Source organism: Rhizobacter sp. P5_C2, assembly GCF_054049715.1.
This window is the reverse complement of the sequence record NZ_JBFULV010000011.1, coordinates 1-96,624: the sequence shown is the minus strand read 5'-3', so window position 1 is coordinate 96,624 and position 96,624 is coordinate 1. Positions and strand designations below refer to the sequence as shown.

Sequence of the window (96,624 nt, the reverse complement as noted above, 5' to 3'; positions counted from 1 at the left end):
TCGATGAACAGAGTGAGGTTGCATTGATGCCCCCGTGGAATAAGCTTTGGTCGCCGCAATTTGAGTACGTGGATGACCTTTTGCATTCTGTTCAGTCCACAGAGCTTTCGGATGATTTCCGTGACGAGCTTGTCAAGATGTTCCGGACGCATGATGGCCTTCCTGGAGCAAATGGAGATCAATATATTCCAGGGCCGAACGGGTTGCCGTTTGTCAGGAAGATGATAGAAAAAGAGCGAGACAGAAATTTCAGTCTGAAAGGTTGGCATGGAAAGGAGAAGAATGCCTTTGAAGCTGTGGAAGCATCTTTGAAAAAGAGTCCCCAGGAATTCAACTTCGAGTTGTGGGATAAAACCTGGCTTCGTTTCAGGACAGTCATGGAGAAGCACGTCGACATCAAGTGATGGGTTCTACCCGGCATTCGATCAGCTCGTCGGCCGTCAAGTCGCCACTCGTCAGGCTATCCCGGCCTGACTCGCATCAACCGGCCTCCGCGAAAGTCGTGACGATTCTGAGAGAGGTCGTCAGCGGGTCGCGATTTCAGCGGAGCCATCGGCGCGCATGCGCACTGTGACCGGCAGGACATGGGGCAGCACCGTGAGCAACCCGGCCGCATCCCGCACCGGGAAGCGGCCGGTCAGCCGCATCGCGTCGACGCGTGAATCGGTGCTGACGATGGGCGAAGCGCGGTAGGCGTTGACGCTGGCCAGCACCTCGCGCAGCGGGGTGTCCTGGAAGCTGAGCCAGCCGTCGCGCCAGCCGGCCAGTGAGGCGGCGTCGCCGGCGCGCGGGGGCTGTGCGACGCCGTTGCGGATGTCGAGCAGTTCCCCGGCAGCCAGCATGACCGGCGGCCCGTAGCGATGCGGGCCGCCGTTCGTCGTGGCATCCAGCGCCCCCTCGCGCAGCGCCACCTGCACCCGCCCGCGTTCGACGCCCACCGTCAGCGCACCACCCCGATCGCGCAGGCTGAACACCGTCCCCAGCACCTCGATGCGCGCGTCGCGCGTCAGCACCTGGAACGGCCGCGCGGCGTCGTGCGCCACGTCGCAACGCAGTTCGCCGCCCTCGAGCCGCACGATGCGCCGTTGCCGGTGCAGCCGCACGTCGATCGCGCTGTCGGCGCCGAGCGCCAGTTGCGTACCCGGCTGGGCATCGGGCAGGCTGACGTTGAGCAACTGCAGCGGCCGCGTGCGGTACGCTGCCGTGAACACCGGCGCCTGCCAGTACTGCCAACCCAGCCGGCCCGCCAACGCCGCGCCGCCGAGCATCACCGCCGCCGACAGCAGCAGCCTGCGCCGCCCCGTTGAAGCGCTCGTGGCGACCGGTTCGTCGAAATGCTCGCGCAGTTGCTCGGACATGCCTCCCAGCATCTGCCAGCGCCGCTGCGCTTCGTCGGCCGCAGCCGCGTGATCGGGCGACTCGCCGATCCACTGCCGAAGCCGCGCGAGCGCCCGGCCGGCCGCCGGCTCAGGCTCGACCTCGCTCTTCACGACCAGGTCGAGCGCGTGCGCGATCAGCTTCTCGGCCGCCACGCTGCGGCTCACGCCCACTCCTCGGCCAAGCTCGCCCGAAAGCTGCTGCGCGGCGACACCGCCGGCGCCTCGATCAATGCCGCCTGCATCTCGGCGAACACCCGCGAGCAATCGAGCGCGGCGCGCACCAGGTGCTTGGCCACCGCCGCCTCGCTGAGCGTGAGCCGCCCGGCGATCTCGGTGCGTGTGAAGCCATAGGCGCGGAACAGCAGGAACACCTCGCGCCGCAACGGCGGCAGCGATTCCAGCACGCCGATCACGCGCCGCAGCACCTGGCGCTGCGCATGCACGAATTCGCACGACGGGGCCGCCGATTGCAGGCTGAACCCGGACTGCTGCGCGGCCCAGGCCTGCACGACCTGCCGGTGCCGCGCCTCATCGATGCACAGGTTGCGGGCCACGCGGAACAGCAGCGCGCGCGGCGACGCGATGGCGGCTTGCGCACCGTCGCCCAGCGCGAGCGCATAGACCCGCTCGAAGCTTGACTGCGCGATGTCGGCCGCATGCTGCGGGTCCCGAAGCTCGCGCGTCAGCTGCCGCCGCAGGTCTGCACAGTGGGCCACCAGTTCCTGGATCAGCTCGCGCATGCGTTGGAAGAGCACCTCGCTCAATGAGAATTGTTCGCATTGAGTGTAGCAAGGTTCGTCGCGATCTCGTTCGATCGCACGGCCGTGATCGACAGCAGCGTGTCGCTCAGCCCGTGGGTGGTCTCGCAGGCGCCCTGCAGGAACACCGCGGGGCGGAACTCGCGCGGCGCGATCACGCGGTAGTCGCGGTCCACGTCCAGCCGCCCGAGCCACGGCGCCAGGTCGCCGAGCAGCGCATGGTGCTGCTCGCGCGCATAGCCGGTGGCCAGCACCACCGCGTCGTAGCGCTGGCTGCTCTCGCGCGAGGCGTTGACGTCGAGCAGGTTCAGGTGGATGCCGTCGGGCGCGGCCCGCACGCTCTGGATCTCGTGCCGCCGCAGGAAGCGGTGCCGCTCGTCGCCGCTGACGCGCTGCTCGTAGAACACCGCGAACATCTGGCGGATCAGGTCGAGGTCGGCGCAGGCGTAGTTGGTGTGGCGGAACTCCGCCAGCATCTCGGCCCGCTGCGCCTCCGGCTGCGCATACACCTGGTCGACAAAGCCGGCATTGAAGATCTCGTTGACGAACGGGCTGTCGTCGGCCGGCCGGATCGCGCGGGCCCGCATCACCAGGTCGACCTGCGGCGCGTTCGGCCGGCCGTGCAGGTCCATGAACAGCTCGGCCGCGCTCTGGCCGGCACCGACGATCGCGATGCGCTTCGCATCTGCATGCCGCGCGACGCCCGCCAGGTAGCCGCTGGAGTGCATCACCCGCGCATCGCCCTTCAGCGCGCGGAAGGCCTCGGGGATGCTGGCCGTGCCGCCGATGCTCACCACCAGGTGGCGCGTCAGCCGCTCGTGCCACTGGCCGGCAGCGTCGCGCGAGCGCACCCGCAGCAGCTGCACCTCGCGGCCCTGCACCTGCGGCAGCACCTCGACCACCTCTTCGCCGTAGACGCAGCTGTCGTCGAACTGCGCCGCGGCCCAGCCGAGGTAGTCGTTGAACTCGCGGCGGCTCGGGTAGAAGGTCTTCAGGTTGATGAAGTCCTGCAGCCGGCCCTGCTGGTGCAGGTAGTTCACGAAGGTGAAGCGGCTCGTCGGGTTGCGCAGCGTCGCCAGGTCCTTCAGGAACGAGATCTGCATGTGCGCATGCGACAGCAGCATGTCCGGATGCCACGCGAAGCCGGGCTGGCGTTCGATGAACAGCGCATCCACCAGGGGCCGGCCGGCGCGCCGCTGCTCGTCGAGCGCGACGGCCAGCGCCAGGTTCGATGGCCCGAAGCCGATGCCGATGAGGTCGTGCACGCGCATGCTCATGTCCTTGCCTGCAGGGTGGAAGTGGGGGCGTCGTCCTCGCGCGGCCACCACAGCGTGTCGGCGAAGAAGCGCTCGCGCAGCAGCGTCACCAGCATCGCGCGCTTGTGCGGGAAGTCGAATTCCTTGACCTTCGCGTAGCCCGAGCGGTCGAGGTTGCGCAGCTGCTGGCGGTGGTCGGCACGCGGCTCGCCGACGATGCGCCGCGTGCGCGGATCGGCAAGGAACAGGTAGTGCGAGATGGAGGTGAGCCAGGCGGTCGCGAAGGCCTTGCCGCGAAAGCTCGGCTCTCCGATCAGCACATGCCAGCCGCGGTCGTGGTCGTCGGCCTCGCAGAACGGCGCGATGCGGTTCTCCTTCGCCCAGTAGGCCTCGAAGTAGCCGAAAGGCTCGCCGTCCAGGCACGCGATCATCGACTGCATCTGCGGGTCGGCGGCGATCGCATCGAGGTAGCCGCGGTGCTTCGCGAGGTCGCCGTCTTCCTGCCAGACCTGCGCGACGTCGGGGTCGTTCATCCAGCGGTGGAAACGCGGCAGGTCGCTGTCGATGTCGAGGCTGCGGAACGAGAAGGTCTGGGCCAGCCACGGGATGTGGCGCTGGTACAGCGTGCCGCTGCGCTTGGCCGCGCGCAGCGGGTGGCGGAGTTTCTCGGTCAGCGTGTAGCGCAGCGGGATCGGCGAGAGCACCTGCGGCAACCACATCGGCGCGTGCTGGAAGAACATCTCGCGGTGCACGGCCATCCTGCCGCCCGAGGTCGGCAGCGCGAGGCCGTGCTCGGCGAGGTTCAGTGCCGACGCGAACGGCGGCGCCAGCGTCAGCGTCGGCGTGCCGGGCTCGAAGGTGAAGGCCGCCTCGATGATCGCCAACTGGTGCGCCGGCGAGGGCTCGCCCGAGCAAGGGCCGAGCCACTGCAGCGCGGATTCGCCGCCATCGTGCTTCCACTGCCAGCGGCCGATGCGCTCGCGGGGCGCTTCGCCGGCGCGCGGGGGCTGCAAGTCGCTGACCACCAGCCGGTCGCCATCGCGCTGCACCTGCAGCGCCTGGCCGGACGGATGGCTGACGCAGCGCGGGGCTGCCGGATCGGGAGAGGGTCGTGTGCTGGGTGTGCCGCTGTTCATGCCTCCATGACGAGCGGTCGGCGGGTTTGTTCAGCGGCCTTCGTTGCTGAACAGCGAGCCGCGTGCTTCGTCATGTCGCACATGGAACCGTCAAAACGACAGGCAAGAATTGTCTACATTGCGTCGCTGCGCAACGCGGCGGCCGACCGCGCCGGGCAGCCGGTCGCGTACAAGGGTGCGACGCGCTACATGAAGTCGCCGCTCGAATTCCTCGTCGAGACGCTGAACGGCAGCGCGCTCGGCGAGGCGTACTCGCTGCAGGCGGTGATCTTCGACGACGACGAGGGCAACCCGCGCGACCGCGAGCAGTTGAAGGATTACGGCTTCTCGCCGCACCCGAGCCGCTGCTGGCCGTTTCCGCCGGCGCTGCAGGTGCAGGGCAGGCCGGTGGCCGAGCTGATCGAGTCGGTGCCGTCGACCTACCGCCGGCTGCCGCTCGACGCGGCCGAGCGGCCCGCCGGCAAGCGCGACTTCGAGGCCCGGCTGCTGGCGCGCCTGCTCGCGCTGCAGGCCGACGTGGTCGTGCTCGACGGACTGCTGATCATTCTCGACGAGCTGGTGCGGCCGGATGCGCCGTTCCACCGGCGCATCGTCAACATCCACCCCGGCATCACGCGCGAGGGCTCGCCGCACCAGCGGCGCGGCGCGTGGGCCACGCTCGATGCGCTGCACGGCGCCCGCGGCGAGCGCATCGACTGGCGCACGATGGCCCGCACGCCGGTCGCGCCGGTGCGGCAGACCGGCGCGTCATTCCACTACGTCGACAACGGCATCGATTCGGGCGAGGTCATCGTCGACGTGCTGGCCACCGAGATCGACCCGGCCGACACCATCCTCGAGCTGCGCTGGAACAACTTCCAGAACAGCCTGTTTCCGGCGCTGCAGCAGGGGCTGGCGGCGCTGGCGGCGCGATGAACCCCTCTTTCTGATCGGACCTTCCCATGCATGCATCGCTACGTGTCGCGCTGATCGGCGCGCTGGTCCTGCTGATCACCGCCGTGCACGCGCGCCCACCGGCGCTCGTCGGCGTCGAGATCCGACGCACCGCCGACGACATCCCGCACCTGCGCGCCGCCACCTGGCGCGGCCTGGGCACCGGCATCGGCTACGTGCAGGCGCAGGACGCGCTGTGCACGCTGGCCGAAGGCTTCGTCACCTGGCGCGGCGAGCGGTCGTTGTTCTTCGGGGCCGATGCGCGGCCGGCGCACCCTTCCACCTTCGGCCAGCCGCTGAACCTGGAACTCGATGTCTTCTTCCGCGGTTTCGCCGACGACGCGATGCTCGCGCGCGCCCGAGTCGCGCAGCCGCGCGACCTGCTGGACGCCGCTGACGGCTTCGCGCTTGGCTACAACCGCTACCTGGCCGAGGCGCGCCGCAGCGGCAGCGCAGCGGCGCGCCAGGCGTGCCTGCACGAGCCGTGGGTGCGCGAGATCAACGGCGACGACATCCTGCGGCGCTTCTACGCGGCGCAGGTCGCGGCCGGCTGGTCGCGCTTCATCCCGGAGATCGTCAACGCGCGGCCTGCGGCCCCCACCGCAGCCGTCGGCGACGCGACCCCGTGGCCGCGCCAGCAGGTCGGCGACCACCCGGCGCTCGGCAGCAACATGCTGGCCTTCGGCCGCGCGGCGACCGGCGAGTCCGGCGGCGTGCTGTTCGGCAACCCGCACTGGTACTGGGGCGGGCCCGATCGCTTCTACCAGATGCACCTGACGATCCCTGGCCGCGTCGACGTGGCCGGCGTCGCCTTCCTCGGCGTGCCGCTGGTGATGATCGGCTTCAACGACCGCATCGCGTGGAGCCACACGGTGTCGGCGGCGCGGCGCTTCGGGCTGTTCGACCTGTCGCTCGACCCGGCCGATCCGACGCGCTACCTCGTCGACGGCCGCAGCGAGCCGATGCAGCGGCGCGAGGTGACGGTGGACACCCGCGCTGCCGACGGCAGCCTGCAGCGCGTGACGCGCACGCTGTACGGCAGCCGGTTCGGTCCGATCGTCGACCTCGGCCTGCGCGCCGCGCCGTTCGGCTGGGGCACGGCACATGCCATCGCGATGCGCGACGTGAACGGCGAGAACTTCCGCGTGTTCCGCACCTTCCTGGCCTGGAACCAGGCGCGCTCGCTGGACGACTTCATCGCGATCCAGAAGCGCGAGGCGGGCATGCCCTGGGTGAACACCGCGGCGATCGGGCGCGGCGACGGCCGGGCCTGGCTCGGCGATGTCGGCGCGGTACCGAACGTGCCCGATGAACTGCGCGCCGCCTGCAGCACGCCGCTTGCGCAGGGCTTTGCAGGCGTCGATCCGGTGACGCCATTTCTCGACGGCAGCCGCGCCGCCTGCGACTGGCGCAGCGATGCGGCAGCGATGCAGCCCGGCACGATGCCGGTGTCGAAGATGCCGGGGCTGCTGCGCGAGGACTACGTCGCGAACATGAACGACAGCTACTGGCTGTCGAACCCGAAGCAGCCGCTGGAGGGCTTCGCGACAGTGCTGGGTGGCGAGCGGCAGGCGTTGTCGCTGCGCGGTCGGCTGGGGCACCGCATCGCGCAAGGTCTGTCGGGCCAGCCGGAGTCGGCCGAGGCGCTGAGCCGGCGCGTGCGCGACGCGGTGCTGCTGCCGCGCCCGCTGTCGGCCGAGCTGTTCAAGGACGAGCTGCTGGCGGCGGTGTGCGCGCAGCCGCGGGTGGTGCTGGCGGGGCGCGAGGTCGACGTCGGCCCGGCCTGCGAGGTGCTGGCGCGCTGGCCGAACCGTGCTGATGCCGAGGCGCGCGGCGCGCTGCTGTGGGACGCGTTCTGGACCCGGCTCGACGAGTTGCCGCCCGGCGAGTTCTTCGGCGTGCCGTTCGCGGCCGATGCGCCGCTGGCCACGCCGCGTGCGCCGAAGGCGGGCGACCCGCGTGTCGCGCAGGCGCTGGCGGCGACCGTGGTGGCGTTCGGCGAACGCGGCTGGGCGCTGGATGCGCCGCTGGGCAGCCGGCGCTTCGTGCAGAGCGGCGGGGAACGCCTGGCGTTGTCGGGCGGTTGCCATGTCGTCGGGTACTTCAACGTGGCCTGCGACGGCGACGACACGCACCCGATCGGCCCCGATGCGGTGGCGGACACTTATCTGCAGGTGGTGCACTTCGGCCCGCAGGGTGTGGTGGCGCACACGCTGCTGGCGCATGGCGAGGGCGAGACGGCGATCACCGCCGGCAGCGGCTCGGCCGATGCGTCGGTCGCGCGCTACGCGCGGCACGACTGGTTGCGCTTCCCGTTCCGCGAGGACGAGATCGCGCGCGATCCGAAGCTGCGGACGACGAGATTGCGCTAGCGGGCTGGCAACAGCGGGCAGGCGCTGCAGTAGTCCTCGCCGGGCAGGCAATAGAACAGGCAGCACTGCCGATGCAGCGGAATCGTCCGCGATGCCTCGGGGTGCGGGCGCTGCCGAGGCAGCAGCGGGTTGGCCCGTCCGTCGTGCCACAGCGGGCGGTTGAGCAGCGTGTCGCGGTCAAGCACGATGTGCGGCGCGTGGCCGGTCAGCGCCAACCCCTGCTCGAACAACCCGTCGAGCCGCCGCGCAAGGTTTCCCCACAGGATCTTCGGCGCGACCCGCGAGCACCGCGCAAGTTGCGCGAACAGCGGTGCCAGGTGCAGGTCGATCAACGGCGCCAGGCGTTCGCCGCAGCCGGTACCGGGCCGGGCCGTGCCGCCATGCCCGATGTGGAAGCTTCGCGGCGCCGCATCGTCGTCACCGACCACGACCTGCATCTCATGCGGCGCGGTCGGGAACACATGCTGCAGCACGCTGGCCGCCGCGACCACCGGCGGCAGCAGCGCATCGAGGTACGCGAAGCACCAGCTCGACGCGGCGGCGCGCAGGTCGCTCCCGGTCACGCCACGGTGAAGGGCGTGGTGGCGCAGCAGTCCCTCCAGCAAGGCCGGTTCGTCGATCAGCCGCCGCACCGGCACGGCATCGGCCGGCGGTTCGGCAGCGCACACCAGCGCCTCGCCGAGCGGCGCCCAGGCGCCCTGGAAAAGAGGTTCAAGCAACGGGATCACGAGTCAGCAGACGAACCAAGGCGGGCGATGTTCAGCTGAACGAGGGGGCACGCGGTTCGTCATGCAAGGCATGAGCCATCCCGTCCCGACCCCACCCGTCCCGCCCGCCGTCGACCGCCCGTTCGCGGAAGTCGCCCGCCTGCTGCGGCCCTTCCTGCCGTGGCTGCTGCTCTCGGTCGTCACCGGCATCGCGGCCGGCGCGGCCACCGTCGCGCTGCTGGGCACGATCAACCAGGTGCTGAACCGCAGCGGCGGCATGGCCGGCGGGCTGCTGCTGACCTTCGTGTCGCTGTGCGCGGTGGCGCTGGTCGGCCGCGTCACCTCCGACATGTCGACCAACCGCGTCGGCCAGCGCCTGGTGGCGCAGGTGCGCAAGTCGCTCGCGCAGAAGATCCTGTCGGCGCCGATCGATGCGCTGGAGCGCTACCGCACGCACCGCCTGATGCCGGTGCTGACGCAGGACGTCGACATGATCAGCGACGCCGGCTTCGTGCTCGCGTCCACCGTGATCGCGCTGTCGATCGCGCTCGGCTGCCTGGGCTACCTCGCGTGGCTGTCGCTGCCGATGTTCGGGCTGCTGGTGATCGCGCTGGTGCTGGGCGCCGCGGTGCAGGCGGTCGTGCTGACGCGCGCCGAGGCCGGCTTCTGGCGCGCGCGCGACGGCGAGGAACAGCTGCACAAGGCCTACCGCGGCATCAGCGAGGGCGCGAAGGAGCTGCGCATGCACCGCGGGCGGCGGGCACGGATGATGTCGGGGCAGATCGAGCAGACGGTCGACGGCATTCGCGCGGTCAACCAGCGCGCGATCAACACCTACGTGATCGGCAGCGCGTTCGGCTCGGCGCTGTTCTTTTTGCTGATCGCGGTGATCCTCGGCTGGGCGGCGGCGAGCACGGTGGCGCCGGCGGTGCTGAGCGGCTTCGTGCTGGTGCTGCTGTTCCTGAAGGGCCCGATCGACCAGCTGGTCGGCGTGCTGCCGAACGTCGGCCGCGCGAAGGTGGCCTTCCAGCGCATCGGCGACCTGTCGTTGCGCTTCGCGACGCCCGAGCCGCACCTGCACCTGGACCGGCCGGCCGGCGAGGTGGCTTTCACCGGCGCGATCGAGTTGCGCGGCGTGCGCTATGCGTTCGAGGCGCCCGAGGGCGGCGGCGAGCCCTTCGTGCTCGGCCCGATCGACCTGGTGCTGCGGCGCGGCGAGCTGGTCTTCATCGTCGGCGACAACGGCTCGGGCAAGACGACGCTGATCAAGCTGCTGCTCGGGCTGTATGCGCCGCAGCAGGGCGAGCTGCGGCTGGACGGCACGCCGGTGACCGATGCGACGCGCGACGACTACCGGCAGCTGTTCACGACGGTGTTCTCCGACTTCTACCTGTTCCAGGATTTGCTGGCCGGCGAGGGCGGGGCGCCGCAGCCGCTGCCGGAGGCGGCGCGGCCCTACCTGGAGCGGCTGGAGATCGCGCACAAGGTGTCGGTGCGCGACGGCGCATTCACCACCACCGACCTGTCGACCGGCCAGCGCAAGCGGCTGGCGCTGGTGCACGCCTGGCTCGAGGGCCGGCCGGTGCTGGTGTTCGACGAATGGGCCGCCGACCAGGACCCGGCCTTCCGCCACCTGTTCTACACCGAGCTGCTGCCCGAGCTGCGCGCGAAGGGCCACCTGGTGGTGGTGATCTCGCACGACGACCGGTACTTCCATGTGGCGGACCGGGTGGTGCGGATGGAGAAGGGGAAGGTGGAAGGGCCGGTGAAGGAGTCGGCGGAAGCGATCGCTGCGTGAATCACTTTTGCGCATCAGGTGATGCTACATTCAGTGCCCACCCAGGCAGCCTAAGGCGTTCACACATGCGAACCACCATCACCATCGATGACGATCTGCTGGCCAAGGCCACCAAGCTCACCGGGCCACTGGACCGGTCGGCCATGGTGCGCGAGGGCTTGAAAGCGCTCATCGAGCGCGAGAGTGCCAGGCGTCTGGCTCGGCTCGGCGGCACGCAACCGCAACTGAAAGCTATTTCCCGCCGCCGTGGCGGAGACGAAACTTGATCCTGGTCGATACCTCGGTGTGGGTCGATCATTTGCAGAAAGGTGACACCCATCTGGCCACATTGCTTGAGCGCGGCACGGTGGTAATGCATCCCTTCATCGTCGGAGAGATCGCGTGTGGCAGCCTCGCCGATCGGCGCAATGTGCTGGAGCTGCTGCAGGACTTGCCGGCGGCTGTTGTTGCCGAGGGTGCCGAGGTGCTGGAGTTCATCGAGCGCCACACCCTTCACGGGAAGGGTATCGGCTATGTCGACGTGCATCTGCTCGCCTCGGCCGCTTTGACGCCGAATTCCACCTTGTGGACGCGCGATCGGAGATTGCGCGAAGCCGCCGAGCTGCTGGGTTGTGCCCACCAGCCCGCCGGTGCTCACTGAACTGGATCGCTTCATACGTGGAGTTTTCCTACAGGGGCATCCGAGCTTTGCCGACTGCTCCTGAGTGGACCGCTGTGAATACTGTCTTCACCAAAGAGAGGCAGGAGTGGTGGGCGCACAGCCCGCCCACGGCACCACACTGAAGGAAGATGGCATGACCGACACCAGCGAGGCCGGGCCAGTTCGCACTTCGACAGGCGTCCCGGGACTGGATTCGATACTGGGCGGCGGCCTGACCCCGTCGAGGATGTACCTGCTCGAAGGCACGCCCGGCACGGGCAAGACCACCTTCGGATTGAAGTACCTGATGGCCGGCGTGGCGGCGGGCGAGACCGGCCTCTACATCACGCTGTCGGAGACGGCCAAGGAGTTGCGTGCGGTCGTCGCCTCCCACGGCTGGACGCTCGACGGCATCGAGATCCAGGAACTGGGCAACGACATCGGCCTGATGGCCGAAGAAGCCCAGACCATCCTGCATCCGTCTGAAATCGAGCTCGGCGAAACCGTCAAGACGATGACACAGGAGGTCGAGCGGCTCAACCCGCGCCGGGTGGTCTTCGACAGCCTGTCCGAGATGCGCCTGCTGGCCCAGGATCCGCTGCGCTACCGCCGACAGATCCTCGCGCTCAAGCACTTCTTCTCGGACCGCGACTGCACGGTCCTGCTGCTGGACGACAAGACCTCCGAGCCCACCGACCTGCAACTGCACAGCATCGCCCACGGCGTGATCAGCCTCGAACAGGAAGCGCGTGAGTTCGGCGCCGAGCGCAGGGCGCTGCGCGTCGTCAAGATGCGCGGCACGAAGTTCCACGGCGGCTGGCACGACTTCATGCTCGACACCGGCGTCGTCGAGGTGTTCCCCCGGCTGATCGCTGCCGAGCACCACACCCCGTTCGACGCGCCGCTGGTCACGACCGGCTCGGACCAGCTGGACGCGATGCTCGGCGGCGGCCTGGCGGTCGGCACCAACATGCTGCTGCTGGGCCCCTCGGGCGCCGGCAAGACCACCACCGCCGTGCGATGCATGCTGTCGGCGCTCGAGCGCGGGCAGAACGCCGACTACTACCTGTTCGATGAAGGCGTCGCGACGCTGCTGACCCGCAGCAGGAACCTCGGCATGGCGCTCGACGAGCACATCGAGTCCGGCCGGCTCGTGATCCACCAGATCGATCCCGCCTCGCTGTCGCCGGGCGAATTCGCGTCGCGGGTCGTCGGCGGCGTCTCGAAGCGGGGCGCGACCTTCGTCGGCATCGACAGCCTGAACGCCTACGTGCATGCGATGCCGGGGCAGAGCTTCCTGATGCTGCACATGCACGAGCTGCTGACCTACCTGAACCAGCAAGGGGTCCTGACGCTGCTGATCGTGGGCCAGCATGGGCTCGTCGGGGACGTCCACTCGGACATCGACCTCAGTTACCTCAGCGACACGATCCTTCTCTATCGATTCTTCGAGGCGCAGAGCGAGGTTCGCACCGCGCTCGCGGTCCTGAAGAGCCGCACCACCCAGAATGAACGGTCGATCCGCGAGCTTCGTCTCGGGTCGCCCTCCGGCATCCAGGTCGGCGACGAGCTCAGGGACTTCGAAGGCATTCTGGCGGGCGCGGTCGCGTACACCGGATCGACGCCGCTGCTGGCCGATCCGCAAGGCTGAGCGTGCAGAGCGACGGCAGCAACCGCCGACGGGTCCTCGTGCTCGCTCCCAGGGGGCGGGATGCGGTGGTGATCGAGCACGTGCTGTCGGGGCTCGACATCGCCGTCGAGGTGTGTGCGAACCTGGCCGAGCTGACGGCCGGGCTCGGCGACGAGACGACCGCAGCCATCCTCACCGAGGAGTCGTTGAACGAAGAGGGGGCCTCGTCGCTTCAGCACTGGATCGAGAGCCAGCCGCCGTGGTCGGACTTTCCGTTCGTGGTGCTGGCGACCCGGCAACCGGCGCGAAGGTCCGTCAAGGCCGCGGCCGCGCTGGCCCAGCTGGGAAACGAGGTGCTTCTCGAACGGCCCCTGAACGCCGACACGCTCGTCAGCGCCGCCAATTCGGCGATCAGATCTCGCCGAAGGCAGTACGACGCTCGGCGCCAGCTGGAGCAGTTCGAGGCCGTGGCCCTCGAAAACCAGCGGCTCTTCGAGGCGGAACGTCGCGCGCGTGCCGAAGCCGAGGCGGCCAATCGTGCAACGGATGATTTCCTCGCGACGCTGTCGCACGAGTTGAGGACACCGCTGAGCGCGATCCTCGGATGGACTTATGTGCTTCAACGACGTCGCGCCGAGCTCGGCGAGTTGGCCCGAGGCATCGACACCATCCAGCGCAACGCGAATTCGCAGGCGCGGCTCATCGAGGACCTGCTCGACATGAGCCGCATCGTCGCGGGCAAGGTCAGCCTGGAATTGCAGACTGTCGTGCCATCGCAGTTGCTCGAACAGGTCGTGTCGTCGCTGCTTCCGAGCGCCCAGTCCAAGGGGATCGAACTCGTCACCGTGTTCGATCCGGCCCTGGCGCCGATCACCGGCGACCCGCAGCGACTGCTGCAGGTCTTCCGGAACCTGATCGTGAACGCGCTCAAGTTCACACCGGACGGCGGCGTGGTGCGGGTCGAAGCCGCCGAGGAGGGGGAGACGCTGGTGGTCCAGGTCGTCGACAACGGCGTCGGAATCTCTGCCGACTTTCTGCCGCACGTCTTCGAACGATTCCGACAGGCGGATGGGTCGACGACGCGATCGCAGGGAGGATTGGGCTTGGGCCTGGCCATCGTCAGCCGGCTGGTCGAGCTGCACGGCGGCTCGATCGCGGCCCTGAGCGACGGCATCGGCAAGGGTGCGACATTCACCGTGCGGCTGCCGCCCATCGAGACGGCGCAGCCGACGCGTGAAGCGGCGAACGACGCCGAACACGATCCACCGGCCGCCCCCAAGCGCATCCTGAACATCAGGATTCTTCTTGTGGAAGACGACCGCGACGGCAGGGAGATGGTCAACCAGCTCCTGCTGGACGAGGGGGGGCACGTCATCGCCGTCGATTCCGCCGTGCAGGCCCTGCTGGCGCTCCGGGACGGGCAGTTCGACCTGATCGTCAGCGACATCGGAATGCCCGAGATCGACGGCTATGAGTTCATGAAACGCATCCGCGACACCGGCAATCCGATTCCGGCCATCGCACTGACGGCCTTTGCGCGACCTGAAGACAAGGCCAGGGCGTTGGAGGTCGGGTACTCGGCGCACATCAGCAAGCCCGTCGAACCGCCTGCATTGATCGCCGCCGTCGCCGGCGTGATGCATTCGGGCCGGTGACCCCAAGGAATCAGGAAAGAATTGACTTTGTCGAGGATTCAGGCGACATCGTGCACATGCGCCGACTTCAGTTCATCACCTACCGTCACCGCTCGCACTCGACGAACCGGACCCTCGGGTTGCTGCTGGCCTTCAATGCCGGCGCCGTGAACGCCGGAGGGTTCCTGGTCCTGCACACGTACACGTCGCACATGACCGGCTTCGCGTCGCAGCTTGCCGATGGCGCCGTGCTCGGCAACGGCATGCTGTTCCTGAACGCCCTCGGTGCGATCCTCGCGTTCATCCTGGGGGCGGCCGTCTGCGCGGTGCTCGTCAACTGGGCACGCCAGAGCCGGCTTCGCAGCATCTATGCGCCACCGCTGCTGCTGGAGGCGGCCCTCATGTTTCCGTTCGGCTTGATGGGCGCCATCACGCTCACCTGGACGACGCCGTTTGCCGTGCCGCTGACGGTGCTGCTGCTGTCCTTCATCATGGGCTTGCAGAACGCCGTGGGCTCCAAGACCTCGGGCGGCAGCATCCGCACCACCCACATGACCGGCAACATCACGGATTTCGGGATGGAACTGGGCAAGCTGGCGTACTGGAACGCGCGCAACACGCCTGCGACCGCCATGGTTCGGCATGAACAGGCGCGAATGCAACGCTCGGCTGGCCTCATCCTGATGTTCCTGGCGGGCGGCGTGGCGGGTGCCCTGGGCTTCAAGCACGTCGGCTTCATCTGCGTCGTGCCGCTGGCCTTGCTGCTCCTGGCGTTGTCGGTTCCACCGCTGGTGCGCGAGTTGTCGCTGCGTGAATCCTTGCGCATCAGGTGAAGCAGGAGCGTTGGCACTGCTCCGTGGTCACTGCTCCGTGGTGTCAGTGCGGGTGCCGATGATGGATGTCGGGAAAGTGGGCGTGCTGGTGGGTCACCGCAGCGTGCTGATGCGGATGCACGTGCGGTGATGTCCCGTCCCACGGGAAGTCATGGTGATGCTGATGGTGTTCGTCGTGCGTGTGTCGATGCACGTGCGCCATGGGCCGGTGCGTGTGCAGATGATCATGCCGTTCCCGCAGGTGCAGCCAGACGCCTGCGACCATCAGCGCAGCGGCGCCCCAGAAGCTCCACGACGGTACTTGCGGCCACAGCGCGAAGGCGATGAGGACGCCGAACAGCGGTGCCACCGAGAAATAGGCCCCGGTGCGGGAAGTCCCCAACGAACGCAGCGCGACCACGAACAGCACCAGGCTCAGGCCGTAGCCCGCCAATCCCACGACCAGCGTGGCTGCAAGGGGGCCGGGCGGGGGCAGGTGGGCGCCGGCGAGGAGGCCCAGCGAGGTGTTCACGGTTCCCGCGAGCACGCCCTTCAGGCAGGCCATCACGAGCGCGTCATTGGCCGAGACCTTGCGCGTCAGGTTGTTGTCGATCGCCCAGCAGAGGCAGGCACCGATGATGAGCAACGCACCTGATGAAAGACGTGCTGCCCCGGGCTGCCACGACAGGAGCACGCCGCCTGCGACGATGGCAGCCATCCCGAGGACGATCTGCCGATCGGCGTTCTCCTTGAAGACCAGCCAGGCGATGACCGCCGTCAGCACGCCTTCGACGTTGAGCAGCAGCGCTGCGGGCGCCGCGTCCGTCGTGGCCAGGCCCGCCATCAGCAACGCTGGCCCGAACACGCCACCGGCGATGATGGCGCCAGCCAGCCAGGGAATGTCCTTGCGGGGGATGGCCAGCGTGGCGCCTCCGGCCTCCTCGGCGAGGCCTGCGGCTCGCCGCATCACCAGGACCACGGCGAGACCCAACCCACTGCCAAGGTAGAGCAGGCCGGCCAGCAGAATCGGCGGCAGCTCGGCACCGAGGAGCTTGGCCAGAGGGGTGCTGGCGCCGAACAGCAGCGCGGCGGCGAGGGCGGGGGCAGCGGACTTCAAGGACATGGCGCAAGTGGAGCACAGCAGTCGGTCTCGTCCGGCTGCTTTCGGGTAGGCTTCCCATGGTGTAGATCAAACGGAAGTCCCCACGATGCATCAAGGCTCTTGCCATTGCGGCGCCGTCCGGCTCACGCTGCCATCCACACCGGAAGTTGCCACGGACTGCAACTGCTCGCTCTGTCGCAGGATCGGCGGCCCCTGGGTGTACTTCGAGTTCGGGAAGGTGACCATCGAAGGCCACCCCGGCTCGACCGAGGCCTATGTCCAGGGCGACAAGACCCTGCGCACGATCCGCTGTCGACATTGCGGCTGTGTCACGCACTGGGAGCCGATCGAGGTGAAGGCTGGCGCGAGGCATGGCGTGCACCTCGGAAACTTCGACCCGCAGTTGATCGCCTCAGTGCGAGTCCGCAAATTCGATGGGGCGGACACCCGGAAATTCTTCGACGAGTGAGTCGGCATCCGGCCACCCACCGTGCACTGGCGATTCGATGATGAAGCAATCCCTTGGGCTGGTTTCTGTCGTGGTTCGAGATTACGACGAGGCCCTGTCGTTCTACGTGGACACGCTGGGGTTCTTGCTGGTCGAGGACTCGTTCGTCCCTGAACAGAACAAGCGGTGGGTGGTCGTTTCCCCGCCTGGCGCCACGGAGTCGCGGCTGCTGCTCGCTCGCGCATCAGATCCTCAGCAGGTCGAGCGGATAGGACACCAGACGGGCGGGCGGGTTTTCCTGTTTCTCTACACCGACGACTTCGAACGCGACTACGCGCGCTACAGGGCCAAAGGTGTGTCGTTCGTGCGCCCTCCGACGGTCGAACCCTACGGCAAAGTCGCGGTGTTCGAGGATCTCTACGGCAACCTGTGGGACCTGCTTCAACCCACCTTGCGAATGACGCTGTGAGGTGCAACGTGCGTCCTGACAACATGCATGTCCGCCAAGCCAGCGCTGCCGACGCCAAACGCATCGTCGATATGTTGGCGGCCGCGTACGAACCGGTGATGCAACGCATGCCGAGCAGCGACGCTGCCAGCTTTGCAGGGAATCTGCCTGGAGCGGTGGCACGGTACGCGAGTCGCGGCGTTTGGCTGCTCGCCGAACAGCGAACTGAGCTTGCTTCCGATCGGCAACAATCGGCCAGGAGCCGTCCTCGGACAACGTCAGCTTTCCGGCTTCATAGAATTCGCCCCGTGCCACTCTTCACCTACATCGTCAGCTACGCCGGCGCCAACCATGTCGCGCAGGGCAGTCACAGCAACTTCACCGGATTTGCCATGACCTGGGCTTCAAACATCCCAACGACCGCGTTGCCGTCGCTCACCCCAGTCTTGCGCAAGGAGCTCCTTCAGAAGGCGTACCGAGGTGCGTTCTTGGAGGTATCTGGCGTGAAGCACGTCTGGCGAAATTCTCTCGAGCTGGGCGGGCGCGAGTTGACAGTCCTCGCCGTGCAGACTGAACGGTAGGCTGGCCGCTCGATTGGCAACAGTCGGCCATAGGCAGTCCTTCGCCTGTGACCGCTTCGGTGTCACCAGTACGCGATCTTCAGGGACAGTTCCATGAGTTCATACAGTTGTGTCGTTCCCCTCGACTGGCAAGCGCTGTGGGAGCGCGTGCTTCCTGCCTGGCTCGCGGTTCGCGCCGGTGCGATGCCAGCAGGTGAGTTCTACGCGAAGTACGTGCCGGCGGGAGACGCGTACGGCGATCTATTGACGGACGACTTCAGTGCGCCAGCCGACCACCTAGCGCTGTTCAATTCGCCTCTGCAACCACCTTACTTGCGGATTGACCTTCGAGACTCCAGCCAGCGCACCGGATTTCTCAAGGTCGCCGACTCGGGCGTCTATCTTCTCGCTGCTGCCATCACGCAGACCGCTGTCGTCAACCTGCCAGGAAACGATCCATTTGCAGACGACGTGTTCGGCGGCCTTAGGGATCCTTCCGGGCTCAAGCAAGTGGCGGGAACAAAGAACCGCTATGCATTTCTGGAGGCTGCATTCGATGTGCGTTGGGAGCCGCAGCGACTCTCGTACTACGCCTATTCACGCAGGGAGGAAGCACCGCCTCGTCTTCAGGAACTGCTTGAATCGCTGTTTCTCTATGAGCGGGTGCTTCCGGGGTGCTGGTTCGCGCCCCAATCCCCCGCATGGCCAGGATTCGACGATCTCTCGTTTGCCGGTTACCTGTCTCCCGTCGAAGTGATAGCACTCCGGGATCAGCTCACTTCGTGGGAGGGCGCATCCGTCGTAGAGGATCCGCTGTTCCCGATATTTGCCGATCGAGTCAACCGGGCCGCAATGCATGAACTGGGGTTGCTGACGGTCCATGACGGACTCTGATACGAAGAGCCGCCCTTGAGCTTCAACCCGACCAGGCGTGGGAACAAGCAATCAGTGCACTCAATGAGCGACACGGATGGGACTGCGAACTTTCAACTTTTGATGGCTGGCGTCTGCAGATGTCGAGCGGTACCTCCGAGCAGACGCACCACCCGTTCGCCAGCTTCATTGGGGTGAGCGCAATCATCGATCGGCAACAATCGGCCACGAGCGGACGCTCGCGGACGACGGCTTTCGGATAGGCTAGTTGCCGCGCCGACGCGCCAGTTTTTTCCCGAGACCGTCCCATGCAAATCGATTCGCCTGCTTGGCATCTGAGAAGGTCTTGCCCGGTTTGCGGACAAGGCACTTCGTTGCTGTTGGTCAAGTGTTGCAGTTGCTGCAGGATCAGCATCGAGTGTGCCGAGGAAGGCTCCCAGTTTGCAGACGCGCGCCTGCTTCAAACGCAGGAACGTTGGCTGAGTGAGGGTGTAGCAAGATGCCCTCACTGCGACGCTATGGATGCTCTTCGTTCGGCGAGTGCTGAGGAGATTCAGGCCTCCGGCATCGACGTCGATCAATATGAGTAGTGATCGTAGGAAGCCCTTGATCGGCCAGTTGCGGTCTCTCGCGGGCGATCGCTTTTCGGTAGGCTAACCGTAGTCCAAAGTGCCGTCCTGGAAGGACAGTTTCCCTTGTTTCAAGCTCCGGATGACTATCGGCCGCCARCGAGCCGGGCCGAACTCGAGGCCCGCTATGCCGCAGGGGAAAGATCGTTTCCGGAGACGGAGTTGAGCGACACCGATCTTTCTGGAATCGTGCTGGACGGTGCAGACTTCGGAAGTCATTCTTGGTTCGCTGATGCGAATTTCACCGGTGCAAGTCTGCGGGGAACGAGCTTTCGCGAATGCAACGTCAAGTGTGCCGACTTCTCCAATGCCGACCTCACGGGGGCGATATTCGAGCTCGCCGCGATAGAGTCCATCAAGGCAACGGGTGCCCTACGAGAGGGAGTCAAAGTCAAGGGCGCGACGTTCTACGGCTGCGAACTGCGCGATGATGATGAGYTGCCATCCTGGGAGTGGTAGTGGGGTGCCGCGCAAGTTCGCATAGAGCTGAAGCCCAAGGGTCTCAGTTCGGCCAGGAGCGGGCGGTCTCCGACGTCCGCTGTCGGGTAGGGTTGGGCAGTGAAGACTGTTCGCGTATGACGATGAAGGAACAGAGGGATATCGATCAGAATGATCCATCCTGCGACGATCGACTTCATGCGCATGGCATGCCAAAGGCCCGGCATGTACATGCTCGATCACGACATACGGCAGTTGGAGATGCAGCTGTACGGCTTCGATGCCGCACTTGCAGCAACGGGCGCGCTGGGGACCCACGAAGCCTTTAACGCACACTTCACGGAGCTGGTTCGCACAAGTACTGGAGCAAGCGGGTCACAGGGTTGGGCCGCGGCGCTCATCGACACCTTTGGGCCCGGGGGGCCTTCGTTCAACGCATTCTGTGATCTTCTCTGCGACTTGTTTCCAGTTGCCTTTCAGCCAGCGGATTTCGAGCGCGCTCAATACCCGACGCGCCTTGCAGGCAACCGCCACCAGGTGCGCCGGAAGGTCGATGAAAATGAGCCTTGAGTGGCCGCCTTCCCGCACAGGAAATACTTTCGCCTGGTGTCGTCGTCTGGAATACGTGCTGCGTGGTCGAATGCCTGGAGCCGGCGACGGATTCAACCGGTCGATCGCGGCCGACTGCTTTCGGGTAGGCTCGCCCGACGTTCACCACGCACCCTTGCCGGAATGAACATTGATTCGATGATCTGTGTGGCCAAGGTCGGCGACGCTGATCAGATCGCAGTGATGTCGCGTGATCTGATCGAACACGGCATGAGCTGGAACTGGCGTGCCGAGGCTGTCGAGAAGTCCATTCAAGATCCAAACACGAATGTCGCGGTCTTGCGAGAGGCAGGCCGGATTCGTGGCTTCGGAATCATGAGGTATTTGGATGACGAAGCTCACCTTGTACTGTTCGCTGTGGCGATAGCTAACCAGCGCCAAGGCGTCGGCAGTGCGCTGCTACGCTGGCTGGAAGCTGCGGCAAGCATCGCAGGCGCCCAACGCATCCGCGTCGAAGCGCGACGCGAGAATGCTGCGGCGCGATGCTTCTACAACGAGCACGGGTATCACGAAGTGAAGTTGGAACGTGGCATGTATCGAAAGAAGCTCGACGGCATCCGCCTCGAGAAGTGGCTTCGCTCCACCTCATAGCGAAACCAGGGCCATGCGAACATTTCCACCGTTCGCATGGTGTCGTCGAACGCCCGTAGCCGGCCAAGAGCTGCCCTTCAGCGACGTCCGCTCTTCAGCTGCGCGATGAGCGGCTACGATGTCGACGCAAGTGCGCCGTGGCGGCGCGCCGCCGGCCAGCCAGCCCGCAATAGGGTCAGAGGAAGTAGATGAGTCACCTGAGGTTGCTTGCCACTGGAGCGTTGCTGATACTGCCCCTCTGCACATCCGCAGAGGAGAAGGGGCCGAAGTGCGAATCTTCGGAAAGCGGAGCAGAGCTAGTCGCCTGCGCCGCGGCGCGACACGCAGCAGCCGATGTCAAGTTGAATATCGTGTACAGGCAACTACGGAATGCTCTCCGTAAGCGCGGTGAAGTGGCGATAGAAGAGAACTTGCAGATCGCGCAACGAGACTGGCTGAAATTCCAGAAGTCACATTGCGCGTTCGAGGCGACTTATGAAGGCGCGGGTGGCTCTTTCGTTTCAGCCAAACTGGGTGACTGCATGGCTGAAACAACTGCGGAGAGAACGAAGTACCTTGAGGATCTTTTGCCCTACTTCAAGTGAGTTCCCCGTGCGGCTTCACGAAATTCCAGCCGCACCTGCGGAGTGCGACGACAGTGGCACCATGCAGCCTTCCAAGACCGCCAACACACCAGGAAGCGCATGCGCCACCTCCTCTCCCTGCTGATCGCATCGACTCTGACGCTGGGATCCATCGGCATAGCGACTTCTAAGCCGATCGACGGGTGCTACCTCGAACCGCACTCCATCACTGTGGCAGGGGAGGCGTCTGCGGCGCCGGATGAGCGCCTCTCGGTGGTGGATCACCTTGGACTTCGACAGGATTCCGAAACCACGTATGAATTCGATCTGCTCGTGATCGGTGACTACGGGCACGTGTGCCAAGCCAACGGTCACCTGGAGACCTTCAAGAAGGGAGGGCGTGAGGTTTTCTCATTGGTGCCGGACGAGGATTCCCAAGCCAGGCAGGAGCGGGGCGAAGCCCTCTGCCGACTGACCGTCGAGATCAAGCCGAAGAGCATAGTTGTCTTGGCCAACGGCGCGTGCAACGACCAATTTGCCTGCGGAGTTCGCGCAGGGATATATGACCGTTACTTTCGAAGAAGCAGCGCCGCGCATGGAAAATCGAAACAGCCATGCTTTCAGAACGCCTTCTAGCGCACCTACGCGCACTTGGCGTTCTCGATCCTCGCCAATCTTGCAGCGGGCGGGTATGAAGGAGCTGCAACCGTGCCACCGAGCCGCAGAGGGTCAACAACATGACTCGAAAGGCCGTAGCCGGCCACTTGCCGACACTCGTGAAAGTCTGCTTCGCAGCCGTGCGATAGTGGCGCAATGCCTTGATGGCCCCGGCAAGCCGGATCGAGCCTCTCGTGCCAAACGACAAGCAGCCTATGAGTCCTTGCCGAACCGTTCTCCTCTCCGCGACGTTGACTCTGCTCCCTACCTTTGCGGTCGCTGCCGGTGCAAATTTCTCAGGTATCTGGTCGATGGATCTGCGTACGACCGAACAGAAAGCAGCGAACGCCGAATGCGGCATGGCCTCTTTCGTTCTCAAGCAATCTGGTGCTCGGATCACGGGTTCCCACACGTTTGCAACCGCAGGCTGCAGTCGCCTCAACGAGGGTGGTGAGGGCACGGGCAAAGGAAGGGTGGTCGGCACCGTGGCGCACTTGGTCGTCACCAGCGGACGGAACGGCGCTGTCGTCAAGGGTGTTGCGACGCTGAAGAACGATGCGCTCTACTGGGAGACGAAAGAAGAAATAAGTGCCGGTGAGCAAGGTGACTCTCCGCTCATCCTTGACAAGGGTCTGCTCACGAGGACGGGCAACTAGTCATGCCGGCACGCCGCCGAACCCTTCCCCCGAGAGGACGTTGATCGTCATGAAACGCCATTATCTCGCCAGTTCGGTGCTGAGTCTGCTGCTTGGACAAGCGTCTTGGGCTCAGGACATCGCCGCTTTTACTTGCTCCCCCGAAGAGGGAGTTTTCTCAGTTCGATACATTCCCGACAGTGACCAAGGCCAAAACTCCCTTTCGGAATTTCCAGTGCAATGCGAGATGCGGAAGGCACGCTACGTCGTCAAAGCCGTACGAGGCCCCTATTCAGAACGCCGTTGCGGAGCAATGCCAACCGTCGACATAGTCCTGTATCGAAATCGAACGACGCTCATTCGCGGCGCCGTATTCGGCGAGAACTGCTTCATGGGTCCCAGCCTCAGGGAGATCGTGGCCGTTGAAGAACGTGGCACCCTCAAGTCGCTGACGATCTGCATTGCCCCTTCACAAGACGGCAGCGCAAACAAGTGTCGAGTTCTTGGGCCAGCAGAACTCGCGGCCCGTCACAAAACACCGATAGATCAGATTGGATTGGGTCAGTATCTGGAGGAAAGATGACGCCCCCCATCCTTCGTCGACGTGGGCACCAGGGCTTCGTCGGGTGTGCCGCCACATGATCGAATGCCTCCACCCGGCCACTTGCTGCCGGTCGCGAGTGACTGCTATTGAGCAGGCAGGCCCCCCGCGCCCACCTCATCGCATACTCTCATCATGAGCCGACGTACCTGCACTTCCGCGCTCGCACTTCTGGTGTTCCTGCCGGTGCTGACGGCGAAAGCCTCTCCGGGCGCTTCAGTAATCCTGCATATCGACGCAAGTACGGTTGCTGCTCTCGAGGCCTTGCGGAAGGAGCCCAAGTTTCTCAACCTGCCGGGCGCACCTGCCGTGGAGGAGCGTCGCCGCCTTGAGCCGCTCATCAACTCACTCATCGATCGACTCGTTGCCGGCATACAGGCGAACCCGAGCGACACATGGGTCTTCGGACAGATGACTCCGACCGTCGAAGCGTTTTACTTGGAAGACACCGAGGCGAGAGAACCGTGCGTCCACTACCTCGCGCGCATTTTCAAGAGCTTGGGGATCAAGAGCGACCGAGGCGCTTTCAGCCGGTTCATGATCTCCATATGACGCGTTTTGCGCTCGAAATGGGAGCGGTGAGTTTCGACAGGAGACGGCCATTTTCTGCCATTCGCGAGCGACCGGTATCGGGCTCGCGGGGCCGTGCGATCGCGTTCCTGGCGGTTGCCCGTTGCGAATTGAGAGGGAGCGAAACGATCCGGCCTCCCCAGTGCGAAGCCGCAGACGGCGACGAACAGGCAGTGTGGTGATCGAGCGGCCACCCGAACGACAATGACTCATGCCTGACAAGAGAACTTCAGACGTCGCCGGCGTCGTCCGGAAAGCCACCGAGTTGGACGCATCGGGTATCGCACGGCTCTACGCGATGCTGGTGTCAAATCCGGCGATTCGCGTGTTGCCGGAGCGGCTGACGGAGGTAGCGAACGATCCGAACACTGCGCTGTTCGTTTTCGAGGACGGTGGCGCAGTACTCGGCACGGTTATGGTCTCGCTTTGTGCCGACGTGATGTTTGGTCGACGACCGTTCGCGGTGGTCGAGAACATCATCGTCGACGAAGCGGCGCGCAGCTTGCGCATCGGCGAGCGCCTTTTGCAAGCCGTCGAGGCCTTCTGCACGGCAGCAGATTGTTCCAAGATCATGTTGCTGAGCGCCGCGGGCCGGGAGCGCGCTCATAGATTCTTCGAGCGATGTGGGTATTCAGGTTCGACCAAACGTGGCTTCGTCAAGTACCGAACGGCATTCGCTGCGAGGGATTAGTCGGTAATGATTCGGTGTCGCCGTCCGGCCACGAGCGGTCCTTCGCGAGCGGCGGCTTTCGGGTAGGCTCTAGAGATGCCGCCTCCGCCAAATAATGGTGCACCAAATGCCGCTTCGTTGCGGTTGGTCGTATTCGATCTGGACGAGACCTTGGTTCACGCCCGAGAGCAAGCCCTCGACGCCTCGCACATCGCCAAGGTCGGGCGGTACTACGTCTATGCCAGACCCCATGCCCGTCGCATTCTCCAATTCACGGCGTCAAAGTTCGACGTGGGAGTCTGGTCTTCCTCAAGCGAGGAATACGTGCAAGGTGTCGTTCAAGCATTGCTCCCGGAAGGCTTTCCGTTGAAGTTCGCTTGGTCGGTCGCCCGATGTGTGCAGCGTCCAGACATCGCGTCAGGCGGGTATGTTTACATCAAAGACCTCAGGCGCTTGATGTGCTTTGGGTATGCGCCAGAGAGCGTGCTGATGGTCGACGACAGTGCAGAGAAGGTCGCACGTCAGCCAAGATCGCACCTGGCAGTTCGTCCATTCACGGGTGACCAGTCTGACGTCGAGCTTCTTGCGGTTGAAGCTACGCTTGCGTCGCGTGTCGCCGAAAGTCCGAGGTAGACGACGGCTTTCAGGCTGCGACCTCGGTGCCCTCAATGCCGCTGATGGGATGCCTACAGGCGATCAAGCACGGCAGCCGATCGGCAACAGTCGGCCATGAGCGGTCGGTCGCCAAGGGCGGCTTGCGAACCGCACAATTGGAAACAACGCCGCGCACCACGGACCACTCCATGATCAGAATCGAGTTTGAAGAACCGACGCAGACGACGTGCGAATGCTGCGGGAAGTCCACGGTCCGCCTCACGCGCTTTGTCTACAACGGAAATGATGCGTATGCGGTCTACTACGCGAGTTTCACGAACGGGCATGCGGAAAAGAGACTGAGTGGCTTGATCGGCCTAGGCGAATGGGGTGAAGGCGGCGAGCCGGAAAACAGGACCGCCTTCGCGTTCGAGATCCGGGCTGACAAAGACAGTTTCCAGGTAGGCTTGGTGGACGCAGCGGACTCCCCTTGGAAACACGTCACCTTCCTCGGTCGCACCCTCGATCGAAGAGTAGCGCTCCAGCACCCGTGGATCCAGAAGGTATTCCACATCACCGATCACATGGTCAGCGACGACAAGGAGATCGTCGACTACTTTGCTGCCGATAGTGGCTGAGTCGCTGTGCAGCTGGATCGCCGCTGTCGGCCACTTCCTGTCGCTAGTGGACGACTGCTGTCGGGCGAGCGATATGGCCTCGGAGCACGCAGACTTCACATTGGCTTCGCGATATCGACCCAAGCTCTGCGGATGACTCCTCAACAGCTTCCCTCTGTTCTCGGTTGTGTCTTGGCAGTGGCGGCTACGGCTCTCTGCGGCGCATCGATCTTGGGCTGCAGCGGCCCCACCGATGCGCAGGTGGCAGCTGATTTTGCGAAGCTGCATTCGGGATGTACGCTAACCAGAGCCGTGGGTGGTGAGTCAGAAGGTGGAGCCCTGTGGGTGGACGTATGGGGCAACTGCACCGGTGACGACCAACGATTCAAGGACGTGTTCCGATACGTGGAGAAAGACGGTGAATGGATAGTCGTTTCATCGAGTGTGCAGACACCAATCTACCGAACCCCCTAGCCCGGCAAACGACTGCGCACCCGCATATCGTCGGGGTAACCGACTGACAGCAACGGGTCGTCTACAGGCGACCGGGCGAGGCAAGCGACCGTCCACGACCAGTCGGTCGTGACAGGCAGCTTTCGAACAGTTCGCAAGCCTCTCCGGCGTTGTTCCTTTCGAGGGGTTCTAAGAGAATGATTCCAATGCTTCGATACGCTGCGATCGTGCTGGCTGCAAGCTGTGCAACACACGCCGTTCAAGCCCAGTCGATTCCTGCGGGCACGTACATCACCGAGGGAGGATGGGGTACGTTGGTCGTTGAGAAGGATGGCAAGCTTCAACTGGACACCATCGGGGCAAACGGCCACTCGTGCGGACTGGAGGCCACCGTTCGAGACATGAAGGCTGTGACGCAGGAGGGATGCAAGATCAGCTTCGAAAGAAGCCTCGACCGAGTGTCGATCAACCCGGATCCGGCCACCGAGGCCGCATGCAGGGGGCCTTGCGGATCTCGCGCCTTCTTCCAGGGCGACTATTACCGCGAAGCTCCAGCCTGCCGTGCAGTGCTTGTGAAGCATGAGCGCGACCGTTTCACTGCGCTGTACCGCGGCCGAAAGTATCGGGAAGCCGCGGAGGCCCTCAGCGCCTTGCTGAATCGCTGCGGCCGTTTCATGTACTGGCTGCCCGACGAGGCGCAAGTGCGCAACGACTTGGCGCTGACATATCACCATCTGTCCGACGATGCTGCGTGCCTCGGCGTGTTGTCTCCGCTGCGTCGCGCATTTGTGGAAGATGAGCGAATCACCAGCCGTGCCTTCACGCCCGTTGATGAAGGCGATGGCCAAGCGATGGTACGGATCACGCGCTTCAACTGGAAGACCTGCGGCGGTGAGGTGCCGGACTGAGCGCACGACGGATGCTGCGTACTGGCGTTGAGCCGACAGATCAATGAAACTATCAGCGGTCGCTCGCTGCGCACGGCGCGCAGACCTGCAATCGGCCAGAAGCGGCCAGAAGCGGCCAGACGTGAACGGCGGCTTTCGGATAGCGTGACCCCAAGGCTACGAGCCTGATCTCTGCGGGGTTCGGCCGCTCAGGCCCTGGCGAGGAAGGCCGCCGCATCACCCGCTTCGCACTTCCAGTCTGCGAAAACCCCGACCAGATTGCATTCCACGCAGCGGCAGGCGATGTAGTACCAACGCACGTCATGTGTGCCCTCGTACACGGAGACGCCGGACATCAGCTCGAACACCTCGTTCTCGCACACGCACTCGTGCGTCTCTGGCGCGGCTTCTTCCATGTAGTCCGCGCTGTCGCCCATCGGGTGCTCTCCCCCGCAGTCGGTGCAGATGCGGATTGCGACGCCGGCTTCTTCATCGGTCCGCAGCGCGAAGGCCCGGCACCCGCAATCGCATTTGGACGCAGCAAACCGGACGGCTTCATGGCGATTCGCAACGCTGTAGCTGCGCAGCTCGGCTTGGGTGTCGCCGGACGTCGTCCCGTACCAGTATTCGCCTTTCTTCGTCAGTGCCATTGATACTGCTCCATTCTTCAAGGTGGGCTTCCGGCAGGCTTGGCGTCAGGCTCGCCCCAGAGCTGGATTTTGCCTGGAGACCCGGTGAGTCGTCGCCAAGGGCCCGGTTCGGAGAGGTCGCCGAAAAGAGCCGCGGACATCCTGCAATGCCAATCTTGGAGCCTGCAGCCACCCGGCCCCTCCGATTCGAACGGCACCCATCAGTCTGGAGAGGAAGTACGGCTTCGCAGCGGTCGGCGTCATGCAATGCTTCGGCTGCGAATCTCTGCAGACGGCCATGACCAGCCGGTCGTGACTGACGGCTTTCGGGCAGGATGCTTGCGGCGAAACCATTCAAGCGGGAGCTTTGTGAATCAGGTCCTCGTTTCGGAAGCTCAGAAGAGTCGCCTCTATGGGCATGCTGAAGCGCTCGGGTCAAGCGCCTCACCTGCGCAGTCCGGTCAATCCAAAAAAAGCGTTGTGCCTCGTGGGAGTCTCAGTTGAACACACAGAATGTTCCCAAAAGAATGTCACGGTTCGCGCGGGCTGCAGTGCTCCTGTTCGCAGTGAATGCGGTCGGAGGCTGCGGCGAATGGAACAGCTATTTGCTCGTCAAAGACGAAACGAAGCAAGTAGCCGGTTGTGCGGTCCATYGGGGAAAACTTTCGCCTGAAGACACGCAGCGATTGCATCAATGCATTGCCGCTTGCCAGCARAAGGGGTTCAGGCTTAGTGCGCCCGATACCGTGCCCCCATTGCTACCTACATCGAACGAGGTCAGCCAACCGTCGATACCAGTCGCCTGTCAGGGATAGACGATTCTGGCTCCAGGCTTCACGCAGGCGTGCGATCGTCCCGCTTGTGGTCGTCGACCTCAGCCTCGCGTACGACAGCTCAAGGTCGGCCAGCGCCTGCCAGCTCGAGCGGGCGAACGGCTGAAGCCGGCCATGACCAGTCGGTCGCGACAGACAGCTTCCAGGAGTCGCGAAAGCCCAGCAGAATGGGGCGCAGTGGCTGCATCGCTGCCACACCTCTAGCATCTTCCCATGGTGATCATGCCTGCCATCTCTGAGCTTCTATCGCTAAGCGGTCTGGCTTGGATTGCGTTTTGCGGTCTTCTTGTCTACCTCTCCAATCATTACTGGCGGAGCCAAGCGCTCAGATGCGCTCGGGTGTGGGCCGCTGAAAGTGGGCTGACAATTTCGGACACGCAGCCAATCAGGTTCCGAATGCACCGTCAGCGGCCACGAATTTCATTTGTGGCGGCATCGGGATCGGGGCAGGAGTTTTCGTTGACGCTGCAGCTACGGTCTTCTTGGTTGTGTGGGAACCCGCTGGCCGAGACGTCTACCGTCGAAGTGATGGAGCGGAAACTCAAGGACGACTAGACTCGAGGTCAGCTACGCCTGTTGTCGGCCACTTGCAGTCGTTCGCGAATGGCGGCTCTCAGATCCGCCTATCGTGACTTCACAGGTGCGTATGCACCGCGATACGCTGATTCTCGCCATCGCTGAACTAGCGGCGCTGCTGCGAAGAACCGATGCGTCCTCGAAACACACAGACTTCGCAGCGGCTTCACCATGACGGTTGAGACTCTGCGCATGACATCTCACCAGGCTCCCTCTGCTCCTGGTCGCTTCTTGGCAATCTCGGCGATGGCTCTCTGCTGTGCGTCGACATTAGGCTGCAGCGGCCCGACTGACTTACAGGTGGCAGCTGACTTTGCCAGGATGCATCCAGGTTGTACCCTCACTAGGGCTGTCGAAGGTGAGCCAGAAGATGCGTACCTGTGGATCCAGGTATCGGGCGACTGCGCCGGCGACGGGCGATCGGGTCGAGAGTGGTTCCGATATGTGGAGAACGACGGTGAATGGGTGCTCGGTCCATCGAGTGTGACGTACCGCTTTTCCGAACCACACGCGCCCGGCGAATGAACGCTCTTCCACATTTCATCTTGGGAATCGTCCAACTGCAGCGGGCCGGCCGCGTCTCCCCGCTTCGGCGCGCGAGGGCTGCTGCCGGCCACGACTTGCTGGTTGTGCGGGCAGGTCCGTGTCAGCCATGCAGCCTATGCAGTGCTCGGACGTGAGAACGCCACCATGAAACCGTTGGCATACGTCTCGCTGGCGCTGACGGCAATCGTGCTGAGTGGCGGGGCCTGCGTCTACAAAGCCTTCTCTGCTGAGGCCATACCCATAGTCGTAACGTCTGTTGATTTCGCGAGCCCGGACGGCCAGTTTGTGGCCACAGTCGAGCGAGTCCACAACGGCTTGGGCTATGGTGCAGGGGCACTGTACGAGGAGGTGCATCTCAGTCGCGTACCCAAGCCCTTGTTCAAGCATGGCGACCCTGATCCGTCGGTAGTCTTCTACGTTGAGCCAGTTTCTGGTGTGTCGGGCGCACCCACGGTCCAGTGGATTGAAAGCGCGCGGCTTCGAGTCATTCTCGATCCACGGAGCAAACCGAACCGCAAGCCGGCGTCCATCGGGCAGGTGTGGATCGAGTACGAGGGCCCGAGTTCTTGAACGGCTGCTTTTCGCCGCTGAATCAAGCGCTGTGATGGTCGGCTGAGGGTCGATAGCTCTGATTCGCGGCTCGCAGTAGCAGCCGTTCGACCAGGGCAGCGCCGGCATGCAGGCCCGTCCATTCGGGCGTGACCGAGCAAACCCAACGCGTTGCGCGACGAAGGACTCCTCTCCGTCAGAGCGGTCGCTCGAGCGACGGGCTCTGACCGACCGCAACCAGTCGAGGCTGTGTGAAAACTCAAGACTCGAAGCATTTCGGGGGTCTTCTCACCTCCACCTGAAGGTCGATCGTCGAACACGGAGCGATCTGAGAGGTCGATATCGATGACGACCTTCAAGGCGGCGGGTTTTCACACAGCCTCAGTCTGAAGCAGTCATCCTGCCGGGCAGAGTCAGCCTACGCGGGTGAGGGCGGCTAGCTAATTGGATCGGTGCCTCGGGTCGGAGTCGGAAGACCGCACAGATCCTTGCTTGCGGCTGGTTTGGCGTAATTTCGGCGCACTTCGGTTGTCGCTCATCGACAACGTCAACCTTATCCGGTATGCCGGTTCGTCTCAGCTTGTCAGGCGGTGCCGGCCATGCAGCCAGTGCCATCCGAACGGCAGAACCAACATCACGCCAAGGCCAAGGTGCAGGTAGGCGGCCGCGGCGCCAACGGCCTCGTCGCCGGCGTAGTAGATGACCACTGCGGTCGCCGCCAGCGCCAACAGCAGCACTCCCAGCACCAGCCCGCTGACACGTTGACGGCGGCGCCGCCAGCCCGATCGCATGTGGACACTCCACAGCGCTCCCACCAGCATCAGCAGCGCAAAACCGCCGACCGCATGTGCGGCCGCCCAACCGATGCGCGCACCCGACGCCAAGCGCCAAGGCAGGGCCAGTTCGCCGCGCAGGACCAGGGTGGTCGGCGCCAGCAGCGCGCCGCTGAGCAGCATCAGCAGCATCGCCGCGATGAGGGCCGGCAGGAACCAGCGCGGATAGCCTTTCACCTGCCCACCTTCGGCTCGAGCAGGCAGCCGCCGAGACGCTGCACCCGATCGCGGCGCTCACTGGCAGCCACCGTGGCAGCCACCTTGGTGAGGGCATCCGCACGCCAGGCCGTGCGCGCGAGCACCGTCCACACGCCGGCTTGCGCCAGCTGTGCTGGCGGCGCGACGATGCGGGCGGGGAAGGACGCATCCTCCGCCCCAGGTGCGCTGACGCGCGTGCTGGCGATTGCCGCGTCGCGCAAAGCGCCCAACGGCTGCAGCTTGCCGTCGAGTTCGCGCCGGTGCACCGGCAACGCGAGGTCACCGAACACGCGCAGGTCCCCGCCGGCATTGACCCAACCGCTGGCCACGCCGCATCCCCGCATGCGGCGGATCGCATGGTCGACCGCGAAGCCCTTGGCAATGCCATCCAGCGTCAACCGCACCGGCCGCCGCAGCCGCGCCCGGCCGGGGCCGAGTACGATGTCGGCGTCGGTCCCGCGCGGCAGCGGGTCTGGCCCTCCATGGTTCGGCAGTGCACCGTCGCGCACCAGCTGGCCGCCGACGGTGCAGTCGAAGGCCCCGCCGCTCGCCCGCATCGCGGCCCGCGCCAGGCGCAGCACGCGCAGCGTGAGCGGGTGCAACGCCACGTCGCGCTCCGGCGCGCAGTTCAGACGTGTCAAGTCGCTGTCCGGCGCGTGGAAACTCATATGCCCCTGCACCTCGTCGATCGCCTCGAAGGCAAGCCGCAGGCCGCGCTCCGCGTCGGCAAGCGAATCGGCACGCGCCGCCACCTCGACATAGGTGCCGAGCAGCGGACGCATGCGGCGAACTTCAGGCATGGGGAGTGAGGAACAGCTTGTGGATGGCCAGCAGTCGCTTCACGCCGTCCATCACGTTGCGGCACGACAGCGTCGCGCCGCTGATGTTGGGCACGTCTTGGTCGAGCTTGAAGGGATCCGCCAGGGTCTTGCCCACCAGCGACTTCCGCCAGGCGGCATCGCGAACCTGGCCGCCGTGCGTCTCGCGGTAGCTCATGATCTCCACGCCCAGCACGTGTCCGTCCGGCGAGATCGCGGTGGCATAGGTGATGAACTCGTGCTTCCCGATGACCTCGTCAACGAGCATCCAGCCCTGAAGCGCGCCGTCGCGCTCGACACGCCAGACCTTCTGCTCATCCCACCGCTGGCGCAGGCCGGAGGCCGACTTGATGCGCTCACGCTGCTCGTCGTTGAACTTCAACGTCTGTTCGACGAAATCCTTCGCCGCAGGGAACAGCAGGGTCTGCGCCTGCGCGGCGCTGAGGTAGTCAACCGCGAAGGCGGGCGACGCCAACGCCACGCCCGGCAACAGGAATACCGACCAGTCACGCGCCTTCATACTGCCTCGACGTCAGAAGTTGTAGCCGACCTTGACGCGCACTTCGTTCTTGGTCTTCTCGATCAAGTGCAGCCGCGCGTCGGACTGGCCGTCGTAACGTTCACCGCCGCCGCGTACCTGCTTGAAGGCGGTGAGGGTCGCCCACCATTGCTGGCCGGCCCAGTGCAGCGAAGGCCCGGCAAACAGCGACCAGCGCTCGAGGCCGACCTCGGTCTCGTATTCGGTCTCGTGCACTGCCTCGGCGCCGATGAACCAGCCCGGCGCGAAGCGGTACGACAGGCCGGTGCCGTACTTGAAGTTGATCTCCATTTCCGGGTCGGTCGGCCACTCGTACCCCTCTGGTAGGTCGGCGATCGCCTTGCGCTTCTCGTAGGCGGCGCGCAGGCCGACGTTGCCGACCCAGACGAGCTGGCCTTCCATGAAGTACTTCTGCGCCTGCAACTGGGTCTCGAACTCGATCTCGCGCTTCTTCTGGCCCGAATGCACATCAAGGAGTCCGTACTCCAAGCTGCTCGTCATGGACAAGCCGAAGTCGTCCTTGGCCGGGCTGAGGAAGTTGTACTTGACGCCCAGTTCGATGCCCTGCAGGCGCAGGCTGAATTTCTCGTCGCGCGGCAGGTAGCCGTTGATCACCAGGCCCGAGGTGTCAATGCCCAGGCCGTTGAGCTCCGCCGACACCTGGAAGCGGTCGGTGACGCCGTACTCGATCTCCGACTTGGTGTCGATCGCACGGTAGGTGCCTGCACCCTTGTTCGAGCGCTGCGTGACCCACTGGTAGAACTCGGCTGACCCCTTGGGCAAGGTCTCGGCACCGCGCACGTAGCCGAAGAGGTTTTCGTCGGCGTGCGCGGACACGGACAGAGCGAGCGCAAAGGCTCCGAGCAGTGACAGGCGAAGCAGGGACATGCGGGTTCCAAGGTAGATGAAGGCAAATGCGAATGCTTTGCACTCATATTCTACCGATGACCGGCAACCAGCTAAATTGGCGCGGAAGGGAGTAGCCCGCCCTCATCAGATCGGATGCGGCCGGACCTCATCGTTCGGCGAGCCAAAATTCCTGCGAGATCCGCCTCGTTCAAGCGCTCACCGTACGATCGTCGATGCGTGCTATCCGGAAGACCGACACCGCGCTGACCAGCCTCGCAGCCTGCTGCTTCAGGCTCTCCGCTGCAGCGGCCGACTCCTCGACAAGCGCGGCGTTTTGCTGTGTGACCTGATCCAGCTGCAACACTGCGTCGTTGACTTGGCCGATGCCAGTCGTCTGCTCGTCGGAGGCACTGCTGATCTCGGACAACATTTCATTGACGCGCCGCACCTGCGCCACGATCTCGCCCATCGTGCGCCCGGCATCGCCCACCAGTTGGCCACCGGTCGCGACCTTGCCGACACTGTCGTCGATCAAACCCTTGATCTCGCGAGCCGCGTGCGCGCTGCGTTGCGCAAGCGTGCGCACTTCGCCCGCCACAACTGCGAAACCGCGGCCCTGTTCGCCGGCTCGAGCCGCCTCGACCGCCGCGTTGAGCGCCAGGATGTTCGTCTGAAATGCGATGCCGTCGATCACGCCGGTGATATCGGCGATCTTCCGGCTCGCTTGTGCGATCTCGGCCATCGTATGCGCGACGCGTTCCACCACTGCACCGCCTTCAGTCGCCACGCGGCGAGCAGAATCCGCCAATTCGCTTGCTGTGCGAGCCGTGTCGGCGTTGTTGCGAACGGTCCCAGTGAGTTGCTCCATCGATGCGGCGGTCTGCTGGAGGTTGGAGGCTTGTTCTTCAGTGCGTTGACTCAGGTCTTGGTTACCGATCGCGATCTGGCTTGAGCCGGTAGCAATGCCGTCGCTGCTTTGCCGCACCTCGGCGACGATGCGCTGCAAATTGGTATTCATCTCCTTCAGCGCCAGCAATAGCTCACCGGTTTCATCCTTGGTGTCGACGGTGATTTCGGAACTGAGGTCTCCCGAGGCCACCCTTTTCGCTACCTGAACCGCACGTCCGATCGGTCGAGTGATGGATCCAGTGACGATCCAGGCCATCAATACCGCCAGACCGATCGCCGCGCCGCCGAGCACGAGCATCATTGACTTGCCTACGCTGTAGGCGCGGCTGCCCTGTTCGCCTGCCTGGTTGAATTGAAGGCCGAGGTCTGCCACCAGCGTGGCGAGCGCAGCCTGGTAGCTGTGCTGATCCTTGCGCATGTTGCCGAGGGCCAGTGCGACGGCTGCATCTTGGTTGCCGCCAGCGAGCAGGGCTGCGAACGCCTGTTGATCTGCGATGAACAGTGCGCGACTCTCTTTGACAGCCGCGAAGGTCCGCCGTGTCTCCGGCGCTTGCAGCGTGCGGTCCAGCTTATCCATGGACTCGCCGATCCGTGCCTGTGCGGCTGCAATGTCGGATGCAGTCTTGCTCCGGCTTTGCGTGTCCTTGTCAATGAGCTGTGCGCGCACGCCACGCACGATGACGTTGACATCGCTCTCAATGGCGAACGCGAGCAGCATCTTCGGGTAGCGGTTGCCCACCACCAAGTCGAGTTGATCTCGCAGGTCGGTCAGCCGCAGCAACCCAGTGCCGACGACGGCGACCAGCAGCATGAGCACGAATGCGAAGGACAGCGCCAAGCGCGTACCGATCTTGAGATCCAAAAGGGTCTTCATCTATGGCTCCCTGCGAGGTGGCGTTGATCGATACGGCAAGTCCAAACTATCGGCCACCACACAGTTCACTTGAGCCACACGATGCTCACCAACTCTCATTCCTCAAAGAAATGCACCTCCGGACCGCAGATCGTTGGAGAACCTGATTGGGCTGCGGTCGGAGCTAAGGCGAACTTAAGTTTTTGCTAAGCACTCGCTAAGCCACGTCGAACCAACATGGGCGGGTGACACCCACCTTGAAAGCCACGCTGCAGCTGACGGCGAACGGCGCGTCGCTTGCGCCCCCTTTGGCGCCAGCACGCAGCCACTCCGAAGCACCGACCCAAGCGGTGCTGCTGCTCATTGCCGCCCTGCTGCTGCTTCGCCTGGTTGCGATGACCTGGCTGCCGCTGATGGACACCACAGAGGCTCGCTATGCCGAGGTCGGCCGCAAGATGCTCGAGCTCGGAGACTGGATCACGCCCTGGCACGACTACGGTGTCCCCTTCTGGGCCAAGCCTCCGCTCTCATTCTGGCTCACAGCCGCGAGCATGAAGCTGTTCGGCGTAAACGAGTTCGCGGCACGACTGCCTCACTTCCTCTGCATGATGCTCGTGGCCGCAGCTTGCGGGCGCTTGGCAGCTTCGCGTCATGACACTCCGCCACTAGCCGCCATCGGCATGCTGGCAGGCGCCGCACTGTCGCTGGTGGCTGCCGGTGCCGTGATGACCGATTCGGCACTCGTCGTCGGCACCTCGCTGGCCCTGTGCGGCCTGTGGCAGGCATTGCACGGGCCACGACACCGCATCGGCAACGCCCTGCTGTTTGGCGGCCTCGCGATCGGGCTGCTCGCCAAAGGCCCGCTGGTGCTCGTGCTGGTGGGCCTTCCGACAGCGGCATGGGCCACGTGGACGCGACAGGTCCGCCGCATGATGAAGGATGTTCCGTGGATCGCCGGGCTAGGCGCGACGGCTTTGGCCACCGGCTGGTGGTACATCACTGCCGAGCTGAAGACACCAGGCTTCATCGACTACTTCATCGTCGGCGAACACTGGCACCGCTTCGTCACGCCGGGATGGTCGGGCGACCGCTACGGTTTCGCACACGCATTGCCTCCTGGCACCATCTGGCTCTTCGCGCTGGCCTCGACTCTGCCTTGGCCACTGGTGCTGCTGACCGCCGCATTCACGCGGCGCTCCGCAATGCCCTGCGCGACCGAAGCGGATACCGACACGCGCTCATGGCAGATCTACCTGGCCTGCTGGTCGCTCGCGCCGCTGCTGTTCTTCACCGCCGCGCGCAACATCATCCTGCCCTATGCGCTGCCGGCCTTGCCGGCGATGGCGCTGTTGGCCAGCCACTGGCTCTCGCATCGCGTCGGCACCGGGCGCATGAACGCCTGGGTCGCCGCAGGCCTGGCGCTGTCAACGGCGGGCGCGCTGGCCCTCGTGATCCGCGCTGAGCAGGCCGGCACCTTCAGCAGTGGCTCGGCCAAGGACGTCGTCAGTGCCTGGGAATCGCAGCGCCACCATAGCGCCGAGCCGCTGGTGTTCGTGACCGAGCGTCTGCACTCGGCCTCGTTCTACAGCGCTGGACAAGCAGAGTTCGTCGACACCCCGGTCGAAGCCCTACAGCGCCTCGCACGGAGCGGCGGCTTTGTCGCGCTGCGTGATGGCGACACCAGCAACCTCGCGCAGTTCGATTGCGTCACGCAACGGACCTCGGTCGGCGGCTTCATGCTGCTTCACTTGCACCTGCCCCTGCTGGGCGACGGCAGCCATGCCTGCCCGAATGCCGCACCTTACAGCGGCATCTATCGCGGGCCACACCGAGCGCCGCCGCTACATGTTGGCCCGCTTGGCAAAAAAACCTAGCCACGGTTCATCAGGCGCGATGCGATGCCCAATACATCGCGAACAAGCTCTCGCTCGCCAACGAACACGCCATCATGCCGACCGCGCTCGACCAGTGCCACAAGTAGCGTGGCAACACGCTCGTTGCTCTCGATCGCCCAGAAGGCCCGCAATCGTCGGGCCTTCGACGAACCGGTCGTGCAGTAGGTGGCGGCTCCGATGTCCACGCCGGCATGCTCCCGCACGAGCTCAGCAAACGACTCGTTCGACAAACACAGCACGTAGCCGCTACCCATCTTGAAAAGGCGCTCCAACTTCCTTCTGTCGTAGGCGGAAAGATCTGACATCGGACGAGACGCTCCATCGACTGTTCGCGTTCGTGCATCCTGGGGATCAATCCTTAGCGCAGATTTAGGGCTTGGCCACAGCCCGGCTCAAAGACAGCAGGTTCCCGCCCGCGCTACGAAGAGCTGGTGCGGACATGCCTCGCGCCAAGCTCAGCGGACAAAGGCGCACTCCCGATCGGCACGGTCGAACAGCACCAGCATCAGCGCCAGCCACGTCACGCCGGCGGCGAAACCCGCCACCACGTCGCTGGCGTAGTGCGTCCCGAAGTAGATGCGACTGACGCCGACCCAGACCACCATCGCGGCAGCCACAGACCATGCCACCATGCAGCCACGCTTCAACCCGCCGTTGGTCAACGATTCACCCAGCATGGTCGTCGCGAACACAATGGCCTACGACCGGTCGTGCTGCCACCACAGCATCAACAGCACGAGCGACGACAGCAGCGTCAGGCCGATCGTCCCGTGCGTATCGACAACCTCGACATCTTCGACACGCGCCTTGAGGAGGAGGACAACACCCTGTTCCGGCTCGCGAACTGGCTGCACCTCCAGACGCGGCGAGAGACCATCGAGCAGCAACTGCTGTTCGCTCGCGGCGACCGCTACAACGCGCGGCTGCTGCGCGCATAGGAGCGTGCTGCGCGCCGACGGCTACCCGCTGCGATACCAGAGCGGCAGCGGCCGGTGGATCGCCACCATCGAAGAGCGGGCGTTCTCCGACTGGTTCCCGTTCCGGCTCTTTCACGTCGGCGGCGCGGTGTTCTACGACATGGGCCGCACCTGGGACGGCGCCCTGCCGGGCGACTCGGCGCAGGGGCTACTGCGCGACGCCGGCTTCAGGCTGCGCCTGGGCAATAGCCGCTCCGGCCAGGGCACCGTCGTGGATGCGGTCTTCCCGATGGACGGCGACAAGTCGATCAAGAAGGTGCAGTTCATCGGCGAGGCCAAGCGCAGCTTCTGACGGCGCCGGTGCACGCCTAAGTCGCCACTAAGGCCCCGGGGCCAGCATGGCCGCCCCCGATGGACAACTTCCACCTCTTCGAGCTGATCAACGCGCCGGCAGGGCTGCATCCGACACGCTTGATGCTGGCGCTATTCATCGCCCGCTGGCTCGTCTGGCTGCTGCCGCCGGCAGTCGCGATGGTCTGGTTGTGTTCCGAACGCAGCACACGGCGCGAGTTGCTGCACCTGCTGGTGGCCGCGGCGTGCGCGGTGGTGATCGCTGAGCTGGTACGGTATGCGTGGCCGCATCCACGCCCCTCGGCACTTCGGCTCGGTCACCACTATCTGGCCCATGCAGGCGACTCTGGTCTGCCTAGCGACCAGGTGACGGTGGTATGGGCTCTCGCGCTGGCCGCGCTGTGGACGCACCGGCTCTCGGTGCTGAGCTTTCCGCTGCTGGCCGCCGGCTTGGTGCTCGGTCTCGCCCGCGTCTACGTCGGCGTCAATTTCCCGTACGACGTGCTCGCGGCACTCCCGGTTTCGCTGGGCGGGGCGCTCCTGGCCTGGGGGCTGCGCCGGGTACTTGCACCGATCGTCACGCGGATGATCGAGGCCTATGATCGTTGCGCCCACCACCTTCGGGCTCGATTCCGCGCAGTACCTCCGACCTGACCCGGTGCATGGGATGCCCGAATGAGAGTTCTCCTGATCGAAGACGACGCGATGGTCGGCAAGGCGGTGCACCAAGGGCTGCTTGATGCCGGCTTCGTTGTCGACTGGGTAACCGATGGACGCGAAGGCGAATTGGCGCTGGGGAATCGTGTCTACGATGCCGCGATCCTCGACCTGGGCCTACCTCGCAAGGATGGCATGGCGGTGCTCCACTCGCTACGCAGCGCCCGCAATCCGGTGCCGATTCTGGTCGCGTCGGCACGCGACACGGTGCGCGACCGCATCGACTGCCTTGATGCCGGGGCCGACGACTTTGTGCTGAAGCCTTTCGACATGGACGAGTTGGTCGCGCGCGTACGCGCGCTCGTCCGCAGAGCCACAGGAAGCGGTACTCCGTTCCTGGAGAGCGGCACGTTGGTGCTGGATCCGCTGCGTCGCCTCGTTACGCAAGCCGGCGTGGAAGTCGAACTCTCGCCGCTCGAGTTCGCCGTGCTCGAGACCCTGATGCGCCGGCCTGGCGTCGTGCTGTCGAGAGAGCGTCTCGAAGAGGCGGTCTACGGCTGGGGCGAAGAGGTCATCAGCAACGCAATCGAGGTGCACCTGCACAACCTGCGCAAGAAGCTCGGTGCCTCGGTCATCAAGAACGTCCGCGGCGTGGGCTATCGGGTGATGGCAGGCTGATGCGCTCGATCGAGCGCTATCTGCTGGCCTGGCTGATGGGTGCACTCGCACTCGGCGGCCTGCTGGTCGCGATCGTCACCTACGTCGTCACGCTGGACGAGATGAACGAGGTGTTCGATGCCGACCTGAAGAACGTCGCCCAATCCGTGGCACGCTACCACCTGGCCGCTTACGACGCGCGCCGCCATGATGCCCTGGTGCTGCCCGAGCGCACCGACACACCCGACGACGTCGAGATCGTCACGCTGACCTGGACCGACGAAGGTGAGCGAGTCTATGCCTCCGATCCACGCGTGAAACTGCCGTTCTCGAACATCGAAGGCCTTGCGCGGCTGGAGGTCGACGGTGAAGAGTGGATCGTCTATTCGAGCGTGGCCCCCGACGGAGTCGCGCAGGCGGCGCAGCGCGTCTCGCAGCGGCACCAGATGGCAGCGGAATCGGGTGCCAAGGTGTTCCCTCCAATGCTGGTGCTGGTCATCGTGGTGGGTGGCTTGCTCCTGTTCGGGCTGCGCCGCGGCCTGCAGCCGCTGGGCGATGCGGCGCGCGACGTAGCAGCGCGCAGCGCCCGCTCGATGCTGCCGATTGCCACCGATGGCGTGCCGCGCGAGATCAAGCCGCTCGTACTGTCGATCAACGACCTGCTGGGTCGCTTATCCGAAAGCTTTGCGGCGCAGCGGCGCTTCCTGGCAGATGCAGCGCATGAATTGCGTACACCGGTGACGGCGCTGCGACTGCAGGTGCACCTGCTGCGCCGCTCCGACAGCCCGACCTCACGCCAGGACGCGTTGGACGAACTGGAGCAAGGCGTGATCCGCTCGGAGCGGATGGTGCAGCAGCTGCTGGCAGTAGCGCGTTCGGAGCCCGATGGCGAGAGCATGCGCGTCGAACAAGTCAGCCTGGACGACTTGGTGCGATCGGCGGTATCGGACTTCGCGGCAAAAGCCGAGCATCGCGGCATCGACCTTGGGGCGCGCGTCGGCGCCGGCATCATGGCGCGGGCCGACGCCCATCAGCTGCGCGTGCTGCTCGACAATCTGGTCGAGAACGCGCTGCGCTACACACCGTCGCGCGGCGTGGTCGACGTCGAGGCGGACCTGCAGGACGGGCGGCCGCGACTACGCGTCGTCGACAACGGACCCGGCATCCCCGAAGCCGAACGCGAGCGTGTGTTTGACCGCTTCTACCGCGGCGTGGATGCGCAGACGCTCGCGCCCGACAGCGGCGGCAGCGGGCTGGGTCTGGCCATCGTGCAGGCCATCGCCGAACGCCAACACGCGAACGTCAGCCTGCACACGCCGCAGGCGCATCGCGGGCTGGAGGTGCGGGTCGTGTTCTCTCAACTGCAAGGAGCCTGACATGGGCATGCCGGCGAGCTGGTTTCAGTGGGCCTTGCTGTCGGCAACGTTCGCCGCACTGACGGCAATCTTCGCCAAGGTCGGCATTCGCGGTGTCGACTCCGACCTCGCCACGTTGGTGCGCACCACGGTCATCCTTGCCGTGCTGGCCGCCTTCGTCGTCTGGACGGGCAAGTGGTCGAACCCGCTCGCGCTGCCGAGCAAGACCTGGGTTTTCCTGGTGCTCTCCGGGCTGGCCACCGGAGCCTCTTGGGTCTGCTACTTCAGAGCGCTGCAGATCGGCAACGCATCGCAGGTGGCCCCGGTCGACAAGCTGAGCCTAGTGCTGGTCGCGGTGTTCGCCTTCGCCTTCCTCGGCGAGCGGCCGAGCCTGCGCGAATGGGCCGGGATCGCGATGGTGGCGGGCGGCGTGCTGGTTCTCTCGATCAAGCGCTAACGCGACCGGCGGCTTCTCCATGGCCGTCTTCAGCCGTGCAGTTTCTGGTGAATGGCAGGGCAGCCAGCGGCGGACGCGCCCCTCCTCCCGCAGGACGGGCAATTTCCGGAAGACGCAAGGCGTCGTTGACTTCGATGGTTTGGGGATTTTTCGATTCATCCGCCGCTCGACGGGTGCATTCATGTGGCAGCTCCGTGACGGTTGCGGCCGGTCGATCGGTACTCTCGAGCGCCCGCTTGCGGCCACGGTGTTGACATTTCGAGAGGCTGGCGTCCGCCCGGAGAAGGGGAGATTTAGCTGGTGGGGCGGAGGCCCGCGGCCCCCACCCGACCAAGTTCGGCTGAATGTCTGCTGAACGCGCCCACCTTCCAGAAACCGCAGCTTCAAGAAACTCGCGACTCGATGCGGATCGCTCAGTGCCGTGCAATCCACCAGCGCATTCGCCGAGCGCACGAACAGGCACGCCGTCAAAGCCGACGCCAGCCTCGCTGCACGCGCGAGGGCAATTCCCGGCTCGTCACGCGGCCATGGTGAGAAGGAGTTCGTCGAGTCGCTCAAGCGTCGATGCGAGACCATCCTTCAGTCCCATGTCGATCACCTTCTGGACATCCTCGGCAGACTTGTACAAGACGATGGTCGTCACGAGCGTGCGAGTCTGGAGGTCGGTGAAACCAACGTCCCAACGAGCGCGCGGCAGGTTGGGATTCACCGCACCGGTCTCGTCACTGAACGCGTCGAGCGCCACGTAGCCGTCAATCGGATTGATCGTCTGGTAGTCCTGGCGACTCCAGAACGCCTGTCCGTCTGGCATGACCATCGCGTAGTGCCAATACCCACCTTCCTTGAACTCCATGTGCTTGGTCTTGGTGGTCAGTGGCTTAGGGGCGAACCACTGGTCGAGCAGTTCCTGCTTCGTGTAGCAGTCCCACACGAGTTGGCGCTTCGCCGCGAACTCTCGCTTCACGGTGATGCTGTGCTTGGTCTTGTCCACAACGAAATCGAATCGAAGGTCAGGTTTCATGATCATTTCCGCTAAGTTGTTCAAGTAGGTTGTCCAGGTTCTCGAATCTGCTTGCCCAGATTGCGCGCTGCTCGTCAAACCAGCGCTCCGCCGCTGCCAGCTTCCTTCTCTCGAGCACACAGGTCCGAACTCGACCGCTCTTTCGGGTGCGGATCAGCCCTGTACTCTCGAGCACCCCCACGTGCTTCATGAAGGTGGGCAAACCGATGTCGAATGGCTCCGCCAGGTCGCTGACAGTCGCCGGCCCCGTGCCGAGTCGTTGAAGGATCGCTCGACGCGTGGGGTCGGCCAGCGCGTGAAAGACCGAATCCAGAGCCAAAGAATTGTTTGCCATTCGGCGAAGTATAAATGGCTATCAACTCTTGAGCAAGGCAGAGCCTGCGCCTGTCCGGACCTCGCGATAGCCACGCGAGCGAAGTTCGCAGCAGCCGACGGTGGAGCGACCACACGGCAGAGGCGAGCCGCAGCGCGCCGCGTTGATGCGCAGCCTGCCTGATCGCGGTGCCGTCAGGGCGATGCGCCAGACGATCGCCCTACCCACGCGGGCCGACACGAAGTCGAAGGCAGTGGTCTGAGTGCTGCACCGCTCTTCTAGATGCCAAGACACGCAAAGGGTTGGCGCGGAGCAGTGCGCGCCCGTCCTCGTTCTGCACGATGGACATATCAATACCATCACTTGCGGTATATGCCACTGGCCGATAGTGCATGTTCGCCGCCACGGTTGCCGCACCTGCCCGCTCCCCGGCCCGCGCGCGGGCCGGGGGAGACAGTCACGTCGTCGATGACGGCTCCCCCGCCGCGGACGTCTCGACATGGGCGAGCGTCGCGACATGGCGCTCACGGACCAAGCCGGCCAGCAACACGTCCACGAGCGTGCCTCCTTCACCCTTCGCGCCGCTGTTGACGAGCACATCGGGCACCAGCCGCACGCCGCCTGCGGCCAGCGCCTGCGCGACCTGAACAATCGCGTAGTTGCCCGACTCCATCGAGGCGATCTTCTGCTGGATCACCGCCGCCTCGGCCTCGCCGACGGCCAGCGTCTTGCCGGCCTCGGCCACGCCGGTGACGCGGATCACCTCGGCATCGGCGTTGGCGTTGATCTTCTTGGCCTGCGCGGCACCGTCCGCGGTCTTGACAGCCGCCTGCGCGGAGAACTCAGCGATCGACACCTTGCGCTCCGCATCAACCACCTGCGCCTGCGTGCGCGCTAGTGCGGTGGCCTGCTCAAGTTGCTGCTTGACGCCCTGCGCTTCCATCTGCGTGTTGAAGGTGACCTTCTCCTGCTCGGCCAGCTTGCGGTCGGTCAGCGTCTTCATCAGGTCCGCTGGCGGGTTGATGTCGCCGATCAGCGTCTCGACCGCGCCGACGTCGTATTCCTTCAGCGCCCGGGCAATCGCCCCCTTGGCTTCAGCCTGGCGCTCGGTGCGCTTCTTCAGGAAGTCAATCACGTCGGAGTTCTGCGCCGCGTTGCGGAAGTAGTTGCCAATGGTGGGCTCGAGCACCTGCGTAACGAGAGCCTCCATGCTGCCGAACCGCGCGATCACCTTGGGTGCATCGTTGCGCGGGATGTGGATGATCTGGCTCACGTCCAGGTTGAAGGTGAAGCCGTCGGCCGAGCGCACGGTGATGGTCGACAGGTTCACGTCGAGCTTGTGCGCCTCCGACTTGCCGGTGGCCCAGTTGAGCACCACGTTCGCGGTGGGCACCACGCGCACCTTGTGGGTGTAGGTGTTGATCGCGTACTTGCCCGGGTCGAGCACATCGACCCAGACGCCCTTCTCGCCACGGCGCACCATGTTGGCGTGCTTGAAGTCCGCGCCGGTGACGTCGTCGCCCGCCTTGCCGACGAAGGCCACGACCACCCCGACCGAGGCGATCGGCACCTCGGTCATGTCGATGATCTCGATGGTCGCGAACATCGGGTTGATGAAGTAGCGCCCGGCCAGCAGCACCTGCTCCTGCAGGCCCTTGGTGCCACCTCGCTCAACGAATGCCTGCGGATCCTGGAACTGGTTGTGCCCCGGCACCTCGGCACCGGCTATCTCGCCGGTAGCCAGCGGCGCGCCTTCGCGTGTGGTGACGATGCCCAGCTTGTTGTCGGGCACGTCCAGCACGTTGACCTGCGTGACCTTGAACAGCCGCGGGTTGATGCGGTACTTGCCCTGCGGCACGATGCCCATCTGAGGGCCGCGCTGGCCGCCGCGCGCCATGAAGGCCTGGGCGTCCTGGAACGAGTTGCAGGCCACCTGCTGGCCGATGATGCGGCCGCCCGACAGCGCCGCGCCGTCGCGCGCCTCGACCACCCCGACCTTGCCCGGCTCGATCACCGTCATCGGCTCGATGTGCACGGTGAACAGCAGCGTGTTGATGCGCCAGGCGCCTGGCGGCACGATCGACATCTGCACGCCGCGCTCGCCGCTGCGGCCGAGGAAGGCACGTGCGTCCTGGAAGTTGTCGCAATCGACATGACGGGCAACGACGCGGCCATCGGGCAGCGGCGCACCGTCGCAGGCTTCTATGACGCCGATGTGGCCGTCGGGCACGACGGTGAACTTGGCCAGCAACACGGTGTACTGCCAGGGCCAGAGGAAGAAGTGCAACCCGGGCGCGAGCGTATTGGCCTGCAGCCCGGCCTCGCCGAGCACGGCAACAATTCGGCCGGGCGGTAGTTCCCGGTGGGCACCGAAGAGCACGAACGATTTGGTGACAGTGCCGATCGAGTCGTCTGGGACGATGACGATGCCGAACAGACGGAAGACCCACTTGTACAAGGCCAGCAGCACCAGCAGTGCGGCGGACACCCAGAGTGCCGCTCGATGGTCGAAGAGGAAGTCGAAGGAGGTCATGTGGTTCTCTGTTGGTTGCGGTGCGAGCAATCTGCAGCAGCGGGCATAAGCGCCGCATATGGAACGTCTCCACGCCCCGGATGCGTCGCTTATGCTTTCCTGACGGTTGCCCTCCCAAGCTTTGCGCGCATGAACCTCCTCGTCGCTCCACCCGGCTGGCTGTTGCTCGGTCTGCTGATGCTCAACGGCGTCGTCGGCGTCTTGCTCGTGCGGGCGCGGCGCGCCACGCGGACGGCACAAGGCCAAGCGCGTCGCGAGGAGCGTCTGCGCAACTGGAGCGACCGGCTGCGCGACGCGAGCGACCCGGCGACACATGCCAACGCGCTGCTCGATGCACTGGTCGCTGCCGGCGGCGTGCCGGTGGCCGTGCTCGTGTCGATCAAGCTCGGCGTGCACGAACAGGATGCAGCGGCGCTGCAGGTGGGCGAGGCGAGTGCCGAGCAGGAGGCCGGTCTGAAGCTGTGCATACGGCTGGGAGAAGCGCTCGGCCCGGGCAGCCGGCGCGATACGCAACAGCCCGACGTCTACCTGCCCTTGCGCGGACGCGGCGTGACGCTCGGTGCGGCGGTGCTGCGCGGCCTGGGCACCATCGTCGACCTGAGCCTGTGCGCCCACGCGCAAGCGCTGTGCGACCAGATGGGCCTGGCCTTGCAACGCTCACTCTCCGCCCGCGACGAGCAGCAGGCACGCGAACTGGCGCGCGAGCAGGCCGTGCGCACGGCGCTGCTGGCCGCCGTCTCGCACGACTACCGCACCCCGCTGGCGAGCATCATGAGTGCGGCATCGTCGCTGGATCAGCAGGCCGAGCGGCTCGACGTGGCGCAGCAGCGCAAGCTCGCCGCCGGCATCGTCGAAGAGGTGCAGCGCCTGAGCCGGCTGACCGACAACACACTGCAGCTGGTGCGACTCCACGCACCGGGTGTGGAACCGCATTGCGACTGGGAATCGGCCGAGGAGATCGTCGGCACGGCGCTGCGGCGGGCGCGGCGGCGGGATGGAGGCCGGCAGGTGCGCGCTCGCGTCGAGCCCGGGCTGCCGCTGCTGTGGTGTGACGCGATGCTGGTCTCGCAGCTGCTCGACAACCTGGTCGACAACGCGCTGAAGTACGGCCCGCCCGGCGCGCCGGTGGAGATACTGATGCGCCAAATCGCTGACCGGATGCTGCTGGCGGTGCGCGATCGCGGCCCGGGCATTGCGTTGGCCTGGCGCGAGCGTGTCTTTGATGTCTTTCAGCGCGGTGAGAGCGACGCGTCGCAGCGTCCGGGTGCCGGTGTGGGGCTGGCGGTGTGCCGGGCGATCGCCCGAGTGCACGGCGGCGAGCTGACCCTGCGCCCGCGCAGCCACGGCGGCTGCAGCTTCGAGTGTCTGTTGCCACTGCGGGAGCCGCCTTCGGATCCGCCGGAAAGCGAAAATCCATGAGCCTTCGCATCCTGCTGGTCGAGGATGATCGCGACCTGCGAACCGCGCTGCGTGAGGCGCTGGTCGTCGAAGGGTATGACGTGCTCCCGGCTGCCAGCCTGGCCGACGCCCACGCACTGGCACAGCATGCCGAGTCCGAAGGGGGCGTCGATCTGGTGCTGCTCGACCTGGGCCTGCCCGACGGCGACGGTCAGACCTTCCTGCAAGCGCTGCGGCGATCGCGCGCGACGCCGCTGATCGTGATCTCCGCGCGCCAGGCCGAGGTGCAGAAGATCGAGTTGCTCGACGCCGGCGCCGACGACTACCTCGTCAAGCCCTTCAGTCTGCCCGAGCTGCTGGCGCGCATGCGCGTGGCCCTGCGCCACCGCGGCACCGTGGCGCAGCCGGCCATCACGCACTATCGTCACGAGGAACTGGATGTCGACCTCGCGGCGCACCGCGTCACAGTGGAGGGCGCCGAGGTGCACTTGACGCCCACCGAGTTCAAGCTGCTGGCGCGCCTGGTGCGCCAGGCCGGGCAGGTGGTCACGCACCGGCGCCTGCTCGCCGACGTGTGGGGTGCGGAGCACACGGAGCAGACGCACTACCTGCGTCTTTACATGGCGCAGTTGCGCGCGAAGCTGGAGCGCGACCCGGCCGAGCCACGCCGGCTGCTCAACGAGCCCGGCGTCGGCTATCGAATCGTAGAGGGTGCGGACTGAGCCGGCCGCGGCCTCACTCGATGCGAGCCGGTTCAATGCGGCGTTCGCGAATCTGCGTCACCACGAGCGGTCGTTCAAGGCGGACTTGATCTTGCATGGCCTTGTGCCCTGCGCGTCCGTCTCGGCCATCGCGCTGACGGCTGGCATCAACGCCAACCTGCTGTTCAAGTGGCGGCGAGACCATCTCCGCGCGATGCGTGCACCGACGGGCGTGGCCGTGACGCTGGTGCCGGTGCAGCTGGCGCCGGCAGTTGAGACAGCACCGCTGGCGACAACAACGAGCTCGGACGGCATGGATATCGGCAAGTCCCAGCCCTCGGACGAGCACGACGGCATCATCGAAGTCGACTGCGCCGGAGCACGACCGCGAGTTCACAGTCTGGGTCGAGGAGAAGGCGCTGATGCTCGTGCTGCGCGCCCTGCGCCGCAGCGCATGATCGGCCTGCGTGCCGGGACACGCGTCTGGCTCTCCGCCAGCGTCACCGATATGCGCTGCAGCATCGACTCGCTCGCAGCGAGGGGGCGTGCTGTCCTCAGCGAGGGCCCGTACTCGGGTCATGTGTTCGCCTTCCGTGCACGCCGTGGCGTTTTTCTCAAAGTGCTCTGGAGCGGTGGCCACGGCATGTGCCTGCTGACCAAGCGCCTGGAGCGAGGGCGGTTCATCTGGCTGCAAGCCGAATCGGGAAGCGTGGCCCTTAGTTTGGCGCTGCTACCGAAGCTGCTCGAAGGCATCGACTGGCAGCTGCCGCACAAGCAATTCAGAATCCCGCGCCAAGCCTCCGGGTGAGTGACGCGGTTGGAAAGCGGAGATCGCAGTGTCGCTGCATCGCCGCAGGTCGCATCAGCGTTTCCGGAAGTTCCGGTTTCGGGCAGGCGATTCGGCGGCTCCACTGGCTTCTTTGGGTCGGTCTCGCTCGGTCACGGCCTATCGAAGAGAAACCGCTTCATAGCTCTGAGCGGCAATTCGGCAATGTTCCTAGCTTGCAATCATGAGAAGAACAAGCCGCACTCCGTCGCGTGGGATACCGATGCCGGCGTCTGGGTGGGTCGCCACGCCAAGCGACGCGCCGGGTCCGGATCACCGATGCACTCCTTCTGACGATCCTTCTTTTGAACTCGACAACCACGACGCGTCATACCGGTGAGCTTGACCGGCATTGAACCGATCATCTGGCGCGGGACATCGTTTGACGAACGTTGTTGATCCGATCACTGACGAAGGAAAAAATGCTGCACAGGCACTTCAATGCGTCATCCGCTGCAAGCAGCGATGAAGGTCGGCTTTGCAGCGGTTGCGGTCGGTCGGCCGCGGACTCCGAATGTCCGCTCACCGCGGCAATGGTGACGCTGAGAGGTGCGCTGTGCAACGCTGGATGAAGTGAGGTTCGCCTCCACCTCGACATGGCGCGGATAGACGTCCGCTCCGCGGGCTCGCGAACTCACACAATCGACCCTTTGCGGACTTCTGAGTTAGCGATCAAGCTGCTTGGAAGCCGTCGTTCGCTTGCGGCTCGATCACACTCATTCGTCGACCTTTGTACGTGACCGATCGTCGAATCTCAGCAACCCGGTAGTCGGCGGCACACAAGAGAATATACATGGCTCTCCTTGCTGAGAGCAGCGTTTGCTACGCTGCAAATTGAACGAACACGATGACCGCGAGAACCATCAGGAAGCCAAAGAGGACGTAAGTCTTGCGAGTAGCTACACCCAAGAACTTGACTGAATCGCTCACGTAGGCCAAGCGGCAATGAGGGCACCTGACCGTGAATTGGTGGTCAACCTGCTCACTCGGCCAACGCGGACGGAAGTACGAGAAGAAGCCACCTGTGTACCGATTCTTCTGAACGTCGAACTTGACACCGCAGTTTGGGCACGTTTCGTTGGTCATGGTTTGATCGTAGTGAATTGCGGGCGATTGCGTGGCCGACTCTGGCCGAGGCTGTTGCCGACCAAGCCCTGGCCTACCTGAAAGCCACCCTGCGCAGCGTCAGCACCTGGCCAGCAAGCACCTTCCAATCTTCATGGTCCGCGGGACTACCCTGAACAAGATCTGGGCGGCGGCTTCCGTCGGCACTGGGACTGTCTGCAGGGCAGTGAGGATCGGGCGCTTGAATTCGGTTGGAGCCATGGTTTCTCAGCCTACCCGAAACGCGCCGTTGGCGACCGACAGTTGATGGTCGGCAACGGACCCAGGCGCGGCTCAGTTCAAACCGACAGGTTCCCACCAAGAGGCGGGCGGTTCTTCGAGAGTCCGCCAATGCTGAGGGACATTGAAATGCAGGTCAACGCCACGGAGGTCGCAAGGTGGGTATGGAACAGCCACGACAGGCCCATCGTCGAGGCGGACAGCACGACCAGCAAAGCTCCCTTACACAGCGCCGTATCCACCTTTATCTGGCGCCTGAAGTTCACCGCCATCCAGAACAGCAATAGAAGAGGATTCACGATGAACACGAGCGCGACCCATACAGCCTCAGATGGCCCACCATAGTCGCCCCTGAACAACGTGTCCAAAAAACTTACCAGAGTCAAGCCCGCCAAGACCAGCAGGGTGCCTTCAATCCACAACAAGAACTTTCTCATCCTTCCTCCAACCTTGCCGCACCCACCCCAGGAGCTCCCGTTGCAGCCCGCCTAAGCACCCCCAGCTGGCTCTTCGGCAGACGCACCTCACTTTGGACATGAAGTGCGGAATGAGTTTAGTGGCGGCCAGAAGCCGAACTGCAAGGAACCTGTATACGAACTCCCGCAGTTGGGGCAAAGCTTGCTGAGCAGAACGTACGTCGTGACGGCGCCGATCACCAGCAAGATGGCGAAGGCCGCGATCTTCCATGGGATGGGGATTGCGAGGAGAGCAACGACGGCCATCGCATGGACCGCTGCCGATAGCCATCGCAGAAGGCGTTGAATTCTGAACCATTGAGTTGTGCTATTCGGTGCGGCTTACCAGACCTCGCATCTCCTGACGGGCAGCCCACGAACGCAGCCGTTGTTGTCTGCACGGTTGGCTTGCCAGGAAGCAGTCTATGGCGACCGACCGCAAATGGCCGACTGTTCCCCTTCGCCCGACGCCCCGAAAGCGGTCGCACGTGGCAACCGACCCGGCAGCGATCGACTGCTTGCAGGCGATTCCGCGCACATACACTGTCGGCCCATGAGCAGCCGGTCACGAACGGCGGGTTTCGGGAGGCTAACCTGCTCAGCTTGCGGATCCCTGTGCTCTTCAGCGGAACCCCGGAAGGTGCTGGCGCACTCCTATGGGCGCTGCGGTGTGAATGCCGCATCCAGTTCGCCGATCTTCTCGACGACGAGATCGATGAATGCGGACACAGCCAGCGGCAGATGCCGTCGGCTGGGATACAGCACATTGAGGCCGTGGCCGGGACGCTGATATTCGGGTAGCACGGGAACAAGGCGTCCGGCCTGCAAGTCCTTCATGAGGATGGCCCTGGGAAGCAGCGTGATCCCCAACCCAGCCAGCGTCGCCTTGCGAAGTGCCTGCGCTGTGTTGCCGCTGAAGCGAGCGGCGACCTGCACGGCTTCACCAGTGCCGTCGGGTCCGGCCAGGTGCCAGGTCATATGACTGCCAGAGTGCGCAAAGGTCACGCAATCGTGCTCCATCAGGTCCTGCAGTGTGCTGGGCGCGCCCCTCGCTGCAAGATAGCCAGGGCTGGCCACCAGCCCGTCGTTGCCAGCACTCAGAACCTGCCGCCCGATGTATTCCGAGTCCTCAAGGGGACCGCCACGAAACGCCACGTCGATGCGATCCGCGATCAGGTCTGCCTTCGAATCGCTGAGCACCAATGCAAGGCGAACCTTGGGATAGGTCGCCAGGAACTCGGCGACCCATTCCATTACGAACATGTCGAGGAAGTCGGCGGGCGCAGCAACGCGAACAAGCCCACTCGGCTCCTGCCCTGTGGAGCTCAGCACCTGCCCGGCTTCGACCAGTCCCGCTACCGCATCGGCACAACGTGCGTTGAACTCCTCGCCCGCGCTGGTGAGAGTGAGCTTGCGGGTCGAGCGTTGCAGCAGCCGGACGCCGAGATGCTGCTCGAGCCCTTGGACGCGCCTGCTGACGGTGTTCGCTGGCACGCCGAGGCGCCGCGCCGCGCCCGCAAAGCTGCCGCTGCGCACGACCTGCACGAACAAGGCGATGTCGTTCAGATCAAGCATGGCGACCCATTGATTCAAAAATTGGACGGGTGCGCTCCAACTGCACCGGCTAGTACGTCGATCCTACCGCCCCTATCGTTCAAACGTTGACTGCAGCAGCTCAGACGTCATGTCTTCGGCGAGCCGCCTTCACTTCAACTCCAAGGACGATCGATGACCGCAGCGCGAGCCCTTCCTGGCAATCCGAACCTTGATCGAGCATCGAGCGCGGGCGGGCGGGCGATCGTCCACCGCACGCATGGCAACACCCATGGACCGATCACGCGGCTGGTGAGCCCGAGCGACCTCGGCGAGTTCTTGAAGCCGTTCATCTTTCTCGACCTCAACAGTTTCAGCCCCGGTCTCGGCAGTCAGGGCTTCGCGATGCATCCGCATTCAGGCATCGCCACGTTGACCTTCGTGATGGCAGGCAACCTTCGCTACGAAGACACGACTGGCAAGAAGGGCGTGCTGCCAGCTGGCGGCGTGGAGTGGATGCGCTCCGGCAACGGCGTTTGGCATATCGGCGCACCCGTCGGCGACTTGCAGATGTCGGGCTTTCAACTCTGGGTCGCCTTGCCTCCCTCTGAAGAGAACGCGCACGCGGAGAGCCTGTACTTGGCGCCTTCAGACGTTCCACACGAAGGCCCGGCCCGTGCGCTGCTCGGAAGCTACGGCAAGGCCCGCAGCCCGATTCCCGCACCTTCGGGCATGAACTACCTTGCCGTGCGTTTGAAGGACGGCGAGTGCTGGCGATACACGCCGCCCGCCGGCCACACCGTGGCCTGGTTGGCGGTCAGCGCGGGACGACTCGACGTGAATGGGATGGTCGGCACCGGTGAACTCGCCGTGTTCGAGGAATCGGAACAAGCCATCGACTTCGTGGCCCACGGCGACACGTCCTTCGTCCTCGGCTCGGCAGTGAAGCATCCACACGACCTGGTGATGGGCTACTACTCGGTGCACACCAGCAAGACTGCCCTGGCACTGGGAGAGGCCGAGATTCAGCGCATCGGCGCCGAGCTGCGACGTGACAAGCGAATCGGCTAGATCACCCGCCGCATGCCTCGACCAGCCGGTGGCCACCGAGCGATCTGCATATTCAGTCTCAGCCGCCCACCGGCAACTCATTGTCCTTCGGGGTTCCTCCATGACCAAGGTACCGGCTGCCGACGACGTCTTCGTGCGCTGGAATCGCACGATCCCCGCTGCCGAAGGCAGCACATTCAATCACCACGGAGAAACACATGAAGCGTAGAGAGATGCTTGTTAGCGGCGCTGCAGTTGGCGCAGCGACATTGCTGACCGCATCGGCGACAGCCGCAAACAAAGACGCCGTTGCAGGCGGTGTATCCAGTTCCAAAACCAAAGGAAATGACATGACAAACAAATGGATGATTGACCCCAACGATGCAGTATTGCTGCTGATAGATCATCAGAGCGGCTTGTTCCAGTTGGTCCGTGATATGGAGTACCGGGAACTCCGCAACAACGTAGTTGCTCTTGCGAAGGCAGCGAAGATCGCGAAGATCCCGACCGTCGCAACGGCATCAGTTCCCGGTGGCCCCAATGGTCCGATCATTCCCGATATCCTTCTGAGCAACCCCGATGTGGTGTACGTTCCGCGCGAAGGCCCGATCAACGCGTGGGATCACCGCCCCTTTGTCGAGGCCGTCGAGAAGACCAAGCGGAAGACATTGCTCATCGCGGGCACGCTCACGAGCATTTGCATGGTATTTCCTGCACTCAGCGCCCTCGCACAGGGATACAAAGTGTTCTGCATTGTGGATGCCTCGGGCAATTGGTCGAAGATGGCAACCGACATCTCAATTGCCCGGGTCACGCAGGCGGGCGCAATGCCAACTGACACATTCGCGGTGATTACAGAGGTGATGCACACTTGGAATCGCCCAGAAGCAATGGAATTCGCCAAGGTCTTTGTCGACCACGTCGAACCCGCATATGGGGCGTTGTTTGAAAGCTATGACATGGCACAAAAGAACGTGAAGAAGTAGGTTCACACAAATAAACTGGATTTGGGCTACCTGGGGACAGGTGGCCCTGTATTCAACTTGGAGGAAATTGCCGAAAGGCCAGATGCCTTACTACGCGAGCGACGCCATAGATCAAAACGCGGGATTAGCCAGCACTGGCGACACCATGGGAGCCACGGTCGTCATCGCTCATTGGGTGCGTGATGGCAGGCAGGCTGAGTACGAAGGTATGAACAAGCTGACAGGCCTCATCGCATCCTCATCGGTACACGGCACGATGATCAGATTCGCGGCGCCTCAGTTGAGTTCCCGACCGGCAACTCTGGTTGAAATTCGAAGCCCCGACCGTGCCGCATGAATGTCAGGTCTCCGGCGCTCGATCCAGCCGGACCAATGTCGCCGATGGGTCGATAGCTCTGATTCGCGGCTCGCAGTAGCAGCCGTTCGACCTGGTCAGCGCCGGCATGCAGCCCCGTCGATTCGGGCGTGACCGAGCAAACCCAACGCGTTGCGCGACGAAGGACTCCTCTCCGTCAGAGCGGTCGCTCGAGCGACGGGCTCTGACCGACCGCAACCAGTCTGAAGCTGTCAGCGACTCTGTGATGACGGCTTTGCAGCGGCTGCCGACGCTCGCGGCCAGGGGCTGGGTTCACGCTGAGTGGCACAAAGCGGTCATCGACCCGTCCGCCCGACCACCGGCTTCGATGATCGGTCTTGAAGACGCTGCGGTCATCCAGCCTCGCACGCCGCGGCTCGCCCCATCAACCGGCGCCGAGTGTCTGCTGCTCAAAGCTTCGAACTGGTGTTTCCGACCCAAGGGAGCCGACCGAGACTTCAACCAGCCCGCTCCGAACCGGACGTTGGCGGCACGACGGGGGCGAGCGGTGGCCTCCGCTCCTTTTCAGTTGCCCACTTTCTACTCAAAGGCAATGGAGGGGCCACACTCCCTTCCATCGCTTGCGGGCCTGCCGTATCCGCTCCGCAAATCCCTCGGCGTCCAGTCGTTCTCCGTCCCACAGCATGGCTTGCTTGGCATCCTCTGACAGTTCGTCACGCAGTGCTTTTAACAAGGCCGCAGTGGGAGCGCGCAGTTTGCCGCGGAGGTGCAGGTTCGAAGCCAGCACAGCCAGCGCTCGGCGAGCGGTTGTCACCCCGCGAATCTGCGCGGAAACCTCCTCCCGCCAGCCTTTCACTTCCAGCCAGGCATTTCCTCCAACGTGAGGACCATAGGTCCGTTGTACAGCGACGGCAGAGTGGCGCGGTTGCGCTGGTCGTCAATGAAGTCCGGCCAAAGCATCTGGTAGACCCACTTCGGCTGCTGGCGCAGGAGGTCGACGGAGGTGGCGAACTGATTCTCGCCAATGGCGATCGGCTTGCCGTCAGCGACACGCAGCATCGTGGAGTAGCTGTTGGTGACATAGCCTAGTTCATAGATGTCCAGCGACGCGATGTCGAAGTAATCTGATCCCGGGTTGTATTGATCTATGTCGGTGGTGAACAGTGGGTTCTTGATGTCTTGCACATTCCAAACCCAGATGATGTTGTCCAGAGCCTTCGACTTTGCCAAGTAGTCATGCGTCATGCGATAGAGCGCCGCACTGCCGAATGTCCCCTTGTGGCAGGACCACCAGAACTTGCACATGTTCATCTCGTGGAAGGGGCGGAAGAGCACCACCACACCGGCGTCTTTCAACTGCTGGAAGTAGCCGGCCAATGTGTCGAGCCGACCTAGCCACGCGTTGTTCAAACCGGTTCCAGGCGTCAAGAGCTCCTTGAACTGGTCGTCGGTGAAATGCACCGGATGCTTGTCGCCGATGTCGTCCCACGTGCAGTACTCGTTCTGTATCGGCGCACAAGCGTGATACATCAACCCAACGAGAGCGCCCTTGGCGAACTGTCGCTTAGCCTCGGCCACCATGTTTCCACGGTTCCCAACAGCGCCTCCGAATCCGAAATCGGCGCCCCAGAACGATCCAACCTTGCCAGTGATCGCATTGATTCGGTTCGTGTCGCTGGTGGGCGAGCCAGTATTCTTGTTCTCTACTCCCACCAAAGTCTGTTGCCCAGATATGGCCCGCAGGAAGTCAAGCATGCGCTGCTTCTTGGCGGCTGTCGACGAAGGCGGCGTTCCGTTTGCCTTCGAGAATCTGTACGATGACATCGCATCATTGAACCCCAGCGGCACCAAGTTGACCGTGTCAGCCAAGAGCGACAGCACGCGTCCTGACCCGCCGACATCGGTGAACAGGTCAACCTGGAAGCCCACAGGTACCTTTACCGAGGACGCCAGACGTATCCAGCCGGCGGGTGCATCGGCTGCTCCTTCACCGGTGCAGTAGCTTCTGCCCGCGTAGTTGATGTCTTCGTAGAAGCACACTTGCGACGTAGTGCCAACAACGCGGCTGAACGTGAATATCTGGTTGGTCGAGCCGGCACAGCTCCATTGCTGCACATTGGCGCGATCCGCGGCGCTGCGGTCGGCCACATCGATGCACTTGCCGCTCTTCTGGTTCTTGATCGTGAACTGATCGGAACCGGTGGCGGGTTGAATCGCGAAGCGTTGCTGGCCGGAGCCGTTGTCGCTCCACTGTTGCACGTTGGCGCCGTCGTTGGTGAAGCCGCCGACGATGTCGATGGCCTTGCCACTGTTCACGTTGAGCAGCTTGTAGAAGCCTCCGCCGAGGCTTGTCACGTCAAACTGTTGCGCCGTGGTCCCGTTGCAGGTGTATTGCTGAATATTGATGCCGTCTCCCAGTCCAGCAGCATCAACGTCGACACATTTGCCGCTGTGGGCGGCTTTGATTGCGTAGCGGCCAGCCTCAAGATCGGCCGCCACGGCAGGTGTGACGCCATAGACCGTGGTGACGACGACCACTGCCAATGTGTGCATTGAAAGTCTCATGGATCCTCTCCATTGGTGAATGGAGACACGGTAGCGTTAAAGTGGAAACGCATCCATTGCACACCGCGCGCCATCGTTGCAACGACAGGAACGTTCGAGGGTTTTCGCTCACTGATTTCACGTGTTCTGTTTCAGTCGCCACAGATGGACGCAATTTCGTGGAGACGCGGCGCATGCTCATTCAGATCCCAGCAGCAGGCGGCAGGCGGAGGCGAGCGTCAGCAAGTTCGGGTCGCGTTCGCGCGCACGCAGGTAGCTCAAGCCGATCTGTTGGCGCACGGCGAAGCGCGGGTGCAGGGGAATCAGTTGGACAGAGCCGTTGAGAACATCGCGGACGCGACCGGGCAGCAATGTGCACCCGACGCCACCGCTGACGAAGTTGATCAGCGTGAAGATGTCGCCAACCTGCAGTGCGACCTGTGGGGTGTAGCCGGCCTTCGCAAAGGTAGCAGCGAAATCATTGCGTGTGGCGAATCCCTCGGTGAGGCTTACGAAGCGCTCACTGCCGCAAGCGCCCAAGTCGATCGAATCCATCTGCGCATACTTCGAGTTTGCAGGCGCCGCGAAGAACACCTGGTCTTCGAACAGCGGGATCGATTCGATATCCTGGGCGCTGTCCGGCAACACCATCAACGCGGCGTCTACAGTGAAGGCACGCAGCTTGGTCAGGAGTTCGACATTCGATCCCATCGAGACGTCGGTCTGCAAGGACGGCCTGCGCAGTTTGAGGGCGGTGACAAGCCCTGGAATAGTTCTGACACCGAGCGAGTACAGCGAGCCAATGCAGACGCTGTCGGCCAGGTAGCCACCTGCAGCGCGTGTGGCATTGACTCCTTCGCGCATAACCTTGAGCGCTGCGTGCGCGGTTCCCGCCAGCACAGAAGCAGCCGAAGTTGGCATCAGGTTCCTGCCCTCCGCGCGGAACAGTGGGCAGCGCAGCGCGTCCTCCAGCGAGTGCAGCGCGCGGTGGACGCTGACTGGGTTGATGCCCAGCGCCTGGGCAGCTCGTGTCAGTGTGCCGGCATCCATGTAGGCCAGCAGAATCTCCAGCTTGCGAAAGGTGATCTCCTCGGGGAGAGCATCGCGCATGTGGGTTCCTTTGACGCAGTTTTTTGAGTACCTGTCGACGACGTCAAGTTGTCGCCACCGCGGCGCCATCGATATTGGATTCGACGTGCTTCCCTCAGCAGCCATCGCCGAGAGTGGACGCCGCTCTAGCCTTGCTTGATGAGGTCCTGGAGGATCAACGGTCCACCCATGCCGATCAGGTTGCCGCCTTCGTCGAGCTTGCCGAGCAGGATGGGAGCGAAACCCAGAGCGGCGACGAGCTTTGAGATAGCAGTCTGCGCGTCATCGTCGTTGCTCGATACGAACATGACCCGACGCCCCCCGCCATCAGCAGGATCTTTGGCCAGGAGCTTGGCCGGCAGCTGATTGAGCGTCTTGACCACTTTCGCCCCGGAGAATGCAGTTGCCACGAGTTCGGTGGAAGGACGCCCCTTCAGTTCCTCCGGCGAGATGCCGTAGGTGTTCATGGCGTCGACGACTACCTTGCCAGACCAACTCGGCAGAGCTCCTGCGACGGTTGTATGGGCGCGGAAGGGAATCGCCAGGATGACCACTTCGGCCTTGAGCGCGTCCTGCAGAGTCATGGGAACTACGGCGTTGCCGATCTCCTTTGCCAATGAGGCGATGGAGCTTGGACCGCGGGTGTTGGCCAGGCCTACGGCGATGCCACTGCGGGCGAAATGTTTGGCCAAGGCAGCGCCGACGTTGCCAGAGCCGATGATCGAGTAGTTCACGAGATTTCCTTCGATATGGTGGAGCGGGTTTGGCGAGTCCGCTTTGTCTATGCGGTGATGGCCGCGACATCCGCGAGCGCTTTGGCAACAGCGGCTTCTCTCGCCTCGGGACCGAACGCGGTGCCTTCGGCTCGCACAATGGTCACGTCTGTCATGCCGAGGAAGGCCAGGACGCCCTTGAGGTAGCTCTCTTGGTGCTCGAACCCGGCTGCTGGGCTACCTGCGGAATACACGCCACCACGCGCGGATGCAATGAAGACCTTCTTGCCTTTCAGCAAGCCCTCAGGTCCGGTCGCGGTATAGCGAAATGTCCTGCCTGCAATCGCAATGCGATCGATCCATGCCTTGAGCGGCGTTGGGATCGTCAGGTTGTACATCGGCGCACCAATGACAAGAACATCAGCGGCGGTCAGTTCATCCAGGTAGGCGTTCCCTTTCACCAAGTCTGCATTGATGGCCATGTCGTCGCTGGCAACACCCTGACGGGCGGCCACGTGAATTCCGGTCAGGTGCAGAGCCGGGTCTGCTCCTAAGTCTCGGTAGGTGACACGAATATCGGGATGCAACGCGCGCTGGCGCGCGACGAGCTCCGATGTCAGGCGGCGACTGACAGATGCGGCGCCGAGGGCGCTGGAATCAAGGTGAAGCAGATGCATGGTGAATTCCGGTGGGGTGTAGCTTGGCAAACGAATGGTGCGGCCAGTCCTCGTATCTGAAAAGACGGTATATTGAGATGTGATACATCTCCACCGGAGATGGAGGGGCTCATGCTCGACGGTGTCTCACTCGACCAGCTCAGAAGTTTCATAGCCGCCGTTGACGAAGGAAGCTTCTCGGCCGCGGCGCGCAGGCTCAACCGCGTTCAATCCGCGGTGAGCGGATGGATTGGTGACCTGGAGGGGCAACTGGGCGTCACTTTGTTTGACCGTTCTGGACGATTCCCGAAGCTCACGACTGAGGGAGTGCTGCTCCTCGCAGACGCGCGAAGTGTCGTGTCCGGTGTGGACACCCTCAAGGCCCGCGCCAAGCTGATGGTTTCGGGGCTCGAAGCTGAGCTCTCGGTGGTGGTCGACGTGTTCTTTCCCACTGCCATCATCAGCGCGGCCGCCAAGGCGTTCTCGCGCCAGTTTCCGTTGACCCCGCTTCGGCTCTTCGTTGAAGGATTGGGCGCTGGCTATCAGTCAGTTCTGAGTGGCCGTTGCAGCCTCGGGATTCTGGCCTCGCTGCCTGTCGCGTTTCCATCTCTCGTCAGCGAGCGGCTCGGCGAAATTGCTCTGGTCTCGGTTGCTGCCGCAACCCATCCGCTCGCGAGCATTGGACGTCGCATTCCCAAGCATGAGCTGTCGAGCCACGTACAACTTGTCCTGACAGACAGGTCTGACTTGATGGAAGGGCGGGACTACGGTGTCGTATCCGCGTCCACATGGCGCTTGGCAGACCTCTCGACCAAGCATGCCTTTCTCAAAGACTGCGTTGGGTGGGGAAACATGCCACTGCACACAGTCGAGAAGGACATCGCCGACGGGACATTGGTTCTGCTGGACACGGAAGAAGTGCCGCCTACTGGTTTCATGCTGGGCGTATCCGCCTATCACCCGGCGTCGGAGCCGCCAGGTCCTGCGGGCAGATGGCTTGTCGAGCATCTAAATGGCTTCTCAAAGTCCATCCTGAGCCTCGTCGACTGATCGCGCACGACATAGGCGAGCAGTTCCAGAGAGGTGGATGCCACTCCTGTGGCAGGAATCACTCGACGCGTAGGCTACGGAGAAACTCCGGTGCGGGAACGAAGAGATCATGGCGGAAGAATACGAGGTGTCCTTGGGGGGCATGCTCGCCCACAAGCGGACGTTCGGTGTCCAAGGCATCAGATTTCACCCATTGCCGTTGAGCAGAGTCGCCACCGCCACTCGCAGCCAGCGATGCGCGGCATCCTCGGTTCGGCGGCTATGCCATGCCTGCTGATACGCAAATTGCGGAAGTTTCAAAGGTGTCTCGAACTTGCGTAGGGTCTTGTGCTTCTGCATTGACCCTACCGCCCGACTTGCGACCGTCAGAATCAGATCGGTGCCGGCCAGCACATCCATCGCTGCGCCCCAGTGCGGCAGCACCAAAGCAAGGTGGCGGCGCCGGCCGTGCACGGCCACAGCGTTCCCAATCTCGTCGGGCGCATCGTGGCGCAGCGACACCATGGCGTGCGGGCGCTCAACCCATTGATCGAAGGTCAGGAATCCGCTAGCCGGCAATACAGCCCTATCGGCCACGCTGACAAACCGCTCTTGAAACAGCTCTTGGACTTGGATGTCTGCGGGTAGGTCGGGAAAGATGCCAAGGGCCAAGTCCAACTCTCCGTCGAACAGTTGGGCCAGCATCGCCTCCCGACTGGCCTGGCTGATGGCTAGGTCCACGCCCGGCGCATGTTCTCGCACATGCCTCACTAGCTGCGGCAAAACCACCCGCGCGGCATAGTCGGACAACGAGAGCCGGAACCGCCTCTTCAATCGCGCCGGGTCGAACACTGGTGCAGCCAATAGCCCATTGAGGCTGCTCAGAGCTTCGCCCAGCGGCCTGACGAGGCTTTCGGCTCGTACGGTCAGTTCAAGTCGCCCGTCGCGGCGCATCAGCAGCGGGTCCCCGAAATGCTTGCGCAGAAGGGCCAGGGAGTGGCTGACCGCCGGCTGGCTCTTGTGCAGCCGCAGAGCGGCTCGGCTCACATGTTTTTCAGTCAGCAGAGCGTGCAGGGTCAAGAGCAAGTTCAGGTCGATGCGGCGCAGTTCATCCATGCGGTGAATAGTAGCTGTGCACAGAATCGATTTCCATAAAGATGGCGTATGAAAGACCATACGTACATCGATCCAACACACCGACAGGAACCTCCGATGATGAGTAAAGCAGCAGTGCTTGCACCTGTGGCCATGGCGCTGCTTGCCGGTGCCGTTCTCCCATTCCAAGCCGCAGCCAACTCCACCATCGGGCGTATGGCAGGGCACCCACTGTGGGCGGCTCTCGTTTCCCTGGGCGTGAGTCTTCTGGTGATCGTTCCCACGTTGGCGCTCCTGCGGGCGCCGACTCCGCAAACCACTGCCGTGCTGAATGGGCCTTGGTGGCTCTGGATCGGCGGCGTGCTCGGTGCGATCTACGTGGCCGCGGCTGCCTCGGTCACACCCAAACTCGGCGCTGGTGGCTTCCTGGTCTGTGTGGTTGCCGGGCAGATGGTCGCCGCAGTTGTGGTCGATCACTACGGAATGATGGGCTTGGCAAGCAAGCCGATCAGCCTCCAGCGCATCGCCGGAGTCGCACTGATCCTGTGCGGTGTTTTTCTCATTCAAGGTCTGGGACCCTCCTTGTCCAGGAAGTCCGCCTCGACCTCGGTCAAACACTGAGCAGTTTGGCCCAACAAATTCTCCATGCAACAACGTAGAAAGGAACGCGTTATGCAAACCAACCCATCCACCAACGTCAAACAGGCCTTGGCCGCTACGGCTCTCGCCGTCACCCTGGCCCCGGCTGCCAAGGCCCAGGAGTTTGTAAAACTCCAGTTCAGCGATGGGCGCGCCAGCGTTTCGGGAGTCGAGAGCGTCAATGCAGTGCTGCGCCCTGTCGGCGTGCGCGCCAGCGCCGTAACAATCCCCGAGCAAGTCAAGGCCATCCTGAAGGCATCGACAACACGGGCGACCAATGAGGCAGAGCAAAAGCAACTCATCTCTGCCTTCTCTTTGAACCGAGCTGATCTGCTGGAGCAAATCCGTCTCGCCGGCCGGACGCCCGAAGTGAACCGTGGTGGGTATCTCGGCACGGCAGAGGGTGACACGCCTTCCTATCCCAAGGCATACGACATGAAGGCGATGACGCCTGATATGCAGACTTGGGCACTCAATCGATATGGTCGCCTCCATGTGAACTCATCGGACAATGGCTCGGGTATCGACGAGGTAATGACTGTCGTGTCCGGCGGACCGTTCACGTGGATGTTTGTGCTGCCTGACGGCGTGCTTGCCCGACTCACGGTCCATCGCATCGCAGAGAACGGGCCAGCACTGCGTCTGAGCTATCCGGGCATGGGCACGCATGCGGGGTACATGGACTCTAGCGATGGCCTGATCGTGGCGTACGCGCATGGACCTGAGCGCTTCACCATCCGTTTCGATGAGCCGACAGCACCGTACGCGAACCTGCTGAATACGAACGCCTGGGTTGACTTCACAGGACCGGTTCCCAAGCTGCGCGACAAGGTCAATTGAGATGGGACAGATGACGCGCTGCGCAGCAGCGCGTCATACCTCTGATGTCGTGAGAATGAAGTTCAGCGAGAACGGCTCTTCGAGCGCCTGCCCTCGCTAACCACGGTCGCCAAAAGGAAGAAGGCCGCAGAGACGACCTGACCGGGCCCATCCTTTGCTCGCTATGCTGTTCCTGATCGCTTTGGGCCCCCGCTGATCCCGCCCAACGCGGATCTTCCGCATCGGGCAGGAGTGGGAGCGACGCACGGCCTGCTCCGTGGCTACGGAGCAGGCTGACCGAGGCGCCGGAAGCAAAGTCCTTGAACAAGTCGCTCAGCCCGTAAAAGACGAGCGCGAGGCCAAGGCCGTAGGGCAAAGCACTCTGGGGCCGGTTCTCGGCTTCGGCATCGTCAGCCTGGCAGCTAAGCTGCCGATGTGGGAGGAACAACACATGGGCAGCGTCAGCAAGTTGATCTGTAGGTTCTGACCGTCGACCAGCAGCCCACGAGGGCCGCCGCTCATCGCCGTGAGCGCGGTGCTGGGCTGTCCATACCAGCGGCCTTGGACCGGGCCGCCTCGGCAAACCTGGGCAACTGTTCGGCATGCCTGAGCATGGAAGTTATCGGGTACACCAGCGAGATCGCTCCCGGGGGAGTACGAAGTCGCTCTGCCGCAGGTGCGAATACAGGTGCGAGGCATGTAACCCGCTGAGCCAGTTCTGCGTCTCGCTGCGCCCAGTCGATGCGCCTGGCCGCTTGGCTGCGTTTCCTCGGGGGACGATGTGCCCGAAGCCAGGCTCGATCGTTCCGGTAGAGCCACGCGTAACACGCTGGTGCGGTGCGACGCAGGGCACCTATTCCGAGAGACGAGTCTCTACCGACCATAAGCACCCATTGGGCGCGCTGGGCATCTCGCTCACGCTGAAACAACCGGTCGTCCCTACTCGCGACCAAGAGAGGGTCTACCGAGAGCAGGCGGTAGATGGAACTGGAAGACAGATTGCATCGCCGAGCGATCGCCGTGATGGACTGACCTTTTCCCAGTAGATCTTTGACCTTGGCGATGCGTTCGCCATTCAGTGTTTTGCGCCGCTCATGGATGGGCGCACCCGCGATCCGGCGCTGCTTCACCACCCACCCGACGCTGACGCCGAACGACGCAGCGATCTGCCGGCACGAGAGCGAGCGGTCCGTGAGTGCCGCGGCGGCTTGCTCGAAGCGACCCTGGGCGGTGGCGGTGGCAGTGGCGGTGGCGGTGGCGGTGGCGGTGGCGGTGGCGGACGAGGGCTGTTGAGGGTAGTCCCGCTCATTCTTCATTTGCTCAAGGCAGGCATGGATGAAACGGTCAAACGTCTCGAACAGGACATGGATGAGCATGACGTGCGCCAGCGGCGAGCAGTATCTCGGCCTTTTCCTTAGGAGATCCTGGATCCACGGCATGGGGTCGTCCCCTGCCAAGCCAAATCGTCTTGCAGCTCGCCAGTCCACGGCGTCGCCCAGTTCAGACCGCAACACGTGGGTCAGCAACTCGAAACTCGGACGTCCTTTGCCGCGCGTCCAACCCCGACGGAGGATCTCGCCAACGTAGGCGCCGCGCATGGGTTTGGCACCTAACTGGGGGCCCTCGTAGCGCAAGGCGTCGAATGAGATGCGTGCTAAGCCACGCTGCGAATCACTCGCCATGACAGGTGCAGTGGCCGGCAATCCGGGTGGGGCGGGCCATAGCTTCGCGCGGTGCCCGAATTCGCTCTGTGAAAGAGTGGAAGCGAGCAGACAACCGTGCTTCGCACATGCGGCCACGCCTGGCAGGTGATGGGATCGGTGCCAGAAAGACGTTCCAACTTCCCTGCGCATTTCGCTGACGCAGATCGGGCAGTAGCGCAGGACAGGTGTGGCGCGAACACCGTGTGCCAGGATACCCATTGCGCCCTTCAAGCGCCCGGCATCGTGAGAGAGCGCGATCTCACGAATGTGAGGCCAGCGGCTTTCAGGCGCGAATAGGCGGTAGTAGGGGTACAACGTGTGCCGCTCGATGATCACATCGACATCCGTGACTGATATTGATTCGCCAACGCGGTCGACGATCGCTTGAAGGTGGCAAGGTAGGTCGGCACTCACGCAGTAGTTGCGGCCGCCGGTCAAGCGGGCAAGTGCATCTCTGGTTGCCATCAACGCGTTCACACTGGCCAACCGGGTCAGACCGGAAAACAGCAGTTCCTCGTCCAACAGCGGTGTAGAAGACGCCAGCATGCTGCATGCCTTTCAATCGCGCGTCATCAATGCCAGCGGATCTTCTGTCGGCAGAGCAATCTTGCGGATGATGGGGCCAGCTGGTTTGCCATATCTGCGCGGAGAGGGCTTGTCGTCCGGCTCGTCATCGAAGGCCTTCGGATCGGCCGGCGCTTGGGGGAGCTCCATCTTGATCTTGGTGAACAGTTCCTTGAGCTCGTCCTTGAAAACCAGGTCGTCGAATCTTGCCAGCAGAAACGGATCATTCGAGTTCAACGCGTCGATCGCGGGCTTGAGAAGCGCCATGTCAATGTGAGCTACATGCTCGAAGATTCCCGGCGTGATGACTTCACGCTCCTCGCCGATCAGACGCGACTGGACGAGTTTGAAAGCGAGCGTGGAAAATGCAGGATTGCCTGCCCCCGCCGTCTCCCACGCCTTTCGAATCTTGGGTGTCAATCTGGTAAAGGTAGACGTGTACTGATATGGCCAATAGGCCTTCTGGTAGTTCCGACTCTCTTCGGATCCTGCAGGCATCATCAATAGTTCGGTGTAGCCGTTCGACACCAGCTTGCGTGTGTTGCGAGCATTCGAAGTGAGGAGTGCTCCCACGGCTGGAGTTGCCGAGGTGATGACCGACGTACCGAAGTCAATCAACAGAGCCAGCAGGTTTAACGCCACTTCGACCCCGGGGCCGCGTGCCGCTCGCAGGTTCTGGAGGTCGTCGACTATCAGTGCGCCAAGATTGATGGCCGCGCAGATGCGCATCATCAGCAACGCCGCATCGCCGATTGTCTTCAGACCTCTGACCTGCCTCTCGTAGAGCGGCTCCCCCAGGTGATAGTCCACGACCGCGGTGAACTGCAGAATGAAAGCTCGGATGCTCGCGTCATGAGGGACTGACACCTGCAGCAGCGGGATCTGAAGCAGATTGAGTTCTTTGCCGGCATAGACCTTGTGTCGGATGACCTTGCCGAAAAGCTTGGCGATCGCGTGAAGGAGGGTTGTCTTCCCAGAGCCTGTACTTCCGAATATGGCATACCCACCAGCTGCGCCACGCTGACCGATTGCGAATCGATCAGACCTGTTCAGTAGGTTGTCCAAGAACACGTCCTTGGACTCAAGGAGCGCGAGATCGTAGCGTTGGGCTACGCCCTCGACCGACAGAGGTTCACGGTGGGCATAGGTATTCATAAGGGTCGTCGCGGCCCTTGTCACTGCCTGCCGGTATGCAGGCCGCGCGAGAACAATGTCGGCGATGTTGTCAAGCTCGGTCTCGCGATAGAAGTCGCTCGCGCGTCGGGTCGAGGCGCCAGGCTTTTCCGGATAGTGCTCAAGCGCCCGGTGCAGCGAATCCTTGGACATCAACTGCTTGGTCAGTTTGGAGAGACGAAGCGCCTCGACAAGAGGATTTCCGCGGTAGCGCTCCAGCGGATAGGGCTCGTACAGGGCGTCTTCGATCTGAAACCTTGGGATGTTCAGGACCGTCATCTTTTGCCTCCGGGCCCTCGACGCTTGGCTATGGCTTCTAGCCTGGTCGCTTCGGCAAGGCGGAAGTCGCACGCCTTGGAGGGAGCGACTGGCTGCGCCTGAGTCTTCGACAGCTTCCGCGTCGCGCGGCGTGCACTCAAGCCAGCATCGAGGGCGTTGGATTCCTCAACGCTTCTACGTTGAACGGTCTTGGTGTCCGCCATCACCTTGGCCTTGCGGCGCGGCGCCTTCGCACCGCTTTCGCTCCCCGAGGCCTGGAGGCGCATGATGGTGTTGCGGCGAGCCGTGTCGGCCTTCTGCGTCCCTCTCTCTTCGGAGAATTCTTCCCAGTCCTCCATGCAAACGGCTCGCACGAAAGCTTCGCCGTGCTTGTCGAGCTTCCACATAGGCAGGGGACTCATCGAGGCCATGACGAACAGTTCGACCGGGTCTGTCGCATCGATCTTGACATCGATCGACTTCCTGACTGACCCGCAGTGGGCGCCGAAGGCGACAGCGCCGGCACTCGCGGGGTAATACGACAGTCCCTCCCACGTGATGACGCCATCCCGAATGCTGGCCTTCTGAGTTCCAAGAGTCAGCTGAAAGATGTCCTCATCACTTATCGTTGGGCGTTCAAGTCCGGAGACATTTTCGAGACCGTATCTGTACGCAGCGATCGGGGTGAAGGGAACACCCGCGGCGGCCAGTTCGGGCAGACGCTCCTCGATGCCCGTGTGGTTGCTGTGGTTGTAAGTGCGGATGATCTCGATGATTTCCCGGTAGAGGCTGCGCAGAGAGTGCTCAGCGAGAAAGACCGCATCCTTGGCCGTCCTCTTCTCCTCCGGGGAGAGCTGGACCTTCTTGTACAGACCTGCCAGCCCTTTCGCCTGCATCTTCACCTTGAGCGTCTTGATGAATCGTTCGATGATGGCCTTTCCATCCGGGGTGTACGGCGGAAGGATGTCCACATCGATCAGCAAGTCCTCTACGGCTGTCTTCAACGTTGCCTTCGAGATCATGTCGGGACCGTTGTCGACAACCATTGAAAGACACATGACCCCGGGCGGCCAGTCGTTGTCGTCAATGTCGACGCCCATGTTTGGGAACCGTCGATTCCTCGAGGTGAACGCGATGCGCAGCGTCTGCCTGACACCCGCGGAAGATGGCGGCTTAGCCGTGATGTAGACGGACACGACATACCGCGAGTACCGGTCGATGAGCAGGTAGATCGTTACCTTGCGCAGAATGCGTGTTGGATCGTTGCTGTCGACGATGTAGATCTGGCCACCAGTCGCATCCAATTCATAGATGTGACCGGAGCCGACCGCCAGAAGGGCTCTCTCAGAAGCGGGGCGTCGCAGAGCCGGAAACGCTGTCAGTACCCGCGGATCGAGTGCAGCCTTGCGCCGGAGGCGGTATCGCAGCTGCCGCTCGGTGCAGGGCACCGTCATGCTGCCCTTCATGAAACGCTCGAACACTTGAGGGTGTCGCCGCTTGAACTCGTGATTCAAGTACTGGTCGGTGAGCGCCTGCAGTCCTTTGAGCTTTCGGGTCGCACACCTGATGGCAGCATGCTCCATGTCCGCAACATCGATGGCTTCGGGGCGCCACTCGCAGGGGCGCACACCGGCGGCATGGCGCGGCTTTGGACCAGCCCGCCGCATGTGGAGTGCAATGTGTTTGACCTTCGCCTGGCCTGAGGGCTGCGCTTCGGTTTGAACGGAAATCTTGGGGCCGCGGCGAAGAACCAGAAGCGCCTGCTTCATTGCCCCGAAGTACCAGTAGCGCAACAGTGCGCGACGAAGTGTAGGCAGCGGCACGCCCTGCGATTCAGCCTGAGCTTCGATTTCGCTGGTGAACGACCGGCCAAGTTCAGACTCGCGTGCAAATAGATCGAGCAAGGGCCTGATTTGCGCGAGTACGCCACTTGCAAGTTCATCCAGACGGTCGCCCTTCTTGATCGCGACCGTCATCTCCGGTGGGAGTCGAATACTTCCGTAGACCGCCTTGCCCTCGTCTACTAGCTTGTCGATCTCGCGGATGGACCTGCGCTTGGGGCGAGACGCGTCGTGCCCCCCGGCGGCCGTCGTCACCGGCATCAGGTAGATGTGCGCGGTGAAGACATGTGTGATCCTGTAGTTGCATGAACTGGCCCCTTTGCCAATCCGGATCGCACCGAAGGCACGCGGCTTCTTCGATCGGTTCGGATGAAAGCTGAGTTCGTCAGTTCCGGACAAGATGCACGACCTCGTTGCGAGCGAGCTTGAACGTGAAATCGACGGGAATCAGCCCCTTCCAAGCTGCATACCTGAACAGGGTATCCGTCCGAGAGAGGGGCACGTCCAAGCGCGCGGTGCATGCCTCCAGAAGCTCAAGGAGTGTTGCGGGCCGGCGGTGATACTTCAGAAACGCCGCGGCGAAGTGCTGCACTTCGCTGTCTTCCGCCTTGAACCGCCGTTGCAGGCAAGTGCGAGCGAACATCAGCGAGGCGAGCATGGTCTCGTCGAGCGGGCCGGGATCCACCAGCTTCCACTCCAAGCCCAGGGCAGCGCAACCCTGTTGGATCGCGTCGAGGTGCGAGACGTTTTCCTTGGCCGCGGGAGACGATTTTGAAAGCGATCGAGCGACAGCGACGAGCTTTCCATCGCGCTCTTCGCGGACGAGGAAGCACGCGACTAGCGGTTCGGGTAGCTTGCCCTTCTTCGGCTGCTCGAGGCCTAGCTGGTGGCAGATCTCAAGCGTCTGCGCGATGTTGAGCAGCGGAAATTCCTCTTCGATCGAGAGAACGCTGTTCCGTCTTTCCTGCAGGAGAAAGTAGACTTTGTGAGCACAGGACTTGTGGTTGACCACCCGCCGCGTTTTCGAACACTGAAAGGCGCGCTCGGTCCCGATCCGTGGACGCGAGCGGAAGTTTGTCCAGGGTTTGTACGCGGCCCCACTCCGACAGCCTCGCCCCTTTGTCATCAGATTTTTGATGTGTGGGAGGTACTCAAAGCGATTGTCAGGCCACTCCATGGGAGCAACCTAGGCGAAGTTTTGGAAATTATCCAGAACTATTGTTCATCCAAGGGTCAGTCGCTGCACGACAAACCCATTGCCGCCACGCAATGGAGCACGCGCACGTTGGCCGCGCAGCTGGGAGTGGGCCCGACGACGATCCGCCGCACCTGGCATCGCAACGGCCTCAAGCCGCACCTGCAGACGACCTTCAAGCTCTCGCGCGACCCGCGCTTCAAGGACAAGCTCGTCGACGTGGTGGGGCTGTACCTGAATCCGCCGGAGCGCGCGCTGGTGCTCAGCTGCGACGAGAAGAGCCAGATCCAGGCGCTGAACCGCACGCAGCCGGGCCTGCCGATGAAGGCCGGACGCGCAGGCACTGTCACCCACGACCACAAGCGCCACGGCACGACCACGCTGTTCGCCGCGTTGAACACACTGACCGGCACGAAGAGTGGTTGAACTTCCTGCGGCTCATCCAGCGGCGCACGCCCAAGCACCTGACGCTGCACTTGATCGCGGATAACTACGCCACCCACACTCACCCTGACGTGCAGGACTGGTTGGCCAAGCATCCTCGCTTCGTCATGCACTTCACGCCCACCACTGCCTCGTGGCTGAACATGGTCGAGCGCTTCTTCCGCGACATCTCCGAGAACCGCATCAAGCGCGACAGCTTCACCAGCGTCGCCGAGCTGGAACTGGTCTCCAATGCCGACCTTGCGGGGCGACGTTCGAGCTCGATACCGTCCTTGGCCCGCCCGGAATGCGAGAGCGCGTTTACAGCCAAGGATCTGGCTCGGCTTGAACTCTGGTGACAACATTTCATGCCCTGCACAGTCACCTCATCCTTGCAGGCGCCGCGTCACGCAAGCGGATGCTCATCGAAGTACCGCTGGCAATGCTCCTTGAACGCCCGCACCAATGACGAGAGGTGCTTGCCGCTCGGGTAAGCCATCGCGACCGGCTGGGCCTCGAACTGCCACTCTGGCAGCACTTCCACCAAGCGGCCGTCGCGCACCGGCTGCGCACCGATGAAGGTCGGCAGCTCGGATATGCCGGCGCCCTGCAGCAGCCCGTGCAGGACGCCGGCATAGTCGTTGATCACCAGGCGCGGTGCCGGCTCCAGCCGGCAGCTCTCGATGCCGGAGCGCAGGGCCCACCGGATCGGCCGTTCCCAGCGCGAGAAGGCCACCTGCACATGGGCCGCCAGCAGCGCGGGGTGGCCGATCTCGCCCGCCGCCGCCAGGTACGAAGGCGAGGCCAGCAGGCGCGGGCGATGCCGGCTGACCGGCGCGGCAATCAGACTGCTGTCGTCCAGCTTGCCGACGCGCAGCGCCAGGTCGATGTCGTCACCGATGGGGTCGATGAAACGCTCGGTGACCAGGCACTGGACGCTCACGTCCGGATGCAGAGTTAGAAAGGCCGACACCAACGGCAGCACCACCAGGTCCGACATCGTCGGCGGCACCGAGATGCGAATGCGGCCCGACAGCCGCGCCTGGCGGTCGGTGAGGGCAGCGTCCGCCGCGTCGAACTCGGCCAGGCCACGGCGGCAATGCTCGAAATACAGCTGTCCCATCTCCGTCGTGCGCAGTCGGCGCGTCGAGCGCTCCAGCAGGCGCACACCCAGGTGCTGCTCCAGGTCGGCGATCTTGCGGCTGACGGTGGACACAGGCACCGCCTCGCGCAGGGCTGCCTTCGAAAAGCTGCCGCAGTCGACCACCCGCACATACAAAGCCATTGCGTTCTTGTCCGATGACTTCATTTTCTTGCCCATGGGAAATTGATTCTATTGTTAGCCATCTATTCCCGCTCACGCAAAACTGGGACGCTCTCGGTCGCGGACTATCCCGTGATTTCAACCAACGAGAACTCCCTATGAAGCTGAACCCCTTGCTGGCCGCGGCGCTGGCGATCCCCCTGCTGGCGCTCACCGGCTGCGGCGGAAACGACGCGGAAGCTGTTGCATCCCTGCCTTCGGCGATCGATGTCGGCAACGGAATCCCCGAGGACATCGAGGTCGACGGTTCACGAGCCTATGTGTCCAACCTGAGCGACGGCTCGATCCTGCAACTGGATCTCGCACGGGGCGGAGCAGCCTCGACGTTCGTCCCTGCTGCAAGCGACGCCTACAGCGCCGCCTGGGGCTTGAAGGTAGTGCGCTCGAAAGGCTGGCTGCTGTCGGTGCAGAACCAGCCCTACGACTTCAACCCCGCGCATGCACAGGCCGGACGCGTCACCGCCTTCGACCTGAGCACGGGCGCGGTGGTCAAACGCTGGAACCTGCCTGCGCAGGCCGTGGGCAACTCCATTGACGTCGATGCGCAGGGCCGAATCTACGTTGGCGACATCGGGCCGCATCCCCGAATCCTGCGCATCGACCCGGCCACCGACCAGTTGACGACCTGGGCCACCGATGCGCGCTGGCCCGAGGGCGGTTTCGGCATCGGAGGGATGGTGCAGGGGGGCGGCGGGATCTACGCGGCTCACGACAACCGCCTCTGGTTCATCGGCCTGGCCGAAGACGGCAGTGCGCGCGCCGCCCTGCCAGTGCAGGTGGAGGGCGACCCGGTGATCTTCGCCGACGGCATGCGCTGGACGAACGGCGGCATCGACTATGCAGAGAACGATCTCTTCACGGCCGGCGCCAAGGGCAGCGTCTATCGCATCGAGTTCACCAACCCGACGACCGCGCGACGCACGGTGCTGGCAGCAGACCTGTTCGATCCGTCGGGGATTGCAACGGTGACCCTGGACGGCCGCAATTGGCTGCTCGTCAACGAATCGAGGCTGGGGTATGCCGTAGGGACGGAGACGGGAGCACCGAAGTTGCCGTATCAGGTGAAGGCGCTGCGTCGTTGAACAAACAGGGTGATCTCATTTCCCGCGCAGGGCGTTGCTCCAGGCATTCGCGCGACTTTCAAGCCTGTGGCGCAAAGCCGCCCTCGGTGCGGCGGGCTCGATACGCCCCGTGTGGCCATACAAAAACGCATGGACGCTCAGCGTCCTTGAGCAATTTCATTAGAACCCTTCCAAGCTCAGACTTCCTTCATCGCAACTTTTTGGAGAGTCAACATGGGAAACAACGTCATGGTGAAAGGTTCGGGCCTGAATGTCTCGATGTGGATCCGCTGGAGTCTGGCCGCACGCACCGCGGCCGGAACCGTGCTCGCTGCGGCACTCAGCATATTTCTGCAGACGGGCGATGCGCGCGCGGCACAGGTCAGGGGCATCGACCCGGCGGCACCGGTCATCTCCCGTCAGGAGATCGTGATCAACGCTCCGCTCGCGACGATCTGGAAGATTCAGACCGGCATCTCGTCCTGGACCACGTGGCGGCCAACCGTCACGGCAGCTCGCTTCGACGGCAAACTGGCCGTCGGCTCGGCCTTCAAGTGGGAAGAAGGCGGCCTGCAGATCACCTCGACCGTGCAGGAACTGGCGCCGCTGCACCGCATCGTCTGGACAGGCCCCGCGCAGGGCATCGACGCCGTCCACGTCTGGCAGTTCACCGAGACCGCGCAGGGCGTCAAGGTGAGCACCGAGGAATCGTGGAGTGGCGAGGTCGTGCGAGCCAACGCGGCATCGCTTCAACCCCTCCTCGACAGCGCGCTTCGGGAGTGGCTGACACGATTGAAGGCCACAAGCGAAGCCAGCGCGTCGAAGACAAGCCGTTAGCCCCGCGTGAGCGGCGCCACCGTTCGTGGCGCCGTGACACCATCGCTAGCGGCAGCCACCGGCCGCGCTCGGGCTTGCCGCACGCGCCTTCGCTCATCGGTACTCGACTCGCGCGGCTCCCGCTCCACGTCGTAGAGCTTGCCGAAATGGCTCAGCGCCCCCTCGGCGATGTGGCTGCTGTGGTTGGTCCACAGCTCGTAGAACTTGCGCCGCGCATGCGCCAGGCGGCGACAGTCGTAGGCGACGATCTTGTCCGACTCGAATTGCCTCGTACAGTAACTCCACAGGTACGCTCGATGGGTCTTGCCGCTGCCCGGATCGAGCATCGGCACCGGCGTCTCGTCGGCATGCAACACCCGGTGCGCGAGCATCTGCGCCTTCAGCGCATCGACCAGCGGCTGCAGTTGAACCCCGCATGACCCCACCATCTACAGCACTCCCCGCACAGCGGGGTTCCTTGAGGCCCGCGGCGCTGCCTTCAATTCGTCCCGGCCCACTTGCCCGAGTGCTGCCGCAAGTGATTCGTGCCGATGACCTTGAACTGGGTCTCGTTCAAACCTGAACGGTGACTTCGGCTTGCGAGTTGTTGCCGTTCACGTCCGTCACGTCGACGATCAGGTGATGTGTGCCCGACGGCAACATGCGAGAGAAGGAGTAGTGCCTCTGGTCATCTGCGCGTCCACCCACGAACTCGCCATCAATGAAGAAGTTGACCAGCTTGATCTGCTTGTCCGATTGGATGTCCACGGTAAACGTGACGTTCCCGCCTTCGTTTGTGCCGCTCGTGGTCAACTTAATGGGAGAGGCAGGGGCCGCGCCTTGGCCGACTGAGAAGCCGACAGCCGCGGTATCGGTCACATTTCCGGCGGCATCGTGGGCTCGCGCCACCAAGTTGTGGCTGCCCGGGCCGAGAGTGGTGGCGGGGATGCTGGTCGAGAACAAGGTGCGGCCTTGCAAGTCCGTGACCGTTGCTGTGGTGACGCCACCGTCGACGATGAACTCAACCTGCGTCACGGCCACGTTGTCGCTGACAGCAGCCGAGAGCACGACGGCTTCGGTTCCTACCGTCGCACTTGCAGTGATTGTCGGCGCGGAAGTGTCGGGAGGCGATGGCGACGTTCCGTTATTGCCACCACCTCCGCAGGCACCGAGTGCCGATAGAAGGAGCGCAGCAAAGACGACGCGGGAGAATTTGAAATGAAGATGCATGATCGATTCTGAAATTTGATTCGGGAGGGTCGATTTTTCGCCGCGGCCGAGAAGAAGTGGGTAAAGCGCGCATATGAGTGACTGTGCACTCACTGGCTGAGCAAGTCAAGGGATTCAGGTCAGCAGCGGGGCGCGCAGCGATGAGCCGGATGAGTTTTTCACCGCCGAGTACGCCGGCAAGCGCAAGAAGGCTCGCCGAAAGTGTCCCTGAGGAAATGGGAGTGGTTGTGCCACGGAACGCGGTGCTGGGCGCGACAGGGCCGTACTACCTGGTCACTGGCCGAGGACAGTGGTACCCGGTGGGCTGGATGGCACGCCTGAACCCGATGCAGACTGGCTCACGGTGAGCAATCCGGAGAAGGGAAAACCGCTGTACGAGATAGCCTCGCTGCGTGCCTTTGTGCAGCAGAGTCTAGGTGGACCAATCGATCGTTGATAAGACGACCAGGCGGAACTTCCGCCGCCTGCTCGAAGAGAACGACGTGGCGGTGGGAATCCTCGCGCGTGTTGGAAAACGTCTGCAGCGCAAAGGCCCGTTGCTCAGCGAGACACCTCGTCTCAAGCTTCGTGAAGCAACTTCTCCATCAAGAAATCTTCCATGACGAAGCCCCCGCCAATGTCAAAGACCTGCTCTCCCTTCGAGGCGAACCCAGCTCGTTTGTAGGCGGCAATGGGTACATCGTTTCGCCGATTGACATACAGGAAGATTGATTTGCAGCCGGTGTCCTTGGCCAGAGATTCCGCCCTGGCAATGAGCAGTCCGCCCAGGCCGCGGCCCCGCTGGGCACGAGAGATGTATACCTCCGACAACTTGAGTTGATGCGAACTCGTCTGGATGCAGCGAAGAAATCCGCAAATTACGCTGTCCACCCGCAAGACATCAAACCATCGATCCGAGGCACCGATGAACGGCTGCAGATCCTCAAGCGTGTATTTGCCGGAGAGCATGTACTCAATTTGAGCGTCGGTAATGAACTTGGTGTGGTGCTCTCGCCAAATCAACTTGGCCAGCGACGCGACATCGTCGATCTCGGCGAGGCGCAAGGGCCTGATGGAAGCGCGATTCAGCATAGTCTGATGTTGCACCAATTGTGAGCTTGTTGGGGATGCGGCACCTGCATCAGGCAGTCAGCCTGCAGGGGCAAAAAAGGGCCAAGATGGAGGGCGTTGGAATCTTCGTCCAAGGCTGGGCAGGAAGGCCCTCGGAGAAGGCTGCATGAGGTACTTGCTGCTCGCAGAGAACCCTTGTGAGGGCTGCCCGGCAGCTTCAAACACTTTGTTCCGGTCGCCAACCGCAGAGATTTCTGTCGCGGCACTTCCATTGAAGAACATCAGCGGCAACAGGCCCTCTAACGACACTTCACCGTCATCACCCTACGGCAACGCGCGACATATTTACCGGTAAGTGTACAGTCACTTATATGCCATATTCACGTACTTCTCGATCGCTCTCGACTGCAGACGTGCGTCGCGGGGCGGTCGTAGCCAGCGCTATCGTCTGCTTCGCCAAAAGCGGGTATCTAGGGACGCCGATCACCGCGGTCGCGGCGCACGCTGGCATATCCCCGGCGTATGTGTTCAAGCTCTTCCCCAACAAGGAAGGGCTCTTTGTCGCTGCGCTGGAGCGCTGCTTCGATTTGATTCACGATGCGCTCGCTGAGGGCGCCGAATCCAGTGCCGACAAGAGCCCGAACGGCGTGTTGTCTGCCATGGGCGCCGCCTACGCCGCTTTGATCTCGAATCGCGATCTGTTGATCCTGCAGGTGCACGCGCAGTCTGCCGCCAGCGTGCCGGAGATCAACGCGGCCTTTCGGAGCGGTCTGCAGGCCATCACGATGTTCGTGAAGAAGCACTCGCGCGCTTCCGACGAGGCGGTGCAGCGGTTCATGGCCTACGGGCAGCTGTGCCACCTCATCACGACGCTGTCCCTCACGTCGGAACGCGCGCCGTGGGCGCGCATGCTGACCAACGGGATGCTTCACCCATGAGACTTCAGCATGCGTCCGGCCAAGTCATCTTGATCTGAGCTCGCTGCCATAGGAGGCTCTACTCCACTTGACTTCTCCGTGGACACGTGGACGATGGCCAACGGCATCAATGCGAAGCCGCTGCGCAGATGGTGAACGCGGCAGAGCAGCGCGGAGCGCCGCTGCTCACGCCGCCCCCGATCTCCTCGAATCGAGCTTCGCATCCAGAGAGATTGGCCCGGGGCCGAACATTCCGAAGAGGGCGACCGCAAACGACCAGAGCGCGGGAAACTCCCAGCCCAGACCGGGCAAGGCCCAGCTGTAGCCTATGCTGAAGTGCCCTCCAATCCCTACCGCGAACAGCAGATAGAAGGTGCCCAGGACCGCCACCGGGCGAGTCCACAAACCGAACGTCAGGCCGATACAGACCGTGATCTCGATCAGGCCGGCAAGCACGACCGAAGCGGCGGGAAGCGGCATTCCGATCTGACCGAAAAGATCGACAAAAGCGTCGAACGGAATGGGTCCTGCAAAGATATGCCCTGTGAAATGAGATATGAACATCAACCCGACATAGGCGCGCAGCAGGGTCACCAACCAATCTGAAGCGCTGAAATTAGCGCCGTTCGAACTGGCGGTGATCGAACGGTGCGCTTGCGCGAGTACATAAAGCGACACTGCAACCACAAAGACGAGGGAAAGCGGCTCGAAGTAAGCAACTCCCGGTCCGGTTTCGCCCAGGGTCAGCTCGCTCAGCTTGGGGACGGGCTGTCCCGCCGGGATGAGCCAGACTGTCGATAGGAGGCGTCCGATAATCAACCCGGGCAGCAGGATGCTGAGCGGTTCAAAGAATGGACCGTTCGGGTGACGAATGAGCGTTACCACGCCCACCACCACAACGCACAAGAGTGCGATGACCACCATGATCGTCCAGCCCGGGATGGCATTCGTCGCAACTGCACATAGGGAGGCGATGCAGAAGAGCGCCGCAATCGCAACCACGACGAAGCGAAGAGCTCCAATTAGTCGTGGCATACGCTCCCCTCGCCGACAACGCGGCAGGTGTCCAATTTGAATGCCATGTCGCTTATTCCTTTGACGCGGAGCCAGGCAGCCCGGTGACAGTGGGCGCGCCGCGCTCGTACACTGGGGTGAAGTCACGATGCGCCAGTGCCCAAGCAGCAATTTCGTCCTTGCGGGCGAACCAGACGCCAGGCTTCGAGCGCGCGTAGGTAAGAAAGCGGTCGAGCACGCGAACCCGATTGGCGTGGCCCGAGACTCGGTCGTGGAGTCCAATGACCATCATCCGCCGGCGGTTCGCCCCCTCTTCGTAGAGTTGATCGAATTCGTCTTTGAGCGCCTGCTCGTAAGCGGCTGGATTCCACCCCGAGAAGGGATACAACATGTCGTTCAAGTGCAGCGTGTAAGGCACAGTGACGAAATCACCACCTTTGAGCTTGATGATGAACGGCTGATCGGCGCTCCACTCATCGATGTGATATTTGAAGCCGAGACTCTGAAGAATGTCGAACGTGTGCGGCGAATTACGCACGTAATAGGCGTTCCAGCCGACCGGCGCCTGGCCCGTGGCCTTGTGGATGCTTTCGACGCCGTCCATGATGAAGCGCCTCTCGGCGTCAGCGTCGAGGAGATAACTGTTTTGCCAAGTTCGCCCATGCGCGGCGGCCTCGTGCCCACGCTTCACGATCTCGCGCGCGAGATCAGGGGCCTTGTCGACGGCTTGACCGATCATGAAGGATGAGACCTTTACCTGATGCTTGTCCATCAGGTCCAGGATGCGGGGGATGCCTTCATAGACGCCGTACTGGAACGCGCCATTGGTTGCGAGGTCGGGCAGACCTTTTTGCATGGGTTCCTCAATGAAGCCTGGCGCGCCCGAAATTGGCTGACCTCCTGCCTCGAACATGAGAGAGAAGCTGATGGCCAGGCGCGCATTGTTGGGCCAGAACTGATGATTTGAGGACATGGCGTTTTCATTCGCATCGCTGACAGACGGGGTGACGCCGGCGATCAGCGTGGAAGCCGGAGCCGAAGCTGACGCAGCCGCGGCCATGCTGGCCGCAAGCAACGTACGTCGTTTGATCAATGAACCTTCAGTGGTCATGAGTAAATCGTCCGGTGGAGCATGCGGCGCGTGGCGCCAATGGAAGGTATCGCTCCGCAAGCGAGGTGCGCGCGACCGCGTCTCGCGCGCACCTCGAATACTTCAAATAATGGAGCGAACCACACCCCCATCGACTCTCAGCGAAGAGCCCGTGGTGCCAGAAGACTGCTCCGAGCTCACGTAGACCACGAGGTTTGCCACTTCTTCGGTGGTCGTAAATCGATTGATCAGAGAAGACGGTCGCGTTGTGTCTAGAAAGTTTTGCTCGGCTTCATCCTGGGTGATGCCCTGCTCTTCCGCGGCCGCCTTCATCCAATTACTCATGATTTCGGACCGCGTCGGGCCAGGCAGGACGGCGTTGACGGTAACGCCCGTGCCCTTGGCCAGTTCGGCCAACCCTCTCGATACGGCGAGCTGAGCCGTCTTCGTGACGCCGTAGTCGATCATCTCCTTGGGAACCGCTATGGCGGACTCGCTGCTGATGAACACCACGCGCCCCCAGCCTCGCTGAATCATGCCGGGCATGTACTCTCGCGCCGCGCGAACGCCGCTCATGACGTTGAGTTGGTAGATGTCGAGCCAGTCGGCATCGTTCTGTTCGAAGAAGCCCTTCGGGTATGCCGTGCCGGCGTTGTTGATGAGAATATCGACGTCCTTGACTTGCGCAGCCAAAGAGGCGAAGCCCTCAGCCGTTGAGACGTCGGCCACGACGCCGATGAACTCGGCGTTCGGCAGCAGTGCACGCAGCTCATTCACAGCGGTTTCCACGCGTTCCTTGCTGCGGCCGTTGATGACGACGGAGGCGCCGGCGCGGGCAAGCCCTTCGGCAATGGCTCGGCCGATGCCAGCGGTGGATCCAGTAACGAGTACTCTACGGCCGTTGAGTTCGATCTTCATGGGTTTCTCCAGGAGGGCTGTCTGGTAACAAGACTCCAGTGTCCTGCCGCACCACACCCCTCTGGAAGGTAGGCCAAGGGCATATCGCCTATGCTTAGTTCGCATGTGGTTCGAGTTCCAATCCACGATGACCTGACCTCATAACGGCATGACATACAAGCACGTCATCGAGCGGACTGACGCCCTCGATCAGAAAGGCGATGTGGTTCGACAGACGGGCAAGCTCCTTTGGATGCAGTGCTTCGTTCGCGCGGTCGAGACCGGCAGCTTTTCCGCGACCGCGCGAACTCGGCATCGGGCAGCGCAATGTCGGTCGACATATCGGTTCACTCGAATCCCACCTGGCTCTGCGCCTCCTGCACAGGGCCACCCGCAAGCTGTCGCTGACTATGCGCTGAGACGACCACTTGGACAATCTCCGGATCTATCCAGATGAAGGGCGGCCATCCCCGCCAAAGTCAGGGCTGGCCGAGGTCCGCATTTCAACCCGCCAGAGGATGCGGCGATCCGCGGGCCGTCATAACTCCGGCAGCGGAGCGGTCGGGGAGAAGCTATATCGCGCGATCCGCCACTTTGCATCACCGGTCTTGCGAAGGAGGAACAGCTCGTGGAAGGTGGCTGGAGAGGCTTGTCCCGTCCTGACCGGCGTCATCATTCCAGCGGACTCGGTACGGACGAATGCCCAGTCTGTCGACATCTGCACCAATTCCACAATCTTGGTGTGCATCTGGAAGCGGATAAGCCCGAAGAGGCCTTCGTAACCGCTGCGGACGGCCTCGGTGCCAACTATAGTGGGCTGCATGAATGGCAGCTGCACGGGGTCATCGGTATAAAGCTTGAGCGCAGCGTCTATATCGCCGGCATTCAGGGCTTCGAAATATTCGAATATCGTTGCCTCGATTACCGATTTTTCTGACGTGTTGGTCGTTGTCATTTGGCTGCTTTCATTAGTCGTGTGGACGTTGGTCTCTTAAAAAGTAATCACGATTTTCCCAACGCGCCGGGCTGCCTCTTGATATGCAAACGCCTCGCGCTTATCCGCGAACGAAAACGTCCTTGCGATCTTCGGTGTGAATCGACCGTCCTCCAGCCGTTCGTAGATGTATCTCTTGGCTTCGTTCATGCGTTCCGACGAAGCCCACATTTCCATCATGACGTAGGCGCGTAGTGCCAGACCTTTTCCGAATCCAGCGCCGGATAATTTGTAGTCTGCCCAGACAGACTCCCATAGAGGAAAATTGTTGCCTCTGGCGCCGCGACCTGCGCCGATCAAGCCCACATCGACGCCATGCCCCACGGCTTCGACGACTCCCACTGCCTCGTATCCCAACTTTGACGGAAGCTTTGGCTGTTCCACATAGGTGCCGTGGAAATATGCGCCTTCCGAATGATTCAGCCCCACAGCTTCCACCTTGTGAAAACGGACGATTTTGGACATGAGCCTTGCAAGAAGCAGTCGGAAAAGCTCAGCATAGGTGCTCGATCACCCCTTGATTAGGCGCTAATATCGTGTTTCTGTTTCAAGTGATCGTTGAAGAGCATCAGGCATATGGAGTCTTTGGCGAACCTTGAGTCCTTCGTGCGTGCGGCGGAAGGCCACAGCTTCGCGGAGGCGGGCCGCAGGCTGGGCCTGACAGCTGCTGCGATCAGCCGAAACGTGGCGATGTTGGAACGCAACCTGGGGGTCAGGCTGTTTCACCGAACCACGCGCAAGCTCACGCTGACGGAGGTTGGCGAGCGCTTCCTGGAGTCGATCCACGACAACCTCGATGGGCTCCAGATTGCCATTGCCGAGGCGTCAGCCGAGAGCAGCGAGCCCGCAGGTGTGTTGAAAGTCAGCATGAGCCCAACCGTTGGTGTCCGGCACATATTGCCCTTGCTGCCACCCTTCCTGGCAAAGTACCCGCGCATTCGACCTGAGTGGCACTTCGAGAATCGTCCCGTCGACCTGATCGCCGAGAATTACGACGTTGCCATTGGCGGCGGCTTCGACCTTGCCGACGGTTTCGTTTCACGCACACTGGCACCCGTCCATATCATCGCAGTGGCCTCACCGGCCTATATGGCCGGCCGCACGGCACCGGCCGACCCGTCAGAACTCTCTGGCTACAACGGCATCGTCATGCGGCAGCACCGCACTGGACGAATTCGCCAGTGGATGTTCCGCAACGTCGATGGGGTCGAGATGGCGGGGACGCTCGACGAAGACGTCGTCATGGATGATCCCGTCGCGATGCGCGAAGCCGCACTTCTCGGGTTGGGTATTTCTTTGATTGCGCTGTTCGATGTACTGCCGGAACTGGAGCGCGGACAACTGATTCGACTGCTTCCCGGCTGGTACGCGGAGGCCGGCGTACTCTCGATCTACTACGCATCACGAAAGCTGATGTCGGCGAAGACGCGTGTCTTCGTCGATTGCGTCGTCAACGGCTTCAGGAGCACGCGACTGGACGTCGCGTTCTCCTCCGCCAGTCCTTCATGACGGATCGCCCCGCGAGTTTCTCGGCGACCGCCGGAAACAGCGCGCACTCAAGCGAGCGGGCAAGCTTGCGGCGCGCGGCGGGCAAATAGCTGCCAATCTCCAGCGCGTCGAGCACGAAGTCGGTTCGCATCGAACTTCCGATCTTCAAGGCCCCCGAGATCAATCGTCTTTACTTCGAATCGCATCGTTACCTGGCTATCGTGTCGCCATGAGCACCACCTACCCCATTCCCGGCGCCGTGTTGACCGAGCGCGAGCACGCCGTTCCGTTGGTTCACGGCGACCCGCAGCGCGGCAGGATCAGCGTGTTCACCCGTGAGGTGGCAGCGCCCGACGGCGGCGATCGCCCCTACCTCGTCTTCCTGCAAGGCGGTCCCGGCTTCGAGGCCACCCGCCCCACGAGTCCGCCTTCGGGCTGGCTGGCGCGGGCGCTGGCCGACTTTCGCTTGCTGCTGCTGGACCAGCGCGGCACCGGGCGCTCCACGCCGGTCGGCTCTGTCCTGCCTGGTGCAACGCCGGCCGATCAGGCCGAGTACCTCACGCACTTTCGCGCGGACTCGATCGTGCGCGACCTCGAACTGATCCGTGCCGAACTCGGCGTCGAGCGTTGGAGCGTGCTCGGCCAGAGCTTCGGCGGCTTCACCTCGCTCACCTACCTGTCGTTGGCCCCCGAGGGTCTGCGCGAGGTGCTGATCACCGGTGGCCTCGCACCGGTGACGGGCCGGCCTGTCGACGAGGTCTACGCGGCCACCTGGGTGCGCACGCGCGAAGCCAACCAGCGCTACCACGCGCGGTACCCGGGCGACCTCGATCGCTTGCGCACCATCCTGCGCCGGCTCGACGACGAGGACGTTCGCCTGCCCGACGGCGAACGCCTCACGGCGCGCCGGTTCCGCCAGACCGGGATGTGGCTGGGCGACAGCGCCGGCTTCGAACGGCTGCATCACCTGCTCGAGCTGCCTTTCGCATCGGCGGCGTTCCTCTGGGACGCGCACCAGGCGTCGGCGTGGGAGCGCAACCCAATCTACGCGACGCTGCACGAGTCCTCGTATGCCGATGGCGGCGCTACACGCTGGTCGGCGCACCGCTTGGCCCCCGACGACGCGGTGAGCGGTGAACTGCTCGGCGGGGAGCACGTCTTCCCCTGGATGTGGGAGGACTACGCGGGGCTACATGCGCACCGTGAGGCAGCGCAGTTGCTTGCGGAGCATCCATGGCCGCGCCTCTACGACGCCGACCGGCTGGCGCGCAACGAGGTGCCGGTCGCTGCGACCGTGTATGTGGACGACATGTATGTGGAGCGATCATTCGCCGAGGACACCGCGAGTCGCGTGCGCGGGTTGCGTATGTGGATCACCAACGAGTACGCCCACAACGGGCTGCGGGCCGATGGTGAGCACATCGTCGGCCGGCTGCTCGACATGGTGCGTGGCAGGGCGTGAGCGTGGCGGCCCCGTTTACCGCGGACAAATGACATCGAACCCTCAATGCTCGACGCGTCGCGTGCCGGATTCCTACTTCTACTGCGAGCTGACACCGCCCTCAATCTGTACTGCTGCGGACTGAGCGACTGGCGTCGACGCCTTTCGCGAAACGCGTCGCTTGCGCTTCGTTGGTTCGTTGGTTCGTTGGAGTGATCTTGGCCTGGCGTCGACCCTTGACGGCTGCCCGTTTTCCGAGGCTTTCCGCCGTTCGCGCGGTTGAACTTCGTTGCTGTTCAGGCGGATCAGCCAGTCGTCTTGCGCACCTTGACCATCTTCATTTTGAACTCTGCCACGAATAACGCTCCGTTGGGCGACCCTGACAGGTCTCGCACCGAAAGTCCGGAACTGGGTTTGCGGTCGGTCGACGGTTCTTAGTAGTGGACTCTTGTCAGCTTCGATTCTTCGCGACCCGGGAAGTGCCTATGCAAGTGTCGGAAGGCTGTGCGCCCGAGGCCCGCCGACTCCTGACTGACGCAGCCGCCGCGTGAAGATCTGACCAGCATGCGAAGGGCAGGCGGCAACCGTTCATCGCGGGGATGAATCGACGCCCACGAGAGGATTGTCTTGGCAAGGTAGTCGGTTGCGTTCGGCGTGGCCTGCAGCTTGGCGCGTTCGTCCTTCCATGTCGCGGCTGCCTTCTTGCCGACGAAAGCCGGCAGCGGGACTTCGGGCACCGCCGGGTCGCTGGCGAAATAACGTCCCTCCGGGAGGCTGCACCACCAGTTTCCCCGACTGCCTTCTTCGAGTTGCGAAGGACGCATATTCGCGATGGCAATGTCCCCCACGTCGCCCAGAGACGCCCACCGGATCCCGGTGGCGATCGAGCCGACGAGCCCCGGGTAGCGCGCGAGAAACATTGCACCGATGGCGGCCTTCTCCGCCGGGTCCTCGGCCGCGTCCAGCTGCGAGAGGATCGGGGAAGCCGATGCCAGGCGCGCCTGCAGCGCAGGTTTCAACCGATGCAGGACGTCCCATCGCTTGAGCACGAGCCCGCGCACCCAGACAACTCCCTGCAATTCGTCGCGCAGTGGTGCAGGGGTCGCCGCATCGGCGTACAGCGCGAACAGAGTGTCCAGGGGCAATGCCCCGTTCAGCACCTTGGCGGTGGCAGAGTCCACGACCGGCAAGGAGGCCTTGTCGTACCTGGCGGAAGTCATGGCGATGGGCTGCCTGTAAGCAAGCAGGGCAAATTCAGGCGGCGTCCGGGCATGACCGATCGCCGCAGCCTTGAGCCGATTCTTGTCCTGCCGTGAGAACTCGTCATCCGGCAGGGCCAGTAGCTCGCGGGTGATCCTCATCGCCCGATCGTGCTCGGGCGTCAATCGCACGATGTGGTACTGCGCGGTGTAGTAGGCGGGTGACGCCTTTGGGACTCTCGAGGCGCGGGCCAGCAGCTGGGGCACCTCGGGGCCGCCGGCGCTCGAGTTCTGCAGTGCAGCCACGAGCCACAAATCGTTGGCCGGCCGACCTTCGCCGCCGTTCAACTCCGGGGTACTCCGCATCGCGTCCAGCCATTGACTGAACCGTCGGCCATCGGCGTCAGCGGGCAATTCGAGCAAAGCCTTCGGATCGAAGTCCCGCACGTCCTGTCCGATCGTTTGAGGCAGCGTCGCAGCGCTGAGGTGCTGGTCCAACTCGGCCTTGACGGCCTGCGGCTCCAGCGTCAGGCGAACTCGCTGCACCAACCGGGCGATATCGGCACGCAGCGCCTCGTCCTTGATCGCGGCGCCAGCAGCATCGAGACGGGTTCTGGCATCGGTCAGCAAAGCTTCGTTATCCGCCGCCCGGTCGATGCTTGCCTGCCGAATCAGGGAACGTGCGGTCAAGTAGGGCGCGATGTCCTTCCAGGGCGATGACGACTCTTGTGCGATAGCGTCGAAGGCTTCAGCGGCGCGCTGGTAGTGGCCCGCGTAGAACTGTGCCGCGGCGGTCTGGTACGCCCGGTCATGGCGATACCAATCCGGGGCGTTCACCGGCGCCGCGGCGGGGAGCTCGTCGGACACCGCCGTGCACTTCCCGAGGACCAGGTCCTGCCCCCGTGCCCACTCGACCACGAACGGATCCCCGCCGTGCACTGCCAACCTGTCGAGCAAGGTACGGGCGGCATTGCGATATGCGTCCGGGTTGCAGTTCGGAACGGAACGGCCCAGGTATCCCAGCACGGAATCGTAGCTGCCATTCTGCTGCGACCGCCCAGATGGCGGAAGGACCCTCGCCCGGGCATCCCGCCAGGCTTCCTGCGCCGATTGCATCGGGGACGCAGACCACCCGTCATGGCCATGCCATTGCCTCGATCCGTCGTCCCAGCACGGATCGAACGGCCGCAACCGTTCGACATCCGTGGGAGTCAACGACAGTGCGGACAGCTTCCGGTAGGCGATGAACAGATAGAAGTGATCGTATTGCGGAACGACGATGCCCAGGTTTCGCAGGGCGTACGAATCGAGGTCCGGCTCAGGCCATGACTTCGGAGCGAAGATGCTGTTGTCATACCCTAGTTCGCATGAACGATGACCCGACGGCCTTGTCTGACCGCAGGCTCCCGACGCGATCACCGCGCCGAACGCAACGAGGAGAAGGGTTCGCGTGCAATTGGCCATGCGCTTGATTGATCCAAGGTGGGGATGCATTTTCAGCAAGACTTGCCGGCGGAGTATGGCAATGAGGCCTGACATCTCGTTCAACCGGACCCGCTACGGCAAGCGCCGCAAGCCCGGACTGAGGCACATGGTGCATCATCTCAGTCCGGGCTTGCGGCGCTTGCCTACGCGGGCCGGTTGACTCGAACGTTCGGCCGCAGAAGATCGATCGCCTGCCCTCCACCTCGCATCAAGGCATCCTGACCATGTCCACAGTCCGCGCCGGAAATCAAGCAGCGCTCGTCGTAGTTGACGTTCAAGTCAGCGTCGTAGCCGAAGCCTGGGAGACCACGCGAGTCGTCAACAACGTCGCGCGCGTTGTTGAGCGCGCCCGAGAGCAACTTGTCCCCGTGATCTGGGTGCAACATGACGACAAGGAACTCGTGCGCGACTCGCCGTCATGGCAACTGGTACCAGAATTGGTTCCCGCGCAAGGCGAAGCGCGGATCTACAAGCATTTCGAGTCGTCGTTCGAAGAGACGGGGCTCGAAGCCGAGCTTGCGCGCATCGGCGCGACGCACATCGTTCTGGCCGGCGCCGCGACCAACTGGTGCATCCGTGCCACCGCCTATGGCGCACTGGATCGCGGCTACGACCTGACTCTGGTCAAGGATGCGCACACGACGAAGAGTCTCGAGCTTGAGAACGGGCCGAAGATTGAGGCCCCAAGCGTCGTTGCCGACTTGAACGTCGCGATGAAGTGGATCAGCTACCCCGGACGGAAGAACGGAATCGCAACAGCAGAGGAAGTCGACTTTGCTACACCAGGCGGCGTTCGCTGAACAGCACTGGGTGCGTCTTGACAATCAGCATTGATCCGATCATCAGGCCTGCCGCTCGGGGGGAACCCACAACCGGGCCACCGCGAGGTGCGTTGCCACCGTCAGCGTGAAAGTCCAGCCGAACCGCTCGCAGATCCGATGCGCGATCTGGGTCCCCAGCCCGAAGCCTGCCGTCGATGGCGTGTCAGGAAGCCCATTCCGCACCTCGATACTGCACTCGTCGACGACCACTTCAATGCGCTCCGGGCCACCGTGGAAGACGGCGTTCTTCAGCATGTTGGCCACGAGCACGTGGACCGTCGTCGCAGGGGCCGAAAGCAACAGTGGATGCCGCTCCAGGACCGAGAACGCATGGCTCGGGCTCTCGCCCATGAGATGGCGGATCAAGGATCTCACCCAAGCTTCATCGATCGACAGCACGTCCGACACCGGTCGGACCGTATCGCCGGACAGTTGCAAGAACGTGTCGACCAGTGCGTGCATGTCACGCAGCCCCCGGTGGGCACGCTCGATCGCCGGCCCCTGCTCCGGCCTGCTGTGCGCCTCGATGCGCTCAAGAGCTGCTTGCACGATCGCCGCTGGCGTACGCAGCTCATGGCTCGCGAAGCGGGTGAAACTGCGCTCCCGATCCAGAGCGTCCGACGTTCTCTGCAGTGCGCTGTTGATCTGGACGACGAGGACCTCGATCTCGACGGGGGAATTGGCCGGCAGTGCGACCTTCTCGAGGCTTCGGGGATCGCGCGCCGAAACCAGGCGCCCGACCTCCAGCATCGGCGCGGTGACCCGTCCGGTGATCCTCTTGCACAGCCATAGCAGCAGCAGGGCGAACGGAACAATGCCTATCAGGTACCAGACGAAGACCTGAGACTCGATGGTCTCGGTCGGTTTGACCTCGGCGTGGGACTCGACAACGTAGAAGGCGCGGCCGGTCGCATGGGGCTGCGCCAGCACGTAGTAGTCCAGGTCCTGGTTGCCGAGCTCCACGATGCCGCGCTTGTCCGGCGACAACATCCGCTGCAGCTCGGGCGGGAGCAGCTCATAACGGGGATAGATGACGGTGACAGGATCGATCCCGAGCGGCTCCTCCAACTTCGCCTGCTTGCTCCAGTGGTCGCCGATGCGCTGCAGGCGGCGCTCGGTCTGGAAGTCCGATCCCAGGTGCAGCGCACCCTTCACGAGAAACGCGTTCACCGCAAACGTCAACACAAGGATCACCAACAGCAGATGCCACATCCTCGCGAACAGCGTCTTCGACCGCTCCGCGGTGGAAACGAAGCTTGCCATCAGGGCTCCAGGCAATAGCCTTGCTTGCCTCGCGTCTGGATGACTGCGCGGCCTCCAGCATTGTGGATCAGACGGCGAAGCTGGTAGAGATGCGTGCGCAATGCGTCGCTTGCAGGCCGGTCGTCATCGCCCCACAAGGCGCTCTCGAGCTCGTCGCGCGAGACGACGCGTGGCGCGTGTCGCATCAGGGTGTGAAGGAGACGTCCTTGGAGCGGCGTCAGTGCGCAGGTCTCGCCCGACGAGATCAGCAGCTTCCATTGCCTGGTGTCCAAGGTGAGGCCGGCGCCCTGGACGACGCCGGCAGTGTTCGGGACGGTCAGGAACCTTCGAATCGCGGCCCGGACGCGGGCGACCAGCACCTTGGATTCGAAGGGTTTGACGATGTAGTCGTCGGCTCCCCTGTCGAGCCCCTCGACAACCTGGTCCGGGGCGCCTTGGGCGGTGAGCATCAGGATGGGTGAGCGAAAACCATCGCTGCGCAGTCGCGTGCAGACGTCGAATCCGCTGATGCGCGGGAGACCTACATCAAGCAGCACCGCATCGAACGGAGGTGATGTGCTCTCCACCAGTCGCAGTGCCTGCGCACCATCGCTTGCATAGTCCGGATCGAACCCGGACTCTTCCAGAGTCTCCAGGATCGAGGCAGCCAGGTCTCGGTTGTCTTCGACGAGCAAAACACGTTCGCGATGCATCACGGGCCTCATGGATGGACGTCGCGTGCGGAATTGCTGCGCAGCGAGGACACGTCAACGCCTTCCATTCTGACCGTTGCCAGTTCATTCACTGAAGCCGCCTGCAAAAGGGCGCTCGGGACGCCTGGCGAACCTCACGGTTGCTTCACGCATCGGGCGCCCCAATCCGCTCGTTCGTGTCATGTGCCGCGACAAGTCGCTGGCCGGTTCAACCCACCCCTGGAATTCCATGATGTCCCACATTCGTCCCGTCGTCAGAGCCGGTGTCCTCGCCCTGGGCCTGCTCACGCTGTTCTCCGCTCAGGCCGACGAGGAACGGCAAGGCTCGCAATGGGGCCTCGGCCTCGTGACCCTGTACGACCGCAAGCCTTATCGAAGTTTCGACAACAAGGCGAAGGCACTGCCCTTCATCTTTTATGACAGCCGCTGGGTCAGCTTGATCGGACCGACCCTCGATCTGAAGCTGCTGTCGACTGACGCCCTGTCGTTCAGCGCAAGGCTGCACTATGCCGGGGACGGATACGAACCCGGCGACTCCCCCTACCTGGCCGGTATGGCCGAGCGCAAGGCGAGCTTCTGGGTCGGCGGCGCGAGCAGCTTGACTACCGACATTGCCACCCTGTCCGTCGAACTTCTGGGAGACGCCTCCAGCAAAAGCAAAGGGAAACGCGCCAGCCTGAGCATCGAACGTGAGTTCAAGGCCGGAGACTTCGATTTCACACCGCGCCTCGCACTCCACCGCTTCGACGGCAAGTACGTCGACTACTACTACGGCGTGCGCGCGGATGAATCCACCTCGACGCGCCCGTATTACCCGGGCAAGTCCACGACGAACGTTGAAGCCGGGGTGCGGATCGGCTATTCGCTCGCACCGCGCCACAAGCTTTCGCTCGACCTGAACACGACCCGCTTGGGCGCCGGCATCAAGGACAGCCCCTTGGTGGAGCGTTCCAGGCAAGACGGCGTCCGATTCGGCTACCTGTATCTCTTCTGAGCGATGCCGGCCACAAGCCCTGCAGGTCGCCTGTCGAAGGCGATGGTGCTGCTCATCGCCGCTTTGCTGACGCTGCGCCTGTTCGCCATGGCCTGGCTGCCGTTGATGGAGACCACCGAGGCGCGCTATGCCGAGATCGGCCGCAAGATGCTCGAGCTCGGCGATTGGATCACGCCTTGGCATGACAACGGCGTGCCGTTCTGGGCCAAGCCGCCGCTGTCGTTCTGGCTCACCGCGGCCAGCATGAAGGTGTTCGGCGTCAACGAGCTCGCGGCCCGGCTGCCCCACTTCCTCTGCATGCTGTTCGTCGCCGCAGCATGCGGCCGCCTGGCGGCATCACGCCGCGACACCCCACCGCTGGCCACCCTCGGCCTGCTGTGCGGTGCGTCCCTGTTCCTTGTATCGGCCGGCGCCGTGATGACCGACGAAGCCCTCGTGGTCGGCAACACGCTCGCGCTGTGCGGCCTATGGCAGGCCTTGCACGGGCCGCGGTATCGCGACGGCGCCATCCTGTTGTTCGCCGGCCTGGCGATCGGACTGCTGGCCAAGGGCCCGCTGGCACTCGTGCTGGCAGGCTTGCCGACGGCGGCCTGGGCCGTGTGGACAGGGCAGGGGCGCCGCTTGCTGAGGGACGTCCCGTGGATTCCGGGGCTGGCAGCGACGACCGCGGCTGCCGCCTGGTGGTACATCGCGGCAGAACTGAAGACGCCCGGCTTCATCGACTACTACCTCGTCGGTGAACATTGGCACCGCTTCCTCACGCCGGGATGGTCCGGCGACCGCTATGGCTTCGCCCATGCCTTTCCTCCGGGAACGATCTGGCTCTTCGCCCTTGTGTCGACCCTGCCCTGGCCGCTGCTGCTGCTGGCCGCTGCATCCACGCCTCGTGTGGCACGGACCGAGCCTGCCAGCCCCGATGTCGACACGCGCTCATGGCAAGCCTACCTCGCGTGCTGGTCACTGGCGCCGCTCGTGTTCTTCACAGCGGCGCGCAACATCATCCTGCCGTATGCGCTGCCGGCCCTCCCGGCGATGGCGTTGCTGGCCAGCCATTGGCTGTGGCGTCGCGTCGGCTCAGAACGCATGCACGCCTGGATTGCCGGGGGACTGGCACTGTCGACCGCCAGTGCGCTGGGACTCCTCATCCACGCTGAGCGTGCGGGCACTTTCGGCAGCAGCTCCGCCAAGGCCGTTATCAGCGCCTGGGAAGCGCAGCGCCATCAGAATGCCGAGCCGCTGGTGTTCGTGACCGAACGGCTTCACTCGGCTTCGTTCTACAGCGCAGGCCGGGCGGAGTTCGTCACCGCCCCGGCTGAGGCGCTGAAGCGCCTGGCACCGAACGGCGGTTTTGTCGCGCTGCGCAATGACGACGCCAACGTCCTTGCAAGCTTCGACTGCGTCACGCAGCGGACCGACGTCGGCGGCTTCGTCCTGCTGCACCTGTCTCGCCTCTGCGCGCGATGACAGCCACGCTGCCAAAACAATGGATCCCGAAGCGGTGTCCATCGCGGGCCCCACCGAGCTGCGCCGTAGGCCCCGCCGAAGAAGAAAGCGGCAACCAGCCAACGCGATGCATCTCGTTCGGGGAATACCTGCTCGTCCGAGGCGGCACTTGCCGACCCAATCACAAAATGGGCTGCCCCTTCAGCGAGCAGCATCGCAACCGCCGGAAAGAACAGACCTGTCAGGGCCCCCGCCGCCCCACCGCCAAAAACGAGAAGCGGAATCGACGGGAGGAAGCCACCTGTGGCAAAGCCGAGCGCGATCAAGGCCACGCCCAGCACCATGCCGGCAAACATGCCCAGCGCAGTGGCGCCGAAACGATAGGCGGTCTCGTCAGAGGGTGTGTACGCCACGGTCGCTAGCTGCGGACGGTCGACATGAGAGAGTGTTTACTCCTGAGGTTCCGCGGCCATTTCAGGGCACCCGCGCGATCATGTCGTCGGATTTCACCACGGACACTGCATTGCTGCCTTCGACTCCCTCCCGTTGGAACGGAAATCCTTCGCGCTCACCGCTATGGCCCTCACTCGGTAAACTTCATCTCTCATTCCCTCGCCTGGTCCTCACCTTGGCTTCATTCGCACACCGTCCTGCACGCGCTCTGTTCACCTTCGGCTACGAAGGTCTGTCGATTGACGCGTTCATCGAGCGCCTCAAGGAGGCGCACATCGAGCTGATCGTGGATGTGCGCGAGTTGCCGCTGTCACGCAAGAAGGGCTTCTCCAAGACATCCTTCCGTGAGGCGTTGGCGGCGGAGGGCATCGCGTACGAGCACCGCCCGGCACTCGGTTGCCCGAAGCCCGTTCGGAATCGCTACAAGGCGGACGGTGACTGGCAGGCGTACACCCGCGGCTTCCTCGCGTACCTGGCCACCCAGAAGGCCGAAATCGCTGACCTGACCCAAACGGTGCTCGCTCAGAGCGCCTGCCTCGTGTGCTTCGAGGCCGATTTCGGCTTTTGCCACCGCACCTATGTCGCCCGTGCGGCTCACCAGGCCGGCGCGCCGGCCGTGCAGCATCTGACCGTTAGAACAGTGATTGCTGACGCATCAGCGCGTCTGGCAGCCTAGGTGGGTAGAGCACGCTGACGATCAACCACTGCTTGGGAAAGCGGTGGATGGTGCCCAGCAGGAAGAGCACGTCTCGATCGCTGAACTCCGTCAAGAACTTCTGGCGAAACGCATCCTGCCAGTCGTCACGGCGATGCACATTCCAATACAGGGCACCGGCCTCCCAGTCCACGAGCTTGTGCCGGAACTCGGCCGAGCCAGCCTCAGTCTGGCATTCGTAGCGGTAGTGAAAGTCGCAGGGCAGCTTCTTCAGCGTCTTCAACGAGCGCTGATCTTCGTTGGCATCAAACAGGTTGCCCTGTTGCTGCTCCTGCAGCAGCTTTGCCTTCTCATCCTCGGTCCATTCCGCGTTGTCCACGGGTGTGATGTCCAGGCCCAGCAGCCGGCTGGGGCGCACGAGACCCAGCGTCACGCCATCGGCTTCACGTGCCGCATCCAATGCGTCGAAAGAATTGAAAACCGGCACTCCCTCGATCGCTTCTCGCCGCGCGATCCAGTAGTCGCGCGTGGGCAAGGGCTCGCCTTCCAGCAGGATCGTGTCGACCGAGACGCGATGACTCTCCGGTCGGGCATCGTCCTGTGCGCGGCGCACTCGGGCGCGGACCCACTGCCATTTCTTGAACTGCTGATCATCCTCAACCAGCCGGAAGGGCACTGGGAACAGGCGGACCAGCCGGCCGTCCTCAGCCATGCCGGCCACACAAGACGTCTCGACGTAACGCACACTGGGCGACGGGTAAGTCTTGCAGAGAATCAGGATGCGTTGGTGGTCTGTTGCCATTCAAGGTTTCCTGTGATGCCGCGGGACCACGGCGTGTTGATCAAAGCCTGAGTTGCTTGCAGATGGCGAAGAGTTCCATGGTCTTTGCGACGATACGGCGTTGACCAGCGGGTTATCCCTCTGCAAGGAGGTTTGCCGCATCCCCAACAATCTGTGGAACCGCTTCCATACTTGACCGTTCACCCTCGAACGCGCCACGAAGAGAAAGCGGATGCCGGACCGACCGCCATTCCGAGATCCCGAGGAGACACCATGAATTCGAAGCACCTTGCCCGGCACGGTGCCGCGGCCCTGGGCGTGCTGAGCGCGCTGCTGGCCGCCGGCTGCGGCGGAGGCGGTTCGGCCTCAGCCGAGGAAACGAGCCCCCATGCCACCGGCGCCCCGCCCGAGAAGGCCGCTGCCGTCATCGCGCCCGCCCCCACCTACACCGACTGGCCGGCCGTCACCAGCGCGATCGCGCGCGACCCGGCGATGGAGTCGCGCATTGCGCAGATCGTCGCGGCGATGACGATCGAGCAGAAGGTCGGGCAGATGACGCAGCCCGAGATCAAGAGCATCACGCCCGACCAGGTGCGGCAGTTCTTCATCGGCTCGGTGCTGAACGGCGGCGGCTCGTGGCCGAACGGCGACAAGCACGCGAGTGCCGCCGCCTGGGTGGCGCTGGCCGACCAGTACTACAACGCGTCGATGGCCAGCTCGATGGCCACCAAGATCCCCATCATCTGGGGCACCGACGCGATCCACGGCCACAGCAACGTCTACCAGGCGACGCTGTTCCCGCACAACATCGGGCTGGGCGCGGCGCATGACCCTGCGCTGGTGCAGCAGATCGGCGCGGCGGTCGGCCAGGCGGTGCGCGCCACCGGCATCAACTGGATCTTCGGGCCGACGATCGCCGTCGTGCGCGACGACCGCTGGGGCCGCACCTACGAGAGCTTCTCCGAGGACCCGACCATCGTGCGCGCCTACGCCGGCGCCTACGTGACCGGCCTGCAGGGCAGCTTCGCGAGCGACACCAACGTGGTCGCGACCGCCAAGCACTTCATGGGCGACGGCGGCACCGACCAGGGCGTCGACCAGGGCGTGACGATGGCGTCGACCGCCGACATGATCAACATCCACGGCCAGGGCTACTACAGCGCGCTGGGCGCCGGGGCGCAGACGGTGATGGCGTCCTTCAACAGCTGGACCAATGCAGCCGCCGGCATCAACGTCGGCAAGATGCACGGCAGCAAGCAGATGCTGACCGACATCCTCAAGACCAAGATCGGCTTCGACGGCTTCGTGGTGTCGGACTGGAACGGCATCGGCCAGGTACCCGGCTGCAGCAACGCGAGTTGCGCGCAAGCCATCAACGCCGGCATCGACATGGTGATGGTGCCCGACGAGTGGCAGGCCTTCATCGGCAACACCTCGGCCCAGGTGCGCTCGGGGGCGATCCCGATCGCGCGCATCAACGACGCGGTGACGCGCATCCTGCGGGTCAAGATGCGCTCGGGGCTGTTCAACGGGCGCAAGCCGTCGCAGTCCGCCGGGGCCGGAGTCCAAAGCCAGCTGGTGGCCCGTGCACTGGCGCGCGACGCGGTGCGCAAGTCGCTGGTGCTGATCAAGAACAACGGCGTGCTGCTGCCGTTGGCCCGCGGGCGCAAGACGCTGGTGGTCGGCAAGAGCGCCAACAGCATCTCGAACCAGTCGGGCGGCTGGTCGCTGACCTGGCAGGGCACCGGCAACAGCAATGCCGACTTCACCGGCATCAGCGACACCGTGCTGGCCGGCATCCAGGAGGCGGCCGGCAGCGCCAACGTCGAGTACAGCGCGACCGGCACCGACAAGAACCCGGCCAACTACGACGTGGTGATCGCGGTGATCGGCGAGACGCCGTATGCCGAAGGCGCCGGCGACATCAAGGGCAGCCGCACGCTCGCGCACGCGGCCAACTACCCGGAGGACCTGGCAGCGCTGAACGCGGTGTCAGGCAAGGGCAAGCCGGTGGTGACGCTGCTGCTGGCGGGTCGCCCGCTGTACGCGAACGACCTGATCAACAAGTCCGATGCCTTCGTCGCCGGCTGGCTGCCGGGCACCGAGGGCAAGGGCGTCAGCGACGTGCTCTACCGCACGGCGCAGGGCGCGGTCGGCTTCGACTTCAACGGCACGCTGTCGTTCTCGTGGCCGGCCTCGGCCTGCCAGACGCCGCTGAACCTCGGCGACGGCCAGCCGCCGCAATTCGCGCCGGGCTACGGGCTGACTTATGCAAACACCGCCAGCGTCGGCACGCTGCCGACACCGGCCGTGCCCTCGGCCTGCGGCCAAGGCAGCGGCACGCTGGTGCTGTTCAACCAGGGCGACGTCGCGCCGTTTGCGCTGAACGTCAACACCGCCGCCAACAACTGGGCCAGCGTGCCGGTCGGCAGCGACCTGAACGCGACCCTCAACGTTCCGGCCACCGGCACCGCGGCGATGCGGGTGCAGACCACGCAGATCAACACGCAGCAGGACGCCAAGCTGGTCACCTGGTTCTCGCCGGGCCAGATCTTCTCGAAGGCGGCGAGCGGCCAGAACCTCTCGGGCTACACCGACGGCACGCTGGAGTTCGACACCATCGTCTCGCAGGCGCCTGCCGCCGCGGTGCAGTTGCACATGGACTGCGGCTACCCGTGCCGCGGCACGGTGAACCTGACGCAGACGCTGCGCAGCCTGCCGCTGAACGTCAAGCAGACGCTGAAGATCCCGCTCAGCTGCTTCGCGTCGACCGGCGCCAACCTCGCGAGCATCGACACGCCGTTCAGCCTCGAGTCGATGGGCGCGCTGACGCTGGCCTTCACCAACCTGAAGGTGGTCAAGGGCGGTGCGCTGGGGGGCGGGGTCTCGGGCTGCTCGGGGCAGCAGAGCGACTTCGCGCTGTTCGGCCCGAACGGCGTCGCACCGGGCTTCGGCTTCAGCAGCTACCAGAGCACGGCCGGCCACGTCAGCTGGCAGGTGATCCCGGTGGGTGCGTCGCCGGCTGAGATCCGCATGCAGTTCTCGAACGCCGCGGGCGCCAACGGCATGGTCTTCATCAGCGGCCCGGCGACCGACCTGTCGGCGTACCGGGCCGGGCGGCTGACGCTGGAGGTCTACCCCTACCTCTACGGCAGCAACACCTCGGACCTGACCCTCAAGCTGGAGAGCGGCGCCGGTTGTGCGACCGCCGACATCTCGATCGGCCGGCCGCCGCAAGGCGCGTGGGCCACGGTGTCGGTGCCGATGAGCACGGTGCTGGCCGGGGCCGCCGCCTGCCTCGACATCGCGCGCATCGGCAGCTTCTCGGTGTTCCCGCGTTGGAACGACCAGCGCGGCGTGCAGATGACGGTGCGCACCGTGGCCTTCCGGCCCTGACGGATCGCGGTCGCCGCCACCGCTTCGTGCCTTTCCTTGCGGTGGCGGCGCGGCCATACTTGCGCCGGTGCACGAACTCGAACAGCTCCTGATCCTCTTCATGGCGGCCGTGGTCCTGGCGGCCACCGCGCGGCGCGCGGGGGCGCCGTACCCGGTCTTCCTCGCCATCGGTGGCGCGCTGCTGGCCTTGATCCCCGGCGCGCCCCGGATGAGCCTGCCACCCGACCTCGTGCTGGCGCTGTTCGTGGCGCCCATCCTGGTCGATGCCGGCTACGACGCGTCGCTGAGGGATCTCCGGGACAACTGGGCGCCGCTCGCCAGCCTGGTGATCGTCGCCGTCGGCCTGACCACGGCCGCGGTGGCGGTCGTGGCCCATGCGCTCGTGCCGACCTTGCCGTGGGCCGCCGCGGTGGCGCTGGGCGCGATCGTCGCGCCGCCCGACGCGGTGGCGGCCACGGCACCGGCGCCGCCGCACGCGACAGC

General features: G+C 63.7%; 93 protein-coding genes and 2 pseudogenes. 54 read left to right on the top strand and 41 right to left on the bottom strand.

From position 1 onward, the window contains the following. Positions 1 to 404, top strand: a 404-nt coding sequence (locus ACXJLU_RS06185; RefSeq protein WP_457329570.1) for a hypothetical protein, incomplete at its 5' end; no start/stop codon positions are given. 120 nt (positions 405 to 524) lie between these two features. Here ACXJLU_RS06185 and ACXJLU_RS06180 read toward each other — a convergent pair. Genes ACXJLU_RS06180 through ACXJLU_RS06165 form a run of 4 tightly spaced genes read right to left on the bottom strand, consistent with a single transcriptional unit; the run spans position 525 to position 4,529 of the window. Further along, the gene (locus ACXJLU_RS06180) at positions 525 to 1,544 is read right to left on the bottom strand and encodes a FecR family protein (protein ID WP_457329569.1); all 1,020 of its coding nucleotides are present in this window, start codon (positions 1,542 to 1,544) and stop codon (positions 525 to 527) included. Then, positions 1,541 to 2,134, bottom strand: coding sequence for an RNA polymerase sigma factor (locus ACXJLU_RS06175; protein WP_457329573.1), 594 nt, complete (start codon positions 2,132 to 2,134; stop codon positions 1,541 to 1,543). Before ACXJLU_RS06175 ends, ACXJLU_RS06180 begins: the two co-directional genes overlap by 4 nt. 5 nt (positions 2,135 to 2,139) lie before the next feature. Further along, positions 2,140 to 3,408 carry a lysine N(6)-hydroxylase/L-ornithine N(5)-oxygenase family protein gene (locus ACXJLU_RS06170; protein WP_457329572.1) on the bottom strand — a complete coding sequence of 423 codons (1,269 nt, stop codon included), beginning with the start codon at positions 3,406 to 3,408 and terminating at the stop codon, positions 2,140 to 2,142. 2 nt (positions 3,409 to 3,410) lie between these two features. Beyond that, positions 3,411 to 4,529, bottom strand: coding sequence for a GNAT family N-acetyltransferase (locus ACXJLU_RS06165; protein WP_457329568.1), 1,119 nt, complete (start codon positions 4,527 to 4,529; stop codon positions 3,411 to 3,413). A gap of 81 nt (positions 4,530 to 4,610) precedes the next feature. Here ACXJLU_RS06165 and ACXJLU_RS06160 point away from each other — a divergent pair, with 81 nt between their 5' ends. Together ACXJLU_RS06160 and ACXJLU_RS06155 are read left to right on the top strand one after the other, a co-directional pair. Continuing rightward, positions 4,611 to 5,444, top strand: coding sequence for a formyl transferase (locus ACXJLU_RS06160; protein WP_457329567.1), 834 nt, complete (start codon positions 4,611 to 4,613; stop codon positions 5,442 to 5,444). A 26-nt stretch (positions 5,445 to 5,470) separates the two neighbouring features. Further along, entirely contained in the window at positions 5,471 to 7,834 is a 2,364-nt protein-coding gene (locus ACXJLU_RS06155; RefSeq protein ID WP_457329566.1) for a penicillin acylase family protein, read from the top strand. On the opposite strand, the gene fhuF is transcribed toward ACXJLU_RS06155, so the two are convergent. After that, positions 7,831 to 8,562, bottom strand: a complete 732-nt coding sequence (gene fhuF / locus ACXJLU_RS06150) for a siderophore-iron reductase FhuF (protein ID WP_457329565.1) — start codon at positions 8,560 to 8,562, stop codon at positions 7,831 to 7,833. The genes ACXJLU_RS06155 and fhuF overlap by 4 nt on opposite strands. A 70-nt stretch (positions 8,563 to 8,632) precedes the next feature. Between fhuF and ACXJLU_RS06145 the strand changes: the two genes are divergently transcribed. From ACXJLU_RS06145 to ACXJLU_RS06120, 6 genes are all read left to right on the top strand, one after another. Beyond that, on the top strand, positions 8,633 to 10,339 hold the full coding sequence (locus tag ACXJLU_RS06145; protein ID WP_457329564.1) for a cyclic peptide export ABC transporter: 1,707 nt from the start codon (positions 8,633 to 8,635) through the stop codon (positions 10,337 to 10,339). 65 nt (positions 10,340 to 10,404) lie between these two features. Further along, the gene (locus ACXJLU_RS06140) at positions 10,405 to 10,605 is read left to right on the top strand and encodes a type II toxin-antitoxin system VapB family antitoxin (RefSeq protein WP_457329563.1); all 201 of its coding nucleotides are present in this window, start codon (positions 10,405 to 10,407) and stop codon (positions 10,603 to 10,605) included. After that, positions 10,602 to 10,979, top strand: coding sequence for a type II toxin-antitoxin system VapC family toxin (locus ACXJLU_RS06135; RefSeq protein WP_457329562.1), 378 nt, complete (start codon positions 10,602 to 10,604; stop codon positions 10,977 to 10,979). The genes ACXJLU_RS06140 and ACXJLU_RS06135 overlap by 4 nt, the downstream gene beginning before the upstream one ends. A gap of 154 nt (positions 10,980 to 11,133) precedes the next feature. Next, entirely contained in the window at positions 11,134 to 12,630 is a 1,497-nt protein-coding gene (locus ACXJLU_RS06130; RefSeq protein WP_457329561.1) for an ATPase domain-containing protein, read from the top strand. 2 nt (positions 12,631 to 12,632) lie between these two features. Next, positions 12,633 to 14,264: a hybrid sensor histidine kinase/response regulator gene (locus ACXJLU_RS06125; RefSeq protein WP_457329560.1), complete on the top strand. Its 1,632-nt coding sequence runs from the start codon at positions 12,633 to 12,635 to the stop codon at positions 14,262 to 14,264. Positions 14,265 to 14,320: 56 nt separating this feature from the next. Then, entirely contained in the window at positions 14,321 to 15,076 is a 756-nt protein-coding gene (locus ACXJLU_RS06120) for a YoaK family protein (protein WP_457329559.1), read from the top strand. A 43-nt stretch (positions 15,077 to 15,119) separates the two neighbouring features. On the opposite strand, the gene ACXJLU_RS06115 is transcribed toward ACXJLU_RS06120, so the two are convergent. Next, a complete protein-coding gene (locus ACXJLU_RS06115) occupies positions 15,120 to 16,178 on the bottom strand; it encodes a DMT family transporter (protein ID WP_457329558.1) in 1,059 nt (352 codons plus the stop codon). 85 nt (positions 16,179 to 16,263) lie between these two features. Between ACXJLU_RS06115 and ACXJLU_RS06110 the strand changes: the two genes are divergently transcribed. The 16 genes from ACXJLU_RS06110 (at position 16,264) to ACXJLU_RS06035 (ending at position 27,021) form a co-directional block, all read left to right on the top strand. Next, a complete protein-coding gene (locus ACXJLU_RS06110) occupies positions 16,264 to 16,626 on the top strand; it encodes a GFA family protein (protein ID WP_457329557.1) in 363 nt (120 codons plus the stop codon). Between the two features lie 37 nt (positions 16,627 to 16,663). Further along, positions 16,664 to 17,074 carry a VOC family protein gene (locus tag ACXJLU_RS06105; protein ID WP_457329556.1) on the top strand — a complete coding sequence of 137 codons (411 nt, stop codon included), beginning with the start codon at positions 16,664 to 16,666 and terminating at the stop codon, positions 17,072 to 17,074. 23 nt (positions 17,075 to 17,097) lie between these two features. Then, positions 17,098 to 17,634 (top strand): hypothetical protein, encoded by a 537-nt coding sequence (locus ACXJLU_RS06100; protein ID WP_457329555.1) that lies wholly within the window; start codon positions 17,098 to 17,100, stop codon positions 17,632 to 17,634. A 93-nt stretch (positions 17,635 to 17,727) separates the two neighbouring features. Continuing rightward, positions 17,728 to 18,507, top strand: coding sequence for a hypothetical protein (locus ACXJLU_RS06095; protein ID WP_457329554.1), 780 nt, complete (start codon positions 17,728 to 17,730; stop codon positions 18,505 to 18,507). 770 nt (positions 18,508 to 19,277) lie between these two features. Next, positions 19,278 to 19,574 carry a pentapeptide repeat-containing protein gene (locus tag ACXJLU_RS06090; RefSeq protein ID WP_457329553.1) on the top strand — a complete coding sequence of 99 codons (297 nt, stop codon included), beginning with the start codon at positions 19,278 to 19,280 and terminating at the stop codon, positions 19,572 to 19,574. Between the two features lie 150 nt (positions 19,575 to 19,724). Further along, positions 19,725 to 20,123: a hypothetical protein gene (locus ACXJLU_RS06085; RefSeq protein WP_457329552.1), complete on the top strand. Its 399-nt coding sequence runs from the start codon at positions 19,725 to 19,727 to the stop codon at positions 20,121 to 20,123. A 162-nt stretch (positions 20,124 to 20,285) separates the two neighbouring features. Then, positions 20,286 to 20,753, top strand: coding sequence for a GNAT family N-acetyltransferase (locus ACXJLU_RS06080; RefSeq protein ID WP_457329551.1), 468 nt, complete (start codon positions 20,286 to 20,288; stop codon positions 20,751 to 20,753). Between the two features lie 188 nt (positions 20,754 to 20,941). After that, positions 20,942 to 21,337: a lysozyme inhibitor LprI family protein gene (locus tag ACXJLU_RS06075; RefSeq protein ID WP_457329550.1), complete on the top strand. Its 396-nt coding sequence runs from the start codon at positions 20,942 to 20,944 to the stop codon at positions 21,335 to 21,337. A 99-nt stretch (positions 21,338 to 21,436) separates the two neighbouring features. Beyond that, positions 21,437 to 21,952, top strand: a complete 516-nt coding sequence (locus ACXJLU_RS06070; RefSeq protein ID WP_457329549.1) for a hypothetical protein — start codon at positions 21,437 to 21,439, stop codon at positions 21,950 to 21,952. Between the two features lie 332 nt (positions 21,953 to 22,284). Further along, positions 22,285 to 22,629, top strand: a complete 345-nt coding sequence (locus ACXJLU_RS06065) for a hypothetical protein (RefSeq protein WP_457329548.1) — start codon at positions 22,285 to 22,287, stop codon at positions 22,627 to 22,629. 49 nt (positions 22,630 to 22,678) lie between these two features. Beyond that, entirely contained in the window at positions 22,679 to 23,191 is a 513-nt protein-coding gene (locus ACXJLU_RS06060) for a hypothetical protein (protein WP_143171751.1), read from the top strand. Positions 23,192 to 23,344: 153 nt separating this feature from the next. Next, positions 23,345 to 23,761, top strand: coding sequence for a DUF4844 domain-containing protein (locus tag ACXJLU_RS06055; RefSeq protein WP_457329547.1), 417 nt, complete (start codon positions 23,345 to 23,347; stop codon positions 23,759 to 23,761). Between the two features lie 229 nt (positions 23,762 to 23,990). Further along, positions 23,991 to 24,470, top strand: coding sequence for a GNAT family N-acetyltransferase (locus ACXJLU_RS06050; RefSeq protein WP_457329546.1), 480 nt, complete (start codon positions 23,991 to 23,993; stop codon positions 24,468 to 24,470). Between the two features lie 75 nt (positions 24,471 to 24,545). After that, a complete protein-coding gene (locus ACXJLU_RS06045; RefSeq protein ID WP_457329545.1) occupies positions 24,546 to 25,082 on the top strand; it encodes an NIF family HAD-type phosphatase in 537 nt (178 codons plus the stop codon). Positions 25,083 to 25,117: 35 nt separating this feature from the next. After that, entirely contained in the window at positions 25,118 to 25,681 is a 564-nt protein-coding gene (locus ACXJLU_RS06040) for a hypothetical protein (protein ID WP_457329544.1), read from the top strand. A gap of 638 nt (positions 25,682 to 26,319) precedes the next feature. After that, positions 26,320 to 27,021, top strand: a complete 702-nt coding sequence (locus ACXJLU_RS06035) for a hypothetical protein (RefSeq protein ID WP_457329543.1) — start codon at positions 26,320 to 26,322, stop codon at positions 27,019 to 27,021. A 188-nt stretch (positions 27,022 to 27,209) separates the two neighbouring features. On the opposite strand, the gene ACXJLU_RS06030 is transcribed toward ACXJLU_RS06035, so the two are convergent. After that, positions 27,210 to 27,650, bottom strand: a complete 441-nt coding sequence (locus ACXJLU_RS06030; protein WP_457329542.1) for a hypothetical protein — start codon at positions 27,648 to 27,650, stop codon at positions 27,210 to 27,212. A 2,078-nt stretch (positions 27,651 to 29,728) separates the two neighbouring features. Between ACXJLU_RS06030 and ACXJLU_RS06025 the strand changes: the two genes are divergently transcribed. Beyond that, the gene (locus ACXJLU_RS06025) at positions 29,729 to 30,154 is read left to right on the top strand and encodes a hypothetical protein (RefSeq protein ID WP_457329541.1); all 426 of its coding nucleotides are present in this window, start codon (positions 29,729 to 29,731) and stop codon (positions 30,152 to 30,154) included. Positions 30,155 to 30,708: 554 nt separating this feature from the next. On the opposite strand, the gene ACXJLU_RS06020 is transcribed toward ACXJLU_RS06025, so the two are convergent. The 5 genes from ACXJLU_RS06020 to ACXJLU_RS06000 all read right to left on the bottom strand — a co-directional run bounded on the left by ACXJLU_RS06020 (position 30,709) and on the right by ACXJLU_RS06000 (position 35,152). Next, on the bottom strand, positions 30,709 to 31,143 hold the full coding sequence (locus ACXJLU_RS06020) for a hypothetical protein (RefSeq protein ID WP_457329540.1): 435 nt from the start codon (positions 31,141 to 31,143) through the stop codon (positions 30,709 to 30,711). Next, on the bottom strand, positions 31,140 to 31,946 hold the full coding sequence (locus tag ACXJLU_RS06015) for an FAD:protein FMN transferase (protein ID WP_457329539.1): 807 nt from the start codon (positions 31,944 to 31,946) through the stop codon (positions 31,140 to 31,142). The genes ACXJLU_RS06020 and ACXJLU_RS06015 overlap by 4 nt, the downstream gene beginning before the upstream one ends. Positions 31,947 to 31,956: 10 nt before the next feature. Then, positions 31,957 to 32,502 carry an FMN-binding protein gene (locus ACXJLU_RS06010; RefSeq protein WP_457329538.1) on the bottom strand — a complete coding sequence of 182 codons (546 nt, stop codon included), beginning with the start codon at positions 32,500 to 32,502 and terminating at the stop codon, positions 31,957 to 31,959. Between the two features lie 12 nt (positions 32,503 to 32,514). After that, positions 32,515 to 33,408, bottom strand: coding sequence for a DUF6662 family protein (locus ACXJLU_RS06005; RefSeq protein WP_457329537.1), 894 nt, complete (start codon positions 33,406 to 33,408; stop codon positions 32,515 to 32,517). A 169-nt stretch (positions 33,409 to 33,577) separates the two neighbouring features. Then, the gene (locus ACXJLU_RS06000) at positions 33,578 to 35,152 is read right to left on the bottom strand and encodes a methyl-accepting chemotaxis protein (protein ID WP_457329536.1); all 1,575 of its coding nucleotides are present in this window, start codon (positions 35,150 to 35,152) and stop codon (positions 33,578 to 33,580) included. Between the two features lie 236 nt (positions 35,153 to 35,388). Between ACXJLU_RS06000 and ACXJLU_RS05995 the strand changes: the two genes are divergently transcribed. Beyond that, positions 35,389 to 37,005, top strand: coding sequence for an ArnT family glycosyltransferase (locus ACXJLU_RS05995; RefSeq protein ID WP_457329535.1), 1,617 nt, complete (start codon positions 35,389 to 35,391; stop codon positions 37,003 to 37,005). Here ACXJLU_RS05995 and ACXJLU_RS05990 read toward each other — a convergent pair. Continuing rightward, positions 37,002 to 37,331 (bottom strand): hypothetical protein, encoded by a 330-nt coding sequence (locus ACXJLU_RS05990; protein WP_457329534.1) that lies wholly within the window; start codon positions 37,329 to 37,331, stop codon positions 37,002 to 37,004. The genes ACXJLU_RS05995 and ACXJLU_RS05990 overlap by 4 nt on opposite strands. A gap of 150 nt (positions 37,332 to 37,481) precedes the next feature. After that, positions 37,482 to 37,658 carry a phosphatase PAP2 family protein gene (locus tag ACXJLU_RS05985; protein WP_457329533.1) on the bottom strand — a complete coding sequence of 59 codons (177 nt, stop codon included), beginning with the start codon at positions 37,656 to 37,658 and terminating at the stop codon, positions 37,482 to 37,484. Between the two features lie 78 nt (positions 37,659 to 37,736). On the opposite strand from ACXJLU_RS05985, the gene ACXJLU_RS05980 reads away from it, so the two are divergent. Genes ACXJLU_RS05980 through ACXJLU_RS05955 form a run of 6 tightly spaced genes read left to right on the top strand, consistent with a single transcriptional unit; the run spans position 37,737 to position 41,420 of the window. Further along, on the top strand, positions 37,737 to 37,964 hold the full coding sequence (locus ACXJLU_RS05980) for a hypothetical protein (protein WP_457329532.1): 228 nt from the start codon (positions 37,737 to 37,739) through the stop codon (positions 37,962 to 37,964). A gap of 4 nt (positions 37,965 to 37,968) precedes the next feature. Next, positions 37,969 to 38,295, top strand: coding sequence for a hypothetical protein (locus ACXJLU_RS05975; protein ID WP_457329531.1), 327 nt, complete (start codon positions 37,969 to 37,971; stop codon positions 38,293 to 38,295). A gap of 59 nt (positions 38,296 to 38,354) precedes the next feature. Further along, positions 38,355 to 38,948 (top strand): phosphatase PAP2 family protein, encoded by a 594-nt coding sequence (locus ACXJLU_RS05970; RefSeq protein WP_457329530.1) that lies wholly within the window; start codon positions 38,355 to 38,357, stop codon positions 38,946 to 38,948. Between the two features lie 21 nt (positions 38,949 to 38,969). Continuing rightward, positions 38,970 to 39,629, top strand: a complete 660-nt coding sequence (locus ACXJLU_RS05965) for a response regulator (protein ID WP_457329529.1) — start codon at positions 38,970 to 38,972, stop codon at positions 39,627 to 39,629. Continuing rightward, on the top strand, positions 39,629 to 40,984 hold the full coding sequence (locus ACXJLU_RS05960) for a sensor histidine kinase (protein ID WP_457329528.1): 1,356 nt from the start codon (positions 39,629 to 39,631) through the stop codon (positions 40,982 to 40,984). The genes ACXJLU_RS05965 and ACXJLU_RS05960 overlap by 1 nt, the downstream gene beginning before the upstream one ends. A gap of 1 nt (position 40,985) precedes the next feature. Then, positions 40,986 to 41,420: an EamA family transporter gene (locus ACXJLU_RS05955; RefSeq protein ID WP_457329527.1), complete on the top strand. Its 435-nt coding sequence runs from the start codon at positions 40,986 to 40,988 to the stop codon at positions 41,418 to 41,420. Between the two features lie 517 nt (positions 41,421 to 41,937). On the opposite strand, the gene ACXJLU_RS05950 is transcribed toward ACXJLU_RS05955, so the two are convergent. The 3 genes from ACXJLU_RS05950 to ACXJLU_RS05940 all read right to left on the bottom strand — a co-directional run bounded on the left by ACXJLU_RS05950 (position 41,938) and on the right by ACXJLU_RS05940 (position 45,287). Further along, complete coding sequence (locus ACXJLU_RS05950; protein WP_457329526.1) at positions 41,938 to 42,441, bottom strand: SRPBCC family protein; 504 nt, start codon at positions 42,439 to 42,441, stop codon at positions 41,938 to 41,940. Continuing rightward, the gene (locus tag ACXJLU_RS05945; protein ID WP_457329525.1) at positions 42,431 to 42,775 is read right to left on the bottom strand and encodes an ArsR/SmtB family transcription factor; all 345 of its coding nucleotides are present in this window, start codon (positions 42,773 to 42,775) and stop codon (positions 42,431 to 42,433) included. Before ACXJLU_RS05945 ends, ACXJLU_RS05950 begins: the two co-directional genes overlap by 11 nt. Positions 42,776 to 43,211: 436 nt before the next feature. Then, positions 43,212 to 45,287, bottom strand: coding sequence for an SPFH domain-containing protein (locus tag ACXJLU_RS05940; protein ID WP_457329524.1), 2,076 nt, complete (start codon positions 45,285 to 45,287; stop codon positions 43,212 to 43,214). Between the two features lie 129 nt (positions 45,288 to 45,416). Between ACXJLU_RS05940 and ACXJLU_RS05935 the strand changes: the two genes are divergently transcribed. The 3 genes from ACXJLU_RS05935 to tnpB are packed head-to-tail and all read left to right on the top strand — an operon-like array spanning position 45,417 to position 48,194. After that, a complete protein-coding gene (locus ACXJLU_RS05935) occupies positions 45,417 to 46,706 on the top strand; it encodes a sensor histidine kinase (protein ID WP_457329523.1) in 1,290 nt (429 codons plus the stop codon). Continuing rightward, entirely contained in the window at positions 46,703 to 47,407 is a 705-nt protein-coding gene (locus ACXJLU_RS05930) for a response regulator (RefSeq protein WP_457329522.1), read from the top strand. The genes ACXJLU_RS05935 and ACXJLU_RS05930 overlap by 4 nt, the downstream gene beginning before the upstream one ends. Continuing rightward, positions 47,397 to 48,194 carry an IS66 family insertion sequence element accessory protein TnpB gene (gene tnpB, locus ACXJLU_RS05925; RefSeq protein ID WP_457329521.1) on the top strand — a complete coding sequence of 266 codons (798 nt, stop codon included), beginning with the start codon at positions 47,397 to 47,399 and terminating at the stop codon, positions 48,192 to 48,194. Before ACXJLU_RS05930 ends, tnpB begins: the two co-directional genes overlap by 11 nt. Positions 48,195 to 49,615: 1,421 nt before the next feature. Here the strand turns inward: tnpB and ACXJLU_RS05920 are convergent. Beyond that, entirely contained in the window at positions 49,616 to 49,993 is a 378-nt protein-coding gene (locus tag ACXJLU_RS05920; protein WP_457329520.1) for a hypothetical protein, read from the bottom strand. A 672-nt stretch (positions 49,994 to 50,665) separates the two neighbouring features. Next, the gene (locus ACXJLU_RS05915) at positions 50,666 to 51,586 is read right to left on the bottom strand and encodes a LysR family transcriptional regulator (RefSeq protein ID WP_457329519.1); all 921 of its coding nucleotides are present in this window, start codon (positions 51,584 to 51,586) and stop codon (positions 50,666 to 50,668) included. Between the two features lie 153 nt (positions 51,587 to 51,739). On the opposite strand from ACXJLU_RS05915, the gene ACXJLU_RS05910 reads away from it, so the two are divergent. Beyond that, positions 51,740 to 52,615, top strand: coding sequence for a pirin family protein (locus tag ACXJLU_RS05910; RefSeq protein WP_457329518.1), 876 nt, complete (start codon positions 51,740 to 51,742; stop codon positions 52,613 to 52,615). Between the two features lie 329 nt (positions 52,616 to 52,944). Further along, positions 52,945 to 53,580, top strand: a complete 636-nt coding sequence (locus ACXJLU_RS05905) for an isochorismatase family protein (protein WP_457329571.1) — start codon at positions 52,945 to 52,947, stop codon at positions 53,578 to 53,580. 1,168 nt (positions 53,581 to 54,748) lie between these two features. On the opposite strand, the gene ACXJLU_RS05900 is transcribed toward ACXJLU_RS05905, so the two are convergent. The 4 genes from ACXJLU_RS05900 to ACXJLU_RS05885 form a co-directional block, all read right to left on the bottom strand. Further along, positions 54,749 to 56,449, bottom strand: coding sequence for an RICIN domain-containing protein (locus ACXJLU_RS05900; RefSeq protein WP_457329517.1), 1,701 nt, complete (start codon positions 56,447 to 56,449; stop codon positions 54,749 to 54,751). Positions 56,450 to 56,638: 189 nt separating this feature from the next. Beyond that, the gene (locus ACXJLU_RS05895) at positions 56,639 to 57,550 is read right to left on the bottom strand and encodes a LysR family transcriptional regulator (RefSeq protein ID WP_457329516.1); all 912 of its coding nucleotides are present in this window, start codon (positions 57,548 to 57,550) and stop codon (positions 56,639 to 56,641) included. A 125-nt stretch (positions 57,551 to 57,675) separates the two neighbouring features. Continuing rightward, entirely contained in the window at positions 57,676 to 58,263 is a 588-nt protein-coding gene (locus ACXJLU_RS05890; protein WP_457329515.1) for an NADPH-dependent F420 reductase, read from the bottom strand. Positions 58,264 to 58,310: 47 nt separating this feature from the next. Beyond that, entirely contained in the window at positions 58,311 to 58,919 is a 609-nt protein-coding gene (locus ACXJLU_RS05885) for an FMN-dependent NADH-azoreductase (protein WP_457329514.1), read from the bottom strand. A 111-nt stretch (positions 58,920 to 59,030) separates the two neighbouring features. On the opposite strand from ACXJLU_RS05885, the gene ACXJLU_RS05880 reads away from it, so the two are divergent. Continuing rightward, on the top strand, positions 59,031 to 59,948 hold the full coding sequence (locus ACXJLU_RS05880) for a LysR family transcriptional regulator (protein ID WP_457329513.1): 918 nt from the start codon (positions 59,031 to 59,033) through the stop codon (positions 59,946 to 59,948). Positions 59,949 to 60,134: 186 nt separating this feature from the next. Here ACXJLU_RS05880 and ACXJLU_RS05875 read toward each other — a convergent pair whose 3' ends face one another. Continuing rightward, positions 60,135 to 61,043 carry a LysR family transcriptional regulator gene (locus ACXJLU_RS05875; RefSeq protein WP_457329512.1) on the bottom strand — a complete coding sequence of 303 codons (909 nt, stop codon included), beginning with the start codon at positions 61,041 to 61,043 and terminating at the stop codon, positions 60,135 to 60,137. Between the two features lie 96 nt (positions 61,044 to 61,139). Here ACXJLU_RS05875 and ACXJLU_RS05870 point away from each other — a divergent pair, with 96 nt between their 5' ends. Then, positions 61,140 to 61,643 carry a DMT family transporter gene (locus ACXJLU_RS05870; protein ID WP_457329511.1) on the top strand — a complete coding sequence of 168 codons (504 nt, stop codon included), beginning with the start codon at positions 61,140 to 61,142 and terminating at the stop codon, positions 61,641 to 61,643. A gap of 51 nt (positions 61,644 to 61,694) precedes the next feature. Continuing rightward, positions 61,695 to 62,501: a hypothetical protein gene (locus ACXJLU_RS05865; protein ID WP_457329510.1), complete on the top strand. Its 807-nt coding sequence runs from the start codon at positions 61,695 to 61,697 to the stop codon at positions 62,499 to 62,501. Between the two features lie 497 nt (positions 62,502 to 62,998). Here the strand turns inward: ACXJLU_RS05865 and ACXJLU_RS05860 are convergent, their stop codons facing one another. The 4 genes from ACXJLU_RS05860 to ACXJLU_RS05845 are packed head-to-tail and all read right to left on the bottom strand — an operon-like array spanning position 62,999 to position 69,031. Then, the gene (locus ACXJLU_RS05860) at positions 62,999 to 64,729 is read right to left on the bottom strand and encodes a TnsD family Tn7-like transposition protein (protein ID WP_457329509.1); all 1,731 of its coding nucleotides are present in this window, start codon (positions 64,727 to 64,729) and stop codon (positions 62,999 to 63,001) included. 12 nt (positions 64,730 to 64,741) lie between these two features. Then, positions 64,742 to 66,199: an AAA family ATPase gene (locus ACXJLU_RS05855; RefSeq protein WP_457329508.1), complete on the bottom strand. Its 1,458-nt coding sequence runs from the start codon at positions 66,197 to 66,199 to the stop codon at positions 64,742 to 64,744. Next, entirely contained in the window at positions 66,196 to 68,418 is a 2,223-nt protein-coding gene (locus ACXJLU_RS05850; RefSeq protein WP_457329507.1) for a TnsB C-terminal domain-containing protein, read from the bottom strand. Before ACXJLU_RS05850 ends, ACXJLU_RS05855 begins: the two co-directional genes overlap by 4 nt. Further along, on the bottom strand, positions 68,405 to 69,031 hold the full coding sequence (locus tag ACXJLU_RS05845; protein WP_457329506.1) for a PDDEXK family nuclease: 627 nt from the start codon (positions 69,029 to 69,031) through the stop codon (positions 68,405 to 68,407). The genes ACXJLU_RS05850 and ACXJLU_RS05845 overlap by 14 nt, the downstream gene beginning before the upstream one ends. Before the next feature lie 237 nt (positions 69,032 to 69,268). Between ACXJLU_RS05845 and ACXJLU_RS05840 the strand changes: the two are divergent. After that, positions 69,269 to 69,876: pseudogene (locus ACXJLU_RS05840) on the top strand (IS630 family transposase); the annotation flags it as partial. Positions 69,877 to 70,043: 167 nt separating this feature from the next. Here the strand turns inward: ACXJLU_RS05840 and ACXJLU_RS05835 are convergent. Next, the gene (locus ACXJLU_RS05835) at positions 70,044 to 70,922 is read right to left on the bottom strand and encodes a LysR family transcriptional regulator (protein ID WP_457329505.1); all 879 of its coding nucleotides are present in this window, start codon (positions 70,920 to 70,922) and stop codon (positions 70,044 to 70,046) included. A 137-nt stretch (positions 70,923 to 71,059) separates the two neighbouring features. Here ACXJLU_RS05835 and ACXJLU_RS05830 point away from each other — a divergent pair, with 137 nt between their 5' ends. Both ACXJLU_RS05830 and ACXJLU_RS05825 read left to right on the top strand, forming a co-directional pair. Beyond that, positions 71,060 to 72,043: a hypothetical protein gene (locus tag ACXJLU_RS05830; RefSeq protein WP_457329504.1), complete on the top strand. Its 984-nt coding sequence runs from the start codon at positions 71,060 to 71,062 to the stop codon at positions 72,041 to 72,043. Between the two features lie 213 nt (positions 72,044 to 72,256). Further along, the gene (locus ACXJLU_RS05825; RefSeq protein WP_457329503.1) at positions 72,257 to 72,859 is read left to right on the top strand and encodes an SRPBCC family protein; all 603 of its coding nucleotides are present in this window, start codon (positions 72,257 to 72,259) and stop codon (positions 72,857 to 72,859) included. An 80-nt stretch (positions 72,860 to 72,939) separates the two neighbouring features. On the opposite strand, the pseudogene ACXJLU_RS05820 reads toward ACXJLU_RS05825, so the two are convergent. The 3 genes and pseudogenes from ACXJLU_RS05820 to ACXJLU_RS05810 form a co-directional block, all read right to left on the bottom strand. Further along, positions 72,940 to 73,284 (bottom strand): annotated as a pseudogene (locus ACXJLU_RS05820) (IS66 family transposase); the annotation flags it as partial. A gap of 127 nt (positions 73,285 to 73,411) precedes the next feature. Further along, positions 73,412 to 74,068: an Ig-like domain-containing protein gene (locus ACXJLU_RS05815; RefSeq protein ID WP_457329502.1), complete on the bottom strand. Its 657-nt coding sequence runs from the start codon at positions 74,066 to 74,068 to the stop codon at positions 73,412 to 73,414. 558 nt (positions 74,069 to 74,626) lie between these two features. Continuing rightward, positions 74,627 to 75,112: a GNAT family N-acetyltransferase gene (locus ACXJLU_RS05810; RefSeq protein WP_457329501.1), complete on the bottom strand. Its 486-nt coding sequence runs from the start codon at positions 75,110 to 75,112 to the stop codon at positions 74,627 to 74,629. Between the two features lie 377 nt (positions 75,113 to 75,489). Between ACXJLU_RS05810 and ACXJLU_RS05805 the strand changes: the two genes are divergently transcribed. After that, positions 75,490 to 76,056, top strand: a complete 567-nt coding sequence (locus ACXJLU_RS05805; protein ID WP_457329500.1) for a TetR/AcrR family transcriptional regulator — start codon at positions 75,490 to 75,492, stop codon at positions 76,054 to 76,056. Between the two features lie 165 nt (positions 76,057 to 76,221). Here the strand turns inward: ACXJLU_RS05805 and ACXJLU_RS05800 are convergent, their stop codons facing one another. From ACXJLU_RS05800 to ACXJLU_RS05790, 3 genes are all read right to left on the bottom strand, one after another. Beyond that, on the bottom strand, positions 76,222 to 77,070 hold the full coding sequence (locus ACXJLU_RS05800) for a DoxX family protein (RefSeq protein ID WP_457329499.1): 849 nt from the start codon (positions 77,068 to 77,070) through the stop codon (positions 76,222 to 76,224). Positions 77,071 to 77,122: 52 nt separating this feature from the next. Beyond that, a complete protein-coding gene (locus ACXJLU_RS05795) occupies positions 77,123 to 78,160 on the bottom strand; it encodes a polysaccharide deacetylase family protein (protein WP_457329498.1) in 1,038 nt (345 codons plus the stop codon). A gap of 102 nt (positions 78,161 to 78,262) precedes the next feature. Then, a complete protein-coding gene (locus ACXJLU_RS05790; protein WP_457329497.1) occupies positions 78,263 to 79,057 on the bottom strand; it encodes an SDR family NAD(P)-dependent oxidoreductase in 795 nt (264 codons plus the stop codon). Between the two features lie 200 nt (positions 79,058 to 79,257). On the opposite strand from ACXJLU_RS05790, the gene ACXJLU_RS05785 reads away from it, so the two are divergent. Continuing rightward, positions 79,258 to 79,455, top strand: coding sequence for a helix-turn-helix domain-containing protein (locus ACXJLU_RS05785; RefSeq protein ID WP_457329496.1), 198 nt, complete (start codon positions 79,258 to 79,260; stop codon positions 79,453 to 79,455). Between the two features lie 119 nt (positions 79,456 to 79,574). Here ACXJLU_RS05785 and ACXJLU_RS05780 read toward each other — a convergent pair whose 3' ends face one another. Then, the gene (locus tag ACXJLU_RS05780; protein WP_457329495.1) at positions 79,575 to 79,991 is read right to left on the bottom strand and encodes a YybH family protein; all 417 of its coding nucleotides are present in this window, start codon (positions 79,989 to 79,991) and stop codon (positions 79,575 to 79,577) included. A 36-nt stretch (positions 79,992 to 80,027) separates the two neighbouring features. Beyond that, positions 80,028 to 80,495: a zinc-binding dehydrogenase gene (locus tag ACXJLU_RS05775; protein ID WP_457329494.1), complete on the bottom strand. Its 468-nt coding sequence runs from the start codon at positions 80,493 to 80,495 to the stop codon at positions 80,028 to 80,030. Between the two features lie 111 nt (positions 80,496 to 80,606). Between ACXJLU_RS05775 and ACXJLU_RS05770 the strand changes: the two genes are divergently transcribed. Further along, positions 80,607 to 81,539 (top strand): LysR family transcriptional regulator, encoded by a 933-nt coding sequence (locus ACXJLU_RS05770; protein ID WP_073465925.1) that lies wholly within the window; start codon positions 80,607 to 80,609, stop codon positions 81,537 to 81,539. A 208-nt stretch (positions 81,540 to 81,747) separates the two neighbouring features. Continuing rightward, entirely contained in the window at positions 81,748 to 82,980 is a 1,233-nt protein-coding gene (locus ACXJLU_RS05765; RefSeq protein ID WP_457329493.1) for an alpha/beta fold hydrolase, read from the top strand. A gap of 413 nt (positions 82,981 to 83,393) precedes the next feature. Here ACXJLU_RS05765 and ACXJLU_RS05760 read toward each other — a convergent pair whose 3' ends face one another. Continuing rightward, positions 83,394 to 85,652, bottom strand: a complete 2,259-nt coding sequence (locus ACXJLU_RS05760) for a hypothetical protein (protein ID WP_457329492.1) — start codon at positions 85,650 to 85,652, stop codon at positions 83,394 to 83,396. A gap of 215 nt (positions 85,653 to 85,867) precedes the next feature. Between ACXJLU_RS05760 and ACXJLU_RS05755 the strand changes: the two genes are divergently transcribed. Then, positions 85,868 to 86,443 carry an isochorismatase family protein gene (locus ACXJLU_RS05755; RefSeq protein WP_457329491.1) on the top strand — a complete coding sequence of 192 codons (576 nt, stop codon included), beginning with the start codon at positions 85,868 to 85,870 and terminating at the stop codon, positions 86,441 to 86,443. 42 nt (positions 86,444 to 86,485) lie between these two features. On the opposite strand, the gene ACXJLU_RS05750 is transcribed toward ACXJLU_RS05755, so the two are convergent. After that, a complete protein-coding gene (locus ACXJLU_RS05750; protein ID WP_457329490.1) occupies positions 86,486 to 87,727 on the bottom strand; it encodes a histidine kinase dimerization/phospho-acceptor domain-containing protein in 1,242 nt (413 codons plus the stop codon). Further along, positions 87,727 to 88,419, bottom strand: a complete 693-nt coding sequence (locus ACXJLU_RS05745) for a response regulator transcription factor (protein WP_457329489.1) — start codon at positions 88,417 to 88,419, stop codon at positions 87,727 to 87,729. Before ACXJLU_RS05745 ends, ACXJLU_RS05750 begins: the two co-directional genes overlap by 1 nt. A gap of 232 nt (positions 88,420 to 88,651) precedes the next feature. Here ACXJLU_RS05745 and ACXJLU_RS05740 point away from each other — a divergent pair, with 232 nt between their 5' ends. The 3 genes from ACXJLU_RS05740 (at position 88,652) to ACXJLU_RS05730 (ending at position 91,985) form a co-directional block, all read left to right on the top strand. After that, complete coding sequence (locus tag ACXJLU_RS05740; RefSeq protein ID WP_457329488.1) at positions 88,652 to 89,413, top strand: MipA/OmpV family protein; 762 nt, start codon at positions 88,652 to 88,654, stop codon at positions 89,411 to 89,413. A gap of 42 nt (positions 89,414 to 89,455) precedes the next feature. Next, entirely contained in the window at positions 89,456 to 90,877 is a 1,422-nt protein-coding gene (locus ACXJLU_RS05735; RefSeq protein WP_457329487.1) for an ArnT family glycosyltransferase, read from the top strand. 607 nt (positions 90,878 to 91,484) lie between these two features. Beyond that, positions 91,485 to 91,985, top strand: a complete 501-nt coding sequence (locus tag ACXJLU_RS05730; RefSeq protein WP_457329486.1) for a DUF488 domain-containing protein — start codon at positions 91,485 to 91,487, stop codon at positions 91,983 to 91,985. On the opposite strand, the gene ACXJLU_RS05725 is transcribed toward ACXJLU_RS05730, so the two are convergent. Then, complete coding sequence (locus ACXJLU_RS05725) at positions 91,942 to 92,766, bottom strand: DUF8757 domain-containing protein (RefSeq protein ID WP_457329485.1); 825 nt, start codon at positions 92,764 to 92,766, stop codon at positions 91,942 to 91,944. The genes ACXJLU_RS05730 and ACXJLU_RS05725 overlap by 44 nt on opposite strands. 252 nt (positions 92,767 to 93,018) lie before the next feature. Here ACXJLU_RS05725 and ACXJLU_RS05720 point away from each other — a divergent pair, with 252 nt between their 5' ends. Together ACXJLU_RS05720 and ACXJLU_RS05715 are read left to right on the top strand one after the other, a co-directional pair. Continuing rightward, the gene (locus tag ACXJLU_RS05720; RefSeq protein WP_457329484.1) at positions 93,019 to 96,141 is read left to right on the top strand and encodes a glycoside hydrolase family 3 protein; all 3,123 of its coding nucleotides are present in this window, start codon (positions 93,019 to 93,021) and stop codon (positions 96,139 to 96,141) included. Positions 96,142 to 96,208: 67 nt separating this feature from the next. After that, a partial coding sequence (locus tag ACXJLU_RS05715; protein WP_457329483.1) for a cation:proton antiporter domain-containing protein occupies positions 96,209 to 96,624 on the top strand: 416 nt, incomplete at its 3' end.

What these genes read in the sequence shown, in the direction of transcription:
- ACXJLU_RS06170 (WP_457329572.1), bottom strand. Translation starts at nt 3,408, where the DNA reads ATGCGCGTGCACGACCTCATCGGCATCGGCTTCGGGCCATCGAACCTG.
- ACXJLU_RS06165 (WP_457329568.1), bottom strand. Translation starts at nt 4,529, where the DNA reads ATGAACAGCGGCACACCCAGCACACGACCCTCTCCCGATCCGGCAGCC.
- ACXJLU_RS06160 (WP_457329567.1), top strand. Translation starts at nt 4,611, where the DNA reads ATGGAACCGTCAAAACGACAGGCAAGAATTGTCTACATTGCGTCGCTG.
- ACXJLU_RS06155 (WP_457329566.1), top strand. Translation starts at nt 5,471, where the DNA reads ATGCATGCATCGCTACGTGTCGCGCTGATCGGCGCGCTGGTCCTGCTG.
- ACXJLU_RS06145 (WP_457329564.1), top strand. Translation starts at nt 8,633, where the DNA reads ATGAGCCATCCCGTCCCGACCCCACCCGTCCCGCCCGCCGTCGACCGC.
- ACXJLU_RS06140 (WP_457329563.1), top strand. Translation starts at nt 10,405, where the DNA reads ATGCGAACCACCATCACCATCGATGACGATCTGCTGGCCAAGGCCACC.
- ACXJLU_RS06130 (WP_457329561.1), top strand. Translation starts at nt 11,134, where the DNA reads ATGACCGACACCAGCGAGGCCGGGCCAGTTCGCACTTCGACAGGCGTC.
- ACXJLU_RS06120 (WP_457329559.1), top strand. Translation starts at nt 14,321, where the DNA reads ATGCGCCGACTTCAGTTCATCACCTACCGTCACCGCTCGCACTCGACG.
- ACXJLU_RS06115 (WP_457329558.1), bottom strand. Translation starts at nt 16,178, where the DNA reads ATGTCCTTGAAGTCCGCTGCCCCCGCCCTCGCCGCCGCGCTGCTGTTC.
- ACXJLU_RS06110 (WP_457329557.1), top strand. Translation starts at nt 16,264, where the DNA reads ATGCATCAAGGCTCTTGCCATTGCGGCGCCGTCCGGCTCACGCTGCCA.
- ACXJLU_RS06105 (WP_457329556.1), top strand. Translation starts at nt 16,664, where the DNA reads ATGATGAAGCAATCCCTTGGGCTGGTTTCTGTCGTGGTTCGAGATTAC.
- ACXJLU_RS06100 (WP_457329555.1), top strand. Translation starts at nt 17,098, where the DNA reads ATGCATGTCCGCCAAGCCAGCGCTGCCGACGCCAAACGCATCGTCGAT.
- ACXJLU_RS06095 (WP_457329554.1), top strand. Translation starts at nt 17,728, where the DNA reads ATGAGTTCATACAGTTGTGTCGTTCCCCTCGACTGGCAAGCGCTGTGG.
- ACXJLU_RS06085 (WP_457329552.1), top strand. Translation starts at nt 19,725, where the DNA reads ATGATCCATCCTGCGACGATCGACTTCATGCGCATGGCATGCCAAAGG.
- ACXJLU_RS06080 (WP_457329551.1), top strand. Translation starts at nt 20,286, where the DNA reads ATGAACATTGATTCGATGATCTGTGTGGCCAAGGTCGGCGACGCTGAT.
- ACXJLU_RS06075 (WP_457329550.1), top strand. Translation starts at nt 20,942, where the DNA reads ATGAGTCACCTGAGGTTGCTTGCCACTGGAGCGTTGCTGATACTGCCC.
- ACXJLU_RS06070 (WP_457329549.1), top strand. Translation starts at nt 21,437, where the DNA reads ATGCGCCACCTCCTCTCCCTGCTGATCGCATCGACTCTGACGCTGGGA.
- ACXJLU_RS06065 (WP_457329548.1), top strand. Translation starts at nt 22,285, where the DNA reads ATGGATCTGCGTACGACCGAACAGAAAGCAGCGAACGCCGAATGCGGC.
- ACXJLU_RS06060 (WP_143171751.1), top strand. Translation starts at nt 22,679, where the DNA reads ATGAAACGCCATTATCTCGCCAGTTCGGTGCTGAGTCTGCTGCTTGGA.
- ACXJLU_RS06055 (WP_457329547.1), top strand. Translation starts at nt 23,345, where the DNA reads ATGAGCCGACGTACCTGCACTTCCGCGCTCGCACTTCTGGTGTTCCTG.
- ACXJLU_RS06050 (WP_457329546.1), top strand. Translation starts at nt 23,991, where the DNA reads ATGCCTGACAAGAGAACTTCAGACGTCGCCGGCGTCGTCCGGAAAGCC.
- ACXJLU_RS06045 (WP_457329545.1), top strand. Translation starts at nt 24,546, where the DNA reads ATGCCGCCTCCGCCAAATAATGGTGCACCAAATGCCGCTTCGTTGCGG.
- ACXJLU_RS06040 (WP_457329544.1), top strand. Translation starts at nt 25,118, where the DNA reads ATGCCGCTGATGGGATGCCTACAGGCGATCAAGCACGGCAGCCGATCG.
- ACXJLU_RS06035 (WP_457329543.1), top strand. Translation starts at nt 26,320, where the DNA reads ATGCTTCGATACGCTGCGATCGTGCTGGCTGCAAGCTGTGCAACACAC.
- ACXJLU_RS06030 (WP_457329542.1), bottom strand. Translation starts at nt 27,650, where the DNA reads ATGGCACTGACGAAGAAAGGCGAATACTGGTACGGGACGACGTCCGGC.
- ACXJLU_RS06025 (WP_457329541.1), top strand. Translation starts at nt 29,729, where the DNA reads ATGAAACCGTTGGCATACGTCTCGCTGGCGCTGACGGCAATCGTGCTG.
- ACXJLU_RS06015 (WP_457329539.1), bottom strand. Translation starts at nt 31,946, where the DNA reads ATGCGTCCGCTGCTCGGCACCTATGTCGAGGTGGCGGCGCGTGCCGAT.
- ACXJLU_RS06010 (WP_457329538.1), bottom strand. Translation starts at nt 32,502, where the DNA reads ATGAAGGCGCGTGACTGGTCGGTATTCCTGTTGCCGGGCGTGGCGTTG.
- ACXJLU_RS06005 (WP_457329537.1), bottom strand. Translation starts at nt 33,408, where the DNA reads ATGTCCCTGCTTCGCCTGTCACTGCTCGGAGCCTTTGCGCTCGCTCTG.
- ACXJLU_RS06000 (WP_457329536.1), bottom strand. Translation starts at nt 35,152, where the DNA reads ATGAAGACCCTTTTGGATCTCAAGATCGGTACGCGCTTGGCGCTGTCC.
- ACXJLU_RS05990 (WP_457329534.1), bottom strand. Translation starts at nt 37,331, where the DNA reads ATGTCAGATCTTTCCGCCTACGACAGAAGGAAGTTGGAGCGCCTTTTC.
- ACXJLU_RS05985 (WP_457329533.1), bottom strand. Translation starts at nt 37,658, where the DNA reads ATGGTGGCATGGTCTGTGGCTGCCGCGATGGTGGTCTGGGTCGGCGTC.
- ACXJLU_RS05970 (WP_457329530.1), top strand. Translation starts at nt 38,355, where the DNA reads ATGGACAACTTCCACCTCTTCGAGCTGATCAACGCGCCGGCAGGGCTG.
- ACXJLU_RS05965 (WP_457329529.1), top strand. Translation starts at nt 38,970, where the DNA reads ATGAGAGTTCTCCTGATCGAAGACGACGCGATGGTCGGCAAGGCGGTG.
- ACXJLU_RS05960 (WP_457329528.1), top strand. Translation starts at nt 39,629, where the DNA reads ATGCGCTCGATCGAGCGCTATCTGCTGGCCTGGCTGATGGGTGCACTC.
- ACXJLU_RS05955 (WP_457329527.1), top strand. Translation starts at nt 40,986, where the DNA reads ATGGGCATGCCGGCGAGCTGGTTTCAGTGGGCCTTGCTGTCGGCAACG.
- ACXJLU_RS05950 (WP_457329526.1), bottom strand. Translation starts at nt 42,441, where the DNA reads ATGAAACCTGACCTTCGATTCGATTTCGTTGTGGACAAGACCAAGCAC.
- ACXJLU_RS05945 (WP_457329525.1), bottom strand. Translation starts at nt 42,775, where the DNA reads ATGGCAAACAATTCTTTGGCTCTGGATTCGGTCTTTCACGCGCTGGCC.
- ACXJLU_RS05940 (WP_457329524.1), bottom strand. Translation starts at nt 45,287, where the DNA reads ATGACCTCCTTCGACTTCCTCTTCGACCATCGAGCGGCACTCTGGGTG.
- ACXJLU_RS05935 (WP_457329523.1), top strand. Translation starts at nt 45,417, where the DNA reads ATGAACCTCCTCGTCGCTCCACCCGGCTGGCTGTTGCTCGGTCTGCTG.
- ACXJLU_RS05930 (WP_457329522.1), top strand. Translation starts at nt 46,703, where the DNA reads ATGAGCCTTCGCATCCTGCTGGTCGAGGATGATCGCGACCTGCGAACC.
- ACXJLU_RS05920 (WP_457329520.1), bottom strand. Translation starts at nt 49,993, where the DNA reads ATGAGAAAGTTCTTGTTGTGGATTGAAGGCACCCTGCTGGTCTTGGCG.
- ACXJLU_RS05915 (WP_457329519.1), bottom strand. Translation starts at nt 51,586, where the DNA reads ATGCTTGATCTGAACGACATCGCCTTGTTCGTGCAGGTCGTGCGCAGC.
- ACXJLU_RS05910 (WP_457329518.1), top strand. Translation starts at nt 51,740, where the DNA reads ATGACCGCAGCGCGAGCCCTTCCTGGCAATCCGAACCTTGATCGAGCA.
- ACXJLU_RS05905 (WP_457329571.1), top strand. Translation starts at nt 52,945, where the DNA reads ATGACAAACAAATGGATGATTGACCCCAACGATGCAGTATTGCTGCTG.
- ACXJLU_RS05900 (WP_457329517.1), bottom strand. Translation starts at nt 56,449, where the DNA reads ATGCACACATTGGCAGTGGTCGTCGTCACCACGGTCTATGGCGTCACA.
- ACXJLU_RS05895 (WP_457329516.1), bottom strand. Translation starts at nt 57,550, where the DNA reads ATGCGCGATGCTCTCCCCGAGGAGATCACCTTTCGCAAGCTGGAGATT.
- ACXJLU_RS05885 (WP_457329514.1), bottom strand. Translation starts at nt 58,919, where the DNA reads ATGCATCTGCTTCACCTTGATTCCAGCGCCCTCGGCGCCGCATCTGTC.
- ACXJLU_RS05880 (WP_457329513.1), top strand. Translation starts at nt 59,031, where the DNA reads ATGCTCGACGGTGTCTCACTCGACCAGCTCAGAAGTTTCATAGCCGCC.
- ACXJLU_RS05875 (WP_457329512.1), bottom strand. Translation starts at nt 61,043, where the DNA reads ATGGATGAACTGCGCCGCATCGACCTGAACTTGCTCTTGACCCTGCAC.
- ACXJLU_RS05870 (WP_457329511.1), top strand. Translation starts at nt 61,140, where the DNA reads ATGATGAGTAAAGCAGCAGTGCTTGCACCTGTGGCCATGGCGCTGCTT.
- ACXJLU_RS05865 (WP_457329510.1), top strand. Translation starts at nt 61,695, where the DNA reads ATGCAAACCAACCCATCCACCAACGTCAAACAGGCCTTGGCCGCTACG.
- ACXJLU_RS05860 (WP_457329509.1), bottom strand. Translation starts at nt 64,729, where the DNA reads ATGCTGGCGTCTTCTACACCGCTGTTGGACGAGGAACTGCTGTTTTCC.
- ACXJLU_RS05855 (WP_457329508.1), bottom strand. Translation starts at nt 66,199, where the DNA reads ATGACGGTCCTGAACATCCCAAGGTTTCAGATCGAAGACGCCCTGTAC.
- ACXJLU_RS05835 (WP_457329505.1), bottom strand. Translation starts at nt 70,922, where the DNA reads ATGGCTTTGTATGTGCGGGTGGTCGACTGCGGCAGCTTTTCGAAGGCA.
- ACXJLU_RS05830 (WP_457329504.1), top strand. Translation starts at nt 71,060, where the DNA reads ATGAAGCTGAACCCCTTGCTGGCCGCGGCGCTGGCGATCCCCCTGCTG.
- ACXJLU_RS05825 (WP_457329503.1), top strand. Translation starts at nt 72,257, where the DNA reads ATGGGAAACAACGTCATGGTGAAAGGTTCGGGCCTGAATGTCTCGATG.
- ACXJLU_RS05815 (WP_457329502.1), bottom strand. Translation starts at nt 74,068, where the DNA reads ATGCATCTTCATTTCAAATTCTCCCGCGTCGTCTTTGCTGCGCTCCTT.
- ACXJLU_RS05805 (WP_457329500.1), top strand. Translation starts at nt 75,490, where the DNA reads ATGCCATATTCACGTACTTCTCGATCGCTCTCGACTGCAGACGTGCGT.
- ACXJLU_RS05800 (WP_457329499.1), bottom strand. Translation starts at nt 77,070, where the DNA reads ATGCCACGACTAATTGGAGCTCTTCGCTTCGTCGTGGTTGCGATTGCG.
- ACXJLU_RS05795 (WP_457329498.1), bottom strand. Translation starts at nt 78,160, where the DNA reads ATGACCACTGAAGGTTCATTGATCAAACGACGTACGTTGCTTGCGGCC.
- ACXJLU_RS05790 (WP_457329497.1), bottom strand. Translation starts at nt 79,057, where the DNA reads ATGAAGATCGAACTCAACGGCCGTAGAGTACTCGTTACTGGATCCACC.
- ACXJLU_RS05785 (WP_457329496.1), top strand. Translation starts at nt 79,258, where the DNA reads ATGTGGTTCGACAGACGGGCAAGCTCCTTTGGATGCAGTGCTTCGTTC.
- ACXJLU_RS05780 (WP_457329495.1), bottom strand. Translation starts at nt 79,991, where the DNA reads ATGACAACGACCAACACGTCAGAAAAATCGGTAATCGAGGCAACGATA.
- ACXJLU_RS05775 (WP_457329494.1), bottom strand. Translation starts at nt 80,495, where the DNA reads ATGTCCAAAATCGTCCGTTTTCACAAGGTGGAAGCTGTGGGGCTGAAT.
- ACXJLU_RS05770 (WP_073465925.1), top strand. Translation starts at nt 80,607, where the DNA reads ATGGAGTCTTTGGCGAACCTTGAGTCCTTCGTGCGTGCGGCGGAAGGC.
- ACXJLU_RS05765 (WP_457329493.1), top strand. Translation starts at nt 81,748, where the DNA reads ATGAGCACCACCTACCCCATTCCCGGCGCCGTGTTGACCGAGCGCGAG.
- ACXJLU_RS05760 (WP_457329492.1), bottom strand. Translation starts at nt 85,652, where the DNA reads ATGCATCCCCACCTTGGATCAATCAAGCGCATGGCCAATTGCACGCGA.
- ACXJLU_RS05755 (WP_457329491.1), top strand. Translation starts at nt 85,868, where the DNA reads ATGTCCACAGTCCGCGCCGGAAATCAAGCAGCGCTCGTCGTAGTTGAC.
- ACXJLU_RS05750 (WP_457329490.1), bottom strand. Translation starts at nt 87,727, where the DNA reads ATGGCAAGCTTCGTTTCCACCGCGGAGCGGTCGAAGACGCTGTTCGCG.
- ACXJLU_RS05745 (WP_457329489.1), bottom strand. Translation starts at nt 88,419, where the DNA reads ATGCATCGCGAACGTGTTTTGCTCGTCGAAGACAACCGAGACCTGGCT.
- ACXJLU_RS05740 (WP_457329488.1), top strand. Translation starts at nt 88,652, where the DNA reads ATGTCCCACATTCGTCCCGTCGTCAGAGCCGGTGTCCTCGCCCTGGGC.
- ACXJLU_RS05735 (WP_457329487.1), top strand. Translation starts at nt 89,456, where the DNA reads ATGGTGCTGCTCATCGCCGCTTTGCTGACGCTGCGCCTGTTCGCCATG.
- ACXJLU_RS05725 (WP_457329485.1), bottom strand. Translation starts at nt 92,766, where the DNA reads ATGGCAACAGACCACCAACGCATCCTGATTCTCTGCAAGACTTACCCG.
- ACXJLU_RS05720 (WP_457329484.1), top strand. Translation starts at nt 93,019, where the DNA reads ATGAATTCGAAGCACCTTGCCCGGCACGGTGCCGCGGCCCTGGGCGTG.